Source organism: Helicobacter muridarum (assembly GCF_000765805.2).
In the GTDB taxonomy this organism is placed as follows: Bacteria; Campylobacterota; Campylobacteria; order Campylobacterales; family Helicobacteraceae; genus Helicobacter_A; species Helicobacter_A muridarum.
In genome coordinates this window covers 1-94647 of the sequence record NZ_JRPD02000007.1, presented here as the reverse complement: position 1 = coordinate 94647, position 94647 = coordinate 1, and the positions used below count along the sequence as shown (strand labels likewise).

Genomic DNA, 94647 nt, shown 5'->3' with positions numbered 1-94647 from the left:
TTGTCCAACTCCTATTGTCTTTTTAGGGATATAGAATCCCTCTTGCTCTAGCGCAATTCTTAGCTCCTTGCTTTTACCATATCTACCTTGTGTCTTGCCCACTGATAGGAATTTAAGCAGCGTTAAATGTTTTTCTACACCCCTAGAAATCGCCCAAGCCCTAAGCCTCATGCCTCTTTTTAGCATTTGTGCTGCTACACTCTCATTCATGTTTTATCCTTTTTATGATTTTATGCTATAATCCACTAACCCCAGAGCCTAAAGCTAAGGGGAAAGCGTTTTTTTAAGTTTGAGAGCTGCTTTTAACTTATTTTAAAGTTATTTTCAGCCTCCAAAGCTTAAGTTTTACAACCACTTTTTTAAACTTCTTGATTTTCATCTAAAAGTCCTAAAAGTGATATTCTTCCCACCCTCCCTACCAATTAGCCTATCTTTAAACTTTTTAAGCTAAAATAAGCTAATTAGTTAATTATAGTCTATTTTTTAGACTTATCAAGGGAAAAGAACAATATATGAGACTTAATTATAGGATAAAGGCAGCGAGAGAAGCTAAAGAATGGACACAAGAAGAATTGGCAAAAGCCAGCGGGGTATCTTTGCAAAGCATTAAACGATATGAATCTGCTAAAGATAACAATATCACGCTAGATAGTTTAAATAAAATTGCAGAAGCACTTGACGTTGATGTTGAGTTATTCGTTATGAAAAATATGTCTCCTAGTCATGATTCCAAAATGTCTCCTAGTGTCTCCTACTCAAAAACATTGTCTCCTAGTGTCCATAAGTCGCAAAAAAATGTCCCTCAATCAGAAAGTATGTCTCCCAATATGTCCATAAGTGATTCGCCAATCGGATTCGTCAATGATTCCTTAGTATCCAGCAATCAAAAATCAAGCGACTTTATTAAAATCCCCGTTTATGATGATGTCTATGCTAGCGCAGGAGCAGGGCTTATTAATGATGAGCATATTTCAAGCCACATAGAGCTTGACAAGGGCTTTTTACGCTCATATTTTAGGCTTACCTCATTCGCAAATCTTTCAATAATTATGAGCAGTGGGGACTCTATGCTTCCCACAATACCCGAAAATTGCTATCTTTTAATACAACAAGGTGATGTAAAAGAGGGTAAAATCTGCGTTACCCGCATAGATGATGAGCTATATATCAAAAGACTGCAAAAACGTCCAAAATACAAGCTTATAAGCGATAATAAAAGCTATGATGACATAATACTAGAAGGTGAAAACTATGAAATATTAGGTGTTGTAGTAGGTTTATTTCAAAAACTTTAATGCTATTTGTTTTACTAAAAGCAATTTTACAAATTTTACTATTTAAACATTTAAATATTTTTGTTTAAAAGCGTTTAAATGCCCTTAAAATCGCTCTTTTCTCATGATTTTTAGACTCATGTATAGGATAATGCACAGGAATGTATAGGATTCTTTTTACAATGTATAAAAATCTTTTGACAAATTCAAGAAAATAACCCCTCACTTTGATTTCACACAAACATGCCACAAACTCCCACCCACACGCTATTTTCTTCATATATTCATCACTTTGATTTTAAACAATACTTTACAAGATGTAATTGTTAAATATGCAAAGATATTAACTTTACTAAAATAGCAACAATCAAATATTTCACTCTAAAATCCAGCTACTGCACTCTCTTGGACATTATGATTCCAACTCTCCTTCTTTATAATTTTTAAAAATATCTTGGGTAATTTTATAACTACAAAACTTAGGACCGCACATTGAGCAAAATTCTGCATCTTTAAAAACTTCTTGCGGCAAGGCTTCATCATGAAATTCTCTAGCCCTATCACCATCTAGGGCTAGCTCAAATTGCCTATTCCAATCAAAAGCATATCGCGCATCGCTCATCTCGTCATCTCTATCTCGCGCACCTACGCGCCCACGAGCTATATCTGCAGCATGGGCGGCGATCTTATAGGCTAAGATTCCATCTCGAACATCTTTAGCATTTGGCAATCCTAAATGCTCCTTTGGTGTTACATAACATAACATTGCTACACCCTTCCATGCTGCTACACATGCACCAATAGCACTTGCTATATGATCATATCCAGCAGCAATGTCTGTAACAAGTGGACCCAAAACATAAAAAGGTGCTTCATTGCAATATTGCTTTTGTAGTTCTACATTACGCTCAATTTGATTGAGTGGCACATGTCCTGGACCCTCTATCATTACTTGCACATCAGCATCATAAGCTCTTTTAGCAAGCTCTCCTAACACTCTAAGCTCAGCAAATTGTGCCTCATCACTTGCATCAGCCAAGCAACCCGGACGTAAAGAATCGCCCAAAGAAAGTGATACATCATATTTTTGACAAATTTTTAGAATCTCGTCAAAATGCTCATAAAATGGATTTTCCTTATGATAATGCAACATCCAGCTAGCCATAAGACTACCACCACGTGAAACAATACCCATCTTACGTTTAGCTACAAAAGGCATGTGCGAGAGCAAGAAACCACAATGAATTGTAAAATAACTAACCCCTTGTTTAGCTTGCTTTTCAAGCACAGATAGCATAGTATCAATATCAAGTTTTAACACGTCATTTTTTACATCATGCAAAATTTGATACATAGGCACAGTCCCAATAGGCACACTAGATGCTTTAATGATCTCTACTCGAATTTTATCTAAATCCCCACCTGTGCTAAGATCCATAACTGTATCTGCACCATATTTAATAGAAGTGCAAAGCTTTTCTACCTCTTCACCAATGTCTTCTACAATTTGAGAAGAACCTATATTGGCATTAATTTTTGTGCGAGTAGCAACGCCTATACCCATGGGCTCCAAATTGGTATGATTAATATTTGCCGGGATAATAAGTCTTCCCCGCTTTACCTCTTCGCAAATTAAACTTTCACTCAATCCCTCAATATTTGCAACATAGCGCATTTCTTCAGTAATAATTCCACGTTTAGCATAATGCAATTGGGTTTTAATATTATCATATACGCGCCTTTGTATCCAAGAATTCCTTATATTTTCGCTCATGATATATCCTTAATTTATATTTCTATATTTTACAATAAGTATTGTTGTTTTAAGACTGTTGTAAGAAATAATAAAGTAACAAAATATTATTTTATTGATAAATATTGTATAAAATAGTAACAAGTTTATGCTACAATCTGTAATAAAAAATTAAGAATGATCAATTTAATTAATAAATCAAACAAAGTCCACTAAATGTTGCTATATAGCTTATTCTCAAGGCTGGCATTGTATTATTTATCAAGGATTATTAATGGGAATATCTTTGCAAACTATATCTATTATAATTATGGCTGCTGGAGATTCAACAAGATTTTGCAACTATGATAGCAAAGATCCTTGCTATTCAAATAGCATACAAACAAAGAAACAATGGCTAAGAATAGGCTCTATGCCATTATGGCTTATCGTAGCAAAAACCATTGCAACAAAATGCCTAACATTTTGTTGCAACAAAGAATTATTGAATTTAATTGCAGAATATAGAAATGATTTAAAAAACCAAACAAATCAATATGAAGCTGATTCTATCAATAGAAACTACACACCTAACGATATACACGAAACAATAGAATCTTTGATAAAAGATAAACATCAATTTAAATATAGAGATTCCCTAACACAAATATTAAACAAACCAATGTTAACGCAAATTATTATTACTGCATCACCAAAAGATAAGCTATATATGCAAAAACTCCTACCTAGCACCTTCCAAGTCCAAGAGTTGCTTACACAAGATGCCACATTAGAAATCCCAATGCAAATTGTGCAAGGTGGGGATTCTAGATACATGTCATTACAAAACGCGCTAGATGTAGTAGATTCTACATTTGTGCTAGTAAACGATTGTGCTAGATGCAATGTTAAAGAATCTGTTCTATCAAGATTATTTGCTTCATTGGCACAAAATAAATATGACTGCATAGCCCCATGCTTGCCAATACATGACACTACAATATATGTAGACCAAGACAACAAAATGCAGACATATAGTCATATAGATAGGAATGCCCTAAGAATAATCCAAACTCCACAAATCTCAAAAACCAATACTCTAAGAGAATCTAAAGCTTTAAACCAATACTTTAGCGATGAGACAAGTGCTATTTGCGCAATGCCAAACAAATCTATAGGGCTTGTGCTAGGAGACCTAGCAATGAATAAAATCACTACAAAGCAAGATATATTTCTATTAAAAGAAATATATGAATCTAACCAAAACTATAGTTTAAATACTCCACTAGTTGGAATGGGAAGCGACATTCATGCCTTTGAAGAATCTAAAGAAATGTGGATTTGTGGTGTAAAAATAGAATCTAGCTTTGGATTTAAGGCTCATAGCGATGGAGATGTAGGTATACATGCAATTATTGATTCTATACTTGGGGCAATGTGTTATGGTGACATTGGAGAAATCTTTCCTGATACAAACAAAGAATTCAAGGATATAGACTCTAAAATTTTGCTGAAGAGAGTATATGACTATTGTCTTAGCGTAGGGCTTGAAATAGGAAATATTGATATAACAATCATCGCGCAAACCCCAAGAATATCCACATATAAATCAAAAATGCAAGAAACCATAGCAAAGATTCTATATCTGCAAAAAAGTCAAGTTAGCATTAAGGCTAGCACAGCAGAGAATCTAGGATTCATAGGCAGAAAAGAAGGAGTATTAGCACAATGTATTGCAACTTTACAGCCTCGTGAATTACCAAAATAAAATTAAGGAAAGACTATGAATGTTTTAATTATAGAAAGCGAAACATATCTTGCTCAAAGCATTGCCAGTAAATTAGCAGATGGAAATCACTCTTGCTTTATTACATCATCTTTAGACGAAGCACTAAGTAAAAACAATCTTGACATTGTGCTATTATCAATGAATACGGTAGCTCAACATTACAGGAGTATCATAGAAAAGCATCAAAATGCAATTATAATTCTCATGGTGTCTTATATCAGCGATGACACAGTATCAAAGCCCCTAAAACTTGGTGCAAAAGATTACATTATAAAGCCGTTTATAATGGACGAGCTAGTCAGAAAAATTGAGCATTATTGTGGATTTAAAGAGCTAATGGAAAATATAAAATTTTTTAACAACTATTTCAAATTTATACAAAATGAGCTACAAATTCCAGCCTTACCTCAATATAATCCGCCTATTCTAATAAAGGCTAGCTCTCAAAGGAGTGCTGATATTTATGCTATGAGATATGCTGTTGAGCGCAAACTAAGATTTAATTTTCTAAATCTTAATCATTTTGATTGGAGAGAATATAATTTTGATAGGCAACAATCATATTACATAACAAATTGTGAGAATCTAAAAAAACAAGAAAAAAAAGAATTCCTAGATTTCATGGCTAAACACAGATTTGTAGTTATATCTATGATTTCTGATGATAAGGTTATGTTTCCACAAATTATAGACATAACAAATATGGCAAATAATCTTGAAATAGGCAGTGAAATCCTATCTATTAAAGAATATGAGAGGATAGTCATTACTAAATTTGAAGGTAGATATCCAGATGTGGAGTTAGCCAAAAAGCTTGGTATGAGCAGAAAAAGCTTATGGGAAAAAAGGAAGAAATATGGAATCTCAAGGAAAAAATAAACAGCTCTATATTGACAAAGAAGCTATATCGGTTCTGAACCTAGCAAAGGAGGGCTTACTCTACCCAGCAACAAGATTAATGAATGAAAAACAAATGCAAGAAATCAATAAAACAGGCATGTATTTAGGACAAAGCTATCCATGTCCATTTCTATTAAACCCAAGTGGAAGAAGAAATAAAGAGGTATTAGAGCAAGCAAAAAGCGGAGATATAATAGATTTTATCACAGATGGTAAGAAATCTGGCAGTATAGTAGTAGATTCTGTATTTAGCATTGATAAGCAAGAGAGGCTAAGCAAGATTATGGGTGGGGACTTTGCCTCAAACCCTATTAAAGACATTGAAGGACGTATAGGAAACTTATGTATATGTGGAGACTATACACTAGAAGAGAATCAAATAGAAAAGCATAAAAAAAAGCTAGCTCAGCGCATGGAAATTCTAAATGCTAAAAATATTATGGGCGTTGTTATGCAGGCTAGTCCGCTACATAGAGTGCATGAGAAGATTATGAGAGAAGCACTAGGAAATTGCGATTTATTGGTGATTTTTCTATCAAGACCAAGAAAAGGTGAACTATTAGACTATAGGCTACGATTAAAATGTATGGAATTCTTGATTGATAATTATCTAATGAAAGAAAAGGTGTTAATTATTCCACATGATGATACTTATCTATATGCTGGACAAAATAAAATGATTATGCATGCAGTTGTAGCTCGAAATTTTGGTTGTAACAAGTTTTTGGTTGGCGAAAATAATCGTGGTCTATCTGTATATTATCTTAATAATCAAGTGCATTCAATATTTGATTCTTTACAAGGCATTTCTATTGATGTGCAGATATTACCTGAATATGTATACTGTGATATTTGCAAAACTCTCGTATCTACTAGGACTTGCCCGCATGGACATCACCATCACATCAACTACAATGCAGAATCATTTATAGAATTCTTTAGACTAGGTCTGCTTCCGCCTGCTATGCTAATAAGAAAACAAATATCAGCTATCATTCTATCATCTCTTTTTCCAAATAGATTCAAAGATTTGGATAGGCTATATTACGATATTCTGCCATCTAATGGAATCATACAAAACAAAGGTGAAGAAGAATTCTATCTAAAGCTTATGCGACTTTATCAGACTACATCGCTTAATTAAAAACGCAATGCTTTAATTTTAACATGTTAATACTTAAATGCGTTTTACCATCTATATCCAAGCGATGCAGTTAAAATTCTAAGCTGTCCAGTCCCTCCACTTGCATAAACACTTCTCGAGCTGTTTTTAAAGGTTTGAGACAAGGCTATCCCCAAATCAAAATTTCTAAAGTTATATTTTGCACCAAGCCCTACCATATAGCCATCACTATCTGGTATGCCAATAGCATTTTGTGGCACTGGGGCCTTATCATATGCTCCAGAAAGCATTAGTCTTAGTCTTGGTCCTATATATGTAAGTCCCACGCGAAAAGTATCTGTATCAACCCAACCATTGCCCATAGCAACTGCGCTAAAGTCAGCCAAATTTATCATACCTTTTAGCTGTTCTTGACTAAAACTTTCAGGCACACTACCCGGACTTGCCCTAAAGACTGCCTTATTAAAATCAAACTCGGTATCAAATTTACGCCCCTTACTCCAAAATGTCCTCTCATATGTAGCCTCAATTCTAACCTTTCGAATCTTATCAATAAAAAAATCATGAGAATATGCCAAAGTTAGAATCTCTGGCATAGTTACATATAAAAACAAAGGTGCGTCCATGACTACACTGCCCACAGGTCCGCCAATCACAGTATCAGCACTTACCTTCCCTTCAAAACGCATAGGCACAGGACTATTATAGACTACAGAAAATACCCCATTATCTCCAACTACAAGGCTCACACCAACACGCACGCCAATGCCCAAATCGCTGCCATCGCTTTGCTGAATTACCTTTCCTGTGCCAACAAGACAAGTCTGAATTTCACCAACCATAGCTTGGATTGCTTGTAGCTGCGTAGAATTTGCAGGTAAGCTTAAAATAGGAAACAAAACTGGATTTTGAATAATAGTATCAAACATTGCAGCCATATCATCAGGAATTAGCCCATCTGGCAGGCTTTTTAATATAACTGGATCAAAAGCTGGAGTGCAGTTTGGAGCTTGTATTAGATTTCCATCTTTATCTGTAACCTTTGAAGGCATGTTATCTCTGTCAAGGTGTTGCTGCGTTATGGCTTGCTTATCTGCTGTGCCTAGTGGGACATAGACAATATTATTAAATTTACCCATTCCATAGAGTATCCTAGGAGATATGCCAATGCTAAATCTATCTGCATATGTATAGCTAATTGAAGGCGCAAACTCAATTAAAAATATAAACACATCTTGAAGAAATTCTCCACCTAAACCATTCCACTTCATAGCAAGTCCACTTGGCGCACTAAAGCTTGCACCAAATGTAAAGCCGCTATATGTCTTGGATTTATAAAAAAACTTAGGCAACATAAAGTTTGTATCGCCTGTAGAACCACTTACCATAGCTGTCTCTGCATTTGAATGCTGCAATGTAACAGTGGTTGGTGCTACGGGAATGAAATTTTGTATCGTGCCAACAATACCCTTATATTTCATATAGGTAGTAGAGCTAAGACCCTGATTAGTGCTAGGCACTTGAAAGCTAAATCCGGGTATATTGATTACGCTAAAAGCAAACTCGAATTCATGCTTATTTTCACCCCAATCATTCTTAAAGCCCATATTGGCTGGATTATAATATCCAGCATCAGCACCCCTAGCTCCTGCGACATATGCAGAGCTAAGTGCTGTAGCATTTAGGCTTTGTTCTTGAATCTTAAAGCCATTTGCATACAACGAGTAACCAAGAATATAGCAGCACATATATACTACTAGAATATATACTTTTATGTTATTTTTAGCGTAGCTTTTGGATTGAGTTTTAATACGATTAAATATATTTAAAGAATCAAAATACGCAATACCCCTCCATAGTAGTAGAAACATTCACCCTCCTTAAAGATTGCTACCCTCAATCTCTGTATTTAGTGATTATGCTGAATTTCAAACTAATAATGATATATTCTAGCTTTCACTCGCTAATAATTATGAAATATGATGTAATACATTAGCTATAAATTGACAATTATAAAATTATTATTTCAATAACCGCTATTTAGATTCTATATCATGCTTCACTATATAAACAATACAATAAGCCTAACTACAGAAGACACTCAAGCCTATAAAGCGAAGAGTATTATTTTTCTATTCTAGTTTCTATTTCTCCAATGCCATCAATCTTACATACTACAATATCTCCAGCTTTTAAGAATCTAGGTGGCACAAAACCCATACCAACGCCACTTGGCGTTCCCATAGAAATAATGCTAGCAGCCTTTAAAGTAAAATAGCTTGATAGCTCTGATATAACATGCGAAATGCCAAAAATAAGCTTTGATGTGTTGCTATCTTGTCTTAACTCACCATTCACATAGCTTTGAATCTTTAAATTGTGCGGATTTATAGAATCTCTTAGCACTATGCAAGGTCCAAGGGGGAATCCACCCTCTAGGCTCTTTCCTGCATACCATTGCTTATGCTTTTGCTGCAAATCTCTAGCAGAAATATCATTACCAATGCTATACCCAAAGACAAAGTTCATTGCCTCCTCCTTGCTAATATCTTTGCAATCTTTACCAATAATTACTACAAGCTCCACCTCGTAATCTAGCTGTTGCGTCTTATCACCAATATGAAAAACTCCATTAGGATTCACAAACTCATTCACTCGCTTGCCAAAATACACCGCTTCATCTACTTTACCATCAAAGGCTTCTTTCTTAAAGCGCATAGACTCTTCTGCATGATCCATATAGTTTATACCAAGACAAATAACATCTTGCAAGGGAGCTTTAATAGGGGATAATAGCTTCACATCTTCAAGGGGAATAAGCGGATTGTTAGCATTTAAACATTCCTTAAATCTATCAAAATGAATAATAAACTCATTCATGTTGTTACTTATATCAAGTGGCATAACTAGAGACTGGCTATCTTTATATTTTAAGATTCCCAAAAACTCTACGCCTTTGTGCGAATATCGCACCAATTTGCCTTGCAATAGCGTGTTAGATTGTTTTAGCATTGTATATCCTTTTATAGACTATTTAAAGTCGGCATTATACTTACTTAAAGGCTAGATATTTTAAATTTAAACAGCTTAAGACCGAGCCAATATTTTAAGCATTAGAATCTAAATTATCAAAACTACTTAAAATCTTATACTTAACCTCAAGCGTAAATGCTTTGTATCAATGGGTAAAACGATATTTGTCAAATTCCTTGTCATATCGAACCGATACCTCTTTGTCATATTTAAGAATCTCTCTTTTGTTATATCTTAGGGCGAAAAGCCCGAAATGTCTCTTTAGATTCTTTACTTCTCAAAGAAAGCTTAGAATCTAAATTCATAACTTGCGAATATATTAGGATAATTCCCAAGCAAACGGTGAAAGCGAAGTGAAACATCAATACCGCTATGTTTGTCTATATTGACTCCTAATCCAGTGATAAAAGAAAAATCATTGCCAGAGAATCTATTGTCTGCTGCTAGGCTTGTAGAGAATGACTGCCCAGTGTCCATAATTGTATATCCTGCGCCAAGATATGGTAAAAATCTCCCATATCCCACATATATTATTCCATAAGCACTATTGCTCTTATACACAACAGTGCTATTGCCAGATGGTGCCAATCCTAGCTCATAAGCTATCATAATCTTTATACCCGATGATATATAGCCAAAGCGAAAGAGTTGATTATATCCTATGGAAGCAGATACCGTTGGAACAACGGTAGCATTGATTTGATTTGATTGCGTGGTTGAAAGTCGCATAAAAGTAAGTCCAACCCCGCCCTGAAAGAAAAATAAAGCGGAAATATCAAATGATTCTGCATTGCTATCAATCTCTAATTGTTTATGCTTATTTGTGTTATCAGATACAATATCATCTCTCTCGTCTTTAGATATGGTATTAGATAATAATGGAATCTTCTCATCATTGGGGGTAAAATTATCGCGTTCTACTTTTGTGGCATAGGCTAGTATGGGTTGAAAAATAAACATTAGCATAAATATTACTAATAATTGAAAAAATAATATTTTGCATGTTTTTCGCATAACCCCCTCCTTAATCATACAAACTTTATAAAATATGAAGTTTATTTACATCAACCATAAGAAGCTCACCCCCACTTCATTCAAAATAATAAAACCACCAATCAGAATAATAACAAAAATGCAAAAACTAGAACTACAAATTGTTCCGCCCAACCATAGAGAAATGATTAACAACCTTAAAGAAAAATTACCAGCTCTCATTGATTCCTATAAGAATGCAGCTAGTTACATATGGCGCAGCGCAATAAGAATAAACTTTTTTTTTGACTAGCTCATGTAGGGTAGAATAATATCGTTGTGCAAACTTAAAATATCTAATCTTTGGTTTGTCTTCTTTAATATCGCTAGACAAAATCCCCCCAACACTAACTCCATCTAGCTGATTATGATTGCCCACCCAATCAATATAAAACTCCGATAAGATAATGTAACTGTGATATTTGTGTATTTCTCTATATGAGATTTTAGCGTATTGTGTATGCGAAATGACTTTTTTACCATTAAGTAAAACGAAATTCTTTTGCCTAGATTGGTTATCTACTTGCTTGTAGTATGATTCTAGCTTTTTGGTATTAGAATCCAAGATTGCAGATACATCTGGATTTTTCCATGTTTTATCACTATTTGCATACAACACGCAAATAGAAAATACAAAAAAGGTAAGATATAAAAACTGCATAGAATAATGACTTAAAACAGTGCTTTATACATCAAGCATAGACTAAGTTTAATCGGGCTTAAAAACACCAGAAAGTCCACCAAGCCTATAGCTCCAAGCAGATTCTACAAGCCATTTTGCTATATTTGCAGCAGTGCCCTTAATTTCCTTATTACCAATAACCCCAATAGCATATCCTCCACCAATAGAGCATATACTACCCTCTGGAGAGAAACTAAAACTAGGCAAAGAATTTACATCTACTTTATTTCCACTAGCTTCAGATTGCAAAATTGATTCTAAGATTCCGGCTAGATATTCGCCTTGTTTCTTAGCAATCTGCGCTGTGGGTGGATAGAAACGTCCACTACTAGGATCCTTTAGAGCGGCACAATCTCCAATGATAAATATATTAGACATATCGCTCTCCTGCCCTATTGCTTGCAAATGCTCATTCACCTCTACCTTACTTCTGCCACTTTTAAAGAATGTAGAATTAGCAATAACTTCATTACCCTTTACGCCAGCTGTCCAAATGATTGTATTTGCCCTAACCTCATTTTTCTCATTTCCTTGTTCGATAACTACAGCTCCTTCTTTGCATTCTAGAATCTTAGAACTAGTTAAAACCTCTACACCTAAATCCCTCAATCTCTCCAAACCTAGCTGCATAAGATTATCGTTAAACATAGGCAGAATCTTTGGCATAGCTTCTATGCAGTAGATTTTTACCTCATTATAATCTATACCAAGTTCCTCACATTTCTTATTAACTTCTTGCGCTAATGAGCCTACAAACTCTATACCCGTAAATCCCCCGCCGCACACAACAAAAGCTAAATCACTCTTGTCTCGTGTTTGCAAATAGGATTGCAATCTCGCTAATATGTCTTGTGCAATAATCTTAGCACTATCATAAGATGTAATGCTTTTTGTGTATTCTGTAACGCCCTTAATACCGAAATTATCCGAGCTAAAGCCTAGCCCTATAACTAAATAGTCATATTCATAGGTTTGTTTACCATAAGCAGCCTTACCGTCAATATGCGTAATTGTATCTTCGCTAATGCTCACACCAGCAGGTATAGAATCTCTAATAGAAAATAGCACGCTTCTATCATGCTTACCAGAAGCTACATCATGCAAGGCAATAGTTTTATAATGATATGGAGTATTATTCACCAAATGCCATTGTGCTTGTGAAAAAACAAACGGATTAATCTTCTTTAAAAGCCCAATATTTGCATACCCTGCACCAAGAAGAAGAATTTTTTTCATAACATTTCCTTTTTTATAGACTTAAATTTAGTATTACAAATCTATTATAATCTAAAAAATCAGTATTGAATATCATTTTGTAATTAAACTTAGTTTATTATGTCATTTTTAGATAGAATCTTAATCCAAACTTAACCACTAAGAGGAAATTATAATGAACATATGGCTACTTCGCTGGAAGACATTCTACTCTATTAAAAGGGCCAGATATTGCTTGTTTCTGTTTATCCTCTCTAATGTAGTTAGCTTGTTAGCTCCAATTATTGCTAATGAAAAACCATTACTAATATATAAAGATTCCACATTTTACTTTCCTATTATTAAAGACTATCCGGAATCTACACTTGGAGGGGACTTTGATACCTATCCAGACTACAAAGATCCATTTGTCAAAAATCTATTAAAAGATTCCTTTATCATATATCCATTAATTAGCTATGCACCAAATAGCATTGATTGGGAGTTAGATAGCATTCCTCCTAGCCCTCCAAACTATTTACACATTTTAGGCACAGATGACCAAGGTAGAGATGTAGCATCTAGGTTACTATATGGCATGAGGACTTCGCTATTATTTGGGATATTGCTAAGTGCTTGCACAGTAACACTTGGTATAATAATTGGTGGGATACAAGGATATTATGGTGGGGCAGTAGATTTGATTGGGCAACGTGCTAGTGAGATATGGAGTGCTACTCCTACTTTGTTTTTAATTATCATAATATCAAGCGTAATTGTTCCAAATTTTTGGATTATTCTAACTATAATCTTGCTATTTAGTTGGACTAGTATAGCTAGCGTGGTTCGCACAGAGTTCTTACGTGCTAGGAATCATGATTATATCAAAGCAGCAAAATCATTGGGATTTGGGAATCTCTACATAGCGTTTGTGCATATATTACCAAACGCACTAATTGCTACAATTACTTATCTTCCATTCTTAATTATAGGCAGTATTACAACACTTGCCACATTAGATTTTCTAGGTTTTGGCATGCCACTAGGAAGTGCTAGCTTAGGAGAATTGCTAAATCAAGGCAAGAACAATATACAATCTCCACATCTAGGTATCACTGGCTTTATTAGCATGGCTTTGCTTTTATCATCGCTAGTATTTATTGGTGAGGGCATAAGAGAAGCCTTTGGAAGAAAACAGGGCATATAAACCAGCCTTGTTACTAGGATTTTGCAATAAAAATTAAAACATCTTAAGCTTTATTAGCTTTTGAATCTTATATAAAAATTGAACAAAAACTTAATTTAATTTTGATAAGGTAAAAGTATGACTGTTGGGCTTGTTTGTTATAAAAAGGAATTAGGTTCAAGCATAATATATGCAAAATGCCTATTCGCGCTAAAGAACATATATCAATGCAAGGTAGTTATATTTGGAAACTCCTTGACTAAGGAGTTATTTACATATTGCGATTACATAGATGATTCAATAGACATGGGAAATATAGAAGTGCAAGAACAAAGATCAATCCAGCTTGAAACAATTAATAAATACACTTGTGATTATCTCATAGCCTCCACCACAACGCAAGAATTTATACAGTTTCTAATGCAAAGCAATGCAAAAAAGATTATATGTATAACAAAACTCTACTCTTTATTTTCTTTACGCTGTAAAAGCATGCCATTATATTTTAGCAAGAAGTATCGTAATATGCGATATGAGGATATTATGCTATGTCTAGCAAGAAAGATAAAGCCTAGTGTATTTGATAAACATATTAAAGAACTTGACTTTAGCAAATGCCAAATACATGTAGGCATGGAATCAAGAAAGATTATTGATAAATTTTTAAAAAATTCCATAAGCAAGATGAAATGCAAGGATCCTACATATGTAATCATGGTAAATCCATTTAATGTTAATAATCGCTTCACAATTGATATAACATATTGGTTAAAGCTAATAGAAGAAGTAGCAAGAATCCCTCATTGCATAGCACTTGTAGTTACATATCCTCAAGTTAAGGACAATTTCATGCAAGAGCTAGCTAAATCAAACATAAGCGCACAAAATCTTCTAATATTACACAACGATAACCATATTTTAAATCTAGTTGCAATAACCAAACGCGCAAGTCTTGTAATAAGCCCTAGCACAGGAACAATACACATAGCTAGCAATGTGTTAATCCCAACGCTTGGGCTATATGCAGAATGGGATACAGGCAGATGGGGGACAGATTATGGTTTATATATATTCTTGCAAAAACCGCTAGATAACATGAATCATAATGCGCAACAAGATGTAGTAAAGAAAAGTATAACAATAGTCAAAGAAATGATAGCACAGGGAAAAATCAAACCAGCCAAGCTATAATTTATTGTATTTATATAGCAAATCTAAATATTTAATATTTACATACAGCAATAATAACAAAAAAGCATTTAGTAAACTATAAGAATTATAATAGATATGAAAAGATAACATTAGCTTATGATAATAACAAAGATTTAAGCAAATTTAAGAAATTTATGAGATAAACTTGTATAGAATGAACAGATATAAAAATATCTGCGCATTGGATTCGTCATGCTAAAAACTTTTCGCAGTAAATTGATATTTACATTACTTGTATTTATTATAATAGGAATTGGTATATTATATTGCATTGTATCTAAGAACTATGAAGATATAGCATATGATCAAGGTGTAAAGGCGGCTACAACACTTGGGGATAGTATATTTAGCACCGTAAGATTAAGTATGGATTCAGGCGAGAGAAATATTATAGATAATACGGTGCATGAAGCAAAAGAAATAGATGGAATAGCATCTTTAGAGATTTATAAATCTAACAAGATAATAGAGCTATTTAACATAAATGAAAAACCAGCTGATATAGATAGCAGCAAATCAGATATACAAAAAATCTTCCAAGACAAACAAGAAATCATAAAGCAAGATAGAAACTCACGCAATATAATATTGCAAAAACCATTAATTGCTAATGATAGTTGCGTAATATGTCATATTAATGCAAATAGCGGCGATGTGTTAGGTGTATTAGAGCTAAAAATTTCAATGAATGATATATATAATACTATTAACGATGCCCAAGATTACCTATTGATAATAATGATAACATTTGGAATCATAGCAATAGGTGCTTTATATATATTCTTTGAAAAAGAATTGGTTTTGCCACTTAATCGACTACAAGAAATGGCAAAAGAGTTACAAGATGGAAGTAAGGATTTAACAAAACGTATAGCAATAAAAAGAGAAGATGAAGTAGGCATAGCTTCAAGCTACATTAATGCATTTATACATGCTATACAAAATACAATATCCATAAGCAAAAGCGTCAGCATAGACAACAAGCAAACCACACTAAAGTTATTAAATATCGCAAACACACTATCTAGCAATTCTGATAACCAATTTAAACTAGTCAATAGCGCAAATAATCTTACACAAGAAATAAGTAAAAACCTAAACATAGCAACACATACTACAGATTCAACCATTAACGACATACAAGACACTGAAGCAACATTGTGTGAATTTGTATCAAAACTACAAGAGTGTATTGATCTAATTAAACAATCAGATCAAAAGCAACAAAATGTAATGTTTCAAGCAAATGAACTAGAATCACACACTACAAACATTAAAAGTATTCTCACTACAATAAGGGACATAGCAGACCAAACCAATTTGCTATCACTAAACGCAGCAATAGAGGCAGCTAGGGCTGGTGAGCATGGACGTGGATTTGCAGTTGTCGCAGATGAAGTCCGAAAACTAGCAGAGAGGACACAAGAAAGCTTAGTACAAATTACAAGCAATATTAATCTAGTCTCACAAAGCGTAAATTCCATGGGGGATGTAATTGGCGATGTATCGGTTGAAATGGACAATATAACAGAGAAAACTATACCACTAATTAATCATGCCAACAACACAAGAGACAAATTGCAAACTACAAAGCAAAACTCACTAAAATTACAAAGAATTAGCGCAACCATAGCTTCTCATACTAAGGAATTGCAAGAAATGACTAAGTCTATAACACAATCTAGCCAGAGCAATCAAGAATTAGGACATGATATACAAAAGTCTGTGAATGAAATCACACAAAAGGCAACAGAGCTAGAAAATGCAATTTTACAATTTAAAACCTAATTATTTTCACTTCTAGCCTTACAGCATACACAATATGATAGCATCAGAGATTTTAAAATCTACACTTTTTTGTTTTATTAGACATTGCAAAATGAGCTATTCGTTCATAGAAACAACAATAAAGCGCAAATATAAATTAACCTTTTTAGATTATCATATTGCCTTTTCCAATTCGTATGATAAGGACAGGTATGAAATATGAAAATGCCGTTATTCTGCTAAATATGGGGGGACCAAATAGCTTAGATGAAGTATCTAGTTTTCTTAAAAATATGTTTTCTGATCCATGTATCCTTAGCATTAAAAATTCTATGTTTCGCTCAATACTAGGTAGCATAATCGTAAATAATCGAATCGAAAAAAGCAAAAAGATATATCAAGCTCTAGGAGGAGCTAGCCCTATCACACAAATAACCTTTTCATTGATTAAAAAACTACAAAAAATAGATTCAGCAACGTTTTATACCTATGCTATGCGTTACTCTACACCATATTGCTATAATGTGCTAAAGGAAGTCCAAGAAAAGAATATTAATAACGTTGTGTTATTTAGCATGTATCCACAATATAGCACTACTACTACATTATCATCATTCAATGATGTGCTTTACTCACTTAAGAAGCTAAATTTTGAGCCAAGTGTAAGTATTGTAGAAAGATATTATAATAATAAGCTTTTTATTGATTCTATTGCTAATAGCCTGCAAAAAACACTAAATGGTTCGAATCCTAGTGATTTCACACTCATACTATCAGCACACTCAATTCCTGTTAGTCGTGTAAAAAAAGGCGATCCATATCAAAATGAATGTGAGATATGTAGCAAGGCTTTGCAACAAACTCTAGAGGAACGTGGTATTAGATTCCAAGAAATTATTCTAAGTTATCAATCAAAAGTTGGACCAGTGAAATGGATAGGACCAGAAACACAAGATATAATAAGACAGAAAACAAATAAAAATGTCATGATATATCCCATAAGCTTTAGCATTGATAACTCTGAAACTCTGTATGAACTTTGTATACAATATAAAGACATAGCCAATGAAGTAGGCATAAGGGATTATCGAGTATGCCCATGTTTAAATGATAGCGATGACTTCATAGAGTTAATACTAAATCTAACTAAAGCAAACAAGGAAAGCCATAGTCAAATAGCAATATAAAGCTAATACAAATCACACCACTTAAGAAGTAGCGGTAACAAACTAAAACCAACTATTGTAAGCTAACTCGAAAGGCTTTTTGTTCAGAATCTTAAATAAGGCTAACTCCTAGCCCAAATGACCTATTAGAGTTTAGTATATTTTTAACAAAAACTAATTCCATCTCCTACATCTTGAGATAGAAGCTTTCTTGCTTGGCATTGGATAGAGATAATTCTAAAGTTTAAATCCTAAGCTCAAAGCAAAAATATTTATTAGTCTTTGCTTTGATATTTAAGCTTACTTCCTTGAAATATAACCTTTCCTCCCTCATCACCACTACCCGAACCAAGCTCTATTATATAATCTGCTTGCAAATACAACATAGGATTATGCTCAATAATAATTGTGGATAATGTTTTTATTGTTTTTAGAATCTCTATGATATTTTGAGCATTTTTATAATCTAGCTCTGCACTTGGCTCATTAATTATAAGAATCTTGTTATCAATCTTTTTTAATAAATGTTTTAGAATCTTTAGCCTTTTTAATTCACCACCAGAAAGTGTATTTATTTTACGATTAAAAGATAAATAGCCTAGCAAAAGATTCTCTGCCATTGTGGCAATTTTTGCAAGTTTAGTTATATTTGTGTCTCGCAAAGTTCTTATCTCACAATCATAAAATCAAGTATTGTTTTATCCCCAATTGTAAAACTTGAAGCTAGTTCGCTAAACATTTTTCCATCGCATTGCGTGCATGTGATATTTATGCTTGATTCAAAACCCCTCTCATATTTTATCACACCAGTACAACTACAAAGAGGGCAAACAATATCGCTATTGTTATTCATAAAATACGATATATCTTTTTTGAAAAATTTGCAAAATGACTTTTAATAATCTTGTTTGCTTCAAGATAAGTAGCTATGCTAGATTTAGCGTTTCCTTTTGGCAGTTTTTGTGAGATATAAACGCAATTATTAAGATTTTCCTCTAAAAATCTTGCAAGAGATGATTTACCAGAGCCAGATTTACCAAACATAGAAACAAGTGATTTTTGCGACAATGATACATTTTTGATTCTTAATATTATTAATATTCACATCAATAGATAAAAAATCACTCACTTCCTTACTTTTCTTTTTATGCAATACAGATTCTAAGTTGGCAATTTATCCTCTACAATATATCCACCATTTTTACCACCAACAAGATCAATGCAAATGCGCCTATCACATTTATGTAAAAAATAATGATTAAGTTCTACCAATATTATAGTGTTTTGTCGCTTTTTCAGTTCTACGACATTTCGCCATACATTTTCGTAATCAGCATGGTTTAGCCCAGATGAGATTTCATCGATGATTATTAAGAGATTTGACATAGAGCTGCTAATGAGATTTGCAATCTCGCCACCAGATAAGGTTGGAATACTTCTATTTAGACTAAGATAACCTATCCCAAGATTGAAGCAAGCAGATAACACATCATAAATTCTTCTATAACTTTCATTTCTTGGTATGATATTTATAAGTTTTTTAATAGGCATTGTAAAAAAATCACAAAATGAAATATTGTCAATGAATAGATTTTTATATATTTGCGGGTTTATTTTTGCCCCCCATTGCAAGCCTCGCATGGAATCTCTTTGCTGTATTTCAAGGCTTCTTTATAGATAGAAATTTTATTGCTATATAATTTATCTTGCATATACGACATTGCACCTTTATATTTTAGATTCCTTGTCCGTGCTTTTTTGTTGTGTCTATATTTTATGGTAAATAGCGGAGATTCATCTACATATAAAAGCAAATTTTGCTGCTCTTTAGAAAGTGTTTCAAAAGTCTTATGAAGGTCTAGCTGACGATATTTACAAAATTCTAAAAATAGCAATCTAAAAGATTCGTATTCTTTAAGGGGCAATATTGGTATCTCTTCTAGTCTTGCCTTAACATTGATGATTTTGGTCTCATCAAGTTTATATGCACTTCCTATGCCTTTGCATTGTGGGCATTCATTTTGTGGCTTATTTAATTTCAAAAAATGATACTCTATTGCACCAACACTAGATAAAGCCGATGAAAAGTTTAGATATGAATATATTGTTGAGTGTGGGTTTGTGTTGAGATTAAGCTGTTTATGGCTAGGGCTGGAATGAGATTGCTATAATCATCTATAATATACTCACTATCTTCTACAAAGCCAGATTCTATTGCACTAAAAGAATGGTCGCAAAGCGCATAGACTGTATGAAATGCAAGAGATGATTTCCCACCACCACTTACGCTATAAATACCTATTATTTCTGGCTTTTCTGTGCAAAAAGAGATATTTTTGAGATTATGTGTTTATACCCTGTATAATCATTTTACACCGCCACAAACTTGACATTCTGGATTTCTATGGATTTCTTTTCTTTATATATCCATTGTTCTTGTTTTAAATTCTATTCGCTGATTTATATTTGTGAGTTTGTCATAGAATCCACATAACATTTTAAAAGCTTATAGTGCGATAAGCGATGCATTTAGAGTGCATAGTGGCGTAAATGAGCCGATTTTTCTATTTTCTCGGCGAAGTTTTGTAAGATTTATGGCATCCATATTCATTGCTTGCAAAGCATTATCAAAACATTTATAGCACGCACTTTGATAAGGCAAAATGCTCTCTCCTATGAGTGTCAAATGCAGATTATACCCACCTCCTACAATATGAGGTATATTTTCGAGCATACATTTATCAACGATTATTTGTGTGGTTTTGTCCACATTTGGAAAATCTGCGCAATTAATTGCGCAACAAAAATCATCACTAAAATGATGAAAAAACCGTCATCTAAAAGCTTGTAATGCTTTTTACAAACGATATTCTCATCAATATGAGCTAGTCGCTCATCAATACAATCAATCTTAAACTTGCCTACATCATTTGAAGTGAAAAAACCTTGCCTATGAAGATTACTTAACTCAACCTTATCATTGTCCACTAGCACAAAATTTTTCACGCCACTTCTTGCTAAAATATCCACCACCCAGCTATTAACTCCTTCAAGTCCAACAACTAAAACTGCTTTTTTGCTAAGAGTTTCTAATACCTCTAGCACCTCGCTAGTGCTAAAACAATATTCTTCTAAAAAATTTATTAGCCTACAATTTTCTGTAATTAGCTTAGAATCATATTCTTTATCTACTTCTATGATGATATTTTTACTCTGCAAAAAATAAATAAGATTCCCTAAATCTTTTTTGTCAAACTTATTTTTTTCTAAAATATCATCAAATGCAGTTTTTCCATCAAATTGTCGCAAGAAATCAATCAAATTATATTTTATTTCAGCACTATGCTTTCTTGCGCATTTGTTTTAAAAAACTCCATTTTGCCATCATTATAGCTCAAGGCTATGCTAGAGCGGATTGCAAATCTTTTTTATCCATTACAAACCTTGCAATCTAATCGTTTTGTATCACCTAATGACACATACTCGATAGTTTCCTTATCAATGAGGTATTCTCCCCCCCCCCCCCTTGTATCCAATTCTTTAGATTCTATCCCAAGTAGATAATACACTATTCTCATAACCCCAAAGCTCGCACTAAATAAACTGCAAGCAGCAAGGCTTCCAGCTCCGCCTAGTATAATATTTTCCTTGTTATCCTCGAGCGGTTTTACAGATAAAGTTTTTGTAGTATTTGTGATATATGTTGGCTTATAATCTTTTAGTAACACTCTAAAAGAGTTGCTATAGCAATCAATACATGCTGTTTTTGCGGGATTATCATCTCACCCATGCTTGCGCTATGTGCATCAAATCCTCCTCCTACATAAAATGGCATGCCCATATCCCACGCATATCTGCCTATTTTTATAGAAATATGCCCTATTTATGACTCATCGGCAGTGTTTATGATTAAATCTGTATCATCATCTGGTATAAAATCCGCCATATTACTTTGTGGCAAAATCATTTCATTAAAAGTTTCTATATTTAATTCATTATTTATTTCTAGTAAATACTCTTTTAATGCCTGTGTTTTAAAGAGTGATAGATTTGTATTATTGCAGTAAAGATGCTTTATAAAATGAGATTTATTCACCTTTTTGTAGTCAATAAAAACAAAATTTTTCACACCCATTCGTGCAAGTAAAATAGCCATACTAGAACCAACGCTACCCACACCAAAGATAACTATCTTTTGTTTCTAAATCTCTTTGATGTTTGTAGGCATCTTTATTTTCTAACAAATCATCAAAATATGTAATCTGTCTTATGTATCTATCATTTTGATAGTCTTTTGGGTAATCCAAATAGATTAATCCTTTTTTAAGTAAAAACTCTACTAGCTTTATTACGCTATCTGCTTCAAAATTATGAGATTCTATAATATCACTTAATGTCTGCTTGCCATCTAAAAGCGACAAGAATCTCAATGTTTCTGAACTAGATTCAATATAGATGCTCTCTCTTGTATTTATTCTATAAAATTGAATAGCCTCGCATTCATCTTTTTTACTTGAAAAAACATCAATGCTATTTTTTAGCTTATATTTTCCATTTAGCTTAATATTGAATAACTCCAGAAACAACCTCTAGGTAATCCTCCCATGCTTGTAGGCTAGAATCATTTGAATCATTATGTCTTGTGCAAACTCTCGTGCAACAATCACTTCTATTTCCACTGCAACCCTCTGAATATGCGTTACCTTCATTTAGCTACTCAACTTCCTTAAACTCTAATGTAACTCTTTCCATGAAACGCTCCTTATTAATTTGGTGAGTTGGCATTCTACAAAAAAAACAAATCAATGTTATTGAGGCTTTTTGCTGATTTGCAAGTGTTTTCGTTATTTAAGAGTATGTTTATATGTGCTTTTCTAACTAAATCACTAATCAAAACCAAATGGCTAAAAAAGGCTTAAAATGATTCGCAATCAAGAGCAAAAGCTGATTTATCAATCTTTTACTCTAATCAAGTCATTAAATCCAATTACTAAAGAGAAATTTTATAACTCTTCCTATGAAACTCGCTATATCCAAATTCACGAATGCTTTGTTTATGCATCTTTGTAAGATAGCCCTTATTATGCTTAAAGCCATACCTAGGATCTATCTCATGTAAACACAGCATTTCTTTATCCTTATAAAACTTAGCAAGAATAGAAGCAGAACTAATTAATAAATTAAGACTATCACCTTTAACCAACGTATCAACATCTAATACGCCAAAACTAGTATTGCCATCAAACATAATAGAAACAGAGCCTTTACATAAAGCAAAATCACGAAGCTCTTGCAAATTACGCATTAAACACTCCCTAAGCCCTAGGCTATCAATATCACTAGGACTAGATTGTGAAATCTTATAAAATCCACCATTAAGCTCAATATATTCCATGATTCTTTTTGCAATATCATTTCTAGCCTCAAAAGATAGTTTTTTGCTATCCTTTACTCCTAGTGAGGTAAGATTATCCAAACATCTGCTAGGCAATATTGCTGCAGCCATAAATAAGCTACCAGCCACACAGCCTCTACCAGCTTCATCTATCCCGCATAACATTAAGTAATCCTAACTAATAATCAACTCAGTAACCTCATGTCCAATAAACGCAAAGGTATATGCAACCAAGGTAGTAAAAATCAGCAAAAAGGCAACATAAATCTTATTGCCACTTTCATAAGCAAATGTAGCAGTAGCAGCAAAGCAAGGGATATAAAGCATAATAAATAAGATGAATGCAACAGCACCAGGCAATGCGATATGCTCGCGCAATATCTCTTGTAGGGCTCTATTATCTTCTTCATTCTCTTCAGCAGAATCTCCTAAAGCATATAAAACTCCTAATGTAGTAACAACCATTTCTTTGGCAGCAAATCCAGTAATAAGAGATACAGATAGTCTCCAATCAAACCCAAGCGGCTCAAAGATAGGATAGATAATATGCCCAAGTCTACCAGCAAAGCTATATTCTAGCTGTTTTTCTTTCTCTTCATTTTCTAGCTTGACAATTGATTCCTCTAATGATTGAATTTCTGTTTGGCTTAAATTTTGCGAAGAATCATTAATAACCTCTTTAATGTTGATTAGCTTTCCCTCATACTTATCCTTTATATCTTGGCTTTTTGGGAAATTAGCCAAAGCCCACACAAGAATAGCACCAGCTAAAATCACAGTGCCAGCCTTCTTTAGAAATAAGAGACTCTTACTCCAAACGCTAAACCATATCACCTTTAGGGTTGGCATTCTATATCTTGGCATATCCATGACAAATGGCTCGCTATCTCCTCGAAACACAAGTTTTTTGAGAATTAAAGCCATAAACATAGCAATAATCACCCCACCAATATAAATACCAAACATAACTAACCCAGCATATTGTGGCGTAAAAAATGCTCCAACAAATAATAGATAAATAGGCAACCTAGCACTACAACTCATAAACCCAATGATAAATAATGTGAGTAATTTGTCTTTTTGATTCTGCAATGTGCGAGTTGCCATATATGCAGGCACAGAGCAGCCAAAGCCCATAACAAGAGGTATAAAGCTTCTACCATGCAAACCAAATCTAAAGAATAGCCCATCAAGTATAAAAGCTACTCTAGACATGTATCCGCTACCCTCAAGCAGAGTTAGCCCTAAAAACAATGTCGCAATAAGTGGTAAAAAGCTAACAACCGTTCCAACACCATTTATGATTCCATCACCTATCAATGAGCCTAGCAACTCATTGTCTTCTTCAATTAATTCTTTAGACCAATCTACTACATAACTAACCCCATCTTCTATTATCTCTTGAAAAAAACTACCAACCACAAAACTAATTTGGAATACAATAAACATAGATAGCAAAAATATAGGAATACTCCAAAACTTATCTAGTAATATAGAATCTAGCTTAGCAGTATGAAGTCCTCTTTTTTCTTGGAATTTTTGCACATTGGCTGCAATTTCCCTAGCTTGAGATGCTAGTTGGCTAGTAATCCCATCTAGCTTTAAAGGGTTAGGATTGATCATAAAGGCACTGCTAGTATCTATGCCCTTAGAATTTAAATTGCTTGAATTAGTGCTCCACTTAATAATTTTAGGATCTAGTATTCTTTGTTGGTTTGATAGCTTAGAGAGACTATGGCTAGAATCTTCATATAGGCTTACTAATGATTCTAAGAGATTATCTAAGTTTTCTTCCTTAGTAGAAGACACTGCGCAAACCCCAAAACCAAGACCAGCTTTAAGGGAATCTATATTAATTTCTAGTCCATCATTTTGAGCTTCATCAATCATATTTAACGCAACAAATATGGGTTTTTGTATGTCATTTTGCAGTTTTTTTAGTTGAAGTGTTAAGATTAGATTCCTCTCTAAACTTGTAGAATCAACTACATTCAAAATCAAATCATATTTGCCGCTTGCTAGAAAATTTCCACATATCTTTTCTTCCATGGTATAGCCATTAAGTGAAAATGTGCCGGGCAAATCAATAATTCTAATCTCATAGTCTTTATATACAAGTGTTGCTTCTGATTTTTGGATTGTTACGCCACTAAAATTTCCAACACGCATTTTTGCGCCACTAATAGCATTGATTAATGAACTTTTGCCTACATTTGGTTGACCTACTAATACGATACTAAAAGTCTTCATTAATTTCCTATGTATTGAATTTTAGATTCTAAAAATGGAAATTGTATTGAATATTTGTTAATTCATTTAAATAGCAATTATATTTATATTCAATTTGTTAATTTACAATGGACTCTATAACCATATCAACACCCGGATTATCAAGGCAAAATTGCTTAAATTTTGAATTCATTTCCAAATCTACATTGGTATTATTTAAGTTTTTATCGTTAAAATAACTAGCATAGCTAAAAATCAAGTAACTATTAGGAAGCAAGGAAATAAGATTAGTAGGAACAATTACACAATCAATAGCTTGCTTTAGCCCTAGCAACAAAGCTAAATCTTCTTTAGCTTGTATCCTAATAATTGGAACTAAGCCTAGATTTGTAGCTAAAGATATGAGGTTATTGAGATTATCTAATAATATATTTTTATGTTTATAGTTTTTAGGATTAATTGGGATAGATAAAACTTTATTGATAATATTGGAATCTAATCTAGCATGGTTACTAAAAATATCATCGCTAGCTAAATCCAAAGAAGAAATATCAGCTAAGCCTTCTTTAATCAAACAGGCAAATAAGGCATAAGAACGTAAAAGAGTTACATCTATAATCACCATATCCGCCCCTGCAATAGCTGATTCCAAAATCTGATATGAATCCAATATAACACCACCTTGAGCAATAAAAGCAGAGCTTAAACGTCTTAGAATACCTATGCAATCAGGTAAAGTATATTCCTCCAAAGATGAGTTTGTGTTTATAGTTGCACTAGGTGAGTTAGATATAGTGCTATTGCTAGAATTTTTATTGCTGGTTAGAAAATTATCCCTAGAAGCATAAAATGGTATATAAGTATCCACAGAATCCAACAACACGCATAAAGTCTCATTATTTAAATCATCGTTTAGTGCCTTGTGTAGCACATTACAATCTTGTAAGAGCTTGGATACATCGCTAGGGCTAATACACAAGCCCTTATGAGCAAAGATAAAATCATCTTTTTCCATACAGCGAAAATTTTCATAGAGATATGCTATATCAGATAAACGTGGCATAAAACAGCTATATGCCAACATTCTGCCCAACATATTCTGTGGTATTTCTTGCTTTTTTGATTCTATAATTTTTAATTGTGGGATAATATAATGCTGTATTATATGATTATAATCCATAGTTTACCTTGATTTTATGTTTGTTATGAAGCGTTTAGATGAATTGAAGCGCGGGGTTAAGCCCTTACTAGACTAAAAATCTAGCAAGTAAGCACGATTCCTGCGGTAATTTTATGTTAAGGTAACATAAAATTATTTAAGAGTTGGAATATATTTAGCCAAAGCTTCAATATCTTCATCGCTTAACTTTTTGACTTGGCCTGTCATTATTTTTCCTTGTCCATATCTATTTAATGTTCCAGCCTTATATTCAAGCAAGTCTTTTTTAATTTCCTCGCTACTCAAGGTATTAACAACAGCAGTCTTGTTTAAATATGACTTCTCCATTTTTGCACCATGACAAGCTTTACACTGTTTAGCAACAATTGCAGCAGCATCACTATTGGCTAATGAAACATTACCTAAACCAAATACAAATAACCCAGCGGCTATAATATAAGAAAATTTCAACATACTAATCCTTAATTTGAGATTGAACTATTATTGTAGCATTTTTTACAAATCATAAGAATTAAAATATTACAAACCTCCCCACAATCTGGAATCTAATACTATAAATTGAATTCCAAAGCTTATACATTAGTCAGTGAAAAATAAATAATAAAATAATCCAATAAAATTAGTTTATGGATTTTAATATATGGTTATATTCAAGTATTAAATTTGTAATTTTTAAGAAAAATTGACTAACAATCTCTGTATAGTCATTAAAAGACTACTATATTGTTTTTTAAGCTTAAAAAAACTAGAATATTTTTTCTATATTTTTGAAAAAGATTTAAAAAATATCCCAAAATATACATGCAAGGACACAAACATGCAAACATGCAATAATAAATCTAATCATTACGTTCAATACTATGACGAATTTTCACAAGCTATGCGTTTTCGCTTTGCCTGTAAAAAGTTTGATGAAAATAAAAAGATTCCTTGCGATGTGCTTTATTCAATTTTAGAATCAGGGAGACTTAGCCCTAGCTCATTTGGGTTAGAACCCACTCGCATGATTGTAGTGAAAACAAAGAGTATGAGGGAAAAAATCAAACAAGCATGTTGGAATCAAGATCAAATATCTCAAGCTAGTGAGGTTATTGTATTTTCTTCTCTAAAAGCGGATATGCTACCCAATACAAATTATATCTTGGGCAAATTCTCAAGGAGGCTAAAAACTTCAGATGAGATTAAACATTATGCAAAGGAAAGATATGGAAATAGAAAACTAGAGGCATTGGGATATATAAGCGACATTGAAAAACTTGGGCTTTGGAGCGCACACCAAGCATACATCATGGCTACTACAGTAATGAATCATGCGGCATTCTTAGGCATTGATTCTTGCATGATAGAAGGATTTGATAAATCCCAAATAGAATCTTCATTAGATATGGATACATTCAAAGAGCAAGTAAGTCTTGTGTTATGCCTAGGATATAGAAACATGCCACAAAGCAATAGACTGCGTATGAGCTTAGATGAAATTGTAAAGTTTGTTTAGAGGTGTGAGCTTGAATATAAAAACTGTGACCAAAAGAAATGGTCGAATAGAAGAGCTAGACATTAGTAAGATCCAAAAACATACCTCAAGTGCAGTAGAGGATCTGCCAGGAACAAGCCAAAGTGAGCTAGAAGTGGATGCAAAGATTCACTTCCAAGATGGAATCACAACAGCAGAAATCCAACAAACGCTAATAAAAACAGCAGTAGATAAAATCGATGTAGAATGTCCGAATTGGACATTTGTGGCAGCAAGATTGTTTCTATATGATTTATATCATAGAGTAAGTCGCTTCACAGGCTATATTCACCTAAGTAAATACTTTGAGATGGTAGAGAAAGAAGGCAAGGTTTTAAAGGGATTAAAGGATATGTATGACTTGGATTTGCTTAACTCTAAGATAGATACAAATAGAGATTTGCAATTTACATATCTAGGAATAAAAACGCTTTATGATAGATATTTACTAAAAGATTCCAAAAATGAGCCAATCGAGTTACCACAACATATGTTCATGGCTATTTCTATGTTTTTAGCACAAAATGAAGATGACCGTAATGGCTGGGCAATTAAATTCTATGACATGATTTCAAAATTTGAAGTCATGTGTGCTACTCCCACTCTTGCAAATGCTAGGACTACAAGACATCAGCTAAGCTCATGTTACATTGGCAGCACAGCAGATAATATTGAAGGAATATTTGATGCCTATAAAGAAATGGCGTTATTAAGCAAATATGGAGGCGGAATTGGCTGGGATTTCTCACAGATTCGAGGACTTGGTAGCTTTATTGATGGGCACAAGAATGCAGCAGGTGGTATTATTCCATTCCTAAAAATAACAAATGATATAGCCATAGCAGTAGATCAGCTAGGCACAAGGAAAGGGGCTATTGCCACATATATAGAGATATGGCATAGAGATATAAATGATTTTATTGATTTACGCAAGAATAGTGGCGAAGAGAGGCGTAGAACTCATGATTTATTCCCGGCATTATGGATATGTGATTTATTCATGGAAAGAGTGCAAAGTGATGAGTCTTGGTCTTTATTTGACCCATACGAATGCAGAGAGCTAACTAATCTTTATGGAGATGATTTCAGACGCAGATATATAGAACTAGAACAAGACAGAAATCTAGTTGTAGATAGAATATCAGCAAAGGAATTATGGAAAAAGATTCTTACAAATTACTTCGAGAGTGGCATGCCATTCTTATGCTTTAAGGACAATGCTAATAGGGCAAATCCAAATTCCCATAGTGGAATAATAAGAAGCTCAAATCTTTGCACCGAGATATTTCAAAATACAGAGCCTAGCCATTATGTGGTAGAAGTTGAGTTTGAAGATGGCAGCAAAGAATATTATGAGGAATTTGATGATGTAAAGATTAATAATTCAACTATTAAAAAAGCAAATAAATTAACAGGCATTGATTCCATAAATGGCAAAAGAATCTTCAACACACAAAGAGTGCAAACAGGCGGAGAAACTGCAGTATGCAATCTAGCTAGCATTAATCTTAGTAAAATTAATACTAAGGAAGATATAAAAAGGGTTGTGCCCATTGCCATTAGATTATTAGATAATATTATCGATTTGAATTTTTATCCCAATCGAAAAGTAAAGGCAACAAACATCAAAAATCGCGCCATAGGTCTAGGTGTTATGGGTGAGGCAGAAATGCTAGCCACGCAAAATATACACTGGGGCAGCAAGGAGCATATTAATAAAATCGATGAAATCATGGAGTGCATTAGTTACTACACAATTAATGCTAGTAGTGATTTGGCTGCACAAAGAGGAGTATATCCAATCTATAATGGCTCAAATTGGAGCAAAGGAATCTTTCCCATCGATAAAGCAAATGCCAAAACATTGGAAATATCAGATAGAAGTCCCTGCCTTGATTGGGATAAACTAAGAGACAAAGTAAAGCAAAATGGCATTCGCAATGGTTATTTAATGGCAATTGCACCTACAAGCTCCATTAGTATATTAGTTGGAACAACCCAAACTATTGAACCAATCTATAAAATAAAATGGCTTGAGGAAAATCTTAGTGGCATGATTAAAGTAGTAGCACCAAATCTAAATCTAGAAACTATGCAATACTATAAATCTGCATACAATATAAATCAACAGGATTTAGTCCGAGTAGCAGCTGTAAGGCAAAAATGGATAGACCAAGGACAAAGTCTAAATATCTTCGTTAAGATAGATGAGACAAGTGGGAGAATATTAAATGGCATTTATATGCTTGCTTGGCAACTTGGGCTAAAGTCAACCTATTATCTGCGAAGTGAAAGTCCAGAGCTAAAAGACGATATCATCGATAGAAGCATGGAATGTTATAACTGCCAATAACAAATAGCATTGCGTAATTGTAACTTACGCTATTTTTAGATATTTCGCTTCACTCCCAAATCACTTGCGCAATGTGCGAGCATTGTAAAATGAAAAATATCTCATCTCTATATTATATTGTCATGTTGAGCGTAGAGAAATATCTCATTAATAGAGTTTCTTTAGCTTAAGCCATGACAAGGATAAGAAAAACACAAAGCTAAATAATATCAAGCAATCTTATAAACAATCCTACTGCAACACTCAAAATCTAATAGCTTTATTATCGCTTATAGACTTATATTAGGCGTTTTGAAAGCATTTGCATTCATCATAAGAACGGAAATTTACACGATGTTATCATTTTGACTAACAAATGACTACGAATCTATTTATCATCTATAGAATTGGCATTGGAACATTAAATATTTTTAGATAGATTTGTCAAATAATCAAATCTAGGAGATTGATTTCCACAATAGATAACGTATTAGAGTATGAGCTAAGCTCAAAATTCAAATTATTAGCGCGAATAATCATCTTCTATTCTTAGAATATCATCTTCGCCTAAGTATTCTCCAACTTGCACTTCTACTATTATTAAGTCAATATTACCCGGATTAGTTAAGCGGTGAATCTGTCCCATTGGGATATAAATCGATTCATTTGGTTTTAAAAAACTCTCTTTATCTGCAATTTGGACAATAGCACTACCGCTAACAACAATCCAATGTTCATTCCTATGATAATGCTTTTGTAAACTTAATCTATGCTTAGGTTTTACTATGATGCTTTTTAGTTTATAGTTACTTGATTCTAACAGAACTGTATAGCTGCCCCATGGTCTATATACTTCATTATGATTACTAACTAAATATGGATGTTTTGCCTTTAAAGATTGAACAATATGTCTTACATCTTGAGTACTTCCTTTTTTAGCAATTAGCAAAACATCAAATGTATCAATGATAATAGAATCTTCTATACCAATGGTTGCAACAGCCTTATTTGACATAATCAGATTATTAGATGAATCTAGGCTCTCTAATACGCCTTTGCTAATGTTATTCTCGCTATCTCTATGCCATAGCTTAGCCCAAACCTCTTGCAAGGAATCAAAACATCCCACATCATTCCAATTAAATTTGCATTCTATCATCTTTAGTTTATTTGTCTTTTCAATCAGGGCATAATCGATACTTATATCCTCCAATTTATTGCTTAGGATTCTATCTAGCCGATAAAGCTGTGAATATGCTAAGTTGTCCTTTTGCCTCAAATTTTCTGTATTTATAGCATTTTTATGACAATTAGAATCAAAATCTAACGCATTTACAATCTCTTCGCAAACCTGATACATATGTGGCTGATATTTCTTTATTTCATCTAGCAATATTTTTGCCTTATAGCAAAACATTCCACTATTCCAATAATAATTTCCTTTTTGCAAATATTCCATAGCAACTTCTAGACTTGGCTTTTCGTGAAATGCAATAACTTTATGTATGCTACTACTATTTGAATCCATTTGTTTAGATTCAATATATCCATATCCAGTATGAGCACTTTTAGGGATAATTCCAAATACTACGATATTATCACTTTGGGCTAAGATTTGAGCTTGTTTTATCGAATCAATATAAGACTTATCATCATTTATCAAATGATCACTAGGAATGCTTAATATAATTTCGTTAGGATTCTCTCTAGCAGCTAGCATAGCTCCTATGGTTAAAGCTGAAGCTGTATTCTTAGAAAAAGACTCTAAGATAAAATAATCTACATAAACCCCCTCTTTTTTAGCCTCATCAAGTGCTAAGAAATATTGCGATTCATTAGTTATTACTTGTAATGTATTTTGATTATTGTCTTTCAAATCTTGCAACAAGCTAGCATTTCGCCTAAGAGTTAAAGCAAATAAAGAATCTTCCCCTATTAGTTTTACAAACTGCTTTGGCATTAACGTCCTAGAAAGAGGGAATAGCCTAGATCCACTACCGCCACATAAAATAGAAACAGTCATATCTATCTCCATATAGCTTGCATTTGAAATGATGAAAGAGACATAATTCTCTGCAAAGAAGAATCAACAAGAGAATCTATATAGCTTTGCAGCTTTGGCTTCTTTAGCCATATTGGATACTTGATACCTGCCAACTCTTGCAGATGTAATATTGCCTTATCTTGACTAGCAATCCCATCAATTAATCCTAAATCCAATGCGCTAGCAGCATTAAAAACCCTACCATCTGCAAATACCTTAGGATTGTTATCTTTCAATCTATCCCCTCTTGCTTCTATAACATCAGAGTAGAACATTTTATAATTTTGCTGTGTCAAAGTCTCTATCATATCTAACTCATGATTGTCCCACTTCCTAGTAATAGTGCCAGCTTCTTTATATGTGCCAGCCTTTACGCCTTGTGTGCTAATACCAATCTTATCTAATACTTCCCCAATATTATAGCTAGCAAAAATCACACCAATAGAACCAATTAATGCTCCTCTATTTGCATATATGTAGCTAGAATACATACCCGCATAATATGCTCCGCTAGCCATCAAAGATTGCACATAGGCTACAACTGGGACTCTCTCCTGAAGCTCCTTTATCATATCAGCTATTTCAACACTAGCTCCAACGCCACCACCAGGAGAATTTATGATTAATAACACACCTTTTATACTTGGATTTTTCTTAATAAGCTCTATTTGCTCACGAAATACTGCACTATCCATAATTGCATAATTTAAATGTATTTTAGCAAGATTTGGCGGGGGAGAAGATTCATTATCAAGAGATACTGATAATATAAAAAGTAAAACTACCACAATAATCATTCCCTTGAAATATTTAGTAAAAAAGTCCAAAACTTTTACAATAAAGCACCACACGGAACGAAACAAACCCATAGCAATCCTTGATAAAAATATTTTCACATTATAGCTTTATCATAGAAAAATTAGCACCACAAATCTAATATGACATTAAATCTACCTAAATACCCAAACCTTGCTAATAATAAAACCGCTAATGGTATAGCATATTGCAGCCAAAATCTGTGATACATATACATCTATACCTATAATTCTGTGGGCCATAACTAGGGCAGCTAAATTAAATATATATGCCATACCCATTGCCAAAGAAAAGCGTAAAAAGTCTCTCTTATGGGAATTAGATGACTTAAATGTAAATCTCTTATTTAACATATATGAGTTTAGCATCCCAGCAATATTACCTAAGAGATTGGCAAGTTCTGGAAATAGCCCAAAGTATGTTAACAATAGGCATGAACCCATACCTATAAATGTATTTGCCACGCCAATAACTCCATACATAAAAGCCTCTTTAAGCGCGCCTTCCAGAAACTTACTATTTAATTTAATAAGCAAGCTTTGGAATCTATTAACAAAATCTTGAAACATACTTCCCTATCCTCTTAACAGTAATCCAAATCATATTTGTCAATAATAATAAAATGTGATTGTAAAATATTCATTGTTAAACATTATTTATCCCAATCAATAGTATAGGAATAAAATGAAAATCTTATTAACATGTGAGAATATAGCACTAAAAGGTGGTGCTGAACGCGTGGTAGTAAACATAGCAAATGAACTATATAAATCTGGATATGAAGTAGAAATACTTTCTTATTTTAAGGATTCTTATAGTCCTAAAGACTGTTACTTTCCATTGAATGAAAACATACAAATTAATTACCTATATAACTATGATAAACCTAAAAGAAAGGGAATCTCTAGGTTTATATGGAGAATCTTTGGCTATATTATCATAAATCTAAAACTAAATAAAACAGCACAAGCAGACATCATTATAGAAAATAGCTTTTCAATGCTATACCCTAAGTTTAAGGTTGACAATACCAAGTATATAAAGATTATGCATATTCAAATATCAAAGTATAAGAAGCGCAAAAATAGCTACTTTGATGCGCTTGTATTCCTAAGTCAAAGCGAATATAATAAATGGGGCAAACTACACAGAAATGCTACAAAGATAGCAAACTTTATACAAATTCCATTTGATTCCCTAAATCAGACACTACAGCAATACAATAATCAAAGCTATAAGGACTTAAGCAAACATTTACATAATGCTCTATCTAGCTATCTAATAAATACAAACATAAAAGAAATAAGCTATATGGATATAGAATCTAGACTTGCAAAGCTCAATATCTATCAAAACAAATTTGACTTTATCATAGCTAGATTTGCCCTGCTAGCTATAAGCAATACAAATATTAAAGAGACACTCGCAAATATAGGACGCAAATACAAGATTCTATCAATAGGCAGAATGGCCAATGATGACCAAAAAGGCTTCCCAAGATTGATTAGAAGCTACAGTTATATTGCTAGGGAATTTCCACATTGGAGACTCGAGATTATAGGTTCTGATTATGGACAAAAGACATTATTAGAGGCACTAATACAAGAATTAGATATGCAAGATTATATATTCCTAAGAGACTTCACTAGCGATATACAAAAGGAATATTTGAGTTCAGATATTTATGCTATGAGTTCATACAACGAGGGTATGCCAATGGTGCTAATAGAGGCAATGAGTAATGGATTGCCAATTATAGCTTATGATATTCATAGCATAAGGGAATGCTTTGATGATAATGGGTTTTTAATAGAGCATGGAGACAAGCAAGAACAATTATTTTCTAAAAGCCTAAAAAAGCTAATGCAAGATAGCAATTTACGTATATCAATGGGGCAACAAAGCCTAATTTTAGCTAAGCAAAATTTTTCTAAAGAAACAATTATGAAACAATATTTAAATCTACTTAACTCTCTAGTAAGTCATAATACTTAGTTGCGTAGCTGTGACTCTAAAGCGTGCAGAAATTATTGCAAATAGGTTTATGTATATTCTATGAGAGTAGCTACATGAAGCCTAAATAAATAGTATCTATTTCCTTTTAACCTGAATTAACATTTCATCACGGGCAAGATCATTTGGATTTGTGCCTAGCTCTCCTTGAGGAACTGGCTTGTTCAACTTAGCAAAAAGTTCTTCCCAATATTTTGGTAAGTTTCCATCTGGTGCATAAAAATTCATCGGATTCGCCTTAAAAACATGTTTACCGTTTATATCCAGAAATGCCTCATAAATAAGCTCACTGCAATACATTGCACCATTATTTGGTGTATAAGTAAAATCATAAGGCTCGCCTAAGTATTTCTCTGCACGTTTAATGCTTGCTTTAATATCAACTTTTTTGGCAATTTTTGGATTAAGGCGCATAATATCAAAATGTGGGTTCTCTTCGAGAAATTTTTGAAGTTTAGTACGCACTACCCCAAGCTTTGGTTCAGCCTCTAAAACAGAATCTGTGTACATGTCAAAAATCCCTACATGAGTATAGCTTACCCCATCTTTTTGTGTAGCTTGGCTAATGGCTTTATCAAAATCAGATTCTGAGGTTTTTACAAAAATTAAATCTCCATGTTGCAAATTAAGCTCTCGTGCAGTAGTGTAGGCAGGTTTGCCTTCCATCGGATTGGTAAAACATACTAGAGAAAGAAAAATGAAACCTAACGGTAAAAACATTCTCTTTATATAATTATTCATTGAATTCCTTTGTATTTTGAATCAAACGCACATTATGATGCATTGTTTTAATAAATAAATTCTTATGATTTTTATACATTACGATAAACAAGCCATTAAGGCAGAACAAGATTTTACTTAATCAAACTACCTTTGGAAATACAACAAAACTATCTATGTTGTTACAGGGCTAGTGAATCACCTGCTAACTTTAAAGTATCTAATATTATAGATATAACACCAAGTCAGTTTTCATATTTTGGAGCCACACTGATACCCTAATGTATAACATTGGGGATATCCCTATAAGCGTAACTTTAGGATAATTCCTGCCATAGTTATAAGTCATATTATAAAAATACAAAAGGTTACTATAGAATCAGGGGTAATTTATAATTATTCAAAACTTGCTATTGCTAACAAGCATTTATCCTAACCACTAAAGAAAGTTGGGATTTCTGCTTGTTAGGGTTTAAATCTCAATATTGTTTATTTCTTAATCCATAAATTATCTGCTTATCTGTTTTTTGCTTATCGACCTCAGAATTTGATTAATTGACATTAAGATAATGCAATTAATAACAAACATCCTTTGCTTTATTATCCTTTACAAAGTGAGGATTCGCACTACCCCAATACCCCAATGTCTCTGATAATATCGTGCCTGTTGCCTTTTGTATTTCTTCTTGTGTGATTTCATCATTGCATTGTTTACCAAAAATCACTACTTCATCTCCTGCTTGAATATCTGGATAATCAGTTACATCTACCATAAAGGTATTCTTTGCAACTTTTCCAACAACATTTACCCTATGTCCTCTAATAAGCACTACACCCTGATTACTAAAGCTCCTTGCATAGCCATCATAATATCCCATAGGAATATTAGCAAGCATAGAATCTCTTTTTAATGTATATGTCCCATCATAGCTAACCTTGCTCCCTTTGGGATAAGGATTAATAGTGGCTACTTGTGATTTAAGGCTTATTATTTGTTTTACACCTAGATTTGGATCCCCTCCACCATAACCATAAATAAGCTTGCCTGGTCTTATCATATCATATCTTGATTCTGGCACTTGCACGGCAGCATAGGAATTAGCAGTATGCAAGGTCAATTTTTTTCTATCTAGCTTTGCCTCTTTGATTAGGTATTGCATGTCAGATTCAAATATTTTTAAAAGTTCTTTTACTTTAGACACTTCATCATACGGAAAATGTGCCATAAGTCCTGTGATTTTTAGATGTGGTAAAGTAGCTAGACTAACAGCATCATCTTTTCCTTTTTGAGTGCTCATATCAATACCATTTCTATCCATTCCCGCAGAATTTAGATTAATATGAATGTTTAGCTTCTTTTTCATTTGTGCTGCCATTGCATTAAGCTCTTTTGCTTGCGAAAGATTCCCTATAACCTCTGTTATATTATAAGCTAAGCCATCTTTTATCTCCCCCATTGTAGCAGTTCTAATTCTTAGAATCTCGCCTTTATACTTCATCTTTCGAATGACCCTTGCTTCTTCATTGCTTGTAATAGCAATGCATGGAATCTTTTCTTCCATAACAACAGGCAAAACAGTGCTTATACTAGCACCATAGGCATCAGACTTTAATACAGCACAAACTTTTGCATTACCTGCTATTTGTTTAGTAATCTGTAAATTTTTTTTAAATGCGACCAAATCAACTTCTACAAAAGAATTAGTATTACTTTTTGTTACATGTTTATTATTACTTAAAATTGGTGAAGCAAGGCTAAAATTTATTATTAATGACAAACTTATTGCACAAACAAAGCTTGTTGTCAAAAATGTATTTTTCATAATGATCCCCTTAATATCTAATTATAAACAATTAGCTTAATACTAATTATACCTACTTTACTAACCAATGAATCTCTAAATTGCATAACAAGCAATAAAAGATGAAAATATATTTAATATTAGCCAAGTAGTCTATATCTAAAGTCCAACAATCTTTCGCTTTGATTATCAAGTGCCCTAATGATGATGGCTCCATTATTTGTGCTTATACCAGCATTTAAGGGGCTATTTTGAATTTTTTGCTCTAAAGATTGCATGTTTAGAGAATCATCAAATATAATCATACTTAAAACATGGGTATATTCATCAAAGAGGCAAGGGTTTTGTAAATCCATTTTTGTGGGGTTAAGATTCATATTTTCAAAAAATACCAAATTATTGTCTTTATAAATACAAACCTTTGAGCTAAACTCTAAAAAATCAAATATTTCTCCACAAGCTACCCTTCCTGCACACAATATTTCACTATAATGCAATTTAGCGTTTTTATCAAGATAAATATCTGTTGTATTTTTAAAGGAAGCATTTTTAAAGGGTAATATGGGTAAAGGGGCATAATCCAAAAAGGCATTTTCTTCAACTATGATTCGTGTTTGTTTGCTAGCATAGCCATCTTGTGTATCGTGTATTTTTTCATAGCTTTGCGAAGTTAATCTTATCTTACTTTCTTTGCCAATATGTATAGTAATATCTTGTCTATCATCTTTAAGTAGTCCAGCAGATACAGATATAAGCATAATTTCAGCTATATCATCATCTTCTAGTGGGCTTATTAGTTTTAAAGGTGGAGTAAAAAACATCTCTTCAATGATATTTTTACCATTTAATCCTTTTTTGGTTTTAAGCTTTAAAATGCTATCTTGTGTAAAGCTACTCATAGGCAATCTTCTAAAAGTGCATATTTTTTTATCCATTCAATCACTGCATCAACCCCCTCTTGAGAGCGGATATTAGTAAATAAAAATGGCTTATCCCCACGCATTTTTTTAGCATCTGCTTCCATTATGCTTAAACTTGCTCCAACATAGGGGGCTAAGTCAATTTTATTAATAATAAGCAAATCTGAACGCATAATACCCGGACCACCTTTTCTTGGGATTTTGTCGCCTTGTGCCACATCAATAACAAAGATTGTAAAATCTGCTAATTCTGGACTAAATGTAGCTGTAAGATTATCGCCTCCACTTTCTATAAATAAAATCTCAATATCTGGGAATCTCTCCTGCATTTCTTCCACAGCCTCAAGATTCATAGAAGCATCTTCTCTAATGGCTGTATGAGGGCAACCACCTGTTTCTACTCCTATTATCCGCTCACTTGGAAGCACAGAGTTTTTGCTCATAAACTCCGCATCTTCTTGCGTATAAATATCATTTGTAATAACTCCAAGAGAGTATTTTTCATTCATCTTTCGCGTAAGGCATTCTATAAGGGCAGTTTTGCCACTTCCCACAGGTCCGCATACTCCTATCTTTACCATATTTCTCCTTTAGGACATATATATTTTTGTTTGCAAATATTGGTGTTGCATTGCTTTAATTTCACTAGCAATAGCATTATTACACAAATCTTGTTTTTTAAGGCATTCTAACTTTTGACACACAATATAAAACTCTTTATGCAAAGAAGCTAAAATTTCTTGCCCATCGCTTTGTGCAAGCGGAACGAGTTTTACGCAGTTAGTTAAGGCTTGAGAGCTTTGAGCGTATAAATAATGATGTAAGCAATCTTGATAATTTAATCCATAGGCTACACAAAATACACCATAGGCAACCACATAAATAGGATTCTTGCTCTCTTGTGTATAGGCTTTAAATAACGCCTTTTGCTCTAATTTCATAGCATCAATCGTTTTTATAAATCGCGCTCCTAACTTTTGTATGGCATTTAAAACCTGCCTTGCAGAGGTTGCTGCTGCAATAATAGATTCTATTTCCAAAATTTCCTCTAAGCAATGTGCTTTTTTAATAAGCTTTATGACTAATAAATCAGTGTATAAGATTTGCGTATGCAAATAAGCTTTAAGATACTCTCTAGCATCATATTTATTTTTTATCCTGCCTAATTGCACATAGCTCTCTAATCCAAAAGAATGTGTATAGCTACCTATTGGAAAAAGTGAATCATTAATGTGTAAAAGCAAAAAATCCAAGTTATTCCTTTTTTGTAATTTTGATAGAAAAATGCGGGCTTTGGGTAATCTTTGGCTCACTTGCAATAGGATAGGTAATATTAATTCTATCTTTAGAATCTAACACGCAGTATTTTTTTTCAAATGCGATATTTTGCCTCTCAAGGATTCTTTGCAATGGTTGTTCAAATGGTGCTTGAAACTCCATTGTGTCTTTGTTGCAAAAAAGTGGTATATGTAAATTCCCAATCTCATAGCACAATCTAGCCATAATATGCCAATGCTCTGGTTTCATACAAAGCACCCAAGTAGGCAAAATGGAAATAATGATTACTCTATTCTTATCTAAGAAAAGAATATCTCCATTATTTAATCCATATTTTGGCGTTTGGGTAAGTTTCATCGCTATAACTTGCCCATTTTGTGAAGTTAAGCGAGCAATCTTTTTTCTTGTATCATACCAAGACATTGGCACTTCATCAATCTCTAAATGTGTTGCATCTATATCTTTAATATTGCCAATAATATGTTCTACTTGCATCAGTGCCAATATCCTATAAGGATAAGCCACGATGGAATCCATGCAGTAAAGATTCCCTCTGCAATGGCTAAATAAGGCACGAATTTAAGTTCAATTTTTAAAACACTTTCAATCCAACCTGTAAGCCATAAAATACCCCAAGCAATCCATATAACAGAAAAAGCTAAGCCTTCTCCCGTGTTTTCAAGATAGCTTAAATAAGCCGCAGGGACTGAATTTACAGCTACAAATAAACTATACCAACCATAAGCCCTTATATCAAGATTAAATAAATTATTGCATGCTATAAAAAGATAGGTAAAGCCAAAAAGCAATCCTGTTGCTGCTGCATAAAAGTCATTATCTCCACCAGTAATACTTCCATGCACTATAACAATAAGATTTATCAATACAGATAACGATCCTACAAAGATATCCATTACTGATGCAGTTTTTCCATTAATATGGGTGATACGACAAATGCCATTATTAATTAAAACAATAGCTACATACATTAGTACAATTCCTAGCATACTTTCCTCTTAAAATAAACAATAAAGTTGTCCCAAAGAGACACTATCAACAGATTTAGAAGTGATTTTTTTACCATTTACACTAACTTCATAAGTTTCTGGATTTACCTTAATGGGTGTAACAACATCATTAAATTGCATATCCTTTTTAGTAATCTTGCGACAATTTTTAACAGGTAAAAGGATTCTTTGAAGCCCAAATTTTTCTTTAATATTTGTATCATAAGCAACTTTTGAAACAAAAGTAATCGCACAATTATATTTTGCTTTTCCATGACTACCAAACATTGGTGCATAGACAATGGGCTCTGGAGTAGGAATAGAAGCATTAGAATCTCCTATTTTTGCCGCTACAATCATTCCATTTTTAAGTATCATTTCTGGTTTTACACCAAACATACTTGGTTTCCAAAGAACTAAATCCGCAAATTTACCCACTTCAATAGAGCCTACATATTCTGAAATTCCATGAGCAATAGCTGGATTAATGGTATATTTTGAAATATATCTTTTGATTCTAAAATTATCATTTTCCCCGCATTCCTCTTTTAAAGCCCCAAATTCATTTTTGCACTTATTAGCAGTTTGCCAAGTCCTTATGATGACTTCACCCACTCTACCCATAGCTTGAGAATCTGAACTTGTAATGGAGAAAATCCCCATATCGTGTAGTGTATCCTCTGCAGCAATAGTTTCTGGGCGGATTCTACTATCAGCAAATGCCACATCCTCTTTAATTTTTTTATCTAAATGATGGCATACCATAAGCATATCTAGGTGCTCATCAGCGGTATTTTTGGTAAAGGGAATTGTAGGGTTTGTAGAGGCAGGTAAGATATTTAGCTCTCCTGCAGCCTTAATGATATCTGGAGCATGTCCTCCACCAGCACCTTCAGTATGGAATGTATGGATAGTTCTTCCCCCAATTGCTCTCATTGTATCTTCAACACAACCCGCTTCATTTAAAGTATCTGTATGAATAGCCACTTGCACATCATATTTTTCAGCAACATTTAAAGCGTGATTAATCGCCGCAGGAGTAGAACCCCAATCCTCATGAACTTTTAACCCCAATGCACCTGCTTTAATTTGCTCTTCTAATGCTTCCTCATTAGAGCTATTGCCTTTCCCAAAAATTCCTATATTCATGGCATATTCTTCGGCGGCACCCAACATTTGTTGCATATTATATTTTCCGGGTGTGCAAGTAGTAGCATTTGTTCCAGCTGCGGGTCCTGTGCCTCCACCAATCATTGTTGTTACGCCACTATAAAGTGCAGTTGGAATTTGTGTAGGAGAGATAAAATGGATATGTGTATCAATCCCACCTGCTGTAACTATTTGTCCCTCCCCTGCTATAACCTCTGTTGCTGCGCCTACAACCATCGTTTTTGATACATTATCTTGAGTATCAGGATTCCCAGCCTTACCAATGCCTACAATTTTCCCATTTTTTATACCAATATCTGCCTTATAAATCCCTGTATAATCAATAATCATTGCATTAGTAATAACAACATCAAGCTCATTTTCATAAGAACTTGCGCTTTGAGCCATACCATCGCGGATAGTTTTCCCCCCGCCAAATTTGATCTCTTCGCCATAAGTCGTGTAATCTTTTTCAATCTCTGCAAATAAGTTTGTATCTCCTAAACGCACTTTATCGCCCGTAGTTGGTCCATACATAGAAGCATATTGTTTTCTTGAAATTTTAATCATAATTTATCCTTATATATCAAAAAAATTAGTGTTTATTTTTTGTTTATTTGAGCGTTGGTTAAGTCATTAAATCCAATAATCTTTTGTTTGCCTCCAAAATCAATCAGATTTACGCTTTTTTCTTCACCAGGTTCAAAACGCACAGAGGTGCCAGAGGCAATATCTAAACGTTTGCCATAGGCTTGTTTCCTGTCAAATTCTAAGAGTGTATTGACTTCAAAAAAGTGAAAATGAGAACCCACTTGTATGGGTCTATCACCTTTATTAGAGACTTTAATACTTATAGATTCTTTATTGGCATTAAGGATAATATCCTCATCTTTTAAGATATATTCCCCAGGAGTAAGTTTGCCATTATCCTCAATGGGATTATGGATTGTTACAAGCTTTGTGCCATCAGGGAAGCTTACTTCTACTTGCACTTCATCAACCATACTTGCTACCCCATCCATTACTTCATCGGATCTAAGAATCTCTCTGCCAAATTGCATTAACTCTGCTACGCTTTTGTTTCCCTCTCGTGCAAGCTCCATAATTTCCATACTAATAAGGGCTATGGATTCCACATAATTAAGCTTAATTCCACGCTCTTTACGAGATTTAGCTAATTGTCCGGCATAATGAAGCATTAGTTTGTCTAATTCTTTAGGCGTTAACCTCATACTATTCCTTTACTTTTAAAATGACGTGCGAGTTGACAACTTACGCCTACCGCAGTAACATTAGATTATATCTTAAATAAGTTAGTATATTGACAATTAATTGACAATTATAGATTAAATAGTTGATTTTTTTATATTTTATATTTGAATCTTAATGTTGGTGTAAGTTATTTTGGATTTACTATAGATAGTATGTATATTTGTTTATTATTCATTATTGATGTAATAAAACATCGTGCCTGCTAGATTCTTTTGTATCACCGTGCCCTCTTTTAATAACATCTCTAGTATATTCATGCTTTGAGTTGTCCATAAAATCTCACAATCAAGCATGCTTAGAGGTCTTCTAGCAAGTATTTTTAGTATCTCTTCCCTATTAACATATTGACGGTCTAAGGACATCTTGTCATTGCCACGAGTAACTACACACACAGGCAGACCACTAAAAACTTCAGCTATTTCATATAACTTAGCATTACTAACTGGAAATACCCTATGCGAGCTTGGTCTATCAATACTAGATATATCCAACCTTTTAATATTAATTTCTCGTAAAAAGTTCGCACTAGCTACATTTGATTCTATATCATCATTGATACCTTTTACGATTAGAATCTCCGCTACTAATTCCCCTTTATAATCTCTAGCAAAATCTTTTATTTCATGCTGTATTATGTTTATATCAAGATTTTTACTTGGCTTATCTATACGCTTAAAAATTGCAGGACTTATAGAATCTAAAGAAAATTTTACAATATCAAAATGTTTTAGGGCATTCTTGCATTCACCAAACTTTGATCCATTGCTAAGTATAAGAGTCTTTATACTTACATATGGTTTTAATATTTTTTTGGATTCTATAATTAACTCTTCTAAATGTGGATAAAGTGTTGGCTCTCCATTGGCAGTAAATGTAAGAACATCAATTTTACAATTCTTATATAAGGCTTGTTCTATAGCATTTAGTATATCTTGTATAGACGCAACATCGCTTTGGGAATCCTGGGTTTTTTGCGCTTGTAATTCACAATATACACAATTAAAGTTGCATTGCTTACCTTTTGGGCTTAAATCCACTCCTAGACTAATTCCAAATCTTCGAGATAAAACTGGTCCAAATACAATATCCATAGCTACCACCTTATGATCTCATAGTAATAATGGGCGATTTATAGGCTAGAAGCCCCAATATACAAACAATAAAACTAACAAATATTAGCAATATAATAGCTTCTTTGAACCCTCCAAAATAATCATTCAGACAGCCTAAAATTAGCGGCGCGCTAGAAGCAATAAGATAACCTAAACCCTGCGACATAGCAGAAAGCCTAGCAGCTATGAAGACATTCTGACTTTTTGTTGACATAAAAAGTAAAACTATACCAAACACACCGCCCATAGGAATGCCAATCAATATTGAGCTAATATAAAACACAAATAAGGAATCAAATATAAGCAAAAGGAATAATGCTACAATATAGCAAAGACATAATATAGCAATATATGGAGCTTTGTAGATATTGCGTAATCTAGCTAGCAGCAATGGACCAAATAGCCCAACTGGCACAGCTACTAACTGCGATACAAGCAAAACTTGCCCACCAACCTCTTGTGAGTAGCCACTATAAATCACCATAGATGCAAACCAAGAAAAAATACTATAAGCTATGAAGCCTTGAAACCCCATAAAGCAAGTGATAATCCATGCGCTTTTATGTTTAAATACATTTGGCGCGCTAACTAATTTTTGTTTAGCCCTAAAAATTCTACCATTGCGAATTTGAGGAATATATATCAAGAGAGCTAGCAAAGCAAATATAACCCAAAATGACAAGGCTAGGCGCAGAGGAAGAAAATACAGCAATGGAAGGCTAATAGCAATTCCTACAACAGATGAGAGGTTTAAAGTTAAGCTATATAAGCCCATCATTTGTGGAAGCTTATCTGGGAATTTCTGCTTAACAAAGCTAGGCAGTAACACATTGCCAATGGCAATTCCTGCTCCAAGCAAAGACATTCCTACAAATAGCCCAATCTCACCATTGATACTACGCAAGATTTCACCAAATATAATAAATAATATTCCCCACATAAGAGTTGCAATAGGTGCAAAATATGGAGCAATAAACGAAACACTACCAAAGGCAATAAGGGGCAAGGAGATTAACAGCCCAGCCATAGCAGAACTAAGAGAATAATATTCCTTAATAACTTCAATAATAACACCAACAGAAGTAATGGGAGCACGAAGATTAAACGCCACTACCACTATAACTAGACAATTAAGCCAAAATATCTTTTTTCTTGCCATAAACATCTCCGCTAAATTCCTAGCTATTTAGTAACAATGCTTTATTTATCCTAATTATATATTATGATTTAGCTTTGATGTTTCATAAAAACTTGAAAATTTTAATACTATGGAGTTTTATGGCTAGATTCTATCACTTTTACTTAGAATTTAGTATAACTATTATTATCCTTATAATAATTTAATGCAAAATTATTCACAAATTTCTATTTATGATTCTTTGCTTGTTGTAGGTTAAGCAGATTTGTTATATCAATAGGGCTAATCCTATCAATACGATACTTAATAATCATAATATTCTCGCTTACATTCTCATACCACTCAATTATGCTTTCATTTCTTAAGAATGATTCAAGCTTTGAGCGCATTAAATCTTGTGGAATAGCAATATCTTCTGTGCGAATATATAGCATCTTTGCATTGTGCGGATTAGCAAGCCACTTCCTTGCTACAAAGCCCCAAATAACCATAAGAGTTGCTATAATGAAGAATATAATACTATGCCACTCAATTAAAATTGAGTAATCATGAAAGACTCCTCCAAGCATAGCCCCAAAAAAGCTTCCAGCAAATCCTGCGGCACTAAAATCTCCAATGACTGCTCCTCTAACGCTAGCTTTAGCATATTTGCTAACTAAGCTTTGTAACAATGCCTCCTGTATGGAAAATGCAATAAAAAATAAAACAAAACAAAATGAAAATATTCCTACATTCTCAATAAATAATGCTAATCCTAAATAGCATGTAAAGAACAATGCAATGCTTATAGATAGCACCTGTAAGGATTTACCTTTTTTCTCACTAAATATTGAGGCTGGAGCTAGAGACAAAATTGCAAAAAATACAGCAATTATATATACAGCATAGAAGTTTGATTTGTCCATATACAAACTAAGCGCGATAGGAGCTATAGAAAAAGTAAAAATCATTAGAAATTTTTCTATGAAGTTACTGGCACAAGCAATTACAATGCTCCTTGTAATCTCTTTATTATAAATACTAGAATCTAGTATATAAGAATAAGTAATTCTATCTTTGAATTTAACAAAATATACTGCAATAATTATTGATACAAAACTTAAAAATGCACTAAGTCCAAATAGCCCGCCAAGTCCATATGATGTGCCACCAACAAATGAGCCAAGAATCATAGCCACAATGAAACTAGCAAAGATTCCAACACCCATAATTGCCATAGCATGCGTGCGTCTTTCTTCAGGCACACAGTCTGCAACCAATGCAGTTAATATCCCGCCAATCGCACCCATTCCTTGCAAACAACGACCAATTATTAAGTAATAGATAGAATCCGCTAGCATGCAAACAATAGATCCTATTAAAAATACTACAAGGCCTATTAATAAAACTGGTTTCCTACCATATCTATCACTCCAGCGGCCAAATAATGGTTGAAATATCACTTGAAATAGATATGGTGCGCCTATGGCTATGCCTACATTAATAATACTTGCATGCTCCATTGTGGAAACAAGCAAGGATATGACTGGCAAAACGATAAAAAGTCCCAAGAATCGAAAGAATAAAATACTTAGTAGAGGAAAAACTTGCTTAAACACAATTCGCACCTTTAGCGTTTAGAATCAAAACAAAAGATTATAAGCATTTAACATATTTGATTGGAATGTAATTAGGAGAGATTGGTATAGACCGCTTGGACATCAGAATCATCTTCAATCTTATCAAGAAGTTTTTCTAAATCTAAAATTTGCTCTTCTGTAAGAGTGATTGGATTTGTGGGGATGCGAACTAACTTTGATGATATAGGCATAATGCCTAGTGATTCTAGTCCATTTGCAAGCTCGCCAAAATCCTCATAGCGACAATGAGCAATATAAAGATTCTTATGCTTAGTGCCACTAGACTCATTAGCGTAAATATCGCTAACTTCATATTCTTGCAGGGAATCTAAACCATAATCAATTAAGCTAAGCTCAACAAAATCTCTATCTTGATTTCCTAAATCTATATGAAATTCACCTTTACGTTCAAACATAAAATCAATTGAGCCATTTGTAAGTAGGCTAGCTCCTGATGTTTTATTAAAATAGCTTTTGATATTTGCCACAGTCCTTGTAGGATTGTCAGTAGCACACTCAATAAATATTAATATGCCATTTGCTGCCTTGCCCTCATAAGAGACTTCGCTAAAACTACCTTCTTTTGCGCTAGCTCTCTTGATTGCGGATTCTATATTATCCTTTGGCATATTTTGAGCTTTAGCATTGGCGATAGCTGTACGTAACTTAGCATTCATCTCTGGATCTATACCGCCTTGTTTTGCTGCTAAAGTAATTGCTGCAGCAAGCTTTGGAAATACCTTGCTCATCTTATCCCATCGCTTTTCTTTTGCAGCTCGTCTGTATTCAAAGGCTCTTCCCATATATTCCCCTATCACAAAAATAACTCTTGATTCTAACATGTGAAATTGTCAAAATCAAGATTGGTTACATTTATAATCAAGCCCAACTTTGTAAATAATCTTACATTGAGATTTATTAAATAGCTATCATTATTTGAATGAAAAATAATAAGGTAATTAAAATAACGCTAAGCTAAATTGTAGATAAATTAATTATAGCATTAAACTGAAATCTAAATGCTTAAGAAGATAAATTTGCAATATTCTATAACACAAAATTAATAAGCTTATTTTGCACAAAGATTTCTTTTTTAATAGGACTAGTCAACCACTTGTTGGCTACTTGCTTTGCTTTTGCTATTGCTTCCTCTTTGCTAGAATCACTTCGCAAAGATATTTCAGCACGCCTCTTGCCATTTACACTAACCACATAGCTAATCTCATCTTGAATAAAAGCACTATGGTCTACCTTTAATGGGCTAAAATTTGCCATATTAAATAGCTCTTGACTTAACTCACTTGCTATATGTGGTATGAATCCTTCCAATATATGCAACAATATATAATACCCTTCTGTAAAAACCAAGTCATCATTTTGTGCAGAAATTGCATTGTGTGCTTCCATACAAGCCGCAATGACAACATTAAATGGATAACCATCAAGCTTTTTAGTAAAAACGTTTTGATACTTTTGCAAGGCATCATGAACTTTGTAACGAGCGATCTTAGAATCCTTGCTCAAATCTATAGACTTTATGTCATATAAATTTGCATCTTTCTGCACACGATCTTTTCTATCTACAAGGCGATTGATAAACTTATAGCATCCTCTCACACCCTCATCATTCCACTCTAATGCATAAGTTGGAGGTGCAGCAAAAAGAGCAAAAAGCCTAGCTGTATCAGCTCCATAAGATTCTATAATGTGTTTTGGCTCTACAATATTGCCCAGACTTTTGGACATCTTTGCGCCATTTTTTAGCACCATACCTTGTGATAGCAATGCGCTAAATGGCTCACTAAATGATAAATATCCCAAATCTCGTAAAACTTTAGTAAAAAATCTAGCATATAGTAAATGCAATATAGCATGTTCAATGCCACCCACATATTGATCTACAGGCATAAAATAATCCAAAGATTCTTTACTAAATGCCAATTTTTCATATAGCTCTGGAGGTGTAGTATAGCGCAAGAAATACCAGCTAGATTCAACAAATGTATCCATAGTATCGCTCTCTCTAGTAGCTTTAGCTCCACATTTGTGACATACTACATCTTTCCAGGTAGAATGTCTATTTAAAGGATTGCCCTCACCTGTGATTTTTATATCATCAGGCAATGTAACAGGCAAATTTATTTCCTCTAGCACACCACAATTTGGACAATGTATAAGAGGAATTGGAGTTCCCCAATAGCGTTGCCTAGAAATTCCCCAATCGCGCAACTTGTATTTTGTAACTCTTTTTCCCCTACTATTTTGCTCGAAAAATATGCTAATTTTCTCCCTAGCCTGCTCACTTGTAAGACCAGAATACTCATCGCTATTACATAGGATTCCATCATGGATATAAGGTGAAGTTGCATCGATGTTTGTGCCGCTATTAGGAGTTATAACTTTCAATATAGGCAAATTATATTTCTTGGCAAACTCAAAATCCCTCTCATCATGATATGGAACACTCATTACAGCACCAGAGCCATAACTCATAAGAACAAAATTGCCTACCCATACAGGCAACCTTTTTCCATTTAATGGATGAATAACATAAAGTGGTAGTGCTACTCCTTGCTTAGTATCTTTAGCTCTCTCTCTCTCACTCTGGTTGCGAATCTTATTAATAGCCTCTACACATTCTAAATCTAAGAGATTTTTTTCTATCAAAATATTGACAATCTCATGCTCTGGGGCAATGACACAACAAGAAACCCCATAAATAGTATCGCATCTAGTAGTATATACATTTATCGAGGTAATCTTAGAATCTAACATATCTTGGGAAACTTTATCAAGCAAAAAATCAAACTCTAGTCCTTCTGATTTTCCAATCCAATTTCTCTGCATGCTTATGACTTGTTGGGGCCATTGCCCTTCAAGGGAATCTAAATCTCTTAATAACTCTTCTGCATAATTTGTAATTCTAAAATAATATTGGTGCATTTCCCTTTGCACCACTTCAGTATTACACCTCCAACATCTTCCATCAATAACTTGCTCATTTGCTAATACAGTCAAATCACAAGGGCACCAATTTAATAGAGCTTTTTTGCGATATACTAAGCCTTTCTTCCACATTTGTATAAAGAATTCTTGCTCGTATTTTGTATATATCGGAGAGCAAGTCTCTATTACTCTATCACTTGAGAAACTTAAACCAAGAGAATACATTTCTTTTAGCATGGTTTGCATATTGGAATATGTCCAATCTTTTGGGTGAACATTATATTTGATTGCAGCATTTTCAGCAGGCATACCAAAAGCATCAAAGCCTATTGGGTGTAACACATTGTATCCATACATACGATAATAACGAGCTATAGCATCGCCAATGCAGTAATTGCGGACATGACCCATATGTATAGCACCACTTGGATATGGGAACATTGATAGAATATATTTCTTGGGCTGCGAAAAGTCATCTTTTGGCTCAAAAGCTCTTGTATCACTCCAGATTTTTTGCCACTTTGATTCTATTTCTTTAGGATTGTAGCTTTGCTTGTTAGTCATTATAGAGAATCCTTTGTGTAAAGTCTTTAAAAAGATTAGCTAAATAATAAAAGCAATAATTTTACTATGTTTATTGGCTAAGTATTGATTAAAGATTACAAAATTAAGGGTTACAAGATTATATTTAAGTTAGACATGATTAACTAGTTTGTCATAAATTTATCTAAATAATTATGTTACTTTTAAGATAGAATAACCTAGTATATTAACCTAAGGAGAAATAATGAAAGACACCATAAAAGAAACTCTACATCTAGCAAGAAAACTGCAATACGAAATCAACAAAGATTTAAGTCAATCTGAAAAAAGATTCCGAAAAAGAATGATGAAAATGTTAGAAAATCCGCAAAGCAAGGTTATGCTAATTGAATTGCTTGATAGGAGTTTTAGGTCTAAGGACAGTTTTACGGCGTATGAATTTATCTCACACACATTACAACGATATGGCATAGCAGACTTTTTTTCATCATTTGAGAGAATACTGTTGCAGAGTTTTCTTGGCATTGGTAAAAGCGTGCCATCTATAAGTGTGCCATTGTTTATTAGAAATCTAAGGAATGACACCAAAAAAATAGTGTTAGATGAAAAACCAATTTCACTAAAAAAAAAATCAGATAAGAGGAAAGAACGTCGTATAGGCTTGAATGTGAATCTGATTGGAGAGGAAGTATTAGGAAATTTAGAAGCAAATTATCGCTTGCAAAAATATGAAGACGCACTTAACTCGAAATACATAGACTATATGTCTATTAAAATAACAACAATTTTTTCACAAATAAATATACTTGATTTTGAATATTCCAAAAATGAGATAGTAAAAAGACTAGATAAACTTTATGACATAGCTCAAACCCAAAAGAAAAACGGTAATGAGAAATTCATTAATTTAGACATGGAGGAATACAAAGATCTAGAGTTAACTGTGGTTGCATTTATGGAATCTATTGCAAAGTTTGACATAAAAGCTGGTATCGTATTGCAAGCTTATATACCAGAGTCCTATGAATATCTTAAGAAGTTAGTAGACTTTTCTAAGGCTAGAGTGGAAAGTGGCAAACCTCCAATTAAGATACGTATAGTAAAAGGCGCAAATATGGCGTCAGAGGAAACTACTGCTAGCATAAAAGGTTGGGAGTTACCAACATTTAGACACAAAGTTGATACAGACTCTAATTATAACAAAATGCTTAATTATGTATTAGAAGATTCTAACTTTAAATATATCAATATCGGTATTGCTTCACATAATATATTCCAAATTGCCTATGCCATGACTCGTATAAGACAAGCAGGTGCATATGAATCTTTTACTTTTGAGATGCTAGAGGGCATGAATGTCAGAGCAGGTTTAGAAGTTTCAAAAACCAACCCATTAATATTATATGCACCTGTATGTAGCGATGCTTACTTTAACAACGCAATAGCATATCTTGTAAGAAGACTTGATGAGAATACAAGCGAGGACAATTTTATGCGGTATTCCTTTGACTTGGAGGTAAACTCTGCTGCATGGAAACAACAAGAACAAATATTCTTAGAATCGTTAAAAAAAATGGAATCTGTTCGCACAGAAAGCTACAGAAATCAGAATAGACTGCAAGCCCCTTTCACAAGCAAGGCAAATTTAGAAACTTTTCATAACGAGCCTGATACAGACTTTATACTTGCTTGCAATAGAGAATGGGCAAATGACATTAAACACAAATATACTAATTTTTCTGCCGTTACTATTACGCCAGTCATTGGCGAAGATAGACCAAAGAATTCAAATGCTCGAGAAATTAAAGCAAAAGGAGGAGATAATATAATTGGCACTATCCACAACGCAAGCACTAAAACTATCGCAAAAGCTATATCATTCCTAAAAAATGCAAAGCAGAAACTAAGTTTTGATGAACTAGGACAAATCCTACTTAAAACAGCAGAAATTATTGCAGCCAAAAGAGGTGATTTAATAGGCATATCAGCCCTAGAAGTTGGCAAAACATTTTTAGAGACCGATCCGGAGGTTAGCGAAGCAATAGATTTCTTGCGATTTTATCCTCATAGTATGCAAAAGATTCTAAAAGAGCATAGTAATTATGATTTCACTCCCAAAGGTATAGGCGCAGTCATTACTCCTTGGAACTTTCCTGTAGCAATATCAGTAGGCGGCATTGCAGCTAGCATTGCTAGTGGAAATAGAGTAATCTATAAACCTTCAAATCTCTCATGTATCACAGGCAGCATGTTATGTGAGTGTTTCTATGAAGCTGGGTTGCCAAAGGAATATTTAGTTTTTCTTCCTGCAAGTGGCAAGGATATAAATGAGCTCGTCTTGCCAGAGGCTAATTTTGCTATACTTACAGGCGGAGAAGATACAGCATATAGAATCTTAGAGCAAAACCCAAGTATATTTTTGAGTGCAGAAACTGGAGGAAAGAATGCCACAATTGTAACCAAAATGGCAGATAGAGACCAAGCTGCTAAAAACATTATACATTCAGCCTTCTCAAACTCAGGACAAAAATGCAGCGCAACATCGTTGCTAATCTTAGAAAAAGAAGTCTATGAGGACGAAAACTTTGCTCGCACACTAGTAGATGCTGCGCAAAGCCTAAATGTGGGGTCACCATTTGATTTCAAGAATAAAGTAGGATACCTTAGCGATAATATTAGCGAAAAGGTCAAAGAGGGCTTGAAGTTGCAAATGGGAGAGCAATGGGTATTAAAACCTAGCTTTGTAGACAATAATCCATATGCTATGAAACCCTGCATTAAATATGGCGTAAAAGAGGAAAGTCTATCTCATCTCAATGAGTTTTTTGCTCCTGTTTTATCCGTAATGTGCGCTAAGGATCTAGATCATGCTATACACATTGCTAATTCCACAGGATATGGTCTAACTGGAGGATTAGAATCTCTTGATGAAAGAGAGTGGGAGCATTATATGCGACATATAAAAGCAGGAAATATATATATCAATAAACCAACTACAGGAGCTATTGTATTAAGACAGCCTTTTGGTGGCATTAACAAATCATCAGTTGGATTTGGTAGAAAGGCTGGAGGATATAATTATATAACGCAGTTTGTAGATATAACACCCAAAAAAAATATAACAAAAGAGATTGATACAACACATAGCAATACAACATTTGAGGATAGGTTTTATCACTTTGTATCAGTTGACTTAATTGGTCATGAATTAGAAGGAGAGATAAAGAAAGTACTTAAGGCTATACAAAGCTATGGTTACTACAATCAAAATGAATTTATGCAACAGCGAGATGTGGTCAATATCCGCGGAGAAGATAATGTATTTTATTATGTCCCAGTGAAGTCAGTAATATATAGGGTGAGAAAAGAAGATACTTTGAGCGACATTTTAAAAATTATAGCAGCTTGTGAAATTGTCAATACTAAACTAACATTAAGTATCAAAGCAACAGAAATTAGTAAAGCATTAGAATTTGTATTAGAGAATAGCAAAACAATGTGTTTGCAAAATGTAAGCATTGATTACCAAAGTGAAAGAGATTTCATAGAGATAGCTGGGAATCATGAGTTAATCCGTTATCTAGGTAATCTAGATTCTAACTGTGATATATGTAAGAAGCTAATTAAAGAAGGGGGTGCTCATGGTAAGCTCATTGCTAATCATAAACCATATGACAATGGATACTTTGAGCTTCTATATTATCATACAGAAAGGGCTGCTAGCATTGCATTTCACCGCTATGGGAATCTTGGTAGAAAAGCCCTATTTGAAGGAAAATAATAAAATTAGCTATATATTATAAATATGCTTGACTTTTCAACCCTTTGATATATATCATTAGATATGAAATATTTAGAGATTAGATACAAAACTAATTTATTAAAATATCTCAAAATACTAATGTAACCCTTAACTTAAAATTCCCAATAAGAGTTGAAAAATCTAACAACACTCAAACTCTTATATTTTTGTTACAATAATAACTTTAAATCCCTTCTAATCAAGGAGAATATATGCTAGTTTATGGACAGGAGATTCTAAATAAGGCGAATAAAGAAGGCTATGGAGTCGGTGCTTTTAATTTTGTCAATTTTGAAATGATTAATGCTATTTTTGTAGCCGCCAATGAAGCAAATTCACCAATATTTGTGCAAGCAAGCGAAGGGGCAATCAAATATATGGGCATAGATATGGCTGTTTCTATGGTAAAAACAATGTGTAAACGTTATCCTCATATTCCTGTTGCTCTGCATTTAGACCATGGAACGAGTTTTGATTCTTGTAAAAAAGCGGTTGAAGCTGGGTTTACTTCTGTAATGATAGATGCTTCTCATCATCCTTTTGACGAGAATCTTACTGAAACCTATAAAGTAGTGCAAATGGCGCATGAAAATGGTGTTGGCGTTGAGGCAGAGCTTGGTAGACTTATGGGTATTGAGGATAATATATCAGTTGATGAAAAAGATGCTGTGTTAGTAAATCCAAAAGAAGCAGAAAGGTTTGTTAAAGAATCTAAAGTTGATTATCTTGCTCCAGCTATTGGCACAAGTCATGGAGCATTTAAATTCAAAGGAGAACCAAAACTTGACTTTGAAAGGCTAAAGCTAGTTAAAGAGTTAACCAAGGTTCCACTTGTCTTACATGGTGCTAGCGCGATTCCAGATTATGTTAGAGCCAGTTTCCAAGAAAGCGGGGGCGATATTGGTTCAAGCAAAGGTGTACCTTTTTCGTTTTTGCAAGAAGCAGTAAAGGGCGGCATCAATAAAGTAAATACAGATACAGATTTACGTATAGCATTTATTGCTGAAGTTCGCAAGCTAGCAAATAAAGATAAGGGGCAATTTGACTTACGCAAGTTCTTTGCACCAGGTATGGAAGCTATGAGTAAGGTTATTGTAGAAAGAATGAAAATACTAGGTAGTTCCAACAAAATATAATTATGGACTTAGCCTATATAGCTAGTTATTGTATTGGCAATACAATAAAAAGCAATACTTTAGAATTAAACCCAAAGGATGTTACATTCTAACAATTCATATTTTGCTTATAGTATATGTGGCCACATAAACACTACAAATACAGAATAAAAGCATAAATATTATGCAAGTATATAAGTTTATATGAATTATAAAAATGCCATACACTAAAGAAATTTTGTAGCAGGCTATTTAATGAATCAAGGAGAATTATGCTTACCATAGCACTCCCAAAAGGCAGAATTGCTAATGATACGCTTAACTTATTTTCGCAAGTATTCAAAGAGCAATTTCTATTCAGTGACAGAAAGCTTATATTACAAACCAAGAATTTCACATTTTTACTAGTGCGCAATCAAGATGTCCCTACATATGTCCATTATGGTGCGGCTGATTTGGGCGTGGTAGGCTTAGATGTGTTGGAAGAAAGGCGAGATATTCAGATTGTTCGTTTGCTTGATCTTGGCATTGGTAAATGCAAGGTTGTGCTTGGCAGCGAATGCGGAAAGCCGATTAACTATCTTAAACCACGTATAAAAATTGCCACAAAGATGATAAATATCACGCAACGTTTTTTCTCTAAACAAGCAATAGCTGTTGATGTTATTCAGCTCTATGGCTCAATAGAGTTAGCACCATTAGTTAGCCTAGCCGATGGCATTGTTGATATTGTAGAAACAGGAACTACTATGAAACAAAATAACTTACAAATTGATGAGGTTATTATGGAATCAAGCGCACATTTAATTGCTAATGTCAATAGTTTCTTTGTGCAAAAGCAAACTATATTACATTTACAAGATAGCTTTACTAAGATTATGAACGAAAACAATTAATGGAATATAGGATTATTATTTTGATTCTATCAATGCTATAGGTTACACAATCTATAGCATTGATGTTATTTGAATCAACTAGAATTCACCTAATTAAATCTAGGCAATATCAATAGGTATGTTGAAGCTACTGCAACATTTCATCTACCATATTATGTAATTTTCTTGCTTGCTCTTCATTAATATTTAATACTTGTCCGCCACCTTTAAGTGCTCTTTCATAAGCTTCTTTATCCATTGCTACAAGGACATAGAGAGTTTGAGGATTTGACTTTTTATCAATCCATCTTTCTACCATTTGAGTCTGCTGTAAATTAGCCTCAACCTTTTGTTTTGCTACCTGCATGCTATTTTCAGAAATCTTCATACCATCGCTTTGTGCTAAATTCTTAATTGCCTGCTCTACTTTCACACTAACTGTTTGGGCAATTTGAATTCTCGCATTCATAGTTGCTTGATTAGTTGCATAATCAATATTACCATCAAGAAACTTTGCAGAGCCAACAGCTACAACCATAGCATTAGCTTTTTGTTTTCCTGCTGCAATGCTATTTACCCATTTAGGTTCATCAGAGCTAGATGTTAGATGTTGTGTTTTACTTCCACAAGATACCAAAAATACTCCAAGTGTAATAGCACAAGCAGCTCCCTTAATATATGATAATACTTCATTTTTTTTCATAACATTCCCCTTAAAATTAAGCTCTACCCCACTGCTTAAGTATTTAGCAAAGAAGATACATATTTATATTATACCTTATAAAACTACAATTATAAAATGTATTTACAAGAGTAATAGTAAATTTCTCTTACCATAAGCCTAAATATTGTGTTATAAAACTACGCAAACTACAAATCTCCACAACTTAGAGCAAATGCCCTAGCTTGTGTTTTTTCACCATGAGATATTCCTTATTATATTCATTTGGCTCTATGATAATAGAATCTCGCACACATTTTGCATATTTCTCCATTTGCTCTATCTTTCTTGGATTATTTGTAAGAAGCCTAATTTCAGATATATTAAAGTGCTTAAATATTTCGCCTACAACATCATAATTTCGCATGTCTTTATCAAAACCTAAGGCTTCATTTGCCTCTACTGTATCCATGCCGCCATCTTGAAGATGATAGGCATTTATTTTATTAAATAAACCAATCCCCCTGCCCTCTTGGCGCAGATAAATAAGCATTCCACCTTGTTCATAAATTTCTTTCATTGCAAAGGATAATTCTGGTCCGCAATCACATTTCCTAGATCCAAATACATCTCCTGTAAGGCATTCCGAATGAACGCGAACTAATGGAATGCTAGGAAGCGGATCTGTAAATACTACCAAATGTTCCTGTATATTTTGTTGATCTTTAAATTCGCGAAATGCCTTAGTCTGAAAATTTCCAAATCTAGTAGGCAGCTTCGCTTGGTTTGAAATTTTAATATTCATAACGTTATCTCCGAAAAATATATTATGTGGATAAGCAAAAAACTACAATGCTATCATAAAATGAGTATAAAACAATAAATCATTACGGTATTATTATTCACTTCATTGGCAGTATCTTAAAGTAAATATTAACTAAAGTTTGTATGTAACATGAGAGGGCAATATTATGAGCAAAGACAATAAACAATTGACAAGCGAAACAAACATTGATAAAACAACAAAAAAAGAAGAAGCAAATAACAAATCAAACATCAACAAAAAAGACAAAAAGAGGGCATTTACTAGAGATAACAAGCTTCCAAATGGCTTCGAGCTATCAGGTATAAAAGCAAACGTAAAATATAAGAATCGCTATGACTTGGCTCTAATTTACTCACAAAATGAATGTAATGCTGCTGGCGTTTGGACACAAAACAGCATGCAAGCAGCTTGCATTTCCTATAACAAAGCATATATACAAAATCAAATCCGCGCCATTATGATAAATTCTGGGTATGCGAATGCCTGCACTGGCATACAAGGTGATAAAAATTGCCTCACATTATCAAAAGAACTAGCAAAGATACTAAAGATAGAATCAACACAAGTTTTACTAAGCTCAACAGGTGTAATTGGTGAACAATTACCAATGAATCGCATATCAAGAGGGATTCCTAAACTAGTAGAAAATAAATCTAATAGCAAGGATTCAATGAAGTTTGCTAGCAGGGCTATTATGACAACAGATACATATCCTAAAACATATGGAATAAATATTAACTTTGATAAATTCAAAGGTAGAATTTGGGGTATGGCAAAAGGATCTGGCATGATACACCCAAATATGGCGACATTGCTAGGATTTATCCTAACAGATATAGATGTAAGTAAGAATCTATTGCAAGAAGCACTAAAAGAAGTTGTTCAAGATAGCTTCAATCAAATTAGCGTTGATGGAGACACCTCAACAAATGATATGATCATACTTTTATCTAATAAAACGGCTAAAAACCAAGAAATCACAGAAAAAGATGACAATTACAAAATATTCAAAAAAGCTCTAGCTAAAGTGTGTATTTATCTTGCTAAAGAAGTTGCAAGAGATGGAGAAGGTGCTACTCATCTATTAGAAGTATTTATTAAAGGTGCAAAAACAAAAGAGCAAGCACAAAAACTCAGCAAAGCAATAATCGCCTCAAATCTAGTAAAAACGGCAATATTTGGTAATGATGCAAACTGGGGTAGAATCATATGCGCTATGGGATATAGCAAAGCAGAATTTGATGCAAGCAAATTGCATCTCATCTTTGCTAGTAAAAAAGGTGAGATAACCATAGTTAAAGATGGAGTTGGGGTAAAATTTAATGAAAATAAGGCAAAGAAAATTTTAAGTGCAAAAAAAATTCGTATGATTATTGATTTAAATGACGGAAAATATAAAGCTAAAGCTTGGGGCTGCGATTTAAGTCATGGCTATATACAAATTAACGCTGATTATCGATCATAGCTTAGCATGCATTAGCTGTAAAATATTTGTATAACCAGTAAGCACTTATTATAAGCACGAAACAAGTCAATGCTAGAAGAAATGAAGAATAAGGATTAAGATATAGCTTAAATTGGCTAAATATAATAAGACATCATTTCATATTTAATAATATTTATTCATTAATACTTACCTTATAACTAATAACATTAAATATCAAGGGCTTATTCATACATAGACATAATAAATCATGCTAGCCAATTAGCTTTATTGCTTCTAGGCAGATATTTTCTACATTAAAGCCAAATCTATCAAAAAGTAAATCTCCATTGCCACTAGCTCCAAATCTACTCATACAAATAACACTATTACAGAATCTATAAAGCTCCAAAGAACGTAAAGCCTCTATTCCAAGCACCATAGAATCTCCGAATACCTCATCTATATAGCTCTTATCTTGCGCTATAAAAAGCTCAAAACATGGCATAGAAATTACTTGAGTAGCAACTCCTTTAGAATCTAATCCTAAGTCTTCTAATCTTTTCAATAAGCTAGAAGCAGCTTTTAGATTTACTAATATACTAGGATTTTCTAATATTTCTTGTGCTTTTATGGCAAGACTTACTTCACTTCCGCTTGCAAGTAGGCTTATCTTTGGATTACTAGGCAATAATAGCGACTTAGAAATGACATATCCACCTTTTGCAACATTTTGCTTTGTTATAGTATTTGCTTCTATTATAGGGAGATTTTGCCTTGTTAGAATAAAGCTTTGAGGCTTTGGTATATCCAGGGCATTCTGCCAAGCACAAACATTTTCATTCGCATCAGCTACACGCCAATTAAGCAAATTTGGCATAGCTCTTAAATGGCTTAGCTGTTCTATTGGCTGATGTGTAGCACCATCTTCTCCAACACCTATAGAATCATGCGTAAAAATATAAAATACTTGAGCATTCATAAGGCTTGCTACACGAATACTAGGGCATAAATAGTCACTAAACACAAAAAACGTAGCACAATATGGAGTAAAGATTCCATAATTTGCAAAGGCATTGCAAATTGCCCCCATAGCATGCTCTCGGACACCAAAATGTAAGTTTACTCCATTTGGAAAATCGTTTGATTCTGCGATTAGCGTATTATTGCTAGGGGCTAAATCTGCACTTCCGCCAATAAATCCAATGTTTGATTTAGCTATTGCATTTAGAATCTTACCATTACTTGCTCGTGTAGCAATATTATCTTTACTAAGCTTTGCGTGAATGCACTTATCTAAATCATTGCTAAACTTAGGATAGACTACTTGCGTAAAGTCTTTTTTGAGTAAGGATTCTAATACGTCTTTTTTGGAATTTTCGAGCTTATCTTTTAATCCATGCCAAGCATCATATAACGGCTTAGTGCGAGCTATGGTATCTGCAAAATGTGCCTTGAGTTCATCGCTTATATAAAATGAATCTGGACTTAAACCTAGTATTTGCTTTGTCTTAGTAATAATTTCCTCTCCTAATGGTGCCCCATGTGCATGATGACTACCCTCTAACTTATAGGCATTTTTAGCAATCCTTGTATGAGCTATGATTAGATTTGGTTTTTCGCTACTTAGATTCAACAAGGCAGAGTTAATTTGAGCTTGATCATGTCCATCTACTTCCTGCACAAAGAAACCCTGCGATTCAAACCTTAATCGAACATTCTCACCAAAGGCAATGCTAATATCTCCTTCAATGCTAATATTATTACTATCATATATTAACACTAGATTTGATAAAGAGTGTAAGCCAGCAAGAGAACAAGCCTCATAGCTTATACCCTCTTGCAAATCTCCATCACCACATAAACAATACACTTTATGGTTAATGATGTCATTACCTAGCATATTTGCAGCCCTCTTTGATGCAAGACAAAAGCCCACTGCATTTGCAACGCCTTGACCTAGTGGTCCCGTTGTGATTTCAACACCATGCGTATGATTGTATTCTGGATGTCCTGGCGTTTTAGAATCTAACCTCCTAAAACTTTGCAAATCCTGTAAACTAACATCATATCCCCATAAATGCAACATGGCATACAATAGAGCACTAGCATGCCCACCACTAAATACTAATCTATCTCGATTTAACCAATTTCTATCTTGAGGTATGATTCTAATGTGATTAGCTAAGACTACTGCAATATCTGATAGCCCCATTGGTGCGCCCGGGTGTCCGCTATTTGCAAATTGCACCATATCAGCGCATAGCAAGGCTAGCTCATTTGCTATTTTTTTAGAATCTATTCGTGCATGTGTTGGCATAATTATCTATCCTAAAATTAGAATGAAGTAAAGCGTAATAGTAGGATTGTTATGCTTTAAATTGTATAAATTTTTGTTTACCTGTAATATTTTCTAAATAGAGAATAGATACTCAATAGAGTACAAGACATAAATATTATACAAAGAGAATAAAAATACGACATTATAGCATTCATACTAGCCGCCATTTGATTTAACCTAATTAAAGCATTTACACCATGATATGCTGGAATACAGGATATAAAACTCTGCAAGAAGCTAGGTAGCAATTGCATAGGATAGATAAATCCCATCATAAATACTAATGGCAAAGATGACAACAAAATTATTTGAGTTGGAAGTGCTGTGCTATGAATAAACGAGCCAATAAAGATTCCAAAACTAGCAGAACAAATAATAAACATAAGGCTAAAACACCAAAAATCAATAATACTAGCATGAACATGGATTCCATACAAATTAAAAAAGAATCCACAATAAAGCAAAAATAACAAGATATACAAAATGGTAAAAACTAAGATTCTAGCTAAGACTACATATGTGATTGGAGCTTGATTAAAATATCCCCTAATTCCTTGCACATGAAGCTTATTTTGGTGAGCAGTAATAAGCATACTACCTGCTAGCAAAGTCTGATGAAGTATAAAGATAAATATAGCACTTAGGGCATAGTTAATATATCCTAATGAATCATTAAAAAGAGGGATAGAATCAATTCTAATAAGAGTAGAATCTTTTGCTATATTTATCTCATTCTTGACTAAGGAAGCATGATGTTTGATCTTAGAACTAAACTCACTACCTATATCGTTTAACCCCTGAATGATTGTCCCATATATAAGCAAGTATGAGGCATTAGCACGATATGATAACTTAGTTGGACTACCCTTTAGGGCATTTGCTTGGAATCCCTTAGGAATGCTTAAAATTCCATATATCTCCTGCTTTTTTAGCAATTCCATTGCCTCAAGTGATGAATATAAATGATATGCAATTTCGATATTAGGGCTAGCATTAACGGCAAATATAAAATCTTTAGACAAAGAGGTATTATCAAGGTCTATTACAGCTATTTTTTGCTTTAGAACTATATCTTTATAATATGGACTAGGATATAGCAAAGCATAAAGAATAGAGCCCACCATCACAACAAACATAACAGTTACATTTCCACACACTGCACGTAATTCATGCAAAAAAACCTCTAAAAAAGAATAGGAATATTGCTGAAATGCACAATCTTTCAAAGCCTTTTGACTTGAATTATGCTCAAGATTCTTCGCGTCTGGCTTTGTTGTATGATTTAATAAAGCTAGCGGAGTAGAATCTGGCTTTGACATAAATATCCTTTTGTAGTATGTTTTACAAAAAACAACAAAGCAACATGATAGCCTAATTTAATTTGTGTATTTTAGATTCTTAATCTTCTATCAAGTTTCACAAAATGCTATTGACTTATTGCTTACAATTTATGATTGCTAGGTTATGAAAATGATAAAACGTCTCTTGAAAATAAGATTTTATCTTAGGTGATTTAATGCTAGATTGCAATCAAACGCTAAAATTTATGAAATAAACATAACTAGTGAAAAATATTAATACTTTGCTTAAATATGCAACAATCTTTCATCTCTCATATTACATAGCACAAACCACGCAAAAAGAAATGTCATACTAAACATTAGAATCTTTAGAGATTCTTCTAGCACTGCCATAAGACATGACAAGGATAGTAAGAATCATAAACCGCCTTGTCATATTGAGGCTTTTTTATCATAACTTAAGCCCCCCCCGCTGCCGCTATGTCATTCCAGGCGAAGAATCTCCTTAGATTCTTCGCCTGCTCAAATCATATTCAGAATTACAAATAGATTCCTTGTCATATTGAGTATTCAAAGAATACGAAACATCTCTATTGTTAGATTCTATATGAAAATATTTTTAATCATATAGCAATTTGCCCTCCTACTGCAAAAAACATTAAACTATATTAGATATAATATAGGTTTGATTCTAATTGTTTGAGCAGGAGTTAACATGACTAATATATTAATCATAATACAAATAATCTTGTCTGTTAGTATAGTAGTAGTAGTTCTCTTACAAAAAAGCTCAAGCATTGGTTTGGGTGCTTATAGTGGAAGCAACGAAAGCCTCTTTGGTGCTAAAGGTCCTGCGAACTTCATGGCAAAGGTAACCATGTTTCTAGGGATTATATTCATAGTAAATACCATTGGATTAAGCTACCTATACAATATACAATCAAGCAAAAGTGTAATAGATGATATTGATTTGCAAAAATCCCTACCCATTTCTGTCCCATTTGATAGCCTTAATTCATCTAATACAACTCCACTTAGCAATCCAAATCTAAATGCAACGCAACCTATATTAACACCTACATTACAGTCTAAAACACAACAAAATAATACGCAAAGCAACAATATAAAAAATCCAGCAAATCAATAATCCTAAAGGAGAATTTATGCTACAAAATATATATAAAGATACTAGAGATTCAATGCAAAAAAGCTTAAGCGCATTGCAAAGGGATTTCAATACATTAAGAAGCAATAGAGTTAGTGTTAGCATACTAGATAATATCCGAATAGACTACTATGGGTCATCAACTCCTCTATCACAAGTAGCCACTATACTTGCCCAAGATGCTAATACTATAATTATCACTCCGTGGGAAAAACCCTTAATAAAGGATATTGAAAAATCAATACAAGAAGCAAATATAGGAGTAAATCCAAATACAAGTGCTGATTCTATAAAGTTATTTTTTCCGCCTATGACTTCGGAACAGAGAAAAGAAATAGCAAAACAAGCTAGGACAATGGGGGAAAAAATAAAGGTAGCTTTACGTAACATAAGACAAGAATCCAATAACACCATTAAAAAGCTAGAAAAAGATAAATCAATAACCATAGATGAGAGTAAAAAGGGCATGGACGAGATACAAAAAATTACTGATGAATACAACAAAAAAGCTGAATCTATGGTAAAAACAAAAGAAGAAGAGATTATCAAGATTTAACAAATTATATATTTATATATTTGGGAACTAATTTTTGTGAGTTCTTAATTAATCTGCATAAATATGGCATTAACTTACTAATCCTTGAGTATTGATTTAAGCATTAAACTACATAGTAAAAATATTTCGAAATTAAGTAAAATTGGAGGCAATATGATAGATGTAGAAAATATATATAAAAAGCATAACGCATTGCTAGAAGGACATTTTTTACTTAGCAGTGGGAATCATACTAAATACTATCTACAATCTGCAAAAGTTTTAGAATATCCACAAGTAGCACAGCAGTTAGCCACAGCCCTATCCCAATTAATCAACAAACACAACATAGATGTAGAATGCGTTTGCTCCCCAGCACTTGGCGGAATTATAGTAGGATATGAGCTAGCAAGAGCACTTGGGGCGCGCTTCATATTTACAGAAAGAGTAAATGGAGAAATGATGCTGCGTAGAGGCTTTCAAGCGAAAAAAGGAGAGAAAGTTTTAATTTGCGAAGATATTATTACTACAGGGGGAAGTGCTCTTGAAAGCGCGCAATGTGTAGCACAGCAAGAAGCAAATATAGTAGCATTTGCTGGACTTGCAAATCGTGGATTTTGCAAGGCAATATTGCCCAATGAGGAATATAAACAATCTATATCACAAGACATTTGTAAATTACCGCTTAATATACCGTTGTTTGCATTAGCTAACTTTTGCTTTGATATTTATCAAGCTAACTCATGCCCATTATGTAAAGATTCTATTGCCTATAAACCCGGTAGCAGAAATTAATAAATATTTAAATATTTTTGCCCTTATATAATAACACGACCTAAATTATCTATTATTATATTATTAACCTTACATATATTTATAAAGTCTCAATCTGACAAAATTAAAGCGTATCCTAAGTGCAACAGATTTAACGTTTATAAATCATTACTTAAAGCTTGCAGTGCTTTTGCATAGTCTGGCTCATTTCCAATCTCTGACACTATCTCTTGATATGCTATCTTACCATCTGGAGAAATTAGAATTACAGCTCTAGTAAGCATATCCTCAAGTATGGTATTTTCTAGTGTTAATCCATAGGCTTTGGCAAATTTCTTACCTCTAAAATCACTTAACACAAATATATTAGCCTCATCACCAACACAAAATCTTTTAATAGCAAATGGAGTATCAGAACAAATAACTATTAAATCTACATTCGAATACTTAGATATTTCCTTATAGAATGTCTTTGTTTGTATTTGACAAACTCCGCCATCTATGCTTGGTATAACGCTTATAAGCTGATATTTACCACTAGCACCGCCTATTTCAACACCTTGAAAATCCTGATTGGTTACATAAACACTAGGGGCATAATCTCCAACGCATAATCTAGCACCTCCTAAATAAGCTGGCTGACCATCTAAAGTAATCATAACTAACCTCCTTAAATTGATAGATTTAATAACTATAACATAATAAAGAATAACTATAGTTTATTTGATTAAATAAACCAACAAACAATAAAAAAGCACGATCTATACAGAATCAAATTACTAAATATCAACTAAGTATAACCAAGCCTAGCTATAAACATATCTTACTATAATGAATCTTAGGAAAAATCAGGCATTCTATTTCTTAGAATAAATCAGCCATAACCATCAAAACAAATATCAAATATATTGTAAGGTATATTACAACCCCTTACTCTTATCTAATAAATATGTAATTACCCTATCTTCAATTATTGCCATCTTTACTGCAGGAAGTAAATTATTCTTACGATAGTGCTCTATCACTTCTTTAGGATTCTGCCCACTCATCATAGATTCGTAGTAAATAGTTTGAAAAACTTCATTATCATCTACATTGATTTTTTCTTTCTTAGCTAGTTTATCTACGATAAATGTAACCCTAACGCTAGTTTCTGCCTTTTTCCTTTGAGCCTCGCGCAATTCCTTGCTCTTCTGCTCATTATTGCGCAATTCATTTAACTCATCTTGATTCATCATAGAAACTTCATTGTTAAACAACACATTCATCTCTTGCTCCAAAATATTCTCTGGCAAGTCGAATGTAAAAGCTTTGGCAATATTTAGTAGTGCTTCTTCTTTTAGTTTCTCATTATATAATTTCATTTTAGATTCTGCTTTTAGGTTATCTTTTACCTGTTCTTTTAACTTATCTAATGTGCTATCTTCTTTATCTCCCAATACAATTTTTGCTAGAGAATCATCAATTTCCATATCTCCTTTTTGCTTTATGGAGTTTAGTTTAACTTTGAATTGAGTAGCTTTACCAGCCAGATTTGCAACATGATAATCACTTGGGAAAGTAATATCTATGGTTTTTGCTTCACCCACATTCATACCAATAATAGCATCCTCAAAACCCGGTATGAATTGATTAGAGCCAATCATTAGATCAAATCCCTTAGCTTTACCACCTTCAAATGGTTTATCATCTATGAATCCTTCAAAATCAATGTTTGCAATATGCTCACTTGCTAGCTTTGTATCAGAAGATTCAATAACAGGGGCATGATTCTTGGCAATTTTGATTAACCTTTCATCAACTTGATCGCTAGTTACTTCCTCTAATTCAAATTGAGGCATATAAGATAGGACATTATCTACTTCAAAACTAGGTGTAATACCAATCTTTAACTCTAGTTCTATGCCATTATCGCTCTCTTCAAATTTTACAATTAATGGCTGACCTATAATATCTTGTTGCTGTAATCCAAGCTCCTTAATGGCATTAGCATAAAAGCTATCAATGCTTTTTTGTCTAGATTCTTCCTTTAGATTATCCTTATAGCGAGTCTTTATAATACTAACTGGAACTTTGCCCCTCCTAAACCCATCAATTTTAGCAGTTTTGGCATATTTATTTGCAATAGAGTCAAGATTTTTATTAATCTCATCAGCAGAAATAATGCCACTTGCGGTAGCATTAGCATCATTTATTCTTTGTGCATTCATAGCTGTCCTTAAGGATTTTTAAGTTATAATCGCGTATTGTAACGAAAATTTGATTTTTTGTAAATCCTTACTAAGGAACAAGATGCCAGATTCTAATGCGTTAGTTCATATGCAATCTTCAAATAAATCCATCTATAACCTTAAGCAAAAATTAAGCCTATCTACCAATTTATCCCCGAGCTTTGGCGAAATTATATCCGTGGAAACAAATATCATAAAAGCTACAGGACTATCGCCAAGTGTAGGAGATGTAGTCTGGCTAATACGAGGAGATGATACACGTACAGAAGGGATTGTTATAGCAACCCATAAGGATATATTTAGCATTAGCCCATTTAGTTTCACAGAAGGATTTAAAAGCGGTGATAAGGTAATGATTGCAAAAGAGGGGTTGCGTATACCTGTTGGACATGAATTACTAGGCAGAGCTATTAATCCGCTTGGAATTCCGCTTGATAGTTTAGGCATACTAAAGACTAAACATTATGCGCCTATAATTAACGCTCCTATATCAGCACTAAAACGAGGATTGATTAACGAGGTCTTTAGCGTAGGGGTTAAGACTATAGATTCACTACTTACATGCGGCAAGGGACAAAAAATTGGAATCTTTGCTGGCTCTGGTGTTGGAAAATCCACTCTCATGGGCATGATTGTAAGAGGAAGCCAAGCACAAATTAAAGTAGTAGCACTCATAGGTGAGAGAGGCAGGGAAGTGCCTGAATTCATACAAAAAAATCTAGGAGGAAATCTTGAAAATACTGTGCTTGTAATTGCAACAAGCGATGATTCTCCACTTATGAGAAAATATGGGGCATTTTCTGCTATGGCTGTAGCAGAATATTTTAAAGATCAAGGACATGATGTTTTATTTATTATGGATTCTATTACTCGTTTTGCAATGGCACAAAGAGAGATTGGATTAGCACTAGGAGAACCACCAACAAGTAAGGGTTATCCACCATCCGTGCTAACCTTGTTACCACAACTAATGGAAAGAGCGGGGAAAGAGGAAGGGAAAGGAAGCATTACTGCATTTTTTACGGTGCTTATGGAAGGAGATGATTCAAATGACCCAATAGCAGATCAAAGTCGAAGTATCCTAGATGGGCATATTATGCTTGATAGAAATTTAACTGATTTTGGAATCTACCCTCCAATTAATATATTGCAATCAGCTTCTAGGGTTATGCAAGATCTAATATCTGAAGAGCATAAAATGGCGGCAAGAAAATTTAGAAGAATGCAAGCACTATTAAAAGAAAATGAAGTATTAATACGTATTGGTAGCTATCATAAGGGAAATGACATAGAGCTTGATGAGGCAATTAGTAAAAAATCAGATATGGAAAAATTCCTAGGACAAGATGAGAAAGATGCTAGTAGCTTTGATGAGAGCATAGCGCAGATGATAGAAATAACAAAACAACAAGTATTTGATTAATAAGTTATTAAATTTTATAACAAATATTAATTTGCTTTGTGATTCTCATTGATTTATATTTATCTATGATAAAAGAAAGTTTAGAATTTACTTATAATAAGCATTTCATTGAATGCAAAAAAGAAAGATATTATAAAAAGTATAAGATTTATATTAATTAAGTGATTATGTAGATTGATTTGTGATTACATGAATATAACCACAAGCTAATTATTAAATAGTATTGTAAATTAAATAAAGATTGGCGAATACAAAGAAATAGCACCGTAAAGCAAAACTGTAAATAATATAGATAGCTAACTCATTTTAGCTGCCTTGCTTATGTTTCTTACGATATTCTAAAATCATGGCATATGCTTCATCTTTTAAATGTAACTTTTGTTTCTTTAAAATATCTATTTCTTGATTGCTAAGTGGATTGATCCCGTCTTCTGCGTTTTTTATCTTCTGATCTAGATCATTATGCTCATTAAAAATTTTTTCGAAATGAGCATTGTGTCGCTTTAACTGGCTAATTTCTTCTCTATACTCATGGAACATATCGTCTCCTTCCTAATACATAATAGAATTATTGTATAACAAAAAAATTAATACGCTCCTCAATGCTATTTCAAATCAACGCTCCTAGATAGAGATAAAACAAGTCCTACTAGAATGCAGCAGCAAATAAGACTGCTACCGCCATAACTCAAAAAAGGCACAGCCATGCCTTTAATAGGTATAATACCTGCTTCACCAAAAGAGTTGATAAAAAAGCTAAAACCTAGCAGACACACAACACCCACACAAAATAAATGATAAAAGGAGCTCTTTAAACGATAAGAAATTTTTAGGATTCTAAACAATACGAAGAAAAATATCAACACGCAAATAGCCAAACCAAAAATGCCTATCTCTTCTGTGATTCCAGCTAGAATCATATCCGTATGCACCTCACCTAAGAATCCAAGCTTTACAACACCCTGACCTATACCAGAACCAAAATACCCGCCATAGTGAAATCCATAAGTAGCATTTTGCACCTGTCCACCCATGTCCATACTATATTCACTTAGTAAGGAAAAATCAGGGGCATAGGAACGAATTAGATTCTCAATATTATTCCACCATTCTCTAACTCTCTTGATTCTATGTGGGGAAATGATAACAAGGATTGTTCCCACTGTAGTAATGATTCCAAGTGCTAGAGTAAAAAGAGAGAATCTACCACCAGCACATATTAACATTATGATAAAAACAATAGCTAATAGTATAATCTGACCTAAGTCATTTTGCAATGCAGATATGATCATGGCAATCAACAAAAATACAAACAAATGCGGAATAATAATAACCAACTGTTGGAAAAATGATAATGTATTGCCGCCCCGAAACTTACGACTTAAGCTCCAAGCCACAAAGATAATATAGCCTATCTTAAAAAACTCTAGTGGAGATAATGAAAAGTTAGGAAGTCTTAACCATCTCTTCGCGCCGCCCGCACTCGTGGCATAGCTATCGGGTAAGAATGGTAAAATAAGAATCATAAATAAAGACATAAACATAAGAATTAAGCCAAGTGTTAATAGATATTTATCTGGATTAAAGTATGATAGCCCCCACATGATAAATATTCCAATACAACCTGCAAATAACTCACGATATAAGAAATGAAACTGCCCATAATTATAATATATAACCGCATAAGAAGAGAGAGAATAACTCATAAATATTGCTATACTCAACAACACAACAACCAAAAAAAATAGCCGTGTATCTGCCAAAGACTTCTCCTAATGATAAAATATAAAGAAATGGGATTATAACAAAAATGTAAGAATCTAAACTTACAGGTTACCCACACAAAATATTACAAAGTTTATCATCAACATAAATAAATCATAAGTAAAACATAAATATTGTAGAATCTGAATAAATCATGTAATTCGTAAAGGTAGCAAATGATTTTCTCGATTTATGAAGACTTCGTAAAAAGTGCCAATATGACACCAAAAAATGCAAAGCTAATCTTAAGGCATTCTTTACGTGGTGATATTCGCAAGGGAGAAACAGGACTAAATACCCTACTAACTAGAGAAGGTAAAGTTTTAGCAAAACACTTTGGACAGCACTGCAAATTTAATATTGAAAGAATCTTTTCAAGTTATATTCAAAGATGCGTAGAAACTGCTAATTGCTTCTTACAAGGATATGATAAAACCCACAACAAGAATCTAGACATCATAACAACAGATATATTAGCTGACTGTTATATCGATGATATAAAAAAGGCTGGCAAGCTTTTCAAAAACAAGAACGTACAATACATTATGTCCTCATTTTTGCGAGGGGAAACTTTGCCCGGCATGAAAGACATACATTCAACTATGAATATATTGCTTAATTTCATCTTCCAAAATGAATGTGAAAACATGGAAATATTTGTTACACATGATACATTCTTGCTTGCCATTATTTGTTTTTGCTATGGAATCACAGAATATAACTATGATGAGATATGGCCATATATGTTAGAGGGAGCATTTATATATTATGATTCTAATAGGGGCAGTATTGAATGCATTTTTCGTGGAATACAAAGAGGTAGAAAATTTACACTGCAAAGGAATTTGCATGCAGGTAGATAACTACAAAATGGTTCATAAAGACAAAACAGACGACAAAGATAAGCAAAATATACAATCAGACAATATGCAACAAAACAAAGAACAGAATAAACAAACAATACAAGAAGGAAATTATAAACAAGAATCCATGATAAGCAGTAATGAATATTATGATAATGAGAACAAAATAAGACAAATTACTAAAGGGGCAAATGATTTATCTCTTGGTATCTCTATGGTTATAGCAGTATTGATAGGACTAGGTTTAGGATATGGATTGTATAAAATTACAGGATATTATTGGTTAGTGTGGATTGGGCTTGGCTACGGAGTAGCAGCAGCGATATTAAATGTAATAAAAGCTTATAAGAGACTTCAAAAAGATCTCAACTCGATAAAAAATAATGAAAAATATCAATATATGCTAGAGATACAAAAAGAACAAGAAAAAGAAGATAAAAAACAGAAAATTTAAAAGATAATAATAACGTAAATTAAAATAATATAGAGCGAATAAAAACTCAAGTTAAAAAGCGAAATCATCAAAACAATGTAAATTAATAGTAGAAAATATAAGTAATAAAACTATAAAATGAGAAATAAAGAAAAATTTTATAAATTCACAATCATTTGTGTTAGTAAAACAATGAATTTAAAGCAATCTATAGATTAAAATATATCAGTTCTATATAACCATAGGGCACAAATTAATTATATTTGATTAATGACATAAAATATCATTAATCAAAGCCTATATAATTACAAATAGTTTATGGTAGTAGGTTGTATTGGTTCAAAATATTACTAGGAATCTTCTTTTTTGATCCTTCTTCATATTGTTTAACCGCAGTATCAAAAATGCGAATCATATTTGGCAAATTTTTTTGAATCTTGCGTAGACCAAATACATGTAATTTAAGAGGATTAACCAAAACAGGATTTGGTTTAGATGAATTTTGCATTGACTTGTCGCAAGATTCTATAGCTTTATTTAAAATAGCAAAACTAGAGCGAAGCCAAGCTGCATATTCCTTTGCTTTTTTTAAGCGAGCATTAACATCGCTTTTAAAATTTGTTAACCTATCATTTACTTTAAGCCGCGCAGTTTCTACATCTTGCTCTTTTTGCCGTATCTCTTTCAACTTAGCTTCTAAAATCTCTTTAGTTTGAATTAGCTTAGCCTCTAGAATATTTTTAGCATCTTGAAGCTGTTCTTCTAAATTCATACGAATTTCTTTATATTGATCTTCTTTTGCTTTTACATCTGCAATCTGAGATTCATAACCCTCTTTTTGACCTGCAATCTTGGAATCCTTATACTTGTTTTCAAGCAATTCTCTTTGCTCCCTAAGTTCGGTTTCTTTAGATATAGCTATCTTTAATCTTTCGTCTAATCCATCTTTTACTGTTTTAAATGAAGAACGTTTTAATTGAACTTGAGCTAGTTGTGTCTCTTTTAATTCTATCTCTTCCAATTGAACCTGCTTTAAGGCTCTTTCAGCAGATTCCAACTTTTTTAAATCTTCATCTAAGCCTTGATTAGAATCTTTTTGCGAAATTGCTTGTATTTGATTATGAAAGTCGCCTATTCTTGACAATGACTCATGTATAGGATGATTTGGAGATGAAGAATAAGGCACATACACTAAGAATTCGCTATAAGTAAGATTTGAGAGATTTTTCTCATATTCCAAGAAGAAATTATCTTTTATTTTATTTTCACAATCCAAATCATGAAATACAAACGTAGGTAAATTCGCATTTGATAAAGAAATACAAATAGTTTCCTCTAAGTACTTAAGCCCATCAGACCAATCTAACAAGCAATAATAAAACATGCCAAAATCAATTGGACTAATAGTTTTTCTATTGTCAATTAGAAGATTAATTGCCAATAGATGCAAAAAATCCTTAAAACGTTTATCCGAAACATTAGCTGATAATATCTTAGCACTATCTATAGAATCTTCATCATCAATAGAACCTACTTGTAAAGATATGGTATACGCTACCATAGATTCCATAAATTTAATGGCTACATTTTTGTTCTCATCATTCCAAAATTGCGAGAAATCATAATCTATAAAGTATTTCTTAACTTTATGAATCTCTTGACTAAATCCCTTAAGTTTTTCTACCACATTAACTGACTCTGTAGAGAATAAATAGTCATAGAGTTGGCTGCTACTTGTATGACTCCCAAGATAACAATAAGCTGCATACTTGCTTATCTTGTATTTCTTTTTAATTACATTAGATGAACAAACCTTAATCCCTATCGGCGTATCTCCAAATAATGCATCAAAACGATTCTTTATCTCCACGACATCATCATGTCCATACAAAAACAAAGGCTTATTTGCTAATACACATAGCAAGCATAAACGCACCTCATCATCACGTCCATACAATCCTTGATTTAAAACTGCCTCTAGTTTTTGGATAAAATCTTTCACAACAGCTCCTTGTTAATTGACACCAATCGCAAGCAAAAATCTCATAACTATATTAAAAACGTGCTTATAATATACTTAAAAGAATCAAAATCAAAACTAACAAAAATTAAGCAAAAAAGTGAGACAAAAAGTGCAAAAGCGAAGCAGCTGCTGAAAATAACAGCAACTAATTATAATTACAAGCAAACATACAAAATGTATAAATTGAATACATAAATAGCAAACTAGCTAATATGCTAATCATAAATTAGAATAAAAAGCTAGAAATCTAAAAATATATTCAATATTCTATAATAATTAAAAGAATCCTAATTTATTTGGAGAATAACTAACTAGGATATTTTTTGTTTGTTGATAATGCTCAAGCATCATTTTGTGTGTCTCTCTACCTATACCACTTTGTTTATATCCACCAAAGGCAGCATGAGCTGGATACGCATGATAACAGTTTGTCCAAACTCTACCAGCCTTGATACCTCTACCAAAGCGATATGCTCTGTTAATATCTCTTGTCCATATACCGCTTCCTAAGCCGTAGATTGTATCATTGGCAATTTCCAATGCCTCATTCTCGTCTTTAAATGTTGTCAAAGCTAATACAGGACCAAAAATTTCCTCTTGGAAAATCCTCATCTTGTTATGACCTTTAAAAATAGTAGGTTTGATATAGCATCCGTTAGCTAAATCTCCACCTAGATTATTTCTCTCTCCACCAATTAAGCACTTAGCCCCCTCTTCTTTACCAACTTTTATGTAGTTAAGGATTGTATTCACTTGATTTTCATCAACTTGAGCTCCCATCATTGTGCTAGGATCTAATGGGTTGCCTATTTTTATTGCCTCAACTCTTTTTAACACTTTTTCCATGAATTTATCATATATTTTTTCATGCACCAATGCACGAGAAGGGCATGTGCAAACCTCACCTTGATTGAAAGCAAATAGCACCAAGCCCTCAATAGCTTTATCAAGGAATGAATCTTCATGATTATAAATGTCTTCAAAGAATATATTAGGCGACTTACCGCCAAGCTCTAAGGTACAAGGGATAATATTCTCTGTTGCAAACTGCATAATCTGCCTACCAACGCTTGTAGAACCCGTAAATGCAACCTTAGAAATCTTAGGGCTAGTAGCTAAATGCTTACCTATTTTGCCACCACTTCCATTTACGATATTCACAACACCATCTGGCAATAAATCGCCAATAATATCAAACATAACTAGAATACTAGCTGGAGTAGCAGATGCTGGCTTAAGAACAACACAGTTACCTGCTGCGAGTGCTGGAGCTAGCTTCCATGCTGCCATTAATATTGGGAAATTCCAAGGAATGATTTGTCCTACAACCCCAAGTGGCTCGTGAAAATGATATGCAACAGTATCATTATCTAAATCAGATATAGAACCTTCTTGAGCGCGAAGACAACCTGCGAAATAACGAAAATGGTCTGCTGCTAAGGGTATATCTGCTGCCGTTGTCTCGCGGATTGGCTTACCGTTGTCCCAAGTTTCAGCATAAGCTATTTTTTCAAGATTTTCTTCAATTCTATCAGCTATTTTTAAAAGAATTCTAGAACGATCAGCAACGCTTGTCTTACCCCAAGAGCACTTCGCCTTATGTGCAGCATCAAGGGCATTTTCTATATCTTTTTCACTTGATAATGGAACCTCACAAAGCACCTTACCATTAATTGGGCTTTTGTTTTGAGAATACTGTCCATCTAATGGGGCAACCCACTTTCCACCAATATAATTTTCATAACGAGGCCTAAAAACATTGCTACTATCTGTGTATTTACTCATTAACTTTCTCCTAAATCTAAGTTAGCATAAAACGACAATACCATTGTCTTAAGCTACAAGTGTAACAATTTTTATAGGCAATAAAGTTGCAAATATTCCGAATTGTCTATAAATTTAATTTATTTTTACTTTATGTAACAAATAAATAAGGTGGTTCTTATTATTTTATAAAATTAGTTAACATATGCTTAAAAACCATTATCTAACGTATAAAGGCATAGCCTGTGCTAGGATTCAAAAAAATATGAAATTTAGCTATTTGTATAACCTGCACATTGTTTGGCTTGTGTATCGGATTTCCACACAAAACACTAGAATCATCGCTGAAATAAAATCGAAAAGTATCCCTTTCATTGCAAGAAGTAGTTAGCAATCGCAATATATTTAAGCTATTGCTCTCACCTAGACGAAAATCAAAGAGAGCATTATTTTTACAAAACTGCGGGATATTGGTATTATTATAGCCACTTAGACATTGAGAATTAGCAAGGCTTAAAGCTACGATATCTCCGGCTAGCGGACGTCTATCGAAATCAGTGGTATTAGCAAATCTTGGAGTATCTCGATAAATAGATAGGCTATTTTTAGTATAAATACCCGTTGTATGAAATTGCAACTGCCAATAAAATAATGCGTATTCATTTAATAGTCTTTGTCTATCTACGCGTCTAAATGAATATTCGTCTTTGAAGTCAAGATGTCCAATATATGAGCTATCTATGATAGCCATAATTCTGGCACGCTTTAAGGCATAAAGTGTAGTGAGTGCAGATCTAGTATCATCTGTCTTAATAAGCTCAAATGGTATGTATACCGATAGAGATAAAATCGAGAATAAATATAGCACAAACACACATTCTAATATCCTCACATTTCACCACATAAATATGACAAATAATTCGAACTATTGATTATTATCGATATATATGACTTGATACATAATTATCATTAGCAAATTGTTGGAATCTTTGCTTTAGAGATTCAATACTAGATACATCTTTACTGCTAACCATCATAAGCTCTATATTACCACGCAATGAGCGCAAATCATTCCTAATCCTATCTACATCGAAGTTAAAGAATGAAGTCATATCTGCCTTTGTAATTAAAACCACATCAGCACAAAGAAACATAGAAGGGTATTTCAATACCTTATCATCTCCCTCTGGCACACTTAACAGCACTACATTAACATGTGCACCTAAGTCATAGCTAGCAGGGCATACAAGATTGCCTACATTCTCAATAAATATAAAATCACTTTGAGTAAACCTACTGTCACTAGTAAGCAATGGGAAAATATTTTGTATCATCTTTGCTTCAAGATGACAAGCCTCACCAGTTGTTATTTGCTTAGCCAAAACACCTTTATCTAAAAGTCTATCTGCATCTCTGTTTGTCTCCAAGTCTCCCTCAATCACACAAAATTTCATATCTGTTTGGCTTAGGGACTCTAATAATGTAGTTTTACCACTACCTGGGCTACTCATAAGATTAATTACATACTTACCATGCTCCTTATACAAATCCCGCAGCATATTTGCTACTTTGTCATTAGCACTAAGAACACGTTTTGAAATAGAAATATCCTTTATCATAATATGTTTCCTAACTTAAAATATTTAACTTAATTATGACTTGCCTTTAATGGCATTAATAGTCATTGCATTACATTGAGTTAAGCAATTTGAAAGATCAAAAACTTAATCATTATAAATATGCAACAAAGATTATATTCATCAAATACAATCACAATTAGGCAAAGATTAATAAAAAAGCCCAAATTACTTAGGGTATGTAATATTAGCTGACGCCCTCATTTTATTGACTTTCTCCATAACAATCTCTTGCATTTTTTGTTGCTTTAAGAATTGCAAAATTTGAGGTTTAACCTTACTAAATGGCTCTGTAACGGCTTGATCTATCTTTTCCAAATAGATAATATGATAGCCATATCTTGTTTTAACAGGAACTCTTGTATAAGAGTTAGATTGCATCTTTTTTGCTTCTTGAACGAATTCAGGTGCTACATTAGGATCATTAAGATTCATATTTTCAATTAAGCCGCCATTCTCTTTAGACCCCGGATCAATAGAATACTTCTTAGCAAGCTCAGAGATTTTGTCCTTTGTTTTGCTCTTAGGAACCTTGCCAATCTCTGCAATAATATTCTTTGCCTCATCTTCTTTTGATACTAGAATATGTCTCAATGTTGCATTAAGAGTAATAAAGCTTTGGAGATTGTTATTATAGAATCGTTGAGCCTCATCATCTGTAACATTTACAGTCTTATCAAGACTCTCTCCTTGCTTACTAATCCATAGTTGATAAAGCAGTTGAATATTTGCCATTTTATATTCTTCGCTCTTATCTAATCCTTCCTTTTTAGCAACATTGGCAACAATAACGGTATTAATAACTTCGTCTAGGAGTTGTTGTTTTTGCGCCTCTGGTAAGGCATCATAATTGAAGTTTGGGTTTTGCTGTTTGATAGGATTAAATACAGAATCTGGAATAGATATTCCATCAACTGTTACAATTATTTTAGCACATAGGCTAACACCCAACAAAGCGGGCAAGACACTCCCAATAATTGCACTTCTTGCCATACCTTGCAATGAAAGTTTTAAAAAACCATCAGACATCAATGACTCCTTATCGTTTTAGTATTATCTATATATTGAAAGAAATAGCTAATTTATCCCATAAAATCAAGGAAATTTTAAGCAGTTAAGCTATAATCATACCCTTTTATTGTAAATTTAAATCATTGAGTAGACATTCAACAAGGGTAATGATGATATATTTTAGAAGTAATGATCAAGGTTTTAAAAATCTATTCACAAATTTACAAACATCTCTAATAGTCTCATTTAATGAACTAAAGAGCGTATCAATGCTAGCCTTATGCATACTGCCTATGCTATTTCTTTCCTGCTTATCAATCTCTATGCTTATCATAAGTCTTTATAACTTTGATTGGTTTTTGAATAAATTTCCTGCTATGTTTGTAGATTATGCTATGCAAAGCGGATTCCTAAATACTTTCGTTTATGTAACATTGAATATATTAGCATTTATCGGCATGATAATATCTATAGTCTTTATTATAGGAATTGTTTCAATTATTATAAATTGCTTCCTATCTCCATTTGTGGTAAAGCTTATACAAAAGAATTATTACCCTAATGCCACGCTAAATCCACCTCTATTTATGGAAAATATCAAACTTTCTTCCCTTTTATTCATAAAAACTTTGATGAAGTTCCTAATTCTGTCTACTATTTGCTTGTTGCTTAATCTAATTGGTTTAGGTCTTATTGGCATGATATTAAGCATATTCTTCTTCTTTCGTTTTTATTGTGTTAATCTAAATTACGGCATAGCACTATGTATAATGTCTGATAACGAATACAAAATATTCTTAAAGCATAATTCATTAAGTTTAGGTTTGCTCAACATCATAATATTTGCACCAATGTATATGCCTATTTTAGGATTTTTTGTGTTACCTTGGCAAATTATAGCTATTAGTTACTTTATGCTTAGTTGGTATACTAGATTCTATTCTATTATGAACAAGCAAGCAGATGAAATAGAAGTGGAAGTAATAGATATTACAGATAACACAAAACAGACAGAAACCATAGAAATTAAACAAATAAACTAATAGAATATCATAAGTTTTAATGAGACTAGATAAACGCTTAGCAGAAATTTATCAATGCTCAAGACACAAAGCAAGTGATATGATTAATCAAGGCTTTGTGCTTATAAATGGCAAAAAAGCAACTAAATTATCCCAATCAATTAACCTAAATGATCATGTTACAATATTACAAGATGCCTTTATATCAGATTTGCTATACTGCTCAAGAGGAGCATTAAAACTACAAAGATTCCTAGATCATACAAGCCCATGCAATTACATAGTAAAAGACCATGCAAGGGATATGAAACCCAAATCGCTTCTATCTATCTCATTGCAAGAATCTTTGTCAAACCAAAAGGCAAAAGGCAAAATAAATAAAATCATATCTATAAAGCAAGATATACACAATCATATTAATAATAAAGTAGTGCTTGATGTTGGTGCTAGTAGCGGAGGCTTTACGCAAGTATTATTAACAAAAAAAGCACGTTTTGTAATAGCTCAAGATGTAGGCTCATTGCAACTAGATAACAATCTTAGGAATAATTCACGAGTATTATCATTGGAAAATATTGATATTCGTGAGTTCAATAGAAATAAAACATTATTTTTAGAATCTTTGCTTACTAAGTCTTATAATAAGTATCAGTGTTTAGATTCCAACAATTTAAATAAAATTAATATAAAACACATGAATAAAACCCAATCAGTACAATACAATCTAGCTAAAGCAAAATTAAGACACACCAACAATAACATATATACAACAAAGCCATTTAGCATACTTACTTGCGATGTAAGCTTCATTTCATTAAAGAAGATTATTGCTTCTCTTTATCATCTTAGCAAACGCATTATTTTACTATTTAAGCCTCAATTTGAAGTTGGTTTGCATGCCAAGAGAAACAAAAAAGGACTTGTTACCGACAAAGAGGCTATTATAGAATCTCTAACAACAATGCTATATATCTTAGAAGATTATGGTGCTAAACTACTATATGTAGAAAAATCACAGGTGAAGGGAAAAGCTGGAAATGAAGAGTTTTTTATATTTTGTCAATTCTAAATTACCCTATGATTCAATTGCTATAGGAAAGTTCGATGCTATGCACGATGCACACATCAAGCTGCTCGAATTAATTGGAGATAATGGCTTAGCTCTTAGTATAGCTCAAATAAAGCCTCCATTTATCACGCCACCACAAGAAAGAGAAAAATATACTAATATCCCTTGTTATCGTTTAAGATTTGATGTAATCAAATCATATAGTCCTCTTGAATTTTTAAAACTAATATTGTTTGTATTGCCAAATCTAAAACGAATAGTTGTTGGATATGATTTTTGCTTTGGTAAAAATCGCGCAAGTAGCGCATCTGACATTAAGCCTTTGCTTGTAAATATTGGAAAACCACAAATAGAGGTTATTATATTAGAATCTCAAAAATGCAATAATATGCCAATTCATACAAGCATTATCAAAGAGCTAATCAAGTATGGAGATATAGCAAGTGCTAATAGCATGCTTTGTAGGTTTTATAGTATTAAAGGGCTTGTTATTACAGGACAAGGCATTGGAGCAAAGCAACTATATCCAACAATCAACATTGCTACAACCCTATATTTATTGCCTAAATATGGTGTATATGCTGGGCTTTGTCATATACATGGAAGAACATATAAATCAGCAATATTTATTGGAAATAGGCTAAGCACAGATAGGAAATTTTGCATTGAATGTCATATCATTGAGGATATATCAATAAAAGTATTAAAGGGGGAGCAAATTAGTATAAGCCTTATTGACAGAATACGAAACAATCAAAAATTTGAAAAACTAGAAGATTTAAAGGTACAAATATCTAAAGATATAGCCCAAATTCAAGTTTTGTTAGAAGATGCAGAAAATCAAAAATATAGAGATTAAACTATAAGAATATTTAGCAAATATGCAATTTTAAACTTGAAATATACCAAATATAACACTATAAGACAATATCCAAACCATAAAAGCAAATTATGATTGCTCTAATATCTCTGCTAGCATAAAGCTTAGCTCTAAGGCTTGAGTAGCATTTAAACGCGGGTCGCATTGTGTATGATAACTCTTATGTAAAATAGATTCACTAATATCTTGCACACCACCTAAACATTCTGTAACATCAGCTCCAGTCATTTCAAGATGAATTCCGCTTGCAATGCTGCCCTGCGCCTTATGTATGGCAAAGAAACTTTTAATTTCATTTACAATATCTGTAAATGATCTAGTCTTATATCCGCTACTTGCAACCTTCGTATTGCCATGCATAGGATCGCAACTCCAAACAATATTACGCCCATCATTGCAAATATCTCGAAGCAATGATGGGAATTTATCTTCTATTTTATCTGAACCCATGCGCACAATGAGGGTAAGTCTACCTTTTTCATTTGATGGGTTGAGAATATCGCAGATTCTAAGAATGTCATCCTTTGAGGCATTTGGTCCAATCTTTACGCCTATTGGATTCTTAACACCGCGCAAAAACTCAATATGAGCATGATCAATATCTCGCGTGCGCTCACCAATCCAAAGAAAATGTGCCGAACAATCATACCAATCGCCACTTATAGAATCCTGCCTTGTTAATGCTTCTTCATAATTCAGCACCAAAGCCTCATGAGATGTATAAAAGGAAACTTCTTTAAGCTGCCTAGTATTATCAACATCAATGCCACAAGCTTTCATAAATCTTAGTGATTTTTCAATTTGACTAGCTAATTCCTCATAGCGCTTACCAAAATTGTTATTAGCAACAAATCCTAGATTCCAATTATGAACTCTCTCTAAATTGGCAAATCCTCCTTGAGAAAAAGCACGCAATAAATTAAGAGTGCTAGCACTTTGATGATAGCCTTTAAGTAATCTTAAGGGATCTGGATTCCTCTTATCTAGCTCTTGAGAATTAATTAAATCTCCGCGATAGCTAGGATAGCTAATGCCATTGATTATTTCTGTATCGCTGCTGCGTGGCTTAGCAAACTGCCCTGCCAATCTTCCCACCTTAATAATTGGACGACTGGATGCAAAAGTTAAAATCACGCTCATTTGTAAGATAATCTTAAACATATCTCTAATTGCATCTGCACTAAATTGTGAAAAACTCTCTGCGCAGTCACCACCTTGTAGCAAGAAGCTTTGCCCGCAGCTAGCTTTTGCTAGCTTATCTTTTAAGCTATCTGCTTCTTTTGAAAAGACTAATGGCGGAAAGCTACTTAGCTCCCTCTCAACAGATTCTATATCACTTTTATTAACATAAACAGGATGTTGCTTAATAGGAAAATCTCGCCAGCTTTCTTTACGCCAAGCAGATGTGATTACTTTGCCCATGCTTTTGCCTTAAGACTGAATTTTAAGAAATAGATTCTATAATAATTTGCATTAAGTAAATATTAATCTTGCATTCAAGTTCACTTACTAAGCAATAAATCCCAAATCTTAGAATCTTTAGTAATCTTTAGTAAAATTATAGCTTTGCATAAAAGGAGCATGCTATGATTAAGTTTGATATACATTTCCCAACCCAATCTAGCCTAAAACAAAAAGATGATGTCTTTTATATGATAAAAGAGGAAAAGCAGACTAAAAAAAGCGGATACTATAATCTACCATATCAGAATAAGGCTTTGCAAGATTCAATTGATTATATACAGACAAACAAGGACATATTAAAGGACATAAGTCATATTGTAATCATTGGCATAGGAGGTAGCTCACTTGGATTAAAAGCTATTGATACCATGCTCTATCATCTACCACATAGAAATCATATATCGCTTAAATTCCTAGAACATACAGACCCGCTAAAGATACAAAAATCCCTCAAAAAAATCCGTATTCATAAAAGCCTATTTATAGTCATTTCCAAATCTGGTATGACAATAGAAACAACATCTCTTATGAAATACTGTGTATGGAGATATAATTTATTAGAATCATCGCTCAAAAATAGGCTCTTGATCATAACAGATAATGACTCTCCATTATCTAACTGGGCTAGGCAAAATCAAATCTATACTATAAACATTGATAATAATATCGGCGGAAGATTTAGTGTGCTAAGTGCTACTGGCATTGTGCCATTAAAGTTACTTGGTTATAAAGTAGAAGAAATCCTAGAGGGAGCTAGAATCTTACAAGATTCCTTTTTTAATCGAAGTGAAGAGCATATATTAGAAAAAGCGATATTTATGGCAAAAAACCACAATTTGCTACCAATGAATATTTTATTCTCTTATTCAAGTTCTTTTTGCAATTTTAATCTATGGTATATGCAGCTATGGGGGGAAAGCCTAGGCAAGCTTAATAAGAATGACAAGAATATAGGACTAACACCAATTAGCCTAATTGGTAGCATAGATCAACATTCATTCTTGCAACTAATCTTAGAGGGTAAAAAAGACAAAACAATTACATTCTTAAGCATTAATCAAGAGCACTATAATGAGCTAGCTATACCAAACATAAACATACGGGGACTAGAAACTACTAATTTTGTAAATGGGATCTCATTTGCCAGGCTACTCGCTGCGCAAAAGCTTGCCACTATGAAGGTTTTGCAAAACGATGGAGTGCCTTTGGATTCTATACAAATTGACTTATTGCATGAAAAAAATATAGGTGCTTTAGTGATGTATTATGAGCTATTAACATCTGCTGTGGGCTGTATATTTGAGATAGATACATATAACCAACCAGCAGTTGAGCGAGGTAAAAGAATATTATATAACTATGTATAATAATTATAAAAGGCAAGATAAGGTTTAGGATAATTGTTCTTTTATCATATTGAGTAGTGGAGAAATATCTCTATATTTAAGATTCTTAATCTAAAAGTTAGAATAACAATGCTGCTTAACCCTATTTAAGTAAAACTAAAAATAACAAAATAAGCTTATCTTGTTAAGAATAAACGTAATAAATGCAAAGCATATATTAATTCTTAATTCTGACTAACTACTGATTTGGTATAATAAAAAGTTTAACTACCAATTAATTTTTACAGCTGGCTTAATAAAACGTTCTGGTTTATTTTTCATCATATCTAGAGACTGTTGTATTTGCTCAAATTTTCCCTCTAATCGATGGGTAATGATTGGTTTAACATCTAACTTTTCAGTTTGGAGTAATCTAGCTAGCTTTTCCATTCTATATCTTCCACCAGGGGTTAATCCAGCTTTTATGGTTTTATGTCCCATGCCAACATTCCACGCTACACGCGGAATAGTGATATACTCTCCACTGCCTAGATAATTAACGTTAGAAGCAATACCACCATTAACTAAACATTCGCAAGCATCCCCGATTGTGCCAAGCCCACCTCCTGCAATGAGAACCTTATCCACACCTCTACCTTTTGTTAAATCCATAATCTGCTCTTGGAATGGAGCTTTTGTAAAGTTTATGTAGTGAGTAGCACCATAATGCTTATTTGCAACTTCATATCTAAAATCCACACAATCTACGGCATAAATCTCACTTGCTCCCATTAAATTTGCTCCAGCTGTAGCCATTTGCCCAACAGGTCCAAGCCCAACCACTGCTACAGTCTCGCCTGGCAAAATTTATGCATTTTCAGCACAATGAAAACCTGTAGTAATCATATCGCACAACATCACAGCATCCACAGGATCTACACCCTCGGGTAAATGTGCAAGATTCCCATCAGCATCATTAACATGGAATCTATCAGCAAAAACTCCGTCTTTAAAATTAGAAAATTTCCAGCCCGATAAAGCTCCACCGCTATGTTGCGCAAAACCTCTTTGAGAGTTTTCTGCATTCCAATCAGGTGTAATAGCAGGAGCAATAACCTTATCTCCAACCTTGAAGTCCTTAACAAGCTCTCCTACTTCAAGAATTTCCCCCACTGCCTCATGACCTAAGAACATATTAGTCCTCTCACCTATGCCTCCCTCATAGCATGTATGCAAATCAGATGTGCAAGGTGCTACTGCAATAGGGCGAACTATAGCATCTAAGGGACCCATAGCTAACTTTTTACCTGTTGTTACTTCCTCTAAATATTCTTTTTCGATGATTCCAACAGAACCAATCTTTAGCATTGCAAAACCTTTAATCATAATTGTTCCTTACATTTTATTACTACGCGCTAATCTCTAACGCTAACAAAGCATAACAAAATTATGCGTAACAAATTCATAATGCGAGCAATATTCATCTTTAATTCATTAAGCAGTATTACAAAAGCCATAAAGTGAATATATGGAATCTAAACCATATTGTATAGAATTGTTACATAAAACATATAATATTAATAATATTAGGAATAAAAATAGTTAGCTATGCAGCAAGCAAGCTAGAAGAAAATCTAAGAATATACAATCAATTCATATTTATCTAAGATAATATGAGGGTTATAAGACATCTTTGCCTTGCGCAATCCATCAATGCCCAAGTCTTCTTCACGATTGACGTATTTAATATCAGCAAAACAATGACTTAAAAGCTGATGATTAATAGCCTGATAAGCACCACGATATGCTATATCTGCTTTTTCTATATGTATCACACAAAGCTCGCTAGAGATAACCTCGCCAAAGCTAAAAGCAATAATCCTAGAATCAAATCGTAATAATCCACCCCTAAAACCAAGAGCGCAATAATTTTGCAACACACTAACAATGCCCTTAGATTCAGCAATCAAACCAGAATCTATATGATCTTGAGACCAAAGATGCCATGTATCTTGTAATTCTTGTAAATTATTGGAATCTATCTTTTCAAAAGAAAAACCTCTATATTCCTCAAAAAAGCGATTTAGATGATTTTTTTTTCTGTGATATTTTCTGCCTGATAGCTCGATTAGATTTTTTGTTAGATAAATATAATCGCTTCTGTCTCTATTTAACAAAGGCTTTATATCGCCAAATATTTCTCGAAGTATTGAAATACTTTTTTCTTCTAACGAATGAAATTCTAAGGGTATGTCCAAATCATCACAGTATTGGCTTAATATTTCTATACAAGAGTGCTTATTGCCAGCTCCTATTGGAAAAAAGAAGAAAGGATTCTTGTCTATGTATGTAGTCCTAATTACTAAACATTCATGAATGATAGCAAATTCAATCTTCCTAGCTAGTCTCCAAATAAATAGATTTCCAAAACTAATATCTGAAATCATAAAGGAATCTTGCTTCAAGTAAGAGAGTATTAACTCTCTATCATCAAGCGTAATATCCTTAAAATCTATCCTTGTGTGTTGCATTTCATCTGCAATCATAAAAATTATCTCCTAAATATGCTTCTTACTCTATTTTGCCGAATTTTATCGTATTTGAGTAAAATTACACAAGCCGCAAGGGAACTATGCAAGTTTAGTTAACTAGACATAATGCAAAAAAATAAACTAAATCCACCCTTAAGTTGAATTTATGATTAAGGAATATCTAATGATTAAAATATTTGATACAAATAATCCATCTTTCAAACAAGACTTTAGAACAATTCTAGCAAGAGCCAAAAGCGACATGTATAGCCTAATCCCAGAAGTGCTTTCAACGCTTCAAGATATACAAAAAAGAGGACAAGAAGCAATCCTAGAGCTAGTAAAAAAATATGACAAATGGGATCCAGAAAGCTTAAAAGATTTACTAGTAGATAGAAATCTAGCAGAAGACGCATATAAAAGGCTTGATTCAAAATTAAAAATAAGCCTGCAAGTAGCTTTTGATAGGATTTATGAGTTTCATAGTCTAAGCAAAACTAAAGGCTTTATTCATCATGATAGATTTGGGAATTTATTGGGAATGCAAGTTTTGCCTGTTGGGCGCGCGGGCATATATGTTCCGGGTGGAAAGGCATTTTATCCTAGCTCCTTGCTTATGAATGCAATCCCAGCAAAGGTAGCAGGCGTGAAAGAAATCATCATGACTACACCCACGCCAAACAATCAAATAAGCCAAATACTTTTAGCAAGCATACATCTTTGCGACATACAAGAGTGTTATAAAGTCGGCGGTGTTGGTGCTATTGGCATGCTAGCATACGGCATAAACGATGATAATACACATAATAATATGCTAGGAGATTCTAACTCTGATGTGTTTCAAAAGGTAGATTGCATTAGTGGGCCGGGAAATATATTTGTAGCAGCGGCAAAGAAGCTAGTATTTGGTGATGTAAATATCGATATGATAGCTGGACCAAGTGAAATTGGCATTATTGCTGATTCTAGTGGGAATCCAAATTACATAGCAATTGATATGCTATCCCAAGCTGAACATGATGAAATGGCAAGCGCGCTATTAATAACTGATGATTCAAATCTAGCTAAAGAAGTAGCAAAACTCATTGATAATAAACTTAAGTCTCTGCCAAGAAAAGACATTGCTAGTGCTAGCATCGATAATAGAGGGGCGATTATTATGGTTAATAATTTAGAGCAAGCAGCATATTTGATGAATCAAATTGCTCCTGAACATTTAGAGATAATAACGCAAAATCCATATAGCTTGTTGCCTTTAATCAAAGCTGCAGGCGCAATATTCCTAGGGCATTATACACCAGAGGCTATTGGAGACTATCTAGCAGGTCCAAATCATACATTGCCAACAGGAGGTAGTGCTAGATTCTTTTCTCCACTAGGAGTTCAACATTTTTGCACTAATAGCTCCATTATATCATTCTCTAAGAATGGCTTAGAGAATCTGGCACAAGATTGTGCAAACCTAGCCAATCAAGAGGGCTTAGAAGCACATAGATTGTCTGTCCTCTCAAGACTAAAGACTTAATGCTTGATAGCTTGCTTAAGACTAGTATCTAAAAGATTTATTAATTCTATAAATTTTAACCCTCTAATATTATTACTAAACAACCTTAAGCCAAACAATCTATCAACAAAATATATGAGTGTGATAGAAATTATCATATTTTTTATAAAATGGTAGAAAATGAAAATAGCAGAAGATTTAATGAGATAAAAGATTCAACGAAATATATGGTAAAAGTAGTAATGATGCATACCGTTTTGATATAAAGCTAGATATTAAAGGCAATGACGTAGTGGCATTAGAGATCAATCTATGTGTTTCAAATGGTTTTTAATCTTTATTTTAGCCTATTAAACGGTAAGACTCTAAAAAGCAATGATATAGAAATGCTTTCGCTTATTAAAAAACTTTAGGGCAGATAATTATATATTCTATATACAAGCATAGGAATAATTTTTATACAGGGTATTACAAATTATAACTACATCACTACATTCAAGCTATTATCTCAAAAAGAAAAAATGAGAGATTAAATATTGCGTTTTGCCAATATTTAATCTTGGCAAAAATGGTTAGAGAGAAAATCTTATGAAGCAGTGTAAAGAGCTATTGTTGCTTATAAATTCTGATAGCACTGCTAAAGAAGTTGAGAAGATTAAAGAAAGAGAATAATTATGATAAGCTAGAAATTATAAAACTAAGCGATATAAACATTAGCTTTAAATAAATAGCGAATCTCTTTAGTCAAAAAATATTGAGCATTACGGACTAAGCACAAAAAGCAGTGTAATATCTGCGAGCTTTAAAGCATATCTTATTAACAAAAAATCATGAAAATAAGAAATTATTAGAGCCAAATACAAAGAAAAACTTTTATATGCTTTAGAATATTTCACAAGAAGGTATATAGTGCTTTATGCTAATAGTTAGAATCTAATTATTTAGGCAGTTAATCCCTTGTTATATCCGCTTTTTGGTGATTATCAATCTCTTAAGTTCTTTGTTTCAAAGATAGCTTATATAACTTTCCTTGTCATGTTGAGCTAACTAAAGTTAATTCAACATCTCTTTTATTATTCCTTATTATTTGGATTCTATATTTTAGAGACTCTTAAATCCTACAAGCTATAATTGCCTTCTTCAGAATTCTAAACACAAATTAACCTAAAGCAGAACAAATGAAAAATGTTTTAAACGTTGCAATATGTTCATTAATAAGCTTATGGACTTTGTTTCTTTGTAGCTTATGGAAATAAAGCTGCTTTTATAAACTGTAATAATAAAGATGATTGCTTTGAAAAAGGAAAGAATTTATATCACAATAGTGATTTGTGAGAGTGCAGTGCGATTTTTAGCAAAGCCTGCGATATGGGTTATCTAATGGTGAATACCCAAAATATCTTCCACTTTGTCATTTCTATGAGATTATTCGCAGAAAGTCTCAGAATGACAAATTTATTATAGATGTTCGATTCGCTAAACATAACAAGAAGCCACCGCAAGCCACACATCAAAAAAATTGCAGTATTTTTTTGAAAATAACCACAATTAAGGCTTGATAGGATTTAAAGAAAGTATGAAAGAATTTAGTAATTAGTAGGCTAAAGTAGGCTTGTCTAAAAGGATATATTTACACAAGCTTAAAGGCTTGTTTATGATATTTTGGGAGAGGCAAACAAGAAAAAAGTATTATTTTTAATCTTTAAGCAATAAAGACAGGTTAATGTGTTGGGCGTTACCCCCCCCCCCCCACTCATTAATCATAAATTCCTACCTTAACAAGCCAAAATGACATGTATAGAAAAGTTATTTAATTCTAGTCTTAGCATATAACGTGCTACCCCTAACATCTGTAATCATCACTTCTGCAATATTACCCATATCAATAAATTCATCTTGGATTCTAACAAGACGGTTAGTATCGCTCCTGCCCTCACTAAATGTCTCTTTAATAGAACTTTTATTAGAATCAATAAGCACATAATGAGTTTTGCCTAACTCTCTTTGACTATTTTCTTGTAGGATTTCTCTGTGCCTATTTTGCAATCTAGCTAGTCTATCCTTTGATACATTACTTGGCACACTGCCATTATCTCCCCATGAATATGAAAGGGTATTTGGTCTTGGCGAGTAGATAAAGCTATACAATGTATCAAAGCGCACAGATTCCAAAACTTTCATAGTCTCTTCAAAATCATCATCACTTTCATTTGGAAATCCAACAATAATATCAGTGCTAATGCCCACATTTGGCACTTTGTTTTTGAGGTAGGATATACGATTTAGATACCATTCTTGCGTATAGCCTCGCTTCATTTGCTTTAGAATCCTATCAGAACCGCTTTGCAATGGAATATGAATACTTTTGCAAATCTTTGGATTGCTTGCAAATTCATCTAAGAACTCATCATTCATATGTAATGGGTGTGGGCTTGTAAAACGAATTCTTTCTAATCCATCAATCTTGCTTAACTCCTGCAATAGCATTGTGAAATTTATATTCGCATGTGGCACACTAAACCTTATGCCATAATTATTTACATTCTGCCCTAGTAATAGAATCTCCTTAGTTCCATTTGCTACAAGCCTCCTAGCCTCTTTATTAATTAAGTCAAATGGTATAGAAATCTCTTTACCTCTTGTAAATGGCACAATGCAATATGCGCATTTTTTATCACAACCAATAGAAATATTAAGCAATGCCCTATAGCTGCTTGGCTTAGAGTTTGAAAATACATACATGCTATCATCATGACTTATATCTACCTCAACTGCCTTTGGAGTATGTATAATACTTGTAATTTTAGAGATATTCCTAGCCCCTAACACAAAATCTACATGCGGAGAACGTTTAATAATCTCATGACCCAATGCACTAGCAGTGCAACCACATACGCCAATCTTTGCGCCTTGTTTTTTACGCTTAGCAAACTGCCCTACTTCGCTAAATAGCTTTTGTTCAGGCTTTTCTCTCACAGAACAAGTATTAATAAGTATCAAATCTGCTTGCGAAATATCACTAGTTAGGGTATAACCCTCCTTCTCTTGTAACTCTGAAATAATATGTTCACTGTCGCGCACATTCATAGCGCAACCAAGCGTTTCTATATAAAGCTTCATAGCTGTCCTATCTAGCTTTTTATTATTTAAATTCTAAAGAATTGCTAAAAGCGTCATGCAGCATTCTTAAACTATAAAACATGTATCTCATATATATAGTCTTTTTCATCCATGCTAATTCTTACTTCACGAATGATAGTTGCATGATCCTTACCCTTAAAAAAAGTCTCTATCTTCTTTATATTTTTCTCTGGATTCTCTCTATCTAAATAAAATATAGCACCCCTCTTACCATTCTCATTAACAATAGATAGCATATCTTCCAATGTTAGAATACTTTGGGAGGCATCTGACTTTAAGGAATTCTTTGCAACTTTAATCTCCATACATAGCCCTTTATAGTAATTTTAAAGCATAGCACAAATTATAGCATAAATGCCTGTATGATAAAACAATCTAAAGGCATATTAAGATATGGATTTTAGTAACGGTAAAATAAAGTAAGACTATCAATTATAACATAATATTATTATATGTTTGCCATTTGTTTATTATCAAAAAATTAATCAACTTTTAGATAAAATTAAAGCTTTTATTAATATATATAATATGTAGGAAATTCTATGCAAAATATACGAAATATCGCTGTTATAGCTCATGTAGATCACGGAAAAACTACCCTTGTTGATGGGCTCTTACGTCAATCTGGCACATTTAGTGAGAGAGAGCAAATAAATGATCGCGTTATGGATTCTAATGATCTAGAAAGGGAGCGGGGCATTACGATACTCTCTAAAAATACAGCCATTACTTATAAAGACACAAAAATCAATATCATTGACACACCCGGACACGCCGATTTTGGCGGTGAAGTAGAGCGAGTATTAAAAATGGTAGATGGTGTACTTTTGCTTGTAGATGCCCAAGAGGGCGTTATGCCACAAACTAAATTTGTAGTAAAAAAGGCTCTAAGCTTTGGAATCCGACCTATTGTAGTAGTGAATAAAATAGACAAACCAGCTGCTGAGCCTGATAGAGTGGTTGATGAAGTATTTGATTTGTTTGTAGCAATGGGAGCAAGTGATGAACAACTTGATTTTCCTGTAATTTATGCAGCAGCGCGCGATGGCTATGCAATCAAAGATTTAAATGATGAAAAAAAGAATCTTGAGCCGCTTTTTGAGGCGATCCTAGAATATGTCCCTGCTCCTAGCGGAAATAGTGAAGATCCTTTGCAAATGCAGATTTTCACACTTGATTATGATAACTATGTAGGCAAAATTGGTATTGCAAGAGTATTTAATGGCACAGTAAAAAAGGGTGTTAATGTAATGCTTGCTAAAAGCGATGGTGAAAAGGAAGTAGGACGCATTAGCAAACTTATAGGCTTTTTGGGCTTGGCACGCACAGAGATAGATAGTGCACAGGCAGGGGATATTGTAGCCATTGCTGGATTTAACGCCATTGATGTGGGAGATTCTGTTGTTGATCCAAACAATCCTATGCCACTTGATCCCATGCACTTAGAAGAGCCCACTATGAATGTTTATTTCGCCGTAAATGATAGTCCTTTGGCTGGCTTAGAGGGTAAACATGTAACTGCAAATAAGATTAAAGATAGACTACTAAAGGAAATGCAAACAAATATTGCTATGCGCTGTGAGGAAATGGGCGAGGGTAAATTTAAAGTAAGCGGGAGAGGAGAACTACAAATCACAATCTTAGCCGAAAATCTAAGGCGCGAGGGCTTTGAGTTTAGTATATCTCGCCCTGAAGTCATTATTAAAGAAATTGATGGGGCAAAATGTGAGCCTTTTGAGCATTTAGTCATTGACACGCCCCAAGACTTTAGCGGCACAATTATAGAACGCTTAGGACGTAGAAAAGCGGAAATGAAAGCAATGAACCCAATGAATGATGGATTTACTCGTTTGGAATTTGAGATTCCAGCTCGTGGACTTATTGGTTATCGTAGTGAATTTTTGACAGATACAAAAGGCGAAGGCGTTATGAATCATAGCTTTTTGGAATTTCGCGCATTTAGCGGCAATGTAGAATCGCGTAAAAACGGAGCATTAATCTCTATGGAGAACGGCGAGGCGACAGGATTCTCACTGTTTAATATTCAAGAGCGAGGTGCTCTATTTATCTCTCCGCAAACAAAAGTATATGTGGGAATGGTGATTGGTGAGCATAGTAGGGATAATGATTTAGACGTAAATCCTATCAAGGCAAAACATCTAACTAATATGCGCAGTAGCGGGGCTGATGAAGCCATTAAACTTGTGCCACCACGCGATCTGACACTTGAGCGCGCATTAGAGTGGATAGAAGATGATGAGATTCTAGAGGTAACACCGCAAAATGTAAGAATCCGCAAAAAGATATTAGAGCCAAATATGCGCAAAAGGGCTAAAGCTAAGTAAGGCAAACTATTCTAATGTCTCTCTAGTTTTAGCAATGATAGAGGAGATTCTAATAAGTTAAGAATCTAAAATTCACATAATACATATTCAAGAATATTTATTCTATGAGTTCTTTAACAAAATAATAGTAGAAATTATTTATAAATCAACTATTTTTTGTATTTTAATTTTATATATTATTCAAGTATTTGTATAAGTTGGGGAGTGAATAGAGGGGCATGGGAATTGTGCCCCTCTATGTGCCTGAAAAATCCTTGAAAATCCATTTGTGTATTTTTATA

84 protein-coding genes are annotated in these 94647 nt (G+C 33.4%); 27 read left to right on the top strand and 57 right to left on the bottom strand.

The window, feature by feature from the left end; genetic code table 11:
- Positions 1-210: hypothetical protein (locus tag LS73_RS04800; RefSeq protein ID WP_034559263.1), on the bottom strand; the 210-nt coding region annotated here is incomplete at its 3' end.
- 302 nt (positions 211-512) lie between these two features.
- Here LS73_RS04800 and LS73_RS04795 point away from each other — a divergent pair.
- Positions 513-1295: an XRE family transcriptional regulator gene (locus LS73_RS04795; protein WP_114985955.1), complete on the top strand. Its 783-nt coding sequence runs from the start codon at positions 513-515 to the stop codon at positions 1293-1295.
- Between the two features lie 391 nt (positions 1296-1686).
- On the opposite strand, the gene thiC is transcribed toward LS73_RS04795, so the two are convergent.
- The gene (thiC, locus tag LS73_RS04790) at positions 1687-3048 is read right to left on the bottom strand and encodes a phosphomethylpyrimidine synthase ThiC (RefSeq protein WP_081955568.1); all 1362 of its coding nucleotides are present in this window, start codon (positions 3046-3048) and stop codon (positions 1687-1689) included.
- Positions 3049-3301: 253 nt separating this feature from the next.
- On the opposite strand from thiC, the gene ispF reads away from it, so the two are divergent.
- The 3 genes from ispF to LS73_RS04775 are packed head-to-tail and all read left to right on the top strand — an operon-like array spanning position 3302 to position 6839.
- On the top strand, positions 3302-4774 hold the full coding sequence (gene ispF / locus LS73_RS04785) for a 2-C-methyl-D-erythritol 2,4-cyclodiphosphate synthase (RefSeq protein ID WP_052089655.1): 1473 nt from the start codon (positions 3302-3304) through the stop codon (positions 4772-4774).
- Between the two features lie 15 nt (positions 4775-4789).
- A complete protein-coding gene (locus tag LS73_RS04780; protein ID WP_034558032.1) occupies positions 4790-5674 on the top strand; it encodes a response regulator in 885 nt (294 codons plus the stop codon).
- The gene (locus tag LS73_RS04775; protein ID WP_034558033.1) at positions 5652-6839 is read left to right on the top strand and encodes a sulfate adenylyltransferase; all 1188 of its coding nucleotides are present in this window, start codon (positions 5652-5654) and stop codon (positions 6837-6839) included. The genes LS73_RS04780 and LS73_RS04775 overlap by 23 nt, the downstream gene beginning before the upstream one ends.
- A 44-nt stretch (positions 6840-6883) precedes the next feature.
- On the opposite strand, the gene LS73_RS04770 is transcribed toward LS73_RS04775, so the two are convergent.
- From LS73_RS04770 to LS73_RS04750, 5 genes are all read right to left on the bottom strand, one after another.
- Complete coding sequence (locus tag LS73_RS04770) at positions 6884-8566, bottom strand: OmpP1/FadL family transporter (protein ID WP_104692235.1); 1683 nt, start codon at positions 8564-8566, stop codon at positions 6884-6886.
- Between the two features lie 376 nt (positions 8567-8942).
- Positions 8943-9830, bottom strand: coding sequence for a fumarylacetoacetate hydrolase family protein (locus tag LS73_RS04765; RefSeq protein ID WP_034558034.1), 888 nt, complete (start codon positions 9828-9830; stop codon positions 8943-8945).
- Between the two features lie 309 nt (positions 9831-10139).
- Positions 10140-10865: a hypothetical protein gene (locus LS73_RS04760; RefSeq protein ID WP_034558036.1), complete on the bottom strand. Its 726-nt coding sequence runs from the start codon at positions 10863-10865 to the stop codon at positions 10140-10142.
- A gap of 187 nt (positions 10866-11052) precedes the next feature.
- Positions 11053-11544, bottom strand: coding sequence for a hypothetical protein (locus tag LS73_RS04755; RefSeq protein ID WP_052089658.1), 492 nt, complete (start codon positions 11542-11544; stop codon positions 11053-11055).
- A gap of 48 nt (positions 11545-11592) precedes the next feature.
- A complete protein-coding gene (locus LS73_RS04750; protein ID WP_104692234.1) occupies positions 11593-12801 on the bottom strand; it encodes an NAD(P)/FAD-dependent oxidoreductase in 1209 nt (402 codons plus the stop codon).
- A gap of 154 nt (positions 12802-12955) precedes the next feature.
- Here LS73_RS04750 and LS73_RS04745 point away from each other — a divergent pair, with 154 nt between their 5' ends.
- The 4 genes from LS73_RS04745 to hemH all read left to right on the top strand — a co-directional run bounded on the left by LS73_RS04745 (position 12956) and on the right by hemH (position 18111).
- Complete coding sequence (locus LS73_RS04745) at positions 12956-13966, top strand: ABC transporter permease subunit (RefSeq protein ID WP_081955491.1); 1011 nt, start codon at positions 12956-12958, stop codon at positions 13964-13966.
- A 117-nt stretch (positions 13967-14083) separates the two neighbouring features.
- Positions 14084-15136 (top strand): glycosyltransferase family 9 protein, encoded by a 1053-nt coding sequence (locus LS73_RS04740; protein ID WP_034556960.1) that lies wholly within the window; start codon positions 14084-14086, stop codon positions 15134-15136.
- Positions 15137-15349: 213 nt separating this feature from the next.
- Positions 15350-16945 (top strand): methyl-accepting chemotaxis protein, encoded by a 1596-nt coding sequence (locus LS73_RS04735; RefSeq protein WP_034556959.1) that lies wholly within the window; start codon positions 15350-15352, stop codon positions 16943-16945.
- A 191-nt stretch (positions 16946-17136) separates the two neighbouring features.
- On the top strand, positions 17137-18111 hold the full coding sequence (gene hemH, locus LS73_RS04730) for a ferrochelatase (RefSeq protein ID WP_052089475.1): 975 nt from the start codon (positions 17137-17139) through the stop codon (positions 18109-18111).
- A gap of 254 nt (positions 18112-18365) precedes the next feature.
- Here hemH and LS73_RS04725 read toward each other — a convergent pair whose 3' ends face one another.
- The 14 genes from LS73_RS04725 to LS73_RS04655 form a co-directional block, all read right to left on the bottom strand.
- Positions 18366-18752: a P-loop NTPase family protein gene (locus LS73_RS04725; RefSeq protein WP_034556958.1), complete on the bottom strand. Its 387-nt coding sequence runs from the start codon at positions 18750-18752 to the stop codon at positions 18366-18368.
- Positions 18753-18757: 5 nt separating this feature from the next.
- Positions 18758-18943 carry a hypothetical protein gene (locus LS73_RS04720; protein ID WP_034556957.1) on the bottom strand — a complete coding sequence of 62 codons (186 nt, stop codon included), beginning with the start codon at positions 18941-18943 and terminating at the stop codon, positions 18758-18760.
- Positions 18940-19158 carry a hypothetical protein gene (locus tag LS73_RS04715; protein WP_034556953.1) on the bottom strand — a complete coding sequence of 73 codons (219 nt, stop codon included), beginning with the start codon at positions 19156-19158 and terminating at the stop codon, positions 18940-18942. The genes LS73_RS04720 and LS73_RS04715 overlap by 4 nt, the downstream gene beginning before the upstream one ends.
- A 93-nt stretch (positions 19159-19251) precedes the next feature.
- The gene (locus tag LS73_RS04710) at positions 19252-19731 is read right to left on the bottom strand and encodes a P-loop NTPase family protein (RefSeq protein WP_034556950.1); all 480 of its coding nucleotides are present in this window, start codon (positions 19729-19731) and stop codon (positions 19252-19254) included.
- The gene (locus LS73_RS04705; protein ID WP_034556947.1) at positions 19701-20132 is read right to left on the bottom strand and encodes a hypothetical protein; all 432 of its coding nucleotides are present in this window, start codon (positions 20130-20132) and stop codon (positions 19701-19703) included. The genes LS73_RS04710 and LS73_RS04705 overlap by 31 nt, the downstream gene beginning before the upstream one ends.
- Before the next feature lie 464 nt (positions 20133-20596).
- Positions 20597-20824: a hypothetical protein gene (locus tag LS73_RS04700; RefSeq protein WP_138069990.1), complete on the bottom strand. Its 228-nt coding sequence runs from the start codon at positions 20822-20824 to the stop codon at positions 20597-20599.
- A gap of 14 nt (positions 20825-20838) precedes the next feature.
- Positions 20839-21399, bottom strand: a complete 561-nt coding sequence (locus LS73_RS04695; protein ID WP_158654960.1) for a ThiF family adenylyltransferase — start codon at positions 21397-21399, stop codon at positions 20839-20841.
- 119 nt (positions 21400-21518) lie between these two features.
- Positions 21519-21818 (bottom strand): hypothetical protein, encoded by a 300-nt coding sequence (locus LS73_RS04690; protein ID WP_104692233.1) that lies wholly within the window; start codon positions 21816-21818, stop codon positions 21519-21521.
- 155 nt (positions 21819-21973) lie between these two features.
- Positions 21974-22246: a ThiF family adenylyltransferase gene (locus LS73_RS04685; protein ID WP_034558438.1), complete on the bottom strand. Its 273-nt coding sequence runs from the start codon at positions 22244-22246 to the stop codon at positions 21974-21976.
- 13 nt (positions 22247-22259) lie between these two features.
- A complete protein-coding gene (locus tag LS73_RS04680) occupies positions 22260-22676 on the bottom strand; it encodes a MarR family transcriptional regulator (protein ID WP_034558440.1) in 417 nt (138 codons plus the stop codon).
- A 404-nt stretch (positions 22677-23080) separates the two neighbouring features.
- Complete coding sequence (locus tag LS73_RS04670; RefSeq protein WP_034558442.1) at positions 23081-23650, bottom strand: ribonuclease HII; 570 nt, start codon at positions 23648-23650, stop codon at positions 23081-23083.
- Between the two features lie 9 nt (positions 23651-23659).
- The gene (gene feoB / locus LS73_RS04665; RefSeq protein WP_034558444.1) at positions 23660-25735 is read right to left on the bottom strand and encodes a ferrous iron transport protein B; all 2076 of its coding nucleotides are present in this window, start codon (positions 25733-25735) and stop codon (positions 23660-23662) included.
- Positions 25736-25832: 97 nt separating this feature from the next.
- The gene (locus LS73_RS04660) at positions 25833-26894 is read right to left on the bottom strand and encodes a hypothetical protein (protein ID WP_034558446.1); all 1062 of its coding nucleotides are present in this window, start codon (positions 26892-26894) and stop codon (positions 25833-25835) included.
- Positions 26895-27026: 132 nt separating this feature from the next.
- The gene (locus LS73_RS04655; protein WP_034558448.1) at positions 27027-27347 is read right to left on the bottom strand and encodes a c-type cytochrome; all 321 of its coding nucleotides are present in this window, start codon (positions 27345-27347) and stop codon (positions 27027-27029) included.
- A gap of 364 nt (positions 27348-27711) precedes the next feature.
- On the opposite strand from LS73_RS04655, the gene LS73_RS04650 reads away from it, so the two are divergent.
- Together LS73_RS04650 and LS73_RS04645 are read left to right on the top strand one after the other, a co-directional pair.
- Complete coding sequence (locus LS73_RS04650; RefSeq protein WP_052089780.1) at positions 27712-28389, top strand: NAD(P)H-dependent oxidoreductase; 678 nt, start codon at positions 27712-27714, stop codon at positions 28387-28389.
- A gap of 16 nt (positions 28390-28405) precedes the next feature.
- Positions 28406-30760: a ribonucleoside-diphosphate reductase subunit alpha gene (locus tag LS73_RS04645; RefSeq protein ID WP_034558877.1), complete on the top strand. Its 2355-nt coding sequence runs from the start codon at positions 28406-28408 to the stop codon at positions 30758-30760.
- A 502-nt stretch (positions 30761-31262) separates the two neighbouring features.
- On the opposite strand, the gene LS73_RS04640 is transcribed toward LS73_RS04645, so the two are convergent.
- The 3 genes from LS73_RS04640 to LS73_RS04630 all read right to left on the bottom strand — a co-directional run bounded on the left by LS73_RS04640 (position 31263) and on the right by LS73_RS04630 (position 34168).
- Positions 31263-32762 (bottom strand): mannose-1-phosphate guanylyltransferase/mannose-6-phosphate isomerase, encoded by a 1500-nt coding sequence (locus LS73_RS04640; protein WP_034558450.1) that lies wholly within the window; start codon positions 32760-32762, stop codon positions 31263-31265.
- Between the two features lie 2 nt (positions 32763-32764).
- Positions 32765-33652, bottom strand: a complete 888-nt coding sequence (gene sppA / locus LS73_RS04635) for a signal peptide peptidase SppA (RefSeq protein ID WP_172458477.1) — start codon at positions 33650-33652, stop codon at positions 32765-32767.
- 81 nt (positions 33653-33733) lie between these two features.
- Positions 33734-34168, bottom strand: a complete 435-nt coding sequence (locus LS73_RS04630; protein WP_052089782.1) for a GtrA family protein — start codon at positions 34166-34168, stop codon at positions 33734-33736.
- Positions 34169-34283: 115 nt separating this feature from the next.
- Here LS73_RS04630 and LS73_RS04625 point away from each other — a divergent pair, with 115 nt between their 5' ends.
- Complete coding sequence (locus LS73_RS04625; RefSeq protein WP_052089783.1) at positions 34284-35594, top strand: glycosyltransferase; 1311 nt, start codon at positions 34284-34286, stop codon at positions 35592-35594.
- Between the two features lie 96 nt (positions 35595-35690).
- Here LS73_RS04625 and LS73_RS04620 read toward each other — a convergent pair whose 3' ends face one another.
- From LS73_RS04620 to leuS, 14 genes are all read right to left on the bottom strand, one after another.
- The gene (locus LS73_RS04620; RefSeq protein ID WP_034558451.1) at positions 35691-36353 is read right to left on the bottom strand and encodes a YiiX/YebB-like N1pC/P60 family cysteine hydrolase; all 663 of its coding nucleotides are present in this window, start codon (positions 36351-36353) and stop codon (positions 35691-35693) included.
- A 554-nt stretch (positions 36354-36907) separates the two neighbouring features.
- Positions 36908-38155, bottom strand: coding sequence for an alanine racemase (gene alr / locus LS73_RS04615; protein ID WP_034558453.1), 1248 nt, complete (start codon positions 38153-38155; stop codon positions 36908-36910).
- A 119-nt stretch (positions 38156-38274) separates the two neighbouring features.
- Positions 38275-39033: an urease accessory protein UreD gene (locus LS73_RS04610; RefSeq protein ID WP_034558884.1), complete on the bottom strand. Its 759-nt coding sequence runs from the start codon at positions 39031-39033 to the stop codon at positions 38275-38277.
- Complete coding sequence (gene ureG / locus LS73_RS04605; protein ID WP_034558455.1) at positions 39030-39635, bottom strand: urease accessory protein UreG; 606 nt, start codon at positions 39633-39635, stop codon at positions 39030-39032. The genes LS73_RS04610 and ureG overlap by 4 nt, the downstream gene beginning before the upstream one ends.
- Before the next feature lie 9 nt (positions 39636-39644).
- Positions 39645-40307 carry an urease accessory protein UreF gene (locus tag LS73_RS04600; RefSeq protein WP_052089785.1) on the bottom strand — a complete coding sequence of 221 codons (663 nt, stop codon included), beginning with the start codon at positions 40305-40307 and terminating at the stop codon, positions 39645-39647.
- A gap of 1 nt (position 40308) precedes the next feature.
- Entirely contained in the window at positions 40309-40827 is a 519-nt protein-coding gene (gene ureE, locus LS73_RS04595; protein WP_034558458.1) for an urease accessory protein UreE, read from the bottom strand.
- Positions 40827-41339, bottom strand: a complete 513-nt coding sequence (locus tag LS73_RS04590; protein WP_034558459.1) for an AmiS/UreI family transporter — start codon at positions 41337-41339, stop codon at positions 40827-40829. The genes ureE and LS73_RS04590 overlap by 1 nt, the downstream gene beginning before the upstream one ends.
- Positions 41340-41348: 9 nt before the next feature.
- Entirely contained in the window at positions 41349-43058 is a 1710-nt protein-coding gene (gene ureB, locus LS73_RS04585; protein ID WP_034558460.1) for an urease subunit beta, read from the bottom strand.
- Positions 43059-43090: 32 nt separating this feature from the next.
- Positions 43091-43720: an urease subunit alpha gene (gene ureA, locus LS73_RS04580; RefSeq protein WP_034558886.1), complete on the bottom strand. Its 630-nt coding sequence runs from the start codon at positions 43718-43720 to the stop codon at positions 43091-43093.
- A gap of 207 nt (positions 43721-43927) precedes the next feature.
- Positions 43928-44851, bottom strand: coding sequence for a radical SAM protein (locus LS73_RS04575; protein ID WP_034558462.1), 924 nt, complete (start codon positions 44849-44851; stop codon positions 43928-43930).
- 10 nt (positions 44852-44861) lie between these two features.
- Positions 44862-46031: an MFS transporter gene (locus LS73_RS04570; RefSeq protein ID WP_034558888.1), complete on the bottom strand. Its 1170-nt coding sequence runs from the start codon at positions 46029-46031 to the stop codon at positions 44862-44864.
- Positions 46032-46237: 206 nt separating this feature from the next.
- Complete coding sequence (locus LS73_RS04565; protein ID WP_081955609.1) at positions 46238-47608, bottom strand: MFS transporter; 1371 nt, start codon at positions 47606-47608, stop codon at positions 46238-46240.
- Between the two features lie 71 nt (positions 47609-47679).
- On the bottom strand, positions 47680-48432 hold the full coding sequence (locus LS73_RS04560) for a YebC/PmpR family DNA-binding transcriptional regulator (RefSeq protein ID WP_034558464.1): 753 nt from the start codon (positions 48430-48432) through the stop codon (positions 47680-47682).
- Positions 48433-48676: 244 nt separating this feature from the next.
- Positions 48677-51139: a leucine--tRNA ligase gene (gene leuS, locus LS73_RS04555; RefSeq protein WP_034558466.1), complete on the bottom strand. Its 2463-nt coding sequence runs from the start codon at positions 51137-51139 to the stop codon at positions 48677-48679.
- Between the two features lie 223 nt (positions 51140-51362).
- Here leuS and LS73_RS04550 point away from each other — a divergent pair, with 223 nt between their 5' ends.
- The 3 genes from LS73_RS04550 to hisG all read left to right on the top strand — a co-directional run bounded on the left by LS73_RS04550 (position 51363) and on the right by hisG (position 56931).
- Positions 51363-54899: a bifunctional proline dehydrogenase/L-glutamate gamma-semialdehyde dehydrogenase gene (locus LS73_RS04550; protein ID WP_104692231.1), complete on the top strand. Its 3537-nt coding sequence runs from the start codon at positions 51363-51365 to the stop codon at positions 54897-54899.
- A 233-nt stretch (positions 54900-55132) separates the two neighbouring features.
- Positions 55133-56056, top strand: a complete 924-nt coding sequence (locus LS73_RS04545) for a class II fructose-bisphosphate aldolase (RefSeq protein ID WP_034558468.1) — start codon at positions 55133-55135, stop codon at positions 56054-56056.
- A 251-nt stretch (positions 56057-56307) separates the two neighbouring features.
- A complete protein-coding gene (gene hisG, locus LS73_RS04540; protein ID WP_034558470.1) occupies positions 56308-56931 on the top strand; it encodes an ATP phosphoribosyltransferase in 624 nt (207 codons plus the stop codon).
- A 127-nt stretch (positions 56932-57058) separates the two neighbouring features.
- On the opposite strand, the gene LS73_RS04535 is transcribed toward hisG, so the two are convergent.
- On the bottom strand, positions 57059-57613 hold the full coding sequence (locus LS73_RS04535; protein ID WP_034558472.1) for an LPP20 family lipoprotein: 555 nt from the start codon (positions 57611-57613) through the stop codon (positions 57059-57061).
- A 184-nt stretch (positions 57614-57797) separates the two neighbouring features.
- Positions 57798-58376 carry a GTP cyclohydrolase II gene (gene ribA, locus LS73_RS04530; RefSeq protein WP_034558474.1) on the bottom strand — a complete coding sequence of 193 codons (579 nt, stop codon included), beginning with the start codon at positions 58374-58376 and terminating at the stop codon, positions 57798-57800.
- 166 nt (positions 58377-58542) lie between these two features.
- Here ribA and argJ point away from each other — a divergent pair, with 166 nt between their 5' ends.
- Complete coding sequence (argJ, locus tag LS73_RS04525) at positions 58543-59862, top strand: bifunctional glutamate N-acetyltransferase/amino-acid acetyltransferase ArgJ (protein ID WP_081955610.1); 1320 nt, start codon at positions 58543-58545, stop codon at positions 59860-59862.
- A 232-nt stretch (positions 59863-60094) separates the two neighbouring features.
- Here argJ and LS73_RS04520 read toward each other — a convergent pair whose 3' ends face one another.
- Together LS73_RS04520 and LS73_RS04515 are read right to left on the bottom strand one after the other, a co-directional pair.
- Positions 60095-62140 carry a transketolase family protein gene (locus tag LS73_RS04520; protein ID WP_034558476.1) on the bottom strand — a complete coding sequence of 682 codons (2046 nt, stop codon included), beginning with the start codon at positions 62138-62140 and terminating at the stop codon, positions 60095-60097.
- Between the two features lie 77 nt (positions 62141-62217).
- Positions 62218-63480 (bottom strand): ABC transporter permease, encoded by a 1263-nt coding sequence (locus LS73_RS04515; RefSeq protein WP_081955611.1) that lies wholly within the window; start codon positions 63478-63480, stop codon positions 62218-62220.
- Positions 63481-64177: 697 nt separating this feature from the next.
- Here LS73_RS04515 and secG point away from each other — a divergent pair.
- The 3 genes from secG (at position 64178) to pyrE (ending at position 65957) form a co-directional block, all read left to right on the top strand.
- Entirely contained in the window at positions 64178-64609 is a 432-nt protein-coding gene (secG, locus tag LS73_RS10605) for a preprotein translocase subunit SecG (RefSeq protein WP_081955612.1), read from the top strand.
- Positions 64610-64625: 16 nt separating this feature from the next.
- Positions 64626-65183 carry a ribosome recycling factor gene (gene frr / locus LS73_RS04505; protein WP_034558478.1) on the top strand — a complete coding sequence of 186 codons (558 nt, stop codon included), beginning with the start codon at positions 64626-64628 and terminating at the stop codon, positions 65181-65183.
- A gap of 153 nt (positions 65184-65336) precedes the next feature.
- Positions 65337-65957, top strand: coding sequence for an orotate phosphoribosyltransferase (pyrE, locus tag LS73_RS04500; protein WP_034558480.1), 621 nt, complete (start codon positions 65337-65339; stop codon positions 65955-65957).
- Between the two features lie 137 nt (positions 65958-66094).
- Here the strand turns inward: pyrE and tpx are convergent, their stop codons facing one another.
- The gene (gene tpx / locus LS73_RS04495; RefSeq protein ID WP_034558481.1) at positions 66095-66595 is read right to left on the bottom strand and encodes a thiol peroxidase; all 501 of its coding nucleotides are present in this window, start codon (positions 66593-66595) and stop codon (positions 66095-66097) included.
- A gap of 261 nt (positions 66596-66856) precedes the next feature.
- Positions 66857-68146, bottom strand: coding sequence for a trigger factor (gene tig, locus LS73_RS04490; protein WP_034558483.1), 1290 nt, complete (start codon positions 68144-68146; stop codon positions 66857-66859).
- Between the two features lie 109 nt (positions 68147-68255).
- Here tig and fliI point away from each other — a divergent pair, with 109 nt between their 5' ends.
- Positions 68256-69590 (top strand): flagellar protein export ATPase FliI, encoded by a 1335-nt coding sequence (fliI, locus tag LS73_RS04485; RefSeq protein ID WP_034558898.1) that lies wholly within the window; start codon positions 68256-68258, stop codon positions 69588-69590.
- A gap of 306 nt (positions 69591-69896) precedes the next feature.
- On the opposite strand, the gene LS73_RS04480 is transcribed toward fliI, so the two are convergent.
- Both LS73_RS04480 and LS73_RS04475 read right to left on the bottom strand, forming a co-directional pair.
- Positions 69897-70130, bottom strand: coding sequence for a YdcH family protein (locus LS73_RS04480; protein ID WP_034558485.1), 234 nt, complete (start codon positions 70128-70130; stop codon positions 69897-69899).
- A gap of 65 nt (positions 70131-70195) precedes the next feature.
- Positions 70196-71353, bottom strand: coding sequence for an FtsW/RodA/SpoVE family cell cycle protein (locus tag LS73_RS04475; protein ID WP_034558488.1), 1158 nt, complete (start codon positions 71351-71353; stop codon positions 70196-70198).
- 177 nt (positions 71354-71530) lie between these two features.
- Here LS73_RS04475 and LS73_RS04470 point away from each other — a divergent pair, with 177 nt between their 5' ends.
- Together LS73_RS04470 and LS73_RS04465 are read left to right on the top strand one after the other, a co-directional pair.
- On the top strand, positions 71531-72217 hold the full coding sequence (locus LS73_RS04470; RefSeq protein ID WP_052089787.1) for a histidine phosphatase family protein: 687 nt from the start codon (positions 71531-71533) through the stop codon (positions 72215-72217).
- Complete coding sequence (locus tag LS73_RS04465) at positions 72204-72671, top strand: AtpZ/AtpI family protein (protein ID WP_233708877.1); 468 nt, start codon at positions 72204-72206, stop codon at positions 72669-72671. The genes LS73_RS04470 and LS73_RS04465 overlap by 14 nt, the downstream gene beginning before the upstream one ends.
- Positions 72672-72966: 295 nt before the next feature.
- Here LS73_RS04465 and LS73_RS04460 read toward each other — a convergent pair whose 3' ends face one another.
- The 5 genes from LS73_RS04460 to LS73_RS04440 all read right to left on the bottom strand — a co-directional run bounded on the left by LS73_RS04460 (position 72967) and on the right by LS73_RS04440 (position 79103).
- The gene (locus LS73_RS04460) at positions 72967-74652 is read right to left on the bottom strand and encodes a coiled-coil domain-containing protein (protein ID WP_052089789.1); all 1686 of its coding nucleotides are present in this window, start codon (positions 74650-74652) and stop codon (positions 72967-72969) included.
- Positions 74653-74949: 297 nt separating this feature from the next.
- Positions 74950-76458, bottom strand: a complete 1509-nt coding sequence (exaC, locus tag LS73_RS04455) for an acetaldehyde dehydrogenase ExaC (RefSeq protein ID WP_034558493.1) — start codon at positions 76456-76458, stop codon at positions 74950-74952.
- 202 nt (positions 76459-76660) lie between these two features.
- A complete protein-coding gene (locus LS73_RS04450; RefSeq protein WP_034558496.1) occupies positions 76661-77329 on the bottom strand; it encodes a hypothetical protein in 669 nt (222 codons plus the stop codon).
- 43 nt (positions 77330-77372) lie between these two features.
- Positions 77373-78056: a hydrogenase nickel incorporation protein HypB gene (gene hypB, locus LS73_RS04445; RefSeq protein WP_052089791.1), complete on the bottom strand. Its 684-nt coding sequence runs from the start codon at positions 78054-78056 to the stop codon at positions 77373-77375.
- 186 nt (positions 78057-78242) lie between these two features.
- A complete protein-coding gene (locus LS73_RS04440; protein ID WP_034558499.1) occupies positions 78243-79103 on the bottom strand; it encodes a peptidylprolyl isomerase in 861 nt (286 codons plus the stop codon).
- A 152-nt stretch (positions 79104-79255) separates the two neighbouring features.
- On the opposite strand from LS73_RS04440, the gene LS73_RS04435 reads away from it, so the two are divergent.
- The 3 genes from LS73_RS04435 to LS73_RS04425 are packed head-to-tail and all read left to right on the top strand — an operon-like array spanning position 79256 to position 82035.
- A complete protein-coding gene (locus LS73_RS04435; RefSeq protein ID WP_052089793.1) occupies positions 79256-80128 on the top strand; it encodes a hypothetical protein in 873 nt (290 codons plus the stop codon).
- Positions 80129-80147: 19 nt separating this feature from the next.
- On the top strand, positions 80148-81176 hold the full coding sequence (locus tag LS73_RS04430) for an SAM-dependent methyltransferase (protein ID WP_081955613.1): 1029 nt from the start codon (positions 80148-80150) through the stop codon (positions 81174-81176).
- Positions 81145-82035, top strand: coding sequence for a bifunctional riboflavin kinase/FAD synthetase (locus LS73_RS04425; RefSeq protein ID WP_034558503.1), 891 nt, complete (start codon positions 81145-81147; stop codon positions 82033-82035). Before LS73_RS04430 ends, LS73_RS04425 begins: the two co-directional genes overlap by 32 nt.
- Positions 82036-82125: 90 nt before the next feature.
- Here the strand turns inward: LS73_RS04425 and LS73_RS04420 are convergent, their stop codons facing one another.
- On the bottom strand, positions 82126-83478 hold the full coding sequence (locus tag LS73_RS04420) for a class II 3-deoxy-7-phosphoheptulonate synthase (RefSeq protein ID WP_034558505.1): 1353 nt from the start codon (positions 83476-83478) through the stop codon (positions 82126-82128).
- A 164-nt stretch (positions 83479-83642) separates the two neighbouring features.
- Here LS73_RS04420 and LS73_RS04415 point away from each other — a divergent pair, with 164 nt between their 5' ends.
- Positions 83643-84887 carry a glucose-6-phosphate isomerase gene (locus LS73_RS04415; RefSeq protein WP_034558508.1) on the top strand — a complete coding sequence of 415 codons (1245 nt, stop codon included), beginning with the start codon at positions 83643-83645 and terminating at the stop codon, positions 84885-84887.
- A gap of 246 nt (positions 84888-85133) precedes the next feature.
- Here LS73_RS04415 and LS73_RS10520 read toward each other — a convergent pair whose 3' ends face one another.
- The 3 genes from LS73_RS10520 to LS73_RS04405 form a co-directional block, all read right to left on the bottom strand.
- Positions 85134-85709, bottom strand: a complete 576-nt coding sequence (locus LS73_RS10520) for a zinc-binding dehydrogenase (RefSeq protein WP_280523648.1) — start codon at positions 85707-85709, stop codon at positions 85134-85136.
- Positions 85710-85712: 3 nt separating this feature from the next.
- Positions 85713-86231, bottom strand: coding sequence for an alcohol dehydrogenase catalytic domain-containing protein (locus LS73_RS10515; protein WP_280523647.1), 519 nt, complete (start codon positions 86229-86231; stop codon positions 85713-85715).
- A gap of 248 nt (positions 86232-86479) precedes the next feature.
- The gene (locus LS73_RS04405; protein ID WP_233708876.1) at positions 86480-87391 is read right to left on the bottom strand and encodes a DUF2156 domain-containing protein; all 912 of its coding nucleotides are present in this window, start codon (positions 87389-87391) and stop codon (positions 86480-86482) included.
- A gap of 169 nt (positions 87392-87560) precedes the next feature.
- Here LS73_RS04405 and hisD point away from each other — a divergent pair, with 169 nt between their 5' ends.
- Positions 87561-88901 (top strand): histidinol dehydrogenase, encoded by a 1341-nt coding sequence (gene hisD, locus LS73_RS04400; protein WP_034558510.1) that lies wholly within the window; start codon positions 87561-87563, stop codon positions 88899-88901.
- A 1785-nt stretch (positions 88902-90686) separates the two neighbouring features.
- Here the strand turns inward: hisD and miaB are convergent.
- Together miaB and LS73_RS04390 are read right to left on the bottom strand one after the other, a co-directional pair.
- Complete coding sequence (gene miaB, locus LS73_RS04395) at positions 90687-92000, bottom strand: tRNA (N6-isopentenyl adenosine(37)-C2)-methylthiotransferase MiaB (RefSeq protein ID WP_034558739.1); 1314 nt, start codon at positions 91998-92000, stop codon at positions 90687-90689.
- 71 nt (positions 92001-92071) lie between these two features.
- A complete protein-coding gene (locus LS73_RS04390) occupies positions 92072-92326 on the bottom strand; it encodes an HP0268 family nuclease (protein WP_034558737.1) in 255 nt (84 codons plus the stop codon).
- Between the two features lie 237 nt (positions 92327-92563).
- Here LS73_RS04390 and typA point away from each other — a divergent pair, with 237 nt between their 5' ends.
- Positions 92564-94366, top strand: a complete 1803-nt coding sequence (typA, locus tag LS73_RS04385; RefSeq protein ID WP_034558735.1) for a translational GTPase TypA — start codon at positions 92564-92566, stop codon at positions 94364-94366.
- The last annotated feature ends 281 nt before the right edge of the window (positions 94367-94647 follow it).

What these genes read in the sequence shown, in the direction of transcription:
- LS73_RS04795 (WP_114985955.1), top strand. Translation starts at nt 513, where the DNA reads ATGAGACTTAATTATAGGATAAAGGCAGCGAGAGAAGCTAAAGAATGG.
- thiC (WP_081955568.1), bottom strand. Translation starts at nt 3,048, where the DNA reads ATGAGCGAAAATATAAGGAATTCTTGGATACAAAGGCGCGTATATGAT.
- ispF (WP_052089655.1), top strand. Translation starts at nt 3,302, where the DNA reads ATGGGAATATCTTTGCAAACTATATCTATTATAATTATGGCTGCTGGA.
- LS73_RS04780 (WP_034558032.1), top strand. Translation starts at nt 4,790, where the DNA reads ATGAATGTTTTAATTATAGAAAGCGAAACATATCTTGCTCAAAGCATT.
- LS73_RS04775 (WP_034558033.1), top strand. Translation starts at nt 5,652, where the DNA reads ATGGAATCTCAAGGAAAAAATAAACAGCTCTATATTGACAAAGAAGCT.
- LS73_RS04770 (WP_104692235.1), bottom strand. Translation starts at nt 8,566, where the DNA reads ATGTGCTGCTATATTCTTGGTTACTCGTTGTATGCAAATGGCTTTAAG.
- LS73_RS04765 (WP_034558034.1), bottom strand. Translation starts at nt 9,830, where the DNA reads ATGCTAAAACAATCTAACACGCTATTGCAAGGCAAATTGGTGCGATAT.
- LS73_RS04760 (WP_034558036.1), bottom strand. Translation starts at nt 10,865, where the DNA reads ATGCGAAAAACATGCAAAATATTATTTTTTCAATTATTAGTAATATTT.
- LS73_RS04755 (WP_052089658.1), bottom strand. Translation starts at nt 11,544, where the DNA reads ATGCAGTTTTTATATCTTACCTTTTTTGTATTTTCTATTTGCGTGTTG.
- LS73_RS04750 (WP_104692234.1), bottom strand. Translation starts at nt 12,801, where the DNA reads ATGAAAAAAATTCTTCTTCTTGGTGCAGGGTATGCAAATATTGGGCTT.
- LS73_RS04745 (WP_081955491.1), top strand. Translation starts at nt 12,956, where the DNA reads ATGAACATATGGCTACTTCGCTGGAAGACATTCTACTCTATTAAAAGG.
- LS73_RS04740 (WP_034556960.1), top strand. Translation starts at nt 14,084, where the DNA reads ATGACTGTTGGGCTTGTTTGTTATAAAAAGGAATTAGGTTCAAGCATA.
- LS73_RS04735 (WP_034556959.1), top strand. Translation starts at nt 15,350, where the DNA reads ATGCTAAAAACTTTTCGCAGTAAATTGATATTTACATTACTTGTATTT.
- hemH (WP_052089475.1), top strand. Translation starts at nt 17,137, where the DNA reads ATGAAATATGAAAATGCCGTTATTCTGCTAAATATGGGGGGACCAAAT.
- LS73_RS04720 (WP_034556957.1), bottom strand. Translation starts at nt 18,943, where the DNA reads ATGAATAACAATAGCGATATTGTTTGCCCTCTTTGTAGTTGTACTGGT.
- LS73_RS04710 (WP_034556950.1), bottom strand. Translation starts at nt 19,731, where the DNA reads ATGCGAGGCTTGCAATGGGGGGCAAAAATAAACCCGCAAATATATAAA.
- LS73_RS04700 (WP_138069990.1), bottom strand. Translation starts at nt 20,824, where the DNA reads ATGCTCGAAAATATACCTCATATTGTAGGAGGTGGGTATAATCTGCAT.
- LS73_RS04685 (WP_034558438.1), bottom strand. Translation starts at nt 22,246, where the DNA reads ATGGCTATTTTACTTGCACGAATGGGTGTGAAAAATTTTGTTTTTATT.
- LS73_RS04670 (WP_034558442.1), bottom strand. Translation starts at nt 23,650, where the DNA reads ATGTTATGCGGGATAGATGAAGCTGGTAGAGGCTGTGTGGCTGGTAGC.
- feoB (WP_034558444.1), bottom strand. Translation starts at nt 25,735, where the DNA reads ATGAAGACTTTTAGTATCGTATTAGTAGGTCAACCAAATGTAGGCAAA.
- LS73_RS04660 (WP_034558446.1), bottom strand. Translation starts at nt 26,894, where the DNA reads ATGGATTATAATCATATAATACAGCATTATATTATCCCACAATTAAAA.
- LS73_RS04655 (WP_034558448.1), bottom strand. Translation starts at nt 27,347, where the DNA reads ATGTTGAAATTTTCTTATATTATAGCCGCTGGGTTATTTGTATTTGGT.
- LS73_RS04650 (WP_052089780.1), top strand. Translation starts at nt 27,712, where the DNA reads ATGCAAACATGCAATAATAAATCTAATCATTACGTTCAATACTATGAC.
- LS73_RS04640 (WP_034558450.1), bottom strand. Translation starts at nt 32,762, where the DNA reads ATGACTGTTTCTATTTTATGTGGCGGTAGTGGATCTAGGCTATTCCCT.
- sppA (WP_172458477.1), bottom strand. Translation starts at nt 33,652, where the DNA reads ATGGGTTTGTTTCGTTCCGTGTGGTGCTTTATTGTAAAAGTTTTGGAC.
- LS73_RS04630 (WP_052089782.1), bottom strand. Translation starts at nt 34,168, where the DNA reads ATGTTTCAAGATTTTGTTAATAGATTCCAAAGCTTGCTTATTAAATTA.
- LS73_RS04625 (WP_052089783.1), top strand. Translation starts at nt 34,284, where the DNA reads ATGAAAATCTTATTAACATGTGAGAATATAGCACTAAAAGGTGGTGCT.
- LS73_RS04620 (WP_034558451.1), bottom strand. Translation starts at nt 36,353, where the DNA reads ATGAATAATTATATAAAGAGAATGTTTTTACCGTTAGGTTTCATTTTT.
- alr (WP_034558453.1), bottom strand. Translation starts at nt 38,155, where the DNA reads ATGAAAAATACATTTTTGACAACAAGCTTTGTTTGTGCAATAAGTTTG.
- LS73_RS04610 (WP_034558884.1), bottom strand. Translation starts at nt 39,033, where the DNA reads ATGAGTAGCTTTACACAAGATAGCATTTTAAAGCTTAAAACCAAAAAA.
- ureG (WP_034558455.1), bottom strand. Translation starts at nt 39,635, where the DNA reads ATGGTAAAGATAGGAGTATGCGGACCTGTGGGAAGTGGCAAAACTGCC.
- ureE (WP_034558458.1), bottom strand. Translation starts at nt 40,827, where the DNA reads ATGCAAGTAGAACATATTATTGGCAATATTAAAGATATAGATGCAACA.
- LS73_RS04590 (WP_034558459.1), bottom strand. Translation starts at nt 41,339, where the DNA reads ATGCTAGGAATTGTACTAATGTATGTAGCTATTGTTTTAATTAATAAT.
- ureB (WP_034558460.1), bottom strand. Translation starts at nt 43,058, where the DNA reads ATGATTAAAATTTCAAGAAAACAATATGCTTCTATGTATGGACCAACT.
- ureA (WP_034558886.1), bottom strand. Translation starts at nt 43,720, where the DNA reads ATGAGGTTAACGCCTAAAGAATTAGACAAACTAATGCTTCATTATGCC.
- LS73_RS04575 (WP_034558462.1), bottom strand. Translation starts at nt 44,851, where the DNA reads ATGGATATTGTATTTGGACCAGTTTTATCTCGAAGATTTGGAATTAGT.
- LS73_RS04570 (WP_034558888.1), bottom strand. Translation starts at nt 46,031, where the DNA reads ATGGCAAGAAAAAAGATATTTTGGCTTAATTGTCTAGTTATAGTGGTA.
- LS73_RS04560 (WP_034558464.1), bottom strand. Translation starts at nt 48,432, where the DNA reads ATGGGAAGAGCCTTTGAATACAGACGAGCTGCAAAAGAAAAGCGATGG.
- leuS (WP_034558466.1), bottom strand. Translation starts at nt 51,139, where the DNA reads ATGACTAACAAGCAAAGCTACAATCCTAAAGAAATAGAATCAAAGTGG.
- LS73_RS04550 (WP_104692231.1), top strand. Translation starts at nt 51,363, where the DNA reads ATGAAAGACACCATAAAAGAAACTCTACATCTAGCAAGAAAACTGCAA.
- LS73_RS04545 (WP_034558468.1), top strand. Translation starts at nt 55,133, where the DNA reads ATGCTAGTTTATGGACAGGAGATTCTAAATAAGGCGAATAAAGAAGGC.
- hisG (WP_034558470.1), top strand. Translation starts at nt 56,308, where the DNA reads ATGCTTACCATAGCACTCCCAAAAGGCAGAATTGCTAATGATACGCTT.
- LS73_RS04535 (WP_034558472.1), bottom strand. Translation starts at nt 57,613, where the DNA reads ATGAAAAAAAATGAAGTATTATCATATATTAAGGGAGCTGCTTGTGCT.
- ribA (WP_034558474.1), bottom strand. Translation starts at nt 58,376, where the DNA reads ATGAATATTAAAATTTCAAACCAAGCGAAGCTGCCTACTAGATTTGGA.
- argJ (WP_081955610.1), top strand. Translation starts at nt 58,543, where the DNA reads ATGAGCAAAGACAATAAACAATTGACAAGCGAAACAAACATTGATAAA.
- LS73_RS04520 (WP_034558476.1), bottom strand. Translation starts at nt 62,140, where the DNA reads ATGCCAACACATGCACGAATAGATTCTAAAAAAATAGCAAATGAGCTA.
- LS73_RS04515 (WP_081955611.1), bottom strand. Translation starts at nt 63,480, where the DNA reads ATGTCAAAGCCAGATTCTACTCCGCTAGCTTTATTAAATCATACAACA.
- secG (WP_081955612.1), top strand. Translation starts at nt 64,178, where the DNA reads ATGACTAATATATTAATCATAATACAAATAATCTTGTCTGTTAGTATA.
- frr (WP_034558478.1), top strand. Translation starts at nt 64,626, where the DNA reads ATGCTACAAAATATATATAAAGATACTAGAGATTCAATGCAAAAAAGC.
- pyrE (WP_034558480.1), top strand. Translation starts at nt 65,337, where the DNA reads ATGATAGATGTAGAAAATATATATAAAAAGCATAACGCATTGCTAGAA.
- tpx (WP_034558481.1), bottom strand. Translation starts at nt 66,595, where the DNA reads ATGATTACTTTAGATGGTCAGCCAGCTTATTTAGGAGGTGCTAGATTA.
- tig (WP_034558483.1), bottom strand. Translation starts at nt 68,146, where the DNA reads ATGAATGCACAAAGAATAAATGATGCTAATGCTACCGCAAGTGGCATT.
- fliI (WP_034558898.1), top strand. Translation starts at nt 68,256, where the DNA reads ATGCAATCTTCAAATAAATCCATCTATAACCTTAAGCAAAAATTAAGC.
- LS73_RS04480 (WP_034558485.1), bottom strand. Translation starts at nt 70,130, where the DNA reads ATGTTCCATGAGTATAGAGAAGAAATTAGCCAGTTAAAGCGACACAAT.
- LS73_RS04470 (WP_052089787.1), top strand. Translation starts at nt 71,531, where the DNA reads ATGATTTTCTCGATTTATGAAGACTTCGTAAAAAGTGCCAATATGACA.
- LS73_RS04465 (WP_233708877.1), top strand. Translation starts at nt 72,204, where the DNA reads ATGCAGGTAGATAACTACAAAATGGTTCATAAAGACAAAACAGACGAC.
- exaC (WP_034558493.1), bottom strand. Translation starts at nt 76,458, where the DNA reads ATGAGTAAATACACAGATAGTAGCAATGTTTTTAGGCCTCGTTATGAA.
- hypB (WP_052089791.1), bottom strand. Translation starts at nt 78,056, where the DNA reads ATGATAAAGGATATTTCTATTTCAAAACGTGTTCTTAGTGCTAATGAC.
- LS73_RS04440 (WP_034558499.1), bottom strand. Translation starts at nt 79,103, where the DNA reads ATGTCTGATGGTTTTTTAAAACTTTCATTGCAAGGTATGGCAAGAAGT.
- LS73_RS04435 (WP_052089793.1), top strand. Translation starts at nt 79,256, where the DNA reads ATGATATATTTTAGAAGTAATGATCAAGGTTTTAAAAATCTATTCACA.
- LS73_RS04430 (WP_081955613.1), top strand. Translation starts at nt 80,148, where the DNA reads ATGAGACTAGATAAACGCTTAGCAGAAATTTATCAATGCTCAAGACAC.
- LS73_RS04425 (WP_034558503.1), top strand. Translation starts at nt 81,145, where the DNA reads ATGAAGAGTTTTTTATATTTTGTCAATTCTAAATTACCCTATGATTCA.
- LS73_RS04420 (WP_034558505.1), bottom strand. Translation starts at nt 83,478, where the DNA reads ATGGGCAAAGTAATCACATCTGCTTGGCGTAAAGAAAGCTGGCGAGAT.
- LS73_RS04415 (WP_034558508.1), top strand. Translation starts at nt 83,643, where the DNA reads ATGATTAAGTTTGATATACATTTCCCAACCCAATCTAGCCTAAAACAA.
- LS73_RS10515 (WP_280523647.1), bottom strand. Translation starts at nt 86,231, where the DNA reads ATGATTAAAGGTTTTGCAATGCTAAAGATTGGTTCTGTTGGAATCATC.
- LS73_RS04405 (WP_233708876.1), bottom strand. Translation starts at nt 87,391, where the DNA reads ATGATTGCAGATGAAATGCAACACACAAGGATAGATTTTAAGGATATT.
- hisD (WP_034558510.1), top strand. Translation starts at nt 87,561, where the DNA reads ATGATTAAAATATTTGATACAAATAATCCATCTTTCAAACAAGACTTT.
- miaB (WP_034558739.1), bottom strand. Translation starts at nt 92,000, where the DNA reads ATGAAGCTTTATATAGAAACGCTTGGTTGCGCTATGAATGTGCGCGAC.
- LS73_RS04390 (WP_034558737.1), bottom strand. Translation starts at nt 92,326, where the DNA reads ATGGAGATTAAAGTTGCAAAGAATTCCTTAAAGTCAGATGCCTCCCAA.
- typA (WP_034558735.1), top strand. Translation starts at nt 92,564, where the DNA reads ATGCAAAATATACGAAATATCGCTGTTATAGCTCATGTAGATCACGGA.